This is a genomic window from Mesorhizobium sp. USDA 4132 (assembly GCF_056279545.1).
The window spans coordinates 3,438,358-3,551,812 of record NZ_JBWCCP010000001.1; the positions used below are offsets into that span (position 1 = coordinate 3,438,358).

The window sequence follows — 113,455 nt, forward strand, 5'->3', positions numbered from 1 at the left end:
GTGCCTTGGCCACACCTGCTGCAACCGTGCCGACGCCCACTTCCGAAACGAGCTTGACGGAAATGTCGGCGGTCGAGTTGACGTTCTTCAGGTCGTAGATCAGCTGAGCCAGATCTTCGATCGAATAGATGTCGTGGTGCGGAGGCGGCGAGATGAGGCCGACGCCCGGCGTCGAATGCCGGGTCTTGGCAACCGTCGCGTCGACCTTGTGGCCGGGCAGCTGGCCGCCTTCGCCGGGCTTCGCGCCCTGCGCCACCTTGATCTGCAGCATGTCGGCATTGACCAGGTATTCGGTCGTCACGCCGAAGCGGCCGGAAGCGACCTGCTTGATCGCCGAGCGTTCCGGGTTCTGAGAACCGTCCGGCAGCGGCATGTAGCGGTCGCTTTCCTCGCCGCCCTCGCCGGTGTTCGACTTGCCGCCGATACGGTTCATCGCAATCGCGAGCGTCGTGTGCGCCTCGCGGGAGATCGAGCCGAACGACATGGCGCCGGTCGAGAACCGCTTGACGATATCGACAGCCGGCTCCACCTCGTCGATCGAGACAGGCTTGCGGCCGATCGCTTCGGCAGACTTGATCTTGAAGAGGCCGCGGATCGTGTTCATCCGCACTGCCGTCTCGTTCACCATCTCGGCGAATTCGCGGTAACGCTCCTGGCTGTTGCCGCGCACGGCATGCTGCAGCGTCGCGACTACATCCGGCGTCCAGGCATGGCTTTCGCCGCGCATGCGGTAGGCATATTCGCCGCCGATATCGAGCGTCGAGGCCAGGACCGGGTCCTTGCCGAACGCGGCGTGGTGCCGGGAAACTGTTTCCTCAGCGATCTCTTCCAGACCGACGCCTTCGATGTTCGAAGCCGTGCCGAAGAAATACTTCTCGACCAGACCCGAAGACAGGCCGATGGCATCGAAGATCTGCGCACCGCAATAGGACTGGTAGGTCGAGATGCCCATCTTGGACATGACCTTGAGGATGCCCTTACCGACCGCCTTGATATAGCGATAGACGATTTCCGAGGAATCCACTTCCTTGGGGAATTCGCCGCGCATGTGCATGTCGGTCAGCGTGTCGAAGGCCAAATAGGGGTTGATGGCTTCTGCGCCATAACCGGCGAGACAGCAGAAGTGATGGATTTCGCGCGGCTCACCGGATTCAACGACGAGACCGACCGAGGTTCTGAGCCCCTTGCGGATCAGGTGATGGTGCACGGCAGCCGTCGCCAGCAGTGCCGGGATGGCGATGCGGTCCGGGCCGATCTGGCGGTCGGAGAGCACGATGATGTTGTAGCCGCCCTTGACCGCCGCTTCCGCACGTTCGCAGAGACGGTCCAGCATTTCCGGCATGCCTTCGGCACCACGCTCGATATCATAGGTAAAATCGAGCGTCTTGGTGTCGAACCGGTCTTCGGTGTGGCCGATCGAGCGGATCTTCTCGAGGTCGCCATTGGTCAGGATCGGCTGGCGCACTTCCAGGCGCTTGGCGTTCGCAGCCCCCTCGTGGTCGAGAATGTTCGGGCGCGGACCGATGAACGACACGAGGCTCATGACGAGCTCCTCGCGGATCGGGTCGATCGGCGGGTTGGTGACCTGCGCAAAGTTCTGCTTGAAATAGGTGTAGAGCAGCTTCGACTTTTCCGACATGGCCGAAATCGGCGTGTCGGTGCCCATCGAGCCTATGGCTTCCTGGCCCGTCGTCGCCATCGGCGACATCAGGATCTTGGTGTCTTCCGAGGTGTAGCCAAAGGCTTGCTGACGGTCGAGCAGCGACACGTCGCGACGCAGCGCCCGCGGCTCCACCGGCTTCAGGTCTTCGAGGATGAGCTGGGTCTTGTCCAGCCACTTGCCGTAAGGATGCTTGGTCGCAAGTTCGGACTTCAGCTCCTCGTCGGAGATGATCTGGCCCTTTTCCATGTCGATCAGCAGCATCTTGCCGGGCTGCAGACGCCACTTCTTGACGATGTTCTCTTCCGGCACCGGCAGCACGCCCGCTTCGGACGCCATGATGATCCGGTCGTCGTCGGTGACCATGTAGCGGGCCGGACGCAGACCGTTGCGGTCGAGCGTCGCGCCGATTTGGCGACCGTCGGTGAAGGCAACGGCGGCCGGACCGTCCCACGGCTCCATCAGGGCGGCATGGTATTCGTAGAAGGCCTTGCGCTCCTTCGACATCGACTGGTTGCCGGCCCATGCTTCCGGGATCAGCATCATCACCGCGTGGGCGAGCGAATACCCGCCGCGCACGAGGAACTCGAGCGCGTTGTCGAAACAGGCCGTGTCCGACTGGCCTTCGTAGGAGATCGGCCAGAGCTTGGAAATGTCCTCACCGAACAGCGGCGAGGAGACCGACGCCTGGCGCGCCGCCATCCAGTTGACGTTGCCGCGCAGCGTGTTGATTTCGCCGTTATGGGCGACCATGCGGTAGGGATGCGCGAGCTTCCACGACGGGAACGTGTTAGTCGAGAAGCGCTGGTGGACAAGCGCCACCGCCGTCTCGAACCGAGGGTCGGCAAGATCCTTGTAATAGGCACCGACCTGATAGGCGAGGAACATGCCCTTGTAGACGATCGTCGAGGACGACAGCGACACCGGATAGAAACCCATGTCGACGCCACCGAACGCGTCATAGATGCGGTTGGAGATCACCTTGCGGATCAGGAACAGCTTGCGCTCGAAATCATGGTTGGTCGCGGCATCCTTGCCGGCGCCGATGAAGACCTGAACGTGATGCGGTTCGGTGGCGGCGATGTCAGGCGCCTTGGAAAGTGACGAATTATCGACCGGCACGTCACGGAAACCGAGGAACTGCTGCCCCTCCTCCGCGACGACGTCCTGGATTACCTTCTTGTAGTGCTCGATTTCATCCGCCTTGCGCGGCATGAAGATATGGCCGACGGCATATTCGCCGGCCTTCGGCAGGGTGAAGCCCTGCTTTGCCATCTCCTCGCGGAAAAAACGGTCGGGGATCTGCACCAGGATGCCCGCACCATCGCCCATCAGCGGATCAGCGCCGACGGCACCGCGATGCGTCAGGTTTTCGAGGATGAACAGGCCATCCTTGACGATCTGGTGCGACTTCTTGCCCTTCATATGGGCAATGAAGCCGACGCCGCAGGCATCGTGCTCATTGCGCGGGTGATAGAGGCCCTGAGCCATCGGCAAACCGCCGGCGGCAAATGGAACGCGAACTGTCGTCTCAGCCGACATCGGGGCTTCAGCGCCGGATATCTCGGAGATGGTCTTCGTCATCGTCATTCCTCCTGTTGGCCGCCTTCGGCAGCGGGCAAAGTGGCTCTCAATTGTCTCTTGGGGATGACAGGCCGAGGCTCCATCCCGTGCTTCATGCGATGGCGCCGCTCCGGTGCGGTTGCAGCTTCGCAGCGCAACATAACCCGGATCGGCGCGAACGTCAGCGGGAAAGACACGCAAAATAACGCTTCATTTCCCGAAATTAGGACAGTACTTCTGTCCTAATTTCCAAAATCTATGCCATAGAAGTTAACCCGCGACAAGAGCGGTCATTAAAAATCTCCCGCCTTTTGCGACAGAAGATTACGCCGAATGGCGTAGATGTGGAAATTTAATTACAATCGAGGGCGTTTTAAAGCGTGGCGGGTGCTGACCTAACCGTTTTGGCCGCTCGACCGCCCTCGCCGATTGATTACCGGTTCAAAAAGATTAATCTCCCCAAGCTTCCGAGACAAAACTTCCAGGGTATTTTTCAGAATGTTTTTCGCTTCCGACAATTGGGCCGGCGCCCATCCTTCGATCAATGAACGCCTCTCCAAGGAGTCGACCCGGTTTGCCGCCGCCTATGGCAACAGCGATCTCGACAAGGCGGTAGAGGCCCGTTTCAACGAGATCTTCGAGCGGGAGGTCTCGGTCTATTTCGTCTCTACTGGTACGGCTGCCAATTCGCTGTCGCTCGCCAGCATCGCGCGGGTCGGCGGCGTCGCCTTCTCTCACACGGAAGCGCATGTGATCGAGGACGAATGCGGCGCGCCCGACTTCTTTTCCGGCATGCGCATGGTCCCCGTCGAAGGTGAAGACGGCAAGATGGATCCGGAGAAGCTCAGCGCCCGCATCGCCGGCTTTCCGCAGGATTCGCTGCATCACGGCCGCGCCGCCGCAGTCACCCTCACCCAGGCCACCGAGACCGGCACCATCTATACGCTCGACGAGATCAACGCGATTACCGCGATCACAAAGGCGAACGGCCTGCCGGTGCATATGGACGGCGCCCGTTTCGCCAACGCGCTGGTCTCGCTCGACGTCTCCCCCGCCGAAATGACCTGGAAGCGCGGCATCGACATCCTCTCCTTCGGCGGCACCAAGAACGGCTGCTGGTGTGCCGAAGCGATCGTGTTCTTCAATCCGGAACTCGCCAGGGACTTCGCCTTCATCCGCAAGCGCGCCGCCCAGCTCTTTTCCAAGACCCGCTTCATCTCGGCCCAGTTCGACGCCTACCTGCAGGATGGCCTCTGGCTCAACATGGCAAGCCACGCCAACAGCATGGCCGACCGCCTGCGCGCCGGCATCGGCTCGCTGAACAGCACAAGGCTTGCCTGGGACACGACCTCCAACGAGGTTTTCGCCGTGCTCAACAAGGCGTCGGCAGAGGCCGCCGAAGCCAGGGGCGCAAAATTCTACGGCTGGCCGGTGCCGAACAACATGCCGGAGCCGGTAAAGGACGACGAGACCCTGATCCGCCTCGTGACCTCGTTCGCCACCACCGAAGAGGACATCGACCAGTTTTTGGCGATCTGCAAAGCGGGTTGAAGCCTCAACCTACACCTGACGCTGCGGCGCGATCTGCGCCACGATCAGGCTCGACAGCGCTTCCATGAGCGCGGCATCGGCGCCGCGCCGTGGGACCAGCACGAACTCCACGTCTTCCAGCACCGGCAGCCGGTCCGCGGCGATTTCCTTGAGCCCCGCCGGCGCCATGCTGCGTGGCTGGACAAGCACGCCCATGCCGGCCCGCGCCGCCGCCGTCAGCCCGCTCAAGCTGCCGCAGGTGCAGACGATCCGCCAGGCCATCTTTTCCCGGTCGAGCGCCTCCTGGGCGACGCGCCTTGTAATGCTCGGCGGCGGAAACGCGATCAGCGGCAACGCATCGCCACGCGACAGGACATGGTCCGGATCGCGTGCCAGCCAGACCAGCGGTTCGCGATAAAGCAGCCGCCCATGCGTCTCGCCGATATGCCGCTTGGCGAGCACCAGATCGAGATCGCCAATGTCCTGCATCTGGTAGAGCACCGCGGAAAGCGCTACGGTCAGTTCCAGATCGACCAGCGGATAAAGCCGGATGAAATCTTCGAGGATCGACGTCAGCCGGCTCGCCACCACGTCTTCCGAAACTCCGAGCCGCAACCGCCCGCGCAACCGGCTTTCGCCGAACAGCGAGGCGACCTTGCCGTTCATATCCAGCATGCCGCGCGCATAGCCGAGCAGCGCCTCGCCTTCCGCCGTCAGCTTTACCTGATGGGTATCGCGAAACACCAACTGACGGCCGAGCGATTTTTCCAGCCGTTGGATATGCTGGGTGACGGTCGACTGGCCAACGCCCAGCCGGGCCGCCGCTTCCGTGAAACTGCCGGTCTGCTGCAGCATGACGAAACTATTCAGGTGATGAAGGTTCAGCATGGCTATCCGTTACCGTGATAACTGTTAGTGTTTGAATTCTGCTTCATGATAAGTGAAGGGTAAATCCTCAAATCCGAGGAACCTCGCCCATGAGCCGTTTTCTGCCGGACCGCTTCACGGTCCTTCTCGTCTGCACCGTCATCCTCGCTTCGGTCCTGCCGATCCATGGCATCTATGCGGATTGGTTCAACGTCGCGACCGACATCGCCATTGGCCTGTTGTTCTTCCTGCATGGTGCGCGCCTGTCGCGCGACGTAGTGGTGGCCGGCGTCCTGCACTGGCGCCTGCACCTGACGATCCTGCTGACGACATTCGCGATCTTCCCGATTCTCGGGCTGATGATCGGATTTATTCCGGAAAATATCCTGGCGGCACCGCTTTATGCCGGCATCCTCTTCCTTTGCGTGCTCCCTTCGACCGTGCAGTCCTCGATCGCGTTTACCTCCATGGCCGGCGGCAACGTGCCGGCGGCGATCTGCGCCGCTTCCGGCTCCAACATCTTCGGCATGTTCCTGACGCCGCTCCTCGCCGGCATCCTGCTGTCGACCACCGGCGACGCCGGCTTTTCCTGGGATGCGCTCGAAAGCATCCTGCTGCAGCTTCTCGCCCCCTTCGTCGTCGGCCAGATCCTGCAGCCCTGGATCGGCAACTGGATCCGCTCGAAGAAGAAGATGCTCGCCCCCGTCGACCGCGGCTCGATCCTGATGGTCGTTTACCTCGCCTTCTCGGAAGCGGTCATGGAAGGCCTGTGGCACACCTTCTCCGCGCTCGATATCGGCGTCGTCATCCTCGTCGACATGGCGCTGCTGGCAGTCGTCATCTGCATCACCATGTTCGGCAGCCGCGCGCTCGGCTTCAACAAGGAGGACGAAATCACCATCACCTTCTGCGGTTCGAAGAAGTCGCTCGCAAGCGGCGTGCCGATGGCCAACGCCATCTTCTCCGGCCAGTCCTCCTCGATCGGCGCCATCGTCCTGCCGCTGATGCTCTTCCACCAGATCCAGCTGATGGCCTGCGCCGTCATCGCCCAGAAATATGCGAACCGCCTGAAGGCGAAGAAGGATGCGGTCGTGGCACCGGCGGCGGCTTGAGGGGCCGCGTTATTCACCTTTACGACCAGAGATATTGAAACCCAAGCACTTTCCAAAGCGCTTGGGTTTTACTATATTGAACCATGCCGACCGTTTTACGCTTTGCTGGCCTACGCGTCGTGATCTATCCCAACGATCACCGTCCCGCGCATGTTCACGTGAAAGGGGGCAACGGAGAAGCGGTTTTCATCCTGAACTGTCCCGGCGGACCACTGGAGTTGCGGGAGAGCTACGGTTTCAAACTCGCGGGACTCCGCCGCATCGAGGAAGCCCTCGCAGAAGAAATAGCCGCTCTTTGTGCGGCATGGAGTGCCCATCATGGCGATTTCTGAACAGGAACTGAGAGCAGCCGAAGAACGTATGCAGGCTCAGCGGGAGGCGGGTTATGCCGTGTCCGCCCGTTATGATCGACGCTCGTCCCGCGTCGTGATCGGACTGAACACTGATGTCCAGGTGGCTATTCCGACGGAAAAGATCGAAGGCCTTTCCGAAGCCTCCCCGGATGAACTCTCCGGGATTGAGATCAGCCCCACGGGCCTTGGCCTTCATTGGCCGAAACTTGACGTCGACGTCTATGTCCCCGGCCTCCTCCAGGGCATTTTTGGATCGAAACGCTGGATGGCCGCTCAATTGGGTGCAGCCGGAGGTAAGGTCCGCTCAGCGGCGAAAGCGGCAACGGCCCGGGAAAATGGTCGCAAGGGTGGCCGTCCGCGAAAGACCGCAGCAAGTTAATCCCCAAAAAAACGAAAAACGGCCCTTCCCCCAAGAGGAAGGGCCGCATTGGGCTTGCTCGACTATATCGACCGGGTGCCCGGCAGCGGGTTAGTTGACCTGCTGCGGGGTGACCTGAGCCTCGATCGTCTTCGGAGCGACTGCGTCTGCGGCAATCGCGATCCGACGGGGCTTCATGGCTTCCGGAATGTTCCGGAGGAGATCGATATGGAGCAGGCCGTTCTTCAGCGAAGCGGACTGCACTTCGACATGATCGGCGAGCTGGAAGCGGCGCTCGAAGGCGCGCTTGGCGATGCCGCGATAGAGGTATTCGCTCTGTTCGGCAGCAGTTTCGTCTTCGCTCTTTTCACCCTTCACGGTCAGCACGTTCGCATGGGCTTCGAGGCTCAGTTCCTTTTCATCGAAACCGGCAACGGCCATGGTGATGCGATAGGTGTTATCGCCGGTCCGCTCGATATTGTAGGGCGGATAGCTCGGCGTCTGATCTGCCGGCCCGCGATTGTCGAGCAGGTTGAAAAGACGGTCGAAACCGACGGTGGAACGATAAAGGGGCGAGAAATCGACGTGACGCATGGAGTCCTCCTTGGGAAGCGACGTTGCGGTTTTCATCTGGGTTTGCGCATCCCTTGATTGGCGATGCGGTCCCGTTCAGCGGACCCGTTTGGCGCCCGCAGAGTTCAAATGGGGATTGATTTCCGCGGCTTCAAGAGCCCGGTTCGGGGCGCAGTTTTGCGCGTGAACCTGACATGAACGGCTCGTTTCGGGCCGGTTCAGGATCGTTTTGATAGAAAAGACAGTGGAAGGCAGACTGTCTCTCTCGACCGAAGCTCCATTCGTCCCTTCGCTTCGGTCATCAATTGCCGGAATCGCTTGGGGTATCCCTAGCCCCCGATTCCGGCTTCTTTTTTCCTGCTGAAAAACGCTCTCAATCCTCGGCCCGCGTCTCCAGCGGTGCCCCCGGCAGATAAAGCAGGATCGGCCTGATTTCGTAGACCGCCGTCGGATTGGCTCGGCGCAGATCCCGTGCCGCCGCAATGGCGCCCTCGATCGTCGGAAAATCTACCACGTAGAGACCGAGCAATTGCTCCTTGGTCTCGGCAAACGGTCCGTCGATGACCATGCCTTCGCCCTTGCCCCGCAATGTCACGGCCTGCTCCGTTGGGCCGAGCCGCGCGGCCGGCCCCAGGGATTTCTGCGCAACCAGACGGTCGTTGACCTCCAGCAACTCGGTCATCAGCGCCTGGTCCTCCTCCTCGGTCCAGGATTGGACCACCCCCTCCTGGTGATAGGCAAGAATTGCGTAATACATGGCTTGTCTCCTCCCGATCTGGCCGGCATTGCGCGCAGAGCTCCATGGCCTTGACTACACATATTTGATCGCCACCGCGCAAGTCATCCGTCCAATCAGTGATTGCGGCAACCTCTCAGGTTGCGGTTGCCCCTCATCCGGCTGCCGCCACCTTCTCCCCGTTCTGACGGGGAGAAGAGGATATGCCGCACCCTCCTCGTCCCTCATAGGTCCTTGGGAAACACTACCTTCTTGCGAAAAGAGGGAGCGACGAACCGGCCACTTGCGTCCTTCTCCCCGTCAGAACGGGGAGAAGGTCCCGGCAGGGGGATGAGGGGCAACCCTGCACGCACCCCAACCCACATCACATCCTCCAAACAACAATCTCCTTGACGTCCCGCCGCCGCTGGCTGACGCTGGCCGGCATGAGCGAAGCGGCAGATTCCATCGGCGACATTCTCCACCCGACCCCGGGCAACCCGGCGCCGGCCAATTATTCGGCCGGCTATTTCACCGGCCATCGCGGCACAAGGTTGCGCTACGGTCTGTTTCGCTCCGAGATATCACCGGCGATCGGCACTATCGTGCTCGTGCAGGGCCGCAACGAGTCCATCGAAAAATACTTCGAAACGATCCGTGACCTCAACGCCATGGGCCTCTGGGTCGCGACCTTCGACCTGCGCGGCCAGGGCGGATCGCAACGGCTGACGAAAAACCCGCGCAAGGGCCATGTCCGCCGCTTTTCCGATTACGAGCGGGATCTCGAGATCTTCCTCGAACATATCGTACTGCCGGATGCCCGCCTGCCCTTCTTCCTTGTTGCCCATTCGACCGGCGCCCTGATCGCGCTCTCGGCCGCCCCGCGGCTTTCGAACCGCATCAACCGGATGGCGGTTGCAGCCCCCTATATCGCGCTCTCAGGTCAGGGTGTTCCGGAAGGCTTCATCCGCACGCTTGCCGGGATTGCGAGCTGGACCGGTTTCGGCCGCGTCTCTATGGGCACCGATCGCAGCAACCGCGCCTTCGAAGGCAACCCGCTGACCTCCGACCGCAAGCGTTTCGCCCGCAACATGGAGATCGGCGCCGCCCATCCGGAGCTGACGATCGGCCCGCCGACGGCCCGCTGGCTGCACGAGACGTTCAAGGCCGCTCGCCGCGTATCTTCTCAATCGCATCTGACCAGGATCACCATTCCAACCCTGATTCTCGCTCCCGTTCTCGACGCCATCGTCCCCTATGCGGCGCAGGAGGAACTGTCGCGTAATTTCCGCGCCGGCCAGCTCATCACCATCAACGGCGGGCGCCACGAAGTGTTTCACGACAAGGATATTTATCGCGCCCAGGCGCTCGCGGCGATCGAGGCCTTCATGCCCGGCCAGGATGGCAGCTTCGGGCTTTCCGAAACCGCTGCTTGATCCGCGGGTCTGTCTGCCAACCTATCTGCCGGAAAGCAGCTTCATCGCTTCCGCATGCACAGCCTTGCTGCCTGCTGCAAGAATATTGCCGCCATTTTCCGGGCGTCCGCCGTCCCAGGTGGTGATGATGCCGCCCGCCTGCTCGATGATCGGGATCAGCGCGCCGACGTCATAAGGCTTCAGGTTGTTCTCGACCACGATATCCACATGGCCGGAGGCGAGCAGCACATAGGCGTAGCAATCGCAGCCGTAACGGAACAGCTGCACCTTTTCCTCGACCGAACGGTATCTCACCAGATCGTCGCCGGCAAAGATATGCGGCGACGTGGTGAACAGGGTGGCGTCGGCAAGACTGCCGCAGTCGCGCACCGAGATCTGGCGCTCGCCATCCGGGCCAGAATACCAGGCGCGCGTCCCGTCGGCGAAATAACGCTCGCCGATAAAAGGCTGGTCCATCAGGCCCATGACGGCGCGGCCGTTCGACTGGAAGCCGATCAGCGTGCCCCAAACCGGCAGGCCGGAAATGAAGGCGCGCGTACCGTCGATCGGATCGATCACCCAGACATGTTCGCGGTCGAGGCCGACATTGCCATGCTCCTCGCCGAGAATGCCGTGCTCGGGAAACTTCTCGCTAATCATCGCCCGGATCGCCGTCTCGGCGGCGCGGTCGCCTTCGGTCACCGGGTCGAACCCGCCCATCAGCTTGTTGACCACCGAAAGGCCGGTTCGAAAGCGTGGCAGGGTCTCGGCCTTGGCGGCGGCGGCAAGCGCATCGAAGAAGTCGCGATCGGGGAGCATGGGGAAATCCGCTGAGGAAGAGGTGATCTCTTCTAGGATACTCGCCTGAAACTGAAAACCGGATTCGCGTGATCCTGGGCAAAAAATCAAAAAACAATCGACCCGCGCCGAAAAACTCACCAAACCGCCCAAAAATGGCGCATATTTAATCAGTCGAAAAAGATGCTTGACATTTGTGCAGCGCACTCGTAGCTTCAATGCACAGTCTTTGACTGTAAATACCCTCCTTGGGTGTTTCCTCCCTAGACTTAGCCGCGCCCACAAGCGCGGTTTTTTTTGCCCGCAATCGAGCTGGCGAGCCAGTCACCCCGCCGGCGGTAGACCAAACCTGTGGAAAACTTTTAAGGGAAGTTATTCGGCTGCGAGCGCGCTGTCGCCGGCGAAGTCGACGACGAAATCCGCCATCTGTCGCATGAAGGTCGAAAGCGCGGCTGCGATCACCGGGAATTCCGGCCGCCTGGCAAGCGTCATCTCGTCCACATAGAGCGCGCGGTTGATCTCGATCTGCAGCGCGTGCAGGCCACGCACCGGCCGTCCGTAATGTTCGGTAATGAAGCCGCCGGCATAAGGTTTGTTGCGCACAGCCGAAAAACCCATGCCGTCGAGGAATTGCATCGCCGCCCGGGAGAGTTCGGCAGACGCACTGGTGCCGTAGCGGTCGCCGATGATGAAGTCGGGCCGCACATCCGAACCGGAGAGCCGGATATTGCCCGGCATCGAATGGCAGTCGATCAAGATGGCAAGCCCGAAGCGGGCATGGGTGCGGGCGATCAGTTTGCGAAGGCAGGCGTGGTAAGGCTTGTAGATCGTTTCGATGCGGGACATCGCCTCGTCGACCGGCAGCCGGCGGCGGTAGATTTCCATGTTTTCGGCGACGATCCGCGGAATCGTGCCCAGCCCGCCTGCGACCCGCATAGAGCCGATATTGACGAAAGGCGGTAAAGGCCCGTCGAACATCCGTGGATCGAGCTCGTAGGGCTCCCGGTTGACGTCGAGATAGGCGCGCGGGAAATGGGCGAGAAGCAGCGGCGCACCGAGCTCCGGTGCGTCGGCGAAAAGCTCGTCGACATAATGGTCTGCGGAGCGGCGAATGGCGAGCGAATCGAGGCCGCTCTCGGCGAGAAATTCAGGCGGGTAGAAGCTGCCGCTATGAGGCGAATTGAAGACGAAGGGGATAGTCTGCGTGGCGGGCTCCCTCACTTCGAAATGTCCAAAATCACCTACGTTGCAATCCATCCTGCCTTTACCATGTCACGAACTTGTTCAGGAACTCATGTTGCCAGTTGCCCGAGGCGAAGTCCATACTATCTATACCCTACCAAATCCTCTTACACCCTCATTAAACGGATGTTTACCGCGCGTAGGCAGTGTAAGAGATACCGACAACTCTAAAAATTTGCATTGGATAACGGTCCTGGAGATGATTCAGAAAATCCTTCTCGCCGAAGACGATAACGACATGCGTCGTTTCCTGGTGAAGGCGCTTGAAAAGGCGGGCTACAAGGTCGCGTCCTTCGACAACGGCGCGAGCGCTTACGATCGCCTGCGCGAAGAACCCTTCTCGCTGCTCCTGACCGACATCGTCATGCCGGAAATGGACGGGATCGAACTCGCCCGCCGGGCGACGGAACTCGATCCTGACCTGAAGGTGATGTTCATCACCGGTTTTGCCGCCGTCGCGCTGAACTCCGATTCCAAGGCCCCGAAGGATGCCAAGGTGCTGTCGAAGCCCTTCCACCTGCGCGATCTGGTGGACGAAGTGAACAAGCTTCTGGCGGCCTGAAACCGGAAACCCGGCCGCAAAAGCCCTGATCTGCAAGGCCTTCAAAAAACCTTCGCATTTCCTGGCAAAAACCTGTTGACGGCCCGACCAGTCTATGGTCTATGCGCCGCCACGGATGGGCGTGTAGCTCAGCGGGAGAGCACTACGTTGACATCGTAGGGGTCACAGGTTCAATCCCTGTCACGCCCACCATCCAGTTCAAAACGTTGAGAAATCCGCTTCGGCGGATTTCTTCGTTTCTGACCCCTCCCTTAACGAATTCGTTCCAAAACGGCACATCTTCGCCCCAAACTCTTCACCAGCCTTGCTGGCGATTTGGTCATTTGCGCTTGTTATGGTGTTACAAAATCAAGGGGAGTATAGCATGGCGCAGTTCAAGAATTTGGAGCATCTCGTCCAGACCGGCGCGCCGGCCTTCGACAAGGACTGGATGCCCGGACAGAAAGTGCCGAATGCCGGGATCTACCGGTGCCGGACCTGCGGCGACGAGATCGTCGTCCACAAGGCCGCCGCCATCCCGCAAATCCATCACGAGCATACCGTCCTTGGCCCGGTAGTCTGGAAGCTGCTCGTGTTCGCCCAGAAACATCCGTCGCGCCCCTGACCTCCGCATCTGCGCAGAGCAGTCTCGCCGCATCGAGACCGGTCTCTTTTTTTCGCTCGAGCGTACCGAATCGGCCTCAACCCGCCTCGTAGCACGACATGGAATATGCCAAATGCGACCCACCGCGTCACTGATGCGGATTTTCCCCAATTTGCCCCGCCCGACCTTCGGCGGGGCTTTTTTGTTTCAGCGGCCCGATTCCTTGCGCTTCACCCGCGGGACGCCAGGGGAATCAGAGAATCGCATTGCCGGCCGCAAAGGCGAGCACGACGAAAATCAGGAAAACGACAAGGAAGATGAAGAACAGGATTTTCGCGATCCCTGCCGTCGCGGCGGAAATGCCGGAAAAGCCGAGGAAGCCGGAAATCAGCGAGATGACGAGGAAGATGAGAGCCCATTTCAGCATGGAATTGTTCCTTCACGTTGATGGTCCGATAACGCGAAGAAATGTTCCAGGGTTCCATAAACGTGCCACTCGTAAGCCTCGACTGCGAAGCGGCGTATCTCCAATATGTCCCTGCCCGCTGCGCGATATCCGCGAAACGTGAATTGGATTGCGACACATGATATTGAGCACCGAATACGACCGGATGCTGTCTCTTGCCAGTAAAGCCGCCGTCGCGGCTGGGAATGCAGTGATCGAACAGTGGGAAGCATCCCGCAGCCAGGTCCGCTTCAAGGGGCCAAGCGATCTGGTGACCGGCGCCGACCTGCTCTCGGACGAGATTATCCAGGCGGCGATCACGGCCGAGTTTCCCCTCCACCGCATCCTCTCGGAAGAAGACGCCGACAGCCACGGCTTCGATTACTCAGGTCCCTTGTGGATTATCGACCCGATCGACGGAACCGCGAATTACGCAAGGGGACATCCCTATTTCGGCATTTCGGTCGCTTTCGCCATGGATGGTGACGTTCTGGCGGGTTGCGTCCATGCGCCTGCTTTGGGCGAAACATTCACCGCGGCGAAGGGCCAGGGCGCCTTTCTGAACGGCCGCCCGATCCGGGCGTCCTCGCCGGATAGCCTGGCGCGTTCGATCGTCAGCACCGGTTTCCCGCATGAAAAAAGCGATCCCGGTCCGCTGCTGGAACGGGTGCGGATAATTCTGTCGATGTGCCAGGACATCCGGCGCGGCGCAGCGCCGGTTCTGGATATCGCCTATGTCGCAGCCGGACGGCTGGATGCCCACACGGAAACGCTGTTCCCGTGGGACGTCGCCGCCGCGGGGCTTATCGCGACCGAGGCTGGTGCAACCCGTAGCCACCTTGCAGGCGTTTCTGAAAACATTCCGCCTGATCTATCCGGAAACGCGGTCCTGTTCTCCTCGCCTGCCATTCACGACGAGATCGCGGCACACCTTCGGCGATGAAGGTCCCGTAGAATCCCGAAAGTCACAGATCCTTTTTCAGGCGGCCTGTAGTTGTGGCACGCCGGCTTACCGGAAGAGGTGGGCGGCTCCCGCCACACCGATCGTCACCCGATCCCCGGCGGCAAGCGCCTCGCGGCTCGGAATGTCGAGCCGGAAGGAGAAGCCTTGCGGGTCGCTGCCAAGCCTGATTCGCACGTCCGAGGTCGGACCGCAGAAATTGATGTCGGTGATCGTCCCCGATGCGCCACTGCTGCCGTCCGGGCTGCTGTCCTGCATGACGGTAACCTGTTCGGGCCGCAGCATGATCTCGCCTTTGCCGCGATAGGCGACGTCGTCGACCGGCAGCACGCCCAGCGGGCTTTTTGCCTGTCCGCCGGCGATGTCGGCCGGCAGCACGATCGCCTCGCCGAGAAACGCCGCTGTCGCCGCATCGACCGGCCGCGAATAGACCTCGCGCGGGCTCCCCACCTGCGCAAACCGGCCGGCCCGCATCACCGCCACCTGGTCGGCAAAGGCGAGCGCCTCGCCCTGGTCGTGGGTGACCAGAAGCGTGGTGATGCCGGCCGCGGTCAGCACATCGGTCACCGCCTTGCGGGTCGCCGCCCTCAGACCCGTATCCAGGGCCGAGAAGGGCTCGTCGAGCAGCATCAGCCGCGGCTTGCGGGCCAAGGCCCTCGCAAGCGCCACGCGCTGCTGCTGGCCGCCTGAGAGCTGGTCCGGCTTGCGGGAGAGCATGGCCCGGTCGAGCCCGACCATGTCCATCAACTCCGCGATGCGGGCATTCTTGACCGAGGCCTCCGCATCGAGCCCGAAACCGATATTCTGGCGGATCGTCAGATGCGGGAACAGGCAGCCGTCCTGCGCCACGATGCCGATGCCGCGCTTGTGCGCCGGCACCTGGGACGAGCTGTCGGCAAGCGTCCGGCCATCGAACACAATGCGGCCCTCATCCGGAGCGTCGAAGCCGGCAACCAGGCGCAGCAGCGTGGTCTTGCCGCAGCCGGACGGGCCGACAATCGCCGTGCGGCTGCCGGCTGTCACCGACAGGTCGACGCCGTCGAGGGCTGCCACGGAGCCGTACTGTTTGCGCAGGGAGGTCAGGGTAAGCAGCGTCATCGCCCGGCGATCTTTTTCGATTGGTGATGGAGAAGAAAGGTGAGCGGCAGCGAAAAGGCCACCATCAGCACCGCATAAGGCGCAGCGCCGGCATAGTCGATCTCGCCGGTCAGGGCCCAGAAGGCCATGGCGAGCGTGCGGGTGCCGTTCGGCGCCAGCATCTGGGTGGCGGTGAGCTCGTTCATGATGCCAAGCGAGGAGAGCGCGACGCCGGCCGCTGCCCCCGGTGCCGCAAGCCGGATCGTGGTCGCTAGCAGCGCATTGCCCGGCGAACGCCCCAAGCTTGCCGCAGCCTGTTCGATCTCGACCGGCACCTGCGCAATACTGGCGCGCAAGCTCACCAGCGCGCGCGGCAAAAACATCACCACATAGGCAAGCACGATGGTGGCAACGCTCTGGTAGAGCGGCAGCATGGCCCGCACGGTGATCGTCACCAGCGCCAGCGCCACGACGACGCCCGGCATCGAGCTCGCGAGATAATAGCAGCCTTCGAGGAACCGACTGGCACGGGTCGGCCGGCGCACGGAAAGCCAGGCAATCGGCACGGCGGCGGCGGTCGTGGCGATCCCGCCGATCAGGCAGATGAACAGCGTCTGCCACAGTGCCAGCCCAACCTCGTCGATCCGCCACACACCTGCACCGCCGGCAATCAGCCAGCGACCAAGGGTCAGCACCGGGATGCCGAGCGCAAACGCGGCGGTGACCGCAGGCACGAGCAAGGCTGCGTATTTCCACTTGCCGAGCCTTGCGACCTTCGGCCGCCGAGCGACGCCGGACCCGAGCCGCGCATACCGGCTGCGGCCGCGCAACGAGGCTTCGAGGCCGAGCAGCACGAAACAGCAGAGCACCAGCACCAGCGCCAGCATGTAGGCGGCAACGCCGTTATAGGTGGACTGGAACTGGTCGATGATCGCGGTCGTGAACGTGTCGAAGCGGATCATCGCGAAGAGGCCGTATTCGGCCAGCAGATGCAGGCCGACCAGCAGCGCCCCGCCGCAAAGGGCAAGCCGGAGCTGCGGCAGCACGACGCGCCGGAAAACGGCGAAAGGCGCCAGCCCGAGCGATGCCGCCTGGTCCTCAAGCGCCGGGTCGAGCAGCCGGAAGGCGGCCGAAAGCGGAAGATAGAGAAACGGAAAATAGGCGACGACCGAGATCGCCACGCCGGCGGGAAGGCCGTTGAAACCGGGCCACATTCCGATCCAGGCATAGGAATGCACGAAGGCCGGCACGGCAAGCGGCGTGACGCAGAGCCAGGACCAGAAACGCGCGCCCGGCAGGTCGCTGCGCTCGGTCAGCCAGGCGAGCGAAACGCCAAGCACGGCGCAGATCGGAATGGTGAAGACGACGAGCAGGACGGTATTGGCCAGCAGCTCGCCGACCCGCGAGCGGAAGATCAGCTGCGAGGCCATCTCCCAGCCGGTCACCGCCGCCGCCCACAACACGAAGCCGAGCGGCAGGAGCGCCAGCAAAGCCACCACGACCGCGATCGTCAGCGTCCAGAACGATGCCGCCGGCAGGCGGTGTCGCGGCGCGATGGAGATCCGGGTATCTGTGGTGGAAGTCATTGACGGTCCGAAAATACGAGACATCGCAGGTACGCCCTGCGATGTCTCCATGCAACTGTTATCGACCGCTTTTAGAGCAGGCCGGCGGCGGTCATCATGTCGGTGACCTTGGCGTTGTTGAGGGTCGAGGGCTCGACCTTCGGGGCCTGCAGATCCGCGATCGGGGTCAGCATCTTGTTGGAAGCCTCGCCCTTGCCGACGGCATATTCAAAGGAGGTGCCATCGCGCAGGACCTTCTGGCCGCCCTTGCCGGTAACCCACTTCAGGAAGGCCTGGGCCTGTTCCTTGTGCTTGGAGGAGGCGAGGACGCCGCCGCCCGAGATCGACACGAAAGCGCCCGGATCCTGGTTCTTGAAATAATGCATGCCGACGTTCTTGGTGTTTTCGCCGGTCTTCGCCACGTCGCCGAAATAGTAGTAGTGATAGATCAGCGCGCCTTCGAACTGGCCGGCATTGACTGCCTTCATCGCCGTCGAATTGCCGCGGATCGGGGTCGCATTTTCCTTCATGCCCTTCAGCCAGGCAGCGGTCGCTTCCTCGCCCTTGAGCTGCAGCAGCGCACCGACGATCGCCTGGAAGTCGGCGCCCGACGGAGAAGCCGTCCAGCGGCCCTTCCATTCCGGCTTGGCAAGGTCGAGCATCGACTTCGGCAGCTTGTCTTCGGTCAGCTTGGTCTTGTCATAGGCAAAAACCGTCGAGCGGGCAGCAATGCCGACCCAGTTGCCGTTGGCCGGATGGAAGCCCGGCAGAACCTGGTCGAGCGTCGCCTTGTCGATCGGCGCGAACAGGCCCTTGCCGTCCACCAGCGCCATGGCCGGCGAGTTTTCGGTGAGGAACACGTCGGCCGGCGAATTGGCGCCTTCCTGAACGATCTGGTTGGCGATTTCGAGGTCGCCGCCCTGGCGGATGGTGACCGCGATGCCGGTCTCTTCCGTGAAGGCCTGCGCCCATTCCTTGGTCAGCCCCTCGTGCTGGGCATTGTAGATGGTCAGGCTATCCTTGACCTGCGCCGAAGCCGGCGAGGAAAGAGCGAGAACAGAAACAGCCAGGGCAACGCCCGCAGCCAAGGTGAACGAAGTTTTCAAGATCGCCTCCGCAAGAGAGTCAGGAATTTGACGAGGCCGTCATAACCAAAGCAGAGATTTGTGGTCAAGTTTATTTCGAGAGCCCGTATAACAAAAGCGTGATTTACGTTTGAAATACAAACAGATACAGAGCCGGAAGCGAATTGGTCGCAGCACCAGCCCTTGGAACGCAATTGCAGTTGGGCGGAAATACCGCCGCCGACATGATCGCAATCTTGCGGCACGCATGCAAGTTGGTGACTTGCCGCATGCTCGGCAATGCCGATTTCCGCGCAGGCGCACGAATCAGCTATGGCTAATTCGAACACATCGGGAACGGGCATGGCTGTTGCTTATCTGGAAAAGCTGAATGACGCGCAGCGGCGCGCGGTGGAGCACGGCTCGGACGTGCCCAAAGGCGGCCCGGCCGGGCCTTTGCTGGTCATCGCCGGCGCCGGTTCTGGCAAGACCAACACGCTCGCCCATCGTGTCGCGCATCTGATCGTCTCGGGCGCCGATCCGCGCCGCATCCTGCTGATGACCTTTTCGCGCCGCGCGGCCTCGGAAATGGGCCGCCGCGTCGAGCGCATCTGTGCGCAGGTTCTGGGTGCAAATGCCGGCATCATGACCGACGCGCTCTCCTGGGCCGGCACCTTCCACGGCATCGGCGCCCGGCTGCTGCGCCTCCACGCCGAACAGATCGGCCTCGACCACGATTTTACTATCCACGACCGGGAGGATTCCGCCGACCTGATGAACCTGGTGCGCCACGAACTCGGCTTCTCGAAGACCGAGAACCGGTTTCCGACCAAAGGCACCTGCCTGCAGATCTACTCCCGAGCGGTGAATTCGGAAACGCCTCTGGACGAGGTGCTGAAACTCTATTTCCCCTGGTGCTCCGCCTGGGAAAAGCAGCTGCGCGAACTGTTCGCCTCCTATGTCGAGGCCAAGCAGGCCCAGAACGTGCTGGATTACGATGACCTCCTGCTCTACTGGGCGCAGATGATGAGCGAGCCGGCGATTGCGCAGGATGTCGGCGGCCGCTTCGACCATGTCCTCGTCGACGAATACCAGGACACCAACCGGCTGCAATCGTCGATCCTGATGGCAATGAAACCCGGCGGCATTGGCCTGACCGTCGTCGGCGACGATGCCCAGTCGATCTATTCCTTCCGCGCCGCCACGATCCGCAACATCCTCGATTTCCCGAACACCTTCGATCCGCCGGCCAATATCGTCACCCTCGACCGCAACTACCGCTCGACCAATACGATTCTCGCCGCCGCCAACGGCGTCATCGATCTCGCCCGCGAGCGCTTTACCAAGAACCTGTGGACCGAGCGCCAGTCTGAGGAGCGCCCTCGCCTCGTCGCCGTCAAGGACGAGACAGAACAGGCCAATTACATCGTCGAAAAGATCCTCGAAAACCGCGAAACCGGCATGACGCTGAAGAGCCAGGCCGTGCTGTTCCGTTCCTCGCATCATTCCGGCCCGCTGGAAGTCGAACTCACCCGCCGCAACATCCCCTTCGTGAAGTTCGGCGGCCTGAAGTTCCTCGACAGCGCCCACGTCAAGGACATGCTGGCGGCGCTGCGTTTCGCCCAGAACCCGCGCGACCGGGTCGCCGGCTTCCGGCTGATGCAGCTGATCCCCGGCATCGGCCCGCAGACGGCCGGCAAGATCCTCGATGCGATCTCCGCCGATCCGGAACCGCTCGCAGCCCTCCAGGAAATCCCCGCCCCGCCGCGCTCCGGCGCCGATTGGCCAGCCTTCGTCGACATGCTCGCCGCCATCCGCCGGGGCCGGGGCTGGCCCTCCGAGATCGGCCTTGCCCGCCAATGGTACGAGCCGCATCTCATCCGAATTCACGAGGATGCCGAGACCCGCAAGGCCGACCTTTTGCAACTCGAGCAGATCGCCTCCGGCTATACCTCCCGTGAACGGTTCCTCACCGAACTGACGCTCGACCCACCGGATGCGACCAGCGCCGAATCCGGCACGCCTCTGCTCGACGAGGACTACCTCATCCTCTCGACCATCCATTCGTCGAAGGGCCAGGAATGGCGCTCGGTCTTCCTCCTGAACTGCGTCGACGGCTGCATCCCCTCCGACCTCGGCGTCGGTTCGACCGCCGAGGTCGAGGAGGAACGCCGCCTCCTCTATGTCGCGATGACCCGGGCGAAGGACCACCTGCATCTGATGACGCCGCAGCGTTTCTTCGTGCACGGCCAGGCGTCGCAAGGCGACCGCCATGTCTATGCCGCCCGCACCCGCTTCATCCCGGCGACGCTGCTGCAATTCTTCGAAACCGCCGCCTGGCCGGTCGTCGCCCAGATGACCGACGCCGAACGCCAGGCCCGCCACCAGGTCCGCATCGACGTCACCGCCCGCATGCGCGGCATGTGGCGGTAACAAAACTGTCCTAAGACTCGCCAGCAATCTGCCCCGGAACCGGACGAATTCTTATGGAAAAAATCGCAGTCTTCGACGGACATAACGATGCAGTCCAGTTCATGCTGGACTACAAACCCGGAGGCAGGGATTTTTTGGCACGCTCGGAGGCCGGCCACCTCGATCTTCCCCGAGCGATCGAAGGACACCTCGTTGGCGGATTGTTTGCGCTGCATGCCTATCCGGAGCGCAAGCCGGAAAACGATCTGACGGTCACCAATGATGGTTATGAGGTTCGTTATGCCGACGCCCTGGAAGAGGGTTATGCCCGCCGCCTGATCGACGCCCAGCTTGCCGCCATCAATCTGTTGATCCGGCGCTCAAGTGGCCGGATGCGCCTCGCGACCGATGTCGGCAGCGTCGAGACCGCCCGGGCGGAATCCGCCTTCGCGGTCGTTCTTCATATGGAAGGCGCCGAGGCGATCGGTCCCGATCTCGACCATCTCCATATCCTCCATACGGCGGGTCTCCGCTCCCTCGGCCTGGTCTGGAGCCGCCCCAATATCTTCGGCTACGGCGTTCCATTCGCTTATCCGAGGTCTCCCGACACCGGCCCGGGCCTGACGGATATTGGAAGGGAACTGGTGAGAGCCTGTAATGCCCTCGGCATCATGATCGACCTTGCGCATCTGAACGAACGGGGCTTCTGGGATGTGGCGGCCTTGAGCACCGCTCCCCTCGTCGCCACGCATGCCTGTGCCCATGCACTCTGCCCCTCCACCCGCAATCTCACCGATCGGCAGCTTGACGCCATCCGCGATACAGACGGGGTCATCGGCTTCAACCTCGCCGTCTACGATATCCGTGCCGATGCACATCTGGACGAAAACACCCCTCTCGACACCGTCGTCTCCCACATCGGATATCTGATCGACCGCGTTGGCGTGGACCGCGTGGCGCTGGGGTCGGACTTCGACGGCACAGTCGTGCCACGCGAGATCGGGGATGCAAGCGGCCTGCCGCATCTCTTCGCTGCCATGCGCAAAGCCGGTTTCGACGAGCCGACCTTGAGAAAATTCGCCTTCGACAACTGGCTCCGCGTCTTCCGCCTCACCTGGAAGAACGGCTGAACAGCCGTATCCCGCCAAACCTGTCCCCCCACCTGTCGCATTGACTCCAGCCGACCCGGATGGGAAACAACCCGCATCGTTCAGACGGGAGGGGATGAATGGCCAGCCGTAAAATCGTTCTGGTGCAGGGTGCCTGGGGCTCGAGCGCGAGCTGGACGCCGGTTGCCGATATTCTGCGGGACATGGGCCACCAGGTCTTCGTGCCGAGCCTCACCGGGCTCGGTGAACGCGCCCACCTCTTCTCGGGCGCCATCAATCTCGACACCCATATCGGCGATGTCTGCGGCCTTGTCGAAGCGGAAGGCCTGGAGGAGTTCGACCTCGTCGGCCATTCCTATGGCGGCATGGTGATCACAGGCGTCGCCGATCGTTTCGCGGCCCGCATCCGCACGCTGACCTATCTCGACGCTTTCCTGCCGGAAAACGGCCAGTCGGCGCTCGATCTGCTCGGTCCGGAAGTGGCGATGGCCAACCTCGCCATGGCTGGCGAACTCGGCGGCGTCGCGGTGCCGCCTCCTGCCCGTCACGCGACCCGCGTGCCGGAACATCTGCGCCACTACATGACCAGCCGCTCGCCGCAGCCGTTCGCGACGATGATCCAGAAGATCAAACTGTCGGGTGACCATCAGAAGATCACGAAAAGACTTTACGTCTCAGCCAATATCGACCAGTCGAAGATCTTTTCCGGCATCTACGCCAAGCTTGGCGCCGATCCGTCCTGGGCGTCCATGGAAGTACCGAGCGGCCACATGCTGCAACTCGAAATGCCGGAACAGGTCGCTCGCATCATCCACGATTTCATCGGCTGACTTTTCGCCCGACCGGTCCGACGAAATCGAAAGCGGCGACGGAAACAACCGCCGCCGCACGCAGTATCACTTTGCGATCGGCTTGATCGACAGCAGGATGTCGACCAGTTCCTTCTGATGCTTTTCCTCGTCGCCTTTGGTTCCCCAATAGGTGACGACAAGACCCTCAGTCGGCGATGTCTGGATCAGTGCAAGCCCGACGCTCACCGGGCCGTTCTCGTCCTTGCCGTCCCAGTCGAGCGTGGTCATCTGCATGCCGTTGAACTCCTCGACCGGAGTTTCCTTCATCGTCTTGGGATCGACGGTGACACCGGCCTCCTTCAGGAAATCGATGGCGTCGGATACCGTCTTGTCCATCGACTTCAGTTCCGCGACATCGGCGGAGAGATAGACGGCGCTGTCCTTGGACGTGGCATCGACGCCGGTCTCGGTTTCCTTCGGGTTCCAGCTATCGGGGATATTGATGCTGGCGATCGGAGCGTCGCTCGGGAATTTAAGTGTTTTCGCCTGGGCCAGCGCGGGAGCGGCCAGGACGAGCATGCCAATGAGAAGAGCTTTTTTCATCTGGGAATCCTAGAAAGATGGGAACCGCAGATGCTTTAACCGGCGGCAAAAACCATTTAGCACGCAGCCCTTTAAGAATGGGTGGAGCAAACGCTCAAAAGCCGGCGATCCGGCCAAACTCGCGTTAGGGTTTGCCACCTCCCCTTCCGCCATCGCTGGCAGGCACCTGCTGATCCATGTCAAACCGCAAGATCGGTCGAGCGCGTCATATTTGAAAGGGCGTAGATGGTGTCGCCACGGAGGAAGACTATGAAGGCGCCACTTGAAAACTACCATGCCCGAATGCAGCGGGTGCTGGACCATATCGACCAGCACCTGGACGATGATCTGGGCCTGGACGTGTTGAGCGGCGTCGCGGCGTTCTCGAAATACCATTTCCACCGGCAGTTCGCGTCCACCTTCGGGGTGTCCGTGCATCGCTATGTCCAGCTTGCGCGTTTGAAGCACGCTTCGCACCGGCTGGCTTCGAAGGACGCTCCAAGCGTCACGGACGTAGCGATGGATGCCGGTTACGATACACCCGACGCCTTTGCCCGCGCCTTTCGGCAAAGGCTTGGCCAATCGCCTTCATCATTCCGGAAGTCGCCCGACTGGGCACCGTGGCTTGCGGCCTTCGGGCCTTTGAACAATGCGAGGAGCAAGCTCATGCAGATTACCTATACCAACGACGACGTGACTATCCGCGATGTCCCCCCGATGCCGGTGGCGATCATGGAGCATCGGGGCGACCGGGCAACACTCGGCGATACCATCGAGCGCTTCATTGCCTGGCGCAAGGCGGCCGGTTTATCGCCTGAGACGAGCCCGACCTTCAACGTCTTCCGTTCTGAGAGGACGCCTGCGATCCCGGCCGATTATAGCATGGACCTGTGTGTCGGGACTGACCTGCCGATTGCGTCCGATGACGCACAGATGAAACCAGGCGTAATTCCGGGCGGACGCTGTGCAGTCCTGCGCGTCTTCCATGATACCCACAATTTAGAACCCGCCGCGCTCTTTCTTTATCGGGATTGGCTTCCAGCCAGTGGGGAGGACGCACGCGACTTCCCCATCTATTGCCAGCGGCACTTCTCCCTCTTCCCGGGCGCGCAGGTCCATGATGTCGTCGTGGAACTGTTCCTGCCGTTGAAATAGTAGCGGTGAACGGCGGCCTGTACTTCTGATCGTCAGAAGCGGACTGGCCGCCGTTCACCCCATCTCATTCGGCACAAGAGTTCACGGCCTAGTTCTGGCCCGGCCCGCCGCCACGCCGTTCCAGAAGCTCGATCTGGATCTGCTGCATTTCCGCCAGACGCTCCCATTGATGCGCCATCTGGTGGTCGATCTTTTCGTGCAGCTGGCGGATTTCCAGTTCGGCGCGCAGGTTGATCATGTAGTCGTTCTCCGAACGCATCCGGTCCTTTTCCTCCTGCCGCCGCTGGCTCATCATGATGACCGGTGCCTGCAGCGCCGCAAGGCAGGAGAGCACCAGGTTGAGCAGGATGAACGGATAGGGATCGAACGGGACTGCGAACAGGCCGACGACGTTCACCGCCATCCAAACGCAGAGCACCCCGAGGAAGCTCAGGATGAACGTCCAGGAACCGCCGAAGGACGCGACCTTGTCAGCCACCCGCTCGCCGAAGGTGGGGTTGCGCTCGAGCAGGTTGACGGCGCTCGTCTGCACCGTCGAGGCGCCCTTTTCAAAACTGTCGAGCACGCGCTTGTCGAGGTCGGAAAGCTCGCCGCGTTCCTCGTCGAGCAACTTTTCCACATAACGGCGACGATAACGGCCGAGATCCTCGTCGCAGATATAGCTGTCGGCGGTGCAGCTTGGAACTTCCTCTGCCACCATCGCGACGAGGTTCGGCCGCAGATACCCGGCCCTGTGCAGTCTCGATAACGGAAAGGTGCGACCGCAGACGACGCATTGCCCGGTATTGGTCGACGTCATATGCCTGCCCATGTCATGCCTCTACGCTGGTCTTTTCTGCATGCACCTGAAGCGGTGACAGGTGGAAGAGCCGCGGCGAGAATTTCTTCCGGAACTCTTCCGAACGGCCGATATAGATGAGCGTCACGCCTTCCAGACGGCTGAGCACGCCCAACAGCCGCTCCTGGGTTTCCGGTTCCAGGCCTTCCAGCACGTCGTCCATGATCAGCCAGTCCGGCTTGCGCAGCACCGCGTTGGCGATCGACAGCGACGCCTCCTCGTCCTTGTCGAGCAGCCGGTCCCAGCGCTCCACTTCGTCCAGCCGGTGCACGAGGCGGTCGAGCCCGACCCTCTCCCAGGGCCTCGGCCAGCGCCTTGTCGTCGATGTTGCTCAGCCCGGCCGGATAGGTCATCACTTCGCGCAGCGTTGCCGTCGGCAGGTATCCGTCCTGCGGCATCAGGATCATGCTGCCCACCGGCGGCAGGCCGATTTCGCCGCGCCCCCAGGGCCAGATGCCGGCCAGCGCCTGGAAGAACAGATGCCGGTCGGCGCCCGGATCGCCGTTGATCATCACCCGCTCGCCCGGCTTGATGGCGCAATCGCCCTCCACCACACGCACCCCGTGTCCGGCCGCGCCCTGCTCGGGCGCGCCGTAGACCGTGACGCCGCAAACGCTGATACCTTCCCCCCGGGACGTCTGGTGATAGGCGATTACCCCGCCCTCCCCAGCCGGCGTATCCATGGTCAGCAGTGCGTGGCGAAAGGAGGAGACGCGGTTCAGCGTCGCCCGCCAGTCGGCGATGACGCTGAAATTGACGACGTACCAGCGAAGCGCCTGGTTGACCTGGTTGAAGGCCCCGACCGCCATCATCAGCCCGCCGAAGGAAAGTTCGCCGGAAAAATACATCGGCGACGCGATGATGATCGGCGCCACCAGCGCCAGCCAGCCGAACCCGGCCGAGACCCAGGTGAGGTTGGCGAGTGCCCAGGCGAGCTTGCGCAGCATGCCCAGCACGCCCTCGATCGCGAAATCCACCCGGACGCGCTCGCTTGCCTCGCCGCGTGCGAGCGTGATCGGCTTCAGGTTCTCGTTCGCCCGCACCAGGGCCGCGCGCAGGTCCGCTTCGCGCGCATAACGCTCGGCGTTGAGCCGCGGCAAAAGGTTGCCGACGACGTTGCTGAGCACAGACCCCAACAGCGCATAAAGGATCGTCGTCCACACCATGTAACCGGGGATCGAAATGGTGCGGCTGCCGAAATGGAAGGCGAAATCCGACGAGATCGCCCAGAGCACGCCGATGAAGCTTGCGAGCAGGATCGTCGAGTTGACGAGCCCGATCGCCAGCGCCGTGGTGTTTTCCGCCAGGATGCGCGTGTCCTCGTGCAGCCGCTGGTCGGGATTGCTGGCGATCGCGCCTGCGCCGCCGAGCTTGAGCGCCCGGCCGGGCTTCAGCCAGACATCGGCGAGATCGCGCGCCAACCCCTCGCGCATCCGCATCGCGGTGATCTGGTTCAGCCACTGCTGGACGACGTTCAAGAGCGTCAGCGAGAAGGCGATAATGCCAAACACGACGAGCTGGTTCAGAAATTCCGGCATGTCGCGCCGTTCCAGCGCGTCGTAGAACGGCCCGTTCCACTCGTTCAGCCGGTATGTCGCATAGGTCGTCGCAAAGATGACGATGAGCAATGCCGAGATCAGCACCAGGACGCGATTGCGCACCGGCGCATTCCAGAATGCCTTGCCCATCATGCGGAGCTGGCCCCCCAGGGAAAGCTCGAAATTCTGCAGTGCCGTTTCCGGGGGCTGCGTCATCGTGTCCGAACTCCTTGCGACTGATCAACTCTCAACGCCGCCGCACCCTTACCACGGCAGGACGGCCTCTACAGATATGGGGAGCGAAGGTCGCCCGCGCGACCGCTGACGCTGTTTCCAATCGCCCCACTGATGGTTTTAAACGAGAAATCCTCAGATTTCCTTGAAGAGAATACCCTAATCGAAAAGATATTTCACCGGGATCGGCAAACCAGGTCCCGCAGACGCTGACGCGGCACCGCTTTAACCCGCCTTCCGGAAAGCCCGGCTGGAAACTGAAATGGAGTTCAGGCACGGGTCCTTGGCATTGGCGTAGACATAGCCGTCGGCTTTGTGAATGGGGCCGAAATCCAGGCCGTTTTCGGCGCTTCGCCGGCAGAACGCCTCGACATCTTCGACGTCGAAGACAAGTTTGACGATCGCCTGGCCGCTCCTTAGCCCCCGGCCGGCCGGATGCAGCATGATATTGACGCCGCCGTCCTGCGCCACCAGTTCGACGATCCTGTCGCCCGGCAGCCGCATCGCCCGGAAACCGAAATGCGTTTCGTAGAAAAGCGCTGTCGCCTCGACGTCCTTCGCATAGATCACCAGCCTGCCGAGCGGCACGATATCCTCCAAAGGTTTCCGACCACATCCCCCAGAGTTACCCAACATCCCCATTTCCCGCTACAGCGCTTGTAAATTATTCTCATCCGTGCTAATGACCGACCAGTCAGTCATAACTGAGAATATAGACGATGCCCGAGAAGAAAAGAGAGAAACGCGACCCTCAACAGCGGCGAGCCGATATCCTGGCCGCCGCCTTCGCCTGCTTTTCCGAGCGCGGTTTTGCCGCCACCCGGATGGAGGATGTCGCGGCCCGTGCCGGCATCGCCAAGGGCACCGTCTACCTGCATTTTCCGGACAAGGAGGCGCTGTTTACCGAACTCGTCTCCGGCATCGCCACGCCCATCCTTGGAGAGATCGAGGGGCTGGTAACCAACGAGGCGATCGCGCCGCGTTTCGCGGTGTCGATGTTCTACGCTCTTTTCAAACGCGAGGTGCTGGAGACCGACCGCCGCCATCTGCTGCGGCTGATCCTCGCCGAAGGTCCTATGTTTCCTTCCGTGACCGAATTTTACCACCGCGACATCATCTCCAAGGGTCTTGGCGTGCTGCGCATCCTCCTGAAACGGGCGGCCGCCCGCGGCGACCTGCGCAATCCAGCCATTGCCGACGTGCCGCAGATCGTCATCGCCCCGGCGCTGCTGTCGATCGTGTGGACGACGTTGTTCGAGGCTTACGAGCATCTCGACACCCAAAAACTGTTCGACGCTTTTCTCGAAACCCTGTTCGTGCCGGAAGGAGGAGCGAAGTGAAGCGTATCCTCGTCATCGTTTTCTTGGCGGGCGCCGCCATTGCCACCCTGCCCTTCCTCTTCGCCGATAAGCCGCCACGCCCCTACCAGGGTTGGGTCGAAGCAGATACGCTGTTCATCGGTGCCGAAAGTGCCGGCCGGCTCACCCTGGTAAGCATTGCCGAGGGCGCAACGATCGCAGCAGGCGCGCCGCTCTTCAGGCTAGACTCGTCAAGCGAAGAGGCCGCTGTCGCCGCGGCCCGCGCAGCGCTTGCCCGCTCACAGGCCGAACTGGATCTGGCGCATGCCGCCCAGAAGCGCCCCCAGGAGATCGACGTGCTGCGCGCCTCCGAGCGCGAAGCCTCCGCCCGGCTGGAGCTTGCCGAACAGGATCTCGACCGCACCCGGGTTCTCGTCGAGCGCGGCACCGCGACCCGCGCCAATCTCGATACCGCGACCGCCACCGAAGCCGCCAACCGCGCCGCCCTCGACAACGTCCACAGCCAGATCATCCTCGCCGCCCTCCCCGCCCGCGATGAGACGCTACGACAGACGGAGGAATCGGTCGCCGCCGCCAAGGCCGATCTCGCCTCGGCGCAGGCGGCGCTGGCCCGTCGCTCGGTTTCGGCACCCGCCGCCGGCAGCATCGAGACGCTCTATTACAGGAACGGCGAAGTCGTGCCCGCCGGCCGCCCGATCGTCGCGCTCTTGCCGCCCGAAAATGTCCGCATCCGCTTCTTCGTGCCGGAAACCGAGATCGCCCGCCTGTCGCTTGGTCAGCCGGTCCATGTCACCTGCGACGCCTGCCGGCCGTCCGACGCAAAAGTCAGCTTCATCGCCAGGAACGCGGAATACACGCCGCCGGAAATCTACAGCCTCGAAGAGCGCGCAAAACTCGTCTACCGCGTCGAGGCCATCCCGACCGATCCCAAGGCGCTCCGCCCCGGCCAGCCGGTCGACGTCCTGCCTGGGCCACGCCCATGACCGCCGCCGAAACCTACAAAGTCGACGCTCCGGAAACCATGATCGACGTCCATCACCTGACCAAGAGCTTTGGCGGCCGCAAGGTGGTCGACGACCTCTCCATGTCGGTGAGGAAAGGCCGCATCCACGGCTTTCTCGGCCCCAACGGTTCCGGCAAGACGACCACCATCCGCATGCTCTGCGGCCTCTTGACGCCCGATAGCGGCAACGGCACCTGCCTCGGCTTCGACATCCTGACCGAAAGCGACCGCATCCGCCGTCGGGTCGGTTACATGACCCAGAAATTCTCGCTCTACCAGGACCTGTCGATCCGCGAAAACCTCGAATTCGTCGCCCGCGTCTACGGCCTCTCCGACGCCCGCGGCAAGGCGAGTGCTGCCATCGAACGCCTCGGACTCAAGGGCCGCGAGAAGCAGCTGGCCGGCGAACTTTCCGGCGGCTGGAAACAGCGCCTCGCGCTCGGCGCCTGCATCCTGCCCGAACCGGCACTTCTTCTCCTCGACGAACCGACCGCCGGCGTCGACCCGAAGGCCCGCCGCGACTTCTGGAACGAGATCCACGCGCTTGCCGCCAACGGCCTCTCGGTGCTGGTCTCCACCCACTATATGGACGAGGCCGAGCGCTGCCACGAGATCGCCTATATCGCCTACGGAAAACTGCTCGCCGAAGGCACGGTGGACGAGGTGATCGCCGGCACCGGCCTCGTCACCTTCACCGTCTCCGGCCCGGGCGCCGACCGTCTGCAAGCGGAACTCGAACATGCACCCGGTGTCGACATGATCGCCCCCTTCGGTACCAGCCTGCATGTCGCCGGCCGCGATGCCGCGGCTCTCGAACAGGCGATCGCTCCCTATCGCGACAGGCCCGGCCTCAAATGGGAAAAGGGCGAGCCGACACTCGAAGACGCCTTCATCGACCTGATGCGCCGCTCGGAGGACAATTTCAAATGACCCCGGCGCCCCGTAATACCAACGGCAGTGGCTCTCCGGGCGGCAGCTCCTTCGGCCGCTTCTGGGCGATGACGGTCAAGGAATTCATCCAGATGACCCGCGACCGCATCACGCTCGCGACCATGGTCATGCTGCCGATCATGCAGCTCTTCCTGTTCGGTTTTGCCATCAACACCACGCCGCACAACCTGCCGACCGCCGTGCTGATGCGCGAAAACAGCGATGTCGGCCGCTCCATCCTTGCCGCCTTGAAGAACACCGATTTCTTCGAGGTGAAGACCGTCGTCACCCGCGCCGAGGACATGGATGCCCTGCTGCAGTCCGGAAAGGCCCTGTTCGTCGTCGAAATTCCCGAAGGGTTCGAACGGTCGCTGCGCCGCGGCGATTCTCCCTCACTGCTCGTGGCAGCCGACGCCACCGATCCGGTAGCCGCCAGCTCGGCGCTCGGTGCGCTCTCCGGCATCATCTCGACCGCGCTCGAAAACGACCGCCAGGTCGCCTTCACTGAGCCGGTAAAGCCCGCCTTCCAGATCGTCCAGCACCGCCGCTACAACCCGGCCGGTTCCTCGACCTTGAACATCGTCCCCGGCCTGCTCGGTACGATCCTCACCATGACGCTGCTGATCTTCACCGCCCTTTCCGTCACCCGCGAGGTCGAGCGCGGCACGATGGAGAACCTGCTCTCCATGCCGATCAAGCCGCTGGAGATCATGCTCGGCAAGATCGCGCCTTACGTGCTGATCGGCCTCATCCAGGCTCTGGTGATCATCGGCGTCGGCGTCCTTGTCTTCCGGGTTCCGATCCTCGGCGATCCCCTGTCGCTGACCGCCGCGACCGCCCTCTTCGTCATCACCAACCTGTCGATCGGCTACACCTTCTCGACGGTTGCCGCCAACCAGCTTCAGGCCATGCAGATGGCGATGATGTTCTTCCTGCCGAACATCCTTCTCTCCGGCTTCATGTTCCCCTTTGCCGGCATGCCGAACTGGGCGCAGTGGATCGGCGAGGCGCTGCCGCTCACCCACTATATCCGCATCGTCCGGGCAGTGATGCTGAAGGGCGCCAGCATCGAGACCTTGGCCTATGACACGCTGGCGCTGGCCGGCCTGATGGCCGTCGCCATGCTGATCGCGGTCCGCCGTTTCCGCCGCACGCTGGATTGAAGACTGCAAACCCTACGTATTTCACCGGTATTGCCGCATCGCGATAAGCTTGGAATACGCCTTGCTTTATTCTCGTGCATTGCACAAAATCCCGGCAACGATCATCGATCGGTCAGCGTAAAGGCCGGCAAGGGGAAGTATGTCGATCAAGGCGAGTATCTACCACCTTACCCATTACATGTACGACAAGCCCGTCCGTCTCGGACCGCAGATCATCCGCCTCAAACCGGCCGCCCATTCGCGCACCAAGGTGCTCAGCCATTCGCTGAAGGTGACGCCGTCCAACCACTTCGTGAACCTGCAGCAGGACCCCTACGGCAATTATCTCGCCCGCTTCGTCTTTCCGGACCCGGTCACCGAGTTCAAGATCGAGGTCGACCTCGTCGCCGACATGACGGTCTACAATCCCTTCGACTTCTTCGTCGAAGAGGACGCGATGAAATGGCCGTTCAGCTATCCGCCGGAACTGGTCGAGGACCTGTCGATCTACATGGTGCCGGAGCCGCCGGAACCGGCGCTCGTCGATTATCTGAAGACTTTCGACATGTCCCCGGGTCAGCCGACGGTCGACATGATCGTCGGCATCAACGCCCGCCTGCAGCAGGCGATCGGTTATGTCATCCGTATGGAGCCGGGCGTGCAGACGCCGGAACAGACGCTGACTTCCGCCATGGGGTCCTGCCGCGACACCAGCTGGCTGCTTGTCCAGATCCTGCGGCATCTCGGCCTCGCCACCCGCTTCGTCTCAGGCTACCTCATCCAGCTCACCCCGGACCTGAAGGCGCTCGACGGTCCCTCCGGCACCGAAGTCGATTTCACCGACCTGCATGCCTGGTGCGAAGTCTATCTTCCCGGCGCCGGCTGGGTCGGTCTAGACCCGACTTCCGGGCTTCTGACCGGCGAAAGCCATATCCCGCTTGCCGCCACCCCGCATTTCCGCAACGCCGCGCCGATATCAGGCGGCTATTTCGGAGAGGCTGACACCTCCTTCGCCTTCGACATGAAGGTCAACCGGGTCGCCGAACATCCGCGCATCACCAAACCCTTCTCCGACGAATCCTGGGATGCGCTGAACGACCTCGGCGAGCAGGTCGACCGCGTGCTGAAGGCGCAGGACGTACGCCTGACGATGGGCGGCGAGCCTACCTTCGTGTCGATCGACGATTTCGAATCCGGCGAATGGAACACCGATGCCGTCGGCCCCACCAAACGCGAAAAGGCCGACATCCTGATCCGCAAGCTGCGCGAGCGTTTCGCGCCCGGCGGCTTCATGCATTACGGTCAGGGCAAGTGGTATCCGGGCGAAACTCTGCCGCGCTGGACGTTTTCGCTCTACTGGCGCAAGGACGGCCGGCCGATCTGGACCAATCCCGACCTCGTCGCCGAGGAGGGCCGCGATTACGGCATCGGCGAACAGGATTCCGCCAAGCTCCTGACCGGCATCGCAAGCGAACTCGGCATTGCCCCGGACATGGTCGTACCGGCCTATGAGGATCCGGCGGAATGGATCATCAAGGAAGGCAACCTGCCGGACAATGTCGATCCGTCCAATTCCAAACTCAAGGATCCGGAGGAACGCAACCGCATCGCCCGTGTCTTCGAACGCGGCCTGACCAGTGCCAGCGGTTATGTCCTGCCCGTCCAGGCATGGAACGCGCAGGCCACGGGAAGCTCGGCGGCTAAACGCTGGATCAGCGAGAGGTGGCGCACGCGCCGTGGCAAGATCTTCCTCGTGCCCGGCGACAGCCCGGTCGGTTACCGCCTGCCGCTCGGCACCCTGCCCTATGTTCCACCGTCGCAGTTTCCCTATATCCACGAGGCCGACCCCTCGATCCCCCGCCAGCCGCTGCCCGAGGCGATCATCCCGACCGGCCGCGCCATGCCTGAATCCTCGTTCAAGGCAGGCGACGCCGCCAATCCCGGCCGCGTCGAACAAACACTCGGCGAAATCGGCGGCGCGGTGCGTACCGCGATTTCGGTCGAAGCCCGCGACGGCCGGCTCTGCGTCTTCATGCCGCCGGTCGAAAAGATCGAGGACTATCTCGAACTGATCGCCGCTGCCGAAAACGCCGCCACCGCACTCGGCCTTCCCGTCCATATCGAAGGTTATGCGCCGCCGCATGACGAGCGCATCAACGTCATCCGCGTCGCACCCGACCCCGGCGTCATCGAGGTCAACATCCATCCGGCCGCCAGCTGGAAGGAAACCGTGTCGATCACCACCGCCATATACGAGGAGGCTCGCCAGAGCCGGCTCGGCGCCGACAAGTTCATGATCGACGGCCGCCACACCGGCACCGGCGGCGGCAACCACGTCGTGGTCGGCGGCGCCAATCCGAACGACAGCCCGTTCCTGCGCCGCCCCGATCTGTTGAAGAGCCTGGTGCTGCACTGGCAGCGCCATCCGTCGCTCTCCTATCTGTTCTCCGGCCTGTTCATCGGCCCGACCTCCCAGGCGCCGCGCATCGACGAGGCCCGCCACGATTCGATGTACGAGCTGGAAATCGCGCTTGCCCAGGTGCCGGCGCCCGGCCAGGGTGCTCCGCCACTGCCGTGGCTGGTCGACCGCCTGTTCCGCAACTTGCTCACCGACGTCACCGGCAACACCCACCGTTCGGAAATCTGCATCGACAAGCTGTTCTCGCCGGACGGCCCGACCGGACGGCTCGGCCTCGTCGAGTTCCGCGGTTTCGAAATGCCGCCGAATGCCCGCATGTCGCTTGCCCAGCAATTGCTGGTCCGGGCGCTGATCGCCCGCTTCTGGAAGAACCCGCTGCAGGGCCGGTTCGTGCGCTGGGGAACGGCGCTCGCCGACCGCTTCATGCTGCCGCAGTATGTCTGGGCCGACTTCATGGACGTCCTCCAGGACCTGCGCGAAAACGGCTTCGACCTGCGTCCTGAATGGTTCGAGGCGCAGCTGGAATTCCGCTTCCCCTTCTTCGGCGAGGTCGAATACGAAGGTTCAAAGCTCGAACTGCGCCAGGCGCTCGAACCCTGGCACGTGATGGGCGAGCAAGGCGCCATCGGCGGCACCGTGCGTTATGTCGATTCGTCGGTGGAACGCCTCCAGGTCCGGCTCGAAACCACCAATCCGGCCCGCTATACCGTCGCCTGCAACGGCCGTGCCGTGCCGCTCAAGGGCACCGGCACGTCCGGCGTCTCGGTTGCCGGCGTCCGCTTCAAGGCCTGGCAGCCGTCCGCCGGCCTGCACCCGGTCCTGCCGGTTAATACGCCGCTCACGTTCGACATATATGATACATGGTCCGGCCGTTCGATCGGCGGCTGCATCTATCACGTTGCCCATCCGGGCGGGCGTAGTTATGACACCTTCCCGGTCAACGGCAACGAGGCGGAAGCGCGCCGGCTCGCCCGGTTCGAACCATGGGGGCATACCGCTGGAAGTTATACGCTTCTGGCCGAAACGCCGTCGCCCGAATTCCCGCTGACGCTCGATCTGCGCCGGCCGCAAGGAGTCTGAAACGCCCGATGTCCAAGACACCGGCAACCGAACGCAAGGCAAAAGAGGGGATCGCTCGCGATCCCCTGCTTGGTTATGCCGCGCTGCCGGGCGTTGCCGACGAGATGCTCGACGCGAACGGCCAGATCCGGCCGGTCTGGCGCAACCTGATCTCCCATCTCGGCCGCATGACCGAAGGCGAGCTGCGCGAGCGTTTCGCCCGCGCCGACCGTTACCTGCGCGATGCCGGCGTTTTCTACCGCACCTACGGCGCTCAGGGGAGCGGCGAGCGCAACTGGCCGATCAGCCACGTGCCGGTGCTGATCGACGGCCGGGAATGGGAAACCGTCTGCAGGGGCCTCGTGCAGCGCGCCAATCTTCTGGAAGCGCTGATCGCCGATATCTACGGTGAGAACAAGTTGGTGCAGGAAGGTTTCCTGCCGCCCGCGCTGATTGCCGGAAATTCCGAATTCCTGCGCCCGCTGGTCGGCGTCAAGCCGGTCGGCGGTCACTACCTGCATTTCTGCTCCTTCGAGATCGGACGCGGCCCGGACGGAAACTGGTGGGTGCTTGCCGACCGTACCCAGGCGCCGTCGGGTGCCGGTTTCGCGCTGGAAAACCGCGTCGCCACCACCCGCGCCTTCTCCGACATCTATGCCGAGAGCCATGTCCACCGGCTGGCCTCCTTTTTCGGTGCCTTCCGCGATGCGCTGCAGTCTCACAAGCAGCACCCGGACGACCGCATTGCCGTGCTTTCGCCCGGTCCCGCCAACGAGACCTATTTCGAACACGCCTATATTGCCCGCTATCTCGGTTTCATGCTGCTCGAAGGCGAAGACCTGACGGTCGTCAACGACCGCGTCATGGTTCGCACCGTCGCCGGCCTCAAACCGGTCGGCGTGCTCTGGCGCCGTCTCGATGCGGCTTACGCGGATCCGCTCGAGCTCAACCAGCATTCCCATATCGGCACCCCCGGCATGGTCCAGGCGCTACGGGCCGGCGCGCTGACCTTCGTCAACGCGCTCGGCTCCGGCATTCTCGAAACTCGTGCGCTGCTCGCCTTTGCCCCGACCGTCTGTCGGCGGCTGATCGGCGAGGACCTGATCATGCCCTCGATCGCCACCTGGTGGTGCGGGCAGAAAAAGGAACGCGAGCACGTCGCCAAGAATATCGAGCGGATGGTCATCGGTCCCGCCTATTCGCGGTTGCCCTTCTTCGACGACAATGGCCAGTCGGTGCTCGGCTCGTCGTTGCGCAAGACGGCCAAGGAAACGGTCGGCGAATGGCTTGCGACCGAAGGCGCCAAATTGGTCGGCCAGGAGGTGGTGACGCTTTCCACGACGCCCGTCTATGTCAACGGCAAGCTCACCCCGCGGCCGATGTCGTTGCGCGTCTTCGCCGCCCGCACCGAACACGGCTGGCAGATCATGCCGGGCGGTTTTGCCCGCATCGGCGCCGGCGACGACGTGGCGGCGATCGCCATGCAGTCCGGCGGGGCTGCGGCAGACGTCTGGATCGTCAGCGACAAGCCGGTCGCGAGGGCGACGCTTCTGCCGCCCGAGGAGAGTTTCACCCGCAACATGCCCGGCAGCCTGCCGAGTCGCGCCGCCGACAATCTCTATTGGTTGGGGCGTTATATCGAGCGGGCCGAAGGGGCGCTGCGCATCCTGCGCGCCTGGCACCAGCGTTATGCCGAATCCGCCGATCCGAACGCGCCGCTGCTCGCCGACGTCACCCGCTACCTCAAGGGCACCGACATCGAGATGGTGAAGGCGGTGCCCGCAACGCTTTTGCGCAATATCGACAGCGCCATCTATTCGGCAAGCAATATCCGCGACCGCTTCTCGCCGGATGGCTGGCTGGCGCTGACCGATCTTGCCAAGACCGCCCGCCGCTTCCACGACACCGTGCATGCCGGCGACGACGCCTCGCATGCCATGACCATCCTGCTGCGCAAGCTCGCGGGCTTTGCCGGTCTGGTGCATGAAAACATGTACCGTTTCACTGGCTGGCGTTTCCTGTCGATCGGCCGTCATCTCGAACGCGGCATGCACATGACCCGCCTGCTCGGCCACATGTCCGGCCCGGATGCGCCGGACGGCTCGCTCGACATGCTGCTCGAAATCGGCGACAGCGTCATGACCCATCGCCGCCGCTACAACGTCGCCACCGCAAGGTTGACGGTCGCCGACCTCTTGGGGCTCGACCCGCTCAATCCGCGCTCGATCCTCTTCCAGCTGAACGAGATCCGCACCGAAGTGGAACAGCTGCCGAACGCCTTCGTCAACGGTCAGATGTCGCCCTTCTACCGCGAGGCGATGCGGCTGCATTCCGGCTTGGCAGTGATGACCCCGGAAGGGATGAGCGAGGATACCTACCGCAAGCTCGAACAGGAGATGGAGAAGCTGTCCGATATTCTCGGCCAGACTTATTTCAGCTGATGCTCTACGATCTCTCGCTTCACATGGGTTATACCTACGACGTGCCGGCCTCGGGCGCCCGCCACGTCATCCGCCTGCTCCCATTGTCGCTGCCTGACCGGCAGCGGCTGATCGCCGGCTCGATCACCGTCGGCCCGAATGCCGAGGAGCGGACCACCTTCATCGATTTCTTCGGCCAGTCGGCGACCTCCGTGCTGCTGCGCGCGCCGCACGAAACGCTCGACATCCGCATGCAGGCCCGGGTCATGGTGGAAGCCACCTCGATGACCGCGGACCTGTCGCCGGAACTGACGACGCTCGCCGACGAGCTGGCGGATTTCTGGTCGGTCGATGCCGCCTCGCCCCATCACCTGACGGGCGCCAGCCCGCGGCTTACCGAAGAGCCGCTGATCGCGGCCTATGCCCGCGAGATCGCCAGGCCCGGCCAGACGGTGCGCGAGATCGCCCTCGCCGTCTGCGCCCGCATCTACAAGGACTTCACCTACGACGCCAAGGCGACCAATGTCGACACCACGCCGAAAGAGGCCTTCCGGCTGAAGCGCGGCGTCTGCCAGGATTTCACCCATATCATGATCGTCGCGCTCCGCAGCCTCGGCATTCCGGCCGGGTATGTCAGCGGCTTTCTGCGCACCATTCCGCCGCCGGGCAAGGAACGCCTCGAAGGCGCCGACGCCATGCACGCCTGGGTGCGGATCTGGTGCGGCGAGACCATGGGTTATATCGAACTCGATCCGACAAACAACATTCCGGCCGGCAGCGACCACATCGTCGTCGGTTACGGCCGCGATTATTCCGACGTCGCCCCGGTCATCGGCATGCTCAAAGGTTACGGAAACCAAAAAGCCGAGCAAGCCGTCGACGTCATTCCACTGAAATCATGAAATCCCGCCCCGTTTTGGCGCTGATTTCTGTGGTCCGCTAAAATTGCAACGAATGGTTTAAACCTTCCTATACCCGCCAGGAATACACCGGAGATGTTCAAATGAATTGAACGGATCTGGGGGCTATGATGAGGCACACGCTTTTTGGGCGGTTGGTGAAGGACCGCGCAGGTAATTTTGGCATCATAACGGCAGCCATGCTTCCTGTGCTGCTGGCTGTAGGCGGTGTCGCGGTCGATCTGACCCACGTGATGGAAGAAAAGAACAAGCTGCAGGCGCTCGCCGACAGCGCCACGCTCGCCGCCGCGGCCGCCATGGCCGACAAGGGCACCATGACGGTTGAGGAGGCTCAGACCCTCGCCAAGAATTTCCTGCTTGGGCCCAAGAAGGCCGACATCCGGAACTCCGGCCTGCCTACCGCTGAGCAGGACGCCGCGATCGCCAAGATCGAGAAAGACACCACAGCCCTTGCGACCATCGCGACGACCTCGAACACTGCGGCCAGTTACGAAGTCAGCATGAAGTCCGCCTATGAGGTGCCGCTGACGGGGCTGACGTCGTTCGTCGGCTTCACCACCATGCGTGTCAGCGTCGACAGCAAGTCTGCGAGCGGCCGCGAAGGCAATGCGCTCTCCATGTATCTGGCGCTCGACGAATCGGGCTCGATGGCCTGGGATACGACGACGGTCGACCCGACCAACCCCACCAAGCAGGAAAGCTACGACTGCTCCACCGGCTGGCAGTACAAGACCTGCACCAGGACCGTGCCGAACTACCTGTCCAAGATGCTGTCGCTGAAGACCGCGGCCGCAGTGATGTTCGCGGAACTCAAGAAGGCCGACCCCGGCAACGAGCTGATCCGCGTCGGCGCCGACAGCTACGACGACAAGACCAAGACTGAGCAGAAAATCGACTGGGGCACAACCGCCGTGTCCACCTATGTCAACAAGCTGCCGGCCGTCCCGGACGGCGGTACCGACGCCAGTGGCGCGATGACCAACGCCGTCAACGCGCTGAAGGCCGCCAATGCCACCGAAAAGACCGCGCACGACAGCAAGAAGAACACCTCTTTCGAGCGTTTCATCGTTTTGATGACGGATGGAGAAATGACCGGCAACAGCTCGAGCTGGAACAAGACGCTGGATACCAAGGTGCGTGGCATCTGCGATCAGGCCAAGACCGACGGCATCAAGATCTACACGATCGCCTTCATGGCCCCGGCCAATGGCAAGAGCCTGCTCGAATACTGCTCGAGCGGCAAGGCCGAATATTATTACGAACCGGACGACATGACGACGCTGGTCGAGAGCTTCGGCGAGATCGCCCGCAAGGCCGCCAAGACGGGTACCCGCCTGACCAACTGAACCTGCCTTCCAGAAAGGCCGCAAAAACGCCCCGCCCTCACCGGCGGGGCGTTTTTCGTTGGTCTTGTCCAGCCGATACACGCAAAGATAAATCGGTCATTGCGCAGTGTCATAACGGTGCATAAACTGTCTCTATACATCATGCCAGATGGACTGAATCGGACGCCCTTCCTCCCGCTCCCCAGAAAGTTGGCGACATATGAACAATACGTCTTCTCCGGTCGAAATTCCTCAGCCGGCCCCCCGCAGCTCTCGCCCCGAAATCATGGCGGAAGAGATCATCGAGCGCCTGACCTACCGTATCGGCAAGGACGCGAAGGTGGCGAAGCCCCACGACTGGCTGACCGCCACCATCTTGGTTGTGCGCGACCGCATCATCGACACCTGGATGGAATCGACCCGCAAGGTCTATCGGACCGGCGGCAAGCGCGTCTATTACCTGTCGCTTGAATTCCTGATCGGCCGCCTGATGCGCGACGCGGTCAGCAACATGGGCCTGATGCAGGAAATCCGCGACGCGCTGTCTTCGCTCGGCGTCGACATCGACGTGATTGCGGTTCTGGAACCGGATGCCGCACTTGGCAACGGTGGTCTCGGCCGGCTCGCTGCCTGTTTCATGGAGAGCATGGCGACCGTCGACATCCCGGCCTATGGCTACGGCATCCGCTACGTACACGGCCTGTTTCGTCAGCAGATGGCAGACGGCTGGCAGGTCGAGCTTCCGGAAAGCTGGCTCGCCCACGGCAACCCCTGGGAATTCGAACGCCGCGAAAGCTCCTACGAGATCGGTTACGGCGGCACGGTCGAAACGGTCGGCGGTTACGACGAGACGCCGCGTTACGTCTGGAAGCCGGCCGAACGCGTCATCGCCATGGCCTATGACACGCCGGCCGTCGGCTGGCGCGGAAAACGCGTCAACACGCTGCGCCTCTGGTCGGCCCAGCCGATCGACCCGATCCTATTAGATGCCTTCAACGCCGGCGACCACATCGGCGCCCTGCGCGAAAGCAACAAGGCAGAAAGCCTGACCCGCGTCCTCTACCCGGCCGATGCCAACCCGGCCGGCCAGGAATTGCGCCTGCGCCAGGAGTTCTTCTTCTCGTCGGCCTCGCTTCAGGACATCCTGCGCCGCCACCTGCAGCAATATCCGGACTTCACCAACCTGCATGAGAAGGTCGCGATCCAGCTCAACGACACCCACCCGGCCGTGTCGATCGCCGAGCTGATGCGCCTCCTGACCGACATCCACGGCATGGATTTCGAGCAGGCCTGGTCGGTCACCCGCCAGACCTTCTCCTACACCAACCACACGCTCTTGCCGGAAGCGCTGGAAACCTGGCCGGTGCCGCTGTTCGAGCGCCTTCTGCCGCGCCACATGCAGATCGTCTATGCGATCAATGCCCTGATCCTGATCGAGGCGCGCAAGCAGAAGAGCTTCTCCGACACCCAAATCCGCTCGATCTCGCTGATCGACGAAAGCGGCGACCGTCGCGTCCGCATGGGCAACCTTGCCTTTGTCGGCTCACATTCGGTCAATGGCGTCTCGGCCCTGCATACCGACCTGATGAAGGTCACGGTGTTCGCCGATCTGCACACGATGTATCCCACCCGCATCAACAACAAGACCAACGGCATCACCCCGCGCCGCTGGCTGATGCAATGCAACCAGGGTCTCACCTCGCTCATTCAGGAAGCGATCGGCGACGAGTTCCTCGACAATACGGATGCCTTGAAGGGGCTCAATGCCCATGCCGACGACAAGGCGTTCCAGGAGAAGTTCGCCGCCGTGAAGCGGGCCAACAAGGTGCAGCTCGCCAATCTCGTCGGCAGCCGCATGGGCATCCGCATCGATCCGTCGGCAATGTTCGATATCCAGATCAAGCGCATCCACGAATACAAGCGCCAGCTTTTGAACATCATCGAAGCCGTCGCCCTTTACGACCAGATCCGCTCGCATCCCGAACTGGACTGGGTCCCACGCGTAAAACTGTTCGCTGGCAAGGCGGCGCCGAGCTATCACAACGCCAAGCTGATCATCAAGCTCGCCAACGACGTGGCTCGCACAATCAACAACGACCCGGCCGTCCGCGGCCTGCTGAAGGTCGTTTTCGTGCCGAACTACAACGTCTCGCTCGCTGAAATCATCGTTCCAGCCGCGGATCTTTCCGAACAGATCTCAACCGCCGGCATGGAAGCATCCGGCACCGGCAACATGAAGTTCGCGCTGAACGGCGCGCTGACCATCGGCACGCTCGACGGCGCCAATGTCGAGATGCGCGACCATGTCGGTGAGGAAAATATCGTCATCTTCGGCATGACTGCCGACGAAGTCGCCAAGGTGCGCGAAGAAGGCCACCAGCCCCGCGCCATCATCGAGAAGTCGCGTGAACTGGCCCAGGCGCTCAACGCGATCGCCACGGGTGTCTTCTCGCCGGACGACCGCTCCCGCTTCACCGGCCTGATCGACGGCATCTACAATCATGACTGGTTCATGGTCGCCGCAGATTTCGACGCCTACGCGGAAGCCCAGCGTAACGTTGACCAAATTTGGTCCGACCCTAAATCCTGGTATTCGAAGACAATTCGCAATACCGCCCGGATGGGATGGTTCTCCTCGGACAGAACTATTCGTCAGTATGCGTCGGAAATCTGGAGAGCCTGATGAAAAAATCGCCGCGCGTCGATGACGGGAGAGCCCCAGGCGAGATTCCGTTATCCGAGATCGAGGCGATTTTGGAAGGCAGGCATACCAATCCCTTTGCCGTCCTCGGGCTCCACAAGCTCGGGGATGGTTTCAGGGTTCGCTGTTTCGTGCCCGGAGCGGAGGCGGTCACCGCCCTTTCGCTGAATGGCACCGAACTCGGAGAACTGAAGCGCCGCCACGACGCCGGATATTTCGAGGGCGTCGTCAACGCCACCCATCTCCAGCCGATCCGTTACCGCGCCCGCCGCGGCGATGACGAATGGGCGGTGACGGACCCCTATACGTTCGGCCCGGTGCTCGGCCCGATGGACGACTATTTCGTCCGCGAAGGCTCGCATCTGCGCCTGTTCGACAAGATGGGCGCACATGCCCTGAAACACGAGGGCGTCGAAGGTTTCCACTTCGCCGTCTGGGCGCCGAACGCCAAGCGCGTTTCCGTCGTCGGCGACTTCAACGGCTGGGACGGTCGCCGACACGTGATGCGGCTGCGCGTCGATACCGGGATATGGGAAATCTTCGCCCCCGACGTACGGGCCGGCTCTGCCTACAAGTTCGAGATCGTCGGCAAGAACGGCAAGCTCCTGCCGCTGAAGGCCGATCCCTATGCCCGGCGTGCCGAACTGCGGCCCAACACCGCCTCGGTCACTGCACCCGAACTCTCCCAGAAATGGGATGATGCCGCCCACCGGGAATTCTGGGAAAAAGCGAACCACCGCCGCCAGCCGATCTCGATCTACGAAGTGCATGCCGGCTCCTGGCGCAAAAAGCCGGACGGCTCCTTCCTCTCCTGGGACGATCTCGCTTCGGAACTGATCCCCTATTGCACCGACATGGGCTTCACCCATATCGAATTCCTGCCGATCACCGAACATCCTTTCGACCCGTCCTGGGGTTACCAGACGACCGGGCTTTTCGCCCCGACCGCCCGCTTCGGCGAGCCGGAAGGGTTTGCCCGCTTCGTCAACGGCTGCCACAAAGTCGGTCTCGGCGTCATCCTCGACTGGGTGCCGGCGCATTTCCCGACCGATGCCCATGGCCTGCGTTTCTTCGACGGCACGGCGCTCTACGAGCATGCCGACCCGCGCCAGGGCTTCCACCCGGACTGGAATACGGCGATCTACAATTTCGGCCGCAACGAAGTCCTCTCCTACCTCGTCAACAACGCGCTCTACTGGTCGGAAAAATTCCATCTCGACGGCCTGCGCGTCGATGCCGTCGCCTCCATGCTCTATCTCGACTATTCGCGCAAAGAGGGCGAGTGGGTACCGAACGAATATGGCGGGCGCGAAAACCTCGAAGCGGTGCGCTTCCTGCAGAGGATGAACTCGCTTTCCTATGGCGCCCATCCGGGCGTGATGACGATCGCCGAGGAGAGCACGTCCTGGCCGAAGGTCTCGCAACCCGTCCACGAGGGTGGCCTCGGTTTCGGCTTCAAATGGAATATGGGCTTCATGCACGACACGCTGAGCTACCTGCAGCGTGAACCGATCCACCGCAAACACCATCACCACGAACTCACCTTCGGCCTCCTCTACGCCTATTCGGAGAATTTCGTCCTGCCGCTGTCCCACGACGAAGTGGTGCACGGCAAAGGTTCGCTGATCGCCAAGATGGCCGGCGACGACTGGCAGAAATTCGCAAACCTGCGGGCCTATTACGGTTTCATGTGGGGTTATCCCGGCAAGAAGCTGCTGTTCATGGGCCAGGAATTCGCCCAATGGAGCGAATGGAGCGAAGCCCGCTCGCTTGACTGGAACCTGCTCCAGTACCATCCGCACGAGGGCATGCGCCGCTTGGTGCGCGATCTCAATTTCTGCTACCGCTCGAAACCCGCACTGCATGCCCGGGACTGCGAGGGCGAAGGTTTTCAGTGGCTGATCGCCGACGACGCGGAAAATTCCGTTTATGCCTGGCTGCGTATGTCGCCGGGAGAAAAGCCCGTGGCGGTGATCAGCAATTTCACCCCTGTCTATCGTGAGAATTTCCGTATCCCCTTGCCAATCGAAGGCAGATGGCGGGAAATATTGAATACCGACGCCGAGATCTACGGCGGCAGCGGCAAAGGCAATGGCGGTCGCGTTCACGCTGTGAACGCGGGAGGAACCATCCAGGCCGAAGTCACGCTACCGCCGCTCGCGACGATCATGCTCGAACTGGAACAAGCATAAGGGACCTTGGGAGGGAACGATGAACGAGAAAAGAATTCAGCCTCTATCGCGCGATGCCATGGCCTATGTGCTTGCCGGCGGTCGCGGCAGCCGATTGAAGGAACTCACCGACCGCCGCGCCAAGCCGGCGGTCTATTTCGGCGGCAAGGCGCGCATCATCGATTTCGCACTGTCGAACGCCCTGAATTCCGGCATCCGCCGCATCGGTGTGGCGACGCAATACAAGGCGCATTCGCTGATCCGCCACATGCAGCGCGGCTGGAACTTCTTCCGGCCCGAACGCAACGAGAGCTTCGACATCCTCCCCGCCTCCCAGCGCGTCTCCGAGACGCAATGGTACGAAGGCACCGCCGACGCTGTCTTCCAGAATATCGACATCATCGAGGCCTACGCGCCTGAATACATGGTCATCCTCGCCGGCGACCACGTCTACAAGATGGACTACGAATACATGCTCCAGCAGCATGTGGACAGCGGCGCCCAGGTCACCGTCGGCTGCCTGGAAGTGCCGCGCATGGAAGCCACCGGCTTCGGCGTCATGCATGTCAACGAGAAGGACGAGATCATCGCCTTCGTCGAGAAGCCCGCCGATCCGCCCGGCATTCCCGGCAATCCCGGTTTCGCGCTCGCCTCGATGGGCATCTACGTCTTCCACACCAAGTTCCTGATGGACGTGCTGAAGCGCGACGCCGAAACGCCCGGCTCCAGCCGCGACTTCGGCAAGGACATCATTCCCTATATTGTCGAGCACGGCAAAGCGGTCGCCCATCGGTTCGCCGATAGCTGCGTTCGGTCCGATTTCGAGCGCGAACCCTATTGGCGCGACGCAGGCACGGTCGACGCCTACTGGCAGGCCAATATCGACTTGACCGAAATCGTTCCGGGGCTTGATATCTATGACAAGTCCTGGCCGATCTGGACCTATGCGGAGATCACCCCGCCAGCGAAATTCGTCCATGACGACGAAAACCGCCGCGGCTCGGCGACCTCGTCGGTCGTTTCAGGCGACTGCATCATTTCCGGTTCGTCGCTCAATCGCAGCCTGCTCTTCACCGGGGTGCGCGCCAATTCCTATTCCCGCCTCGAGGGCGCTGTCGTGCTGCCGAACGTCCGGATCGGAAGGCGCGCGCAGCTTCGCAATGTCGTCATCGATCACGGTGTAACCATTCCGGAAGGCCTGGTGGTAGGCGAGGATCCCGAAATCGATGCGAAGCGTTTCCGGCGCACCGAAAACGGTATCTGCCTGATCACCCAGACGATGATCGACAAACTGGACCTGTAACGCGTTATGGAAGTGCTTTCGGTTGCGTCCGAAGTCTATCCGCTGGTCAAGACCGGCGGACTTGCCGATGTGGCCGGGGCGTTGCCGCTGGCGCTGAAAGGCCATGGCGTTTCGGTCAAGACGCTGATGCCCGGTTATCCGGCGGTGATGCGGGCCGTCAAGGGCGCCAAGCTCCGCCTGAGTTTCGAAAACCTGCTCGGCGCCAGGGCCGACGTGCTCGAAGTCGAGCATCAGGGGCTCGATCTCCTGATCCTCGATTCGCCGGTCTTCTTCGACCGCCCGGGCGGCCCTTATGCCGATGCGACCGGCAAGGACCATTTCGACAACTGGCGTCGTTTCGCAGCCCTCTCCAAGGCCGGTGCGATGATCGCTCAGGGCGCCATAGCGGACGGCGATGGCGGCTGGCGGCCTGATATCGTCCACGTCCACGACTGGCAGGCGGCGATGGTGCCGGCTTACATGCGCTATTCCGACGAGCCGGAAGTGCCGACGCTCACCACCATTCACAACATTGCCTTCCAGGGCCAGTACGGCGCCGACATCTTTCCCTATCTCGATCTGCCGGCGCACGCCTTTAGCATCGAAGGCGTCGAATATTTCGGCGGCGTCGGTTTCCTGAAAGCCGGGCTGCAGACGAGCTGGGCAATCTCGACCGTCAGCCCTTCCTATGCCGAGGAGATCCTCACCCCAGAATTCGGCATGGGCCTCGAAGGCCTGCTGACGATCCGCCAGGGCGACCTGCACGGCATCGTCAACGGCATCGACGCCGAGATCTGGGACCCGGCGACCGACCCCGCCGTGAAAACCCACTACAACGCCACCACGCTGAAGACCCGCGCCGAGAACAAGCGGGCGGTCACTGAGCGCTTCGGTCTCGACCGGGAGGCTGGACCGCTCTTCTGCGTCATCTCGCGGCTCACCTGGCAGAAGGGCATGGACCTGCTGGCCGAAACGCTCGACGACCTCGTCGCGATGGGCGGGCGGCTGGCGGTGCTCGGCTCCGGCGACCGGGCGCTCGAAAACGCCTTCCATGCCGCAGCCAAACGCCACCCCGGCAAGGTCGCCGTCCTCTCCATCTATGACGAGCCGCTCTCCCACCTGATGCAGGCGGGCTGCGATGCGATCGTCATCCCCTCGCGCTTCGAGCCCTGCGGCCTCACCCAACTCTACGGCCTCAGATACGGCTGCATTCCGGTCGTAGCCCGCACCGGCGGTTTGAACGACACCGTCATCGACGCAAGCCATGCCGCGATCGCCGCCAAGGCCGCCACCGGCATCTCTTTCAGCCCGGTCACCACCGACAACCTGCGCCGGGCGCTTCGCCGCACCGTTGGCCTCTACCATCAGCCCAAGGTCTGGACGGGGATGCAGAAGCAGGGCATGAAATCCGATGTATCCTGGGAAAGGAGCGCCGGACTTTATGCCGGCCTCTATTCCAGCCTCATTGCCAAAAAAGGTTCCTGACCATGATCAAGACCGTCACCACCACTCCCTATCAGGATCAGAAGCCGGGCACGTCCGGCCTGCGCAAGAAGGTCCCGGTCTTCGCGCAAGTGAACTATGCGGAGAACTTCATCCAGTCGATCTTCGACAGCCTCAAAGGCTTCGAGGGCCAGACGCTGGTGATCGGCGGCGACGGCCGCTATTACAACCGCGAGGTCATCCAGAAGGCGATCAAGATGGCCGCGGCCGCCGGCTTCGGCAAGGTCATGGTCGGCCAGGGCGGCATCCTCTCGACGCCCGCCGCCTCCAACATCATCCGCAAGTACAAGGCCTTCGGCGGCATCATCCTCTCGGCCAGCCATAATCCCGGCGGTCCGACCGAGGATTTCGGCATCAAGTACAATATCGGCAATGGCGGCCCGGCTCCGGAAAAGATCACCGATGCGATCTTCGCCCGCTCCAAGGTCATCGACACCTATAAGATCGCCGATGTCGTCGATCTCGATCTCGACGCGATCGGCTCCTTCGACGTCGCCGGCATGACCGTCGAGGTGATCGACCCGGTCGCCGACTATGCCGAGCTGATGGAACAGCTGTTCGACTTTCCGTCGATCCGCGCCTTGATCGCCAGCGGCGTCAATGTCGTCATCGATTCGATGGGCGCCGTCACCGGCCCGTATGCGCGGCAGATCCTCGAAAACCGCCTCGGTGCACCGGAAGGCTCGGTGCGCAACGCCGTGCCCCTGCCAGATTTCGGCGGCCACCACCCGGACCCGAACCTCGTCCACGCCAAGGAACTCTATGACGACGTCATGAGCCCCGACGGGCCGCATTTCGGTGCCGCGTCAGACGGCGACGGCGACCGCAACATGATCGTCGGCAAGGGCATGTTCGTCACCCCGTCCGACAGCCTGGCGATCATCGCCGCCAACGCCACCGTCGCTCCCGGTTACGCCCGCGGCATCGCCGGGATCGCCCGCTCGATGCCGACCAGTGCTGCCGCCGACCGCGTCGCCGAAAAACTCGGCATCGGCATGTACGAGACGCCGACCGGCTGGAAGTTCTTCGGCAACCTCCTTGACGCCGGCAAGGCGACCGTCTGCGGCGAAGAAAGTTTTGGCACCGGCTCGGACCACGTGCGCGAAAAGGACGGCCTCTGGGCGGTGCTCTTCTGGCTGAACATCATGGCCGCCCGCAACGAAAGCGTCGAGGAGATCGTCAAGTCGCACTGGGCCGAATACGGCCGCAACTACTATTCCCGCCACGACTACGAAGAGGTCGATTCGGAAGCCGCCAATCTGCTGATCACCGCCCTGCGCGACAAGCTGGCGACCCTCCCCGGCCAGTCGTTCGGCGCGCTGAAGGTCGCAACGGCCGACGACTTCGCCTATCACGATCCGATCGACGGCTCGGTCTCCAAGAACCAGGGCATCCGCATCCTCTTCGAAGGCGGCTCCCGCGTCGTCTTCCGCCTCTCCGGCACCGGCACCTCGGGCGCCACGATCCGCGTCTATGTCGAGCGCTACGAGCCGGACGCGTCGCGCCATGCGATCGACACCCAGGAAGCGCTCGCCGACCTCATCGCCGTCGCTGACCAGATCTCCGATCTCCGCAAGAGGACAGGCCGCGACAAGCCCACTGTGATTACCTGATGGCTTCTCGCGCTCAAATCGGGAGGCCGATGGATGCCTTTACCCCCCTCTGCCCTGCCGGGCATCTCCCCCTCAAGGGGGGAGATTGGCAAGACGCACTGCTTTCCTTCCTCGCCGACGCTAACGGTGGCCGAGACGTTGCTCCATCCGATCTCCCCCCTTGAGGGGGAGATGCCCGGCAGGGCAGAGGGGGGTAAAACCGTTGGCCAGACCCTCTGACCCGAAACTCGGCGTATCCCTGACCGCAGACGGCGCTGACTTCGCCGTCTGGTCGCACCATGCCGAGCGGATCGAACTCTGTCTCTTCGACGCCGAGGGAAAGAAGGAAACCGCCCGCCACCGGCTGGTGCGCGGCCGGGACGACATCCACCGCATCTCGGTGCCGGCGCTCGGTGCCGGCGCCCGTTACGGCTACCGCGCCTGGGGTGCCTACGATCCCGACAACGGCTCCTGGTTCGACTCCTCCAAACTGCTGGTCGATCCCTATGCCCGCGAACTGGATCGTCCCTTCCGGCACGACGCCCGGCTCTCCATGTTCGGCGTCGACACCGCCGATCTGGTCCCGAGGGCGATCGTCACCCGCGATCCGCTCGCCAAGATCGGCCGGCCGATCCTGCCGTCCGGCGGCTTCGTCTACGAGGTCGCGGTCAAACCCTTCACCATGCTCCACCCGGCGATCCCGGAAAAACAGCGCGGTACGGTCGCAGCGCTTGCCCATCCCTCGATCATCGCGCACCTGAAGAAGATCGGCGTCGATGCGATCGAGCTGATGCCGATCACCGCCTGGATCGACGAACGCCACCTTCCCCCGCTCGGCCTTACCAACGGCTGGGGCTACAACCCGGTCGCCTTCATGGCGCTCGATCCACGCCTCTGCCCCAGCGGCATCAAGGAACTGCGCGAGACGGTCGCAACGCTGCACCAGGCCGGCATCGGCACCATCCTCGACCTCGTCTTCAACCATACCGGCGAGAGCGACCGGCAGGGCGCGACGCTCTCCATGCGCGGCCTAGACAACCGCTCCTATTACCGCCATGTCTATGGCGAGCCCGGCCATCTGGTTAACGATACCGGCACCGGCAACACGGTCGCCTGCGACCATCCTTATGTCCGCCGGCTGATCATCGACACGCTCCGCCATTTCGTCGTCCATGCCGGCGTGGACGGGTTCCGTTTCGACCTTGCCCCCGTCCTCGGCCGCACGGAAAGCGGTTTCGATGCCAAGGGCGAGACCCTGAAGGCGATGATCTCCGACGAGGCGCTAAAGGACCGCATCCTGATCGCCGAGCCCTGGGATATCGGGGCCGGCGGCTACCAGCTCGGCAATTTTCCGGAACCCTTCCTCGAATGGAACGACCGCGCCCGCGACGACATGCGCCGCTACTGGCGCGGCGACCAGTGGACGACCGGCGCGCTCGCGACGCGACTTTCGGGGTCATCGGATGTTTTCGAAAGGTCCGGCCGCAGCCGCACCGTCAACTTCCTCGCCGCCCATGACGGCTTCACCCTGATGGATCTTGTCTCCAACGAGCACAAACACAACGAGGCGAACGGTGAACAGAACCGCGACGGCCACGGCGAGAATTTCTCCTGGAACAACGGCGTTGAAGGCGAGACCGACGATGCGGCGATCAACGAGAACCGCCGCCGCGATGCCGCGGCCCTCATCTCCACCCTGTTTGCCAGCCGCGGCACGGTCATGCTCACCATGGGCGACGAAGCCGGCCGCAGCCAGCGCGGCAACAACAATGCCTATTGCCAGGACAATGCGATCACCTGGTTCGACTGGAGCAAGATCGACAAGGTGCTTGTCGAACATACCGCCATGCTCGCCGCCCTTCGAAAACGCTTCGCAGTCTTTTCGGAAACCTCCTTCTTCACCGGCGGCGGCGATGTCGAATGGCTGTCCGCCTCCGGAAAGCCCATGGAGGTCGGCGACTGGGAAAATTCCGGCAATCCGGTGCTCGGAATGGTGCTGAAGACGCTCGACCGGCAGACCGATAGGGACACCCGCATCGCCATTCTCTTCAACCGCGGCCACGAGCCGGCAAGCTTCGCCCTTCCCGGCTGGGGTTGGAAACATTTCGCCTCCGGCGAGCTGTGGAACCAGGTGCTTTCCGCCCGTTCCGTGCGTTTCTGCATCGAGGAATAACGCGCTGCAAAAATCACTCGCCAACCAGGGCAAACCCTGTAAAGTCCGACAGCTATTGAGCATTTTTGGGGAAGTGCAAGGCGGCGTTTCGTCCGGGGTCCTCAACATCCAGAAGAAATCAGAGAGGTCGCATGCGTGAAATTTCGCTAACCGAAGTCGAAGGTTTGGTTGGCACGGAAGTCGGCGTATCGGAATGGATCACGGTGGATCAGCCGATGATCGACCTCTTCGCGAACGCCACCCACGATCACCAGTTCATCCATGTCGATCCGGAGCGCGCCACGGCCGAAAGCCCCTTCGGCGGCACCATCGCTCACGGCTTCCTGACGCTATCGCTGCTGTCCGCCATGAACTTCGACTGCGTGCCGAGGATCCGCGAACAGACGATGGGCATCAATTACGGTTTCGACCGCATCCGCTTCATGTCGCCGGTCAAAAGCGGCAGCCGCATCCGCGGCCATTTCACGCTCGCCGAAACCCGCTTCCGCGGTGCCGGCATGCTGATGACCACATACGACGTCTCGGTCGAGATCGAGAACGAAAGGAAACTGGCGCTCACGGCCATCTGGATCACCATCATCCAGTTCGACCCGAAGGACCGGCCGGAAGGATTGTGAGCGCCATGGCGTCCGAAGACGAGATCAGGCAGGCGTTCCGGGAACAGATCGCCGGAGGCGAGCTCCTCGGATCACCCTTTACCGCACGCCTCGGCAAGTTGATGCTCGAACATCTCGACCGTTCGACCGAAGTGGGCAGGCGAATTTTGAGCTGGGAACGAGATCCTGCCACACGCGGCGACCTGGTGCCCACCCGCCTCGCCGGCGCCCTGCATGCGCTGATCATCGACGGCAAGGACGATCGCCTGAAAGCAGCCTATCCGCCGAATGACGTGAGCGACGACACGCTTTGGACGGCGATTGCCGGTGCCTTCGAAACCCATGAAGCCTTCATTCTCGAACGGATGAGCTTTGCCCCGCAAACCAACGAGGTGCGACGGTCGAGCGGCCTGCTGGCCGGTTTCCTCACCGTCGCCGATCTGTTCCGCAAGCCGCTGATCCTGTCGGAATTCGGCGCCAGCATGGGCCTCAATCTCAATTGGGACGGCTATCACCACGATCTCGGCGGTTTGCTCTGGGGCGATCCGTCATCGCCGGTCCGGCTGAAGCCCGGCTGGCAAGGCCCGTCCCCGCCCGATGTCGAGATCACCATTACCGATCGCGCCGGCTGCGACCTCAACCCTCTCGACCCCAACTCGCCTGAAGACTGCCTGCGGCTGCTGTCCTACATCTGGGCCGACCAGACCGACCGGGTGGAACGTACCCGCGCGGCGCTGCAGATCGCCAGGGAGCACCCGACGCTCGTCGAAAAGGGCGATGCGCTTGCCTGGCTGCGCGACAAGCGCCTGAAGGTGCTTGTGCCCGGCACGGTCCATGTCGTCTACCACTCGATCGCCTGGCAATATTTGCCGCCGGAAGCCCGCTCGGCAGGCGAGGCGATCATCGCCGAAGCCGGCAGCCGGGCGACGGAAGCAGCCCCGCTCGCCCGCCTGCAGATGGAAATGGACGACGATCCGAACAGCGCAGCACTCAGCCTGCAGATCTGGCCGACCGGCGAGACCCGGGAGCTCGCCCGCATCGATCCCCACGGCCGCTGGATGAAGTGGAAAGGCTGGCAAGCCTAGAACCCGCGCGCGAACTGTTGATCGCCATTCCCGAAACTTGATGTTAGCCTGTCCTTCGGGTGCTAATGGTTCCGGGGGGATGCTGATGTTTCCGCTGTCGCATATGATGAAATCCTTCATTCGCCGCGGCCGATTGACGGTCATCGATGCAGAGGGTAACCGCCATGTGTTCGCCGGTACGCCCGGCCCGGCGGTCACCATGCGCCTCACCGACAAACGGCTCTACCGGACCCTGGTGTTCAATCCGGAATTGGCGGCCGGCGAAGCCTATATGGACGGTACGATGCGGTTCGAGGACGGCTCGACGCTGCGCGATTTCCTGACGCTGTTTTCGGTCAACCGGCTCTCGCTCGGCTCCTATCCACTCCAGAAGGTTCTGCGCAGCATCAAGATGCGCTTCCGTAAGCGGCAGCAATCCAACCGCAAGGGCCAGGCGCAGCAGAACGTCGCGCACCATTACGATCTCGGCAATGACTTCTACAAACTCTTCCTCGACGCCAACATGCTCTATTCCTGCGCCTATTTCCGCGAGCCGTCCGAGACGCTGGAACAGGCGCAGCGTAACAAGCTGCGGCTGCTGGCAGCCAAGCTCGGCCTCAAGCCGGGCATGAAGGTACTCGATATCGGCTGCGGCTGGGGCGACCTCGCGCTCTACCTCGCGAGGCTCGAAGACGTCGAAGTCCTCGGTGTCACCTTGTCGAAGGAACAGCAGGCGCTCGCCTCCTCACGGGCGCAGGCGGCCGGGCTCGACAACCGTGTCCGCTTCGAGCTCAAGGATTATCGTGACGTGACGGAAACATTCGACCGCATCGTTTCGGTCGGCATGTTCGAACATGTCGGCGTGCATCATTACGATGAGTTCTTCGCCAAGCTGAATAGCCTGATGCCGGACGATGGCCTCGTGGTGCTGCATTCGATCGGCCATATGAGCCCGCCCGGCATGGCGAGCCCGTGGCTGCGCAAATATATCTTTCCGGGCGCCTATTCGCCGGCCCTGTCGGAGGTCTTCGAGGTGGTCGAGCGCAACAGCCTGTGGGTGACCGATCTCGAATTTCTGCGCGTGCATTATGCCACCACGCTTGCCCATTGGTCGGAACGGTTCGAAAAGAACCGTGATGCGGTCATTGCTCTTTACGACGAGCGTTTCGCCCGCATGTGGGAATTCTACCTGATCAGCGCCGAGATGATGTTCCGCACCGGCAGCCAGTTGGTCTTCCATATGCAACTGTCGCGCTCGCGCGATGCGGCACCGATCGTGCGCGACTACATCACCGATCAGCAGCGCGCCTATATCGAGCGGGAAGCAGGCTTAAACCTTTCGCTGTGAGAAGCTCGGACGACAGTCGGCCCAGCCCGGCGAGTGATCCCCGCTACCTAAGCCCCCATTTCCATCAGCATGAAACCGATGAGCGGCGGCAATGCCGCACCGATCGCGATCTGGGCGGTACGCGTCGGCGTCAGGCCGACGGCCGAGCCAGAAATGCCGGCGGCGATCAGGCCGGCCATCGGGATCGACAGGTTCCGGTCGACACCCGGTGCGGAGGAGACGATCACCCCGGCGACGGACGCGCAGGCGCCGATCAGCGCGCCTTTCCAGATCTCGATACCCGCAAGCTTCGCAGCAATCGCCCCGCCGATCACCGCCGCGACGACCGCAATCGCCATCAGTCCGAATTGTTCCATGATGTCCTCCCCCTTGTGGGGAGAGAGTGCGGTTCTGCGAGAGCAAGTCAAGCCAGGCGATTGTCCTAGAGCCTTTCAGGGTTAAATTGAAGCGTTCTGCCGGAGCAGGTTTTCGTCAGGGCAGAGGCGATTGGCGAAGGGCATACCCCGATGTACGTCCGAGCCGATCGCCTCTGATCCTGGCGGAAAGATGCCCGGCCCTTCGGGTTGGCTGAAACGGGCCGCCTGATCGACCGGCCGGCTTGGCCGTAGAGCATGGCTACGACGCGCGCCGGCCGGTCGATCATCCGACTCCGTTTGAGCCAACAGAACGATTCAATTTAACCCTGAAAGGCTCTAGACGGCCGCGTCCTGTGCGCCTTCCGCCAGCAGGCCGAAGGCGTAGTCTGAGAACGACCGCCAGACCTCCATCCGGAACGCTTCGTCACCGGTTCGCAGAAGTACGATTTCCACCTTGCCGAAAACGGTCCGCGAACAGGCGCCGACCGGGAAGACCTTCAGCGACAGGTCCTGCGGGCAGCCGGCATTGATCGCCGCCGCGGCCCCCGGCCCCGACACCAGGATCGCCGTATTGCGGTGGGAAACATCCGTTGCCGAATGCAGTGCGCCGGAATTCTTCGCAGCCTGCATCAGTCCGCCGTTCTCTTCCGCGATCACCAGCCATTCGTCCGGCCCGAGCCACAGCGCCGAACGACCGTTGGCGGAAGCCGATGTTTTCGGCCTGACCGGCAAATCGACGCCGAGCGCCGAGGAGAGCGTTGCGACATCCTCGGCCCTGGCGCGCAGCGAAATGCGCTCGGCGGGTGGCGCCGCTTCGAGGCGGACGGTCGATGAACCGCCGTGGAAACCGGAAAGAGGCAAAGTGCGGTTTGCCAGATCAGCCCCAGAATCAGCCATGGATGCGGCCTCCATCCTTGTCGAAGAACACCATGTCGGTCACTTCCACTTCGATCGTCCTGTCTTTCAGCGGCACATAGAGCGTCTCGCCGATCCGCGCCCTTCCGCCGGCAACCAGCGCCAGCGCGATCGAGCGGCCGCAATTCTCCGACCAGTAGGCGGAGGTCACATGGCCGAGCATGGTCATCGGCTTGGCCTGGTTCGGGTCGGCGACGATCTGGCCGCCCTCCTCCAGCACCAGTGCCGGGTCCTTCGTCAGTAGTCCGACGAGCTGCTTGCGGCCCTCGCGCACCAGGTCCGGGCGCTTCAGCCCGCGAATGCCGACGAAATCGGGCTTCTTGGAGGAGACAGCCCAGCCGAGACCCGCATCGTACGGTGTCACCGTGCCGTCCGTATCCTGGCCGACGATGATATAGCCCTTTTCGGCGCGCAGCACGTGCATGGTCTCGGTGCCGTAGAGGCAGGCACCCATCGGCTCAGCCCGCTCCCAGATTGCCTTCCAGACGGCCGGACCGTAGTCGGCGGGCACGTTGATTTCGTAACCGAGTTCGCCGGTGAACGAGACGCGGAAGAGCCGCGCCGGCACGCCCATCACGCTGCATTCCGCCACGCTCATATGCGGAAAGGCCTCGTTGGAAATATCGACGCCCTCGACGAACGGCTGGATGATCTCGCGTGCCTTCGGCCCCTGCACGGCGATGACCGCCCATTGCTCGGTGGTCGAGGTGAGCCAGACCCTGAGATGCGGGAACTCCGTCTGCAGATAGTCTTCCATGTGGTGCAGAACACGCGGCGCCCCGCCGGTCGTGGTCGTCACATGGAAGCGGTCCTCGGCAAGCCGGCCGACGACGCCGTCGTCATAAACGAAACCGTCCTCGCGGGTCATGATCCCGTAGCGGCTCTTGCCGGGCTTCAGGCTGTCCCAGGCATTCGTATAGATGAGGTTCAGGAACTGCGCCGCATCGGGACCCACCACCTCGATCTTGCCGAGCGTCGAACCGTTGAACACACCCGCCACTTCGCGCACCGTCCGGCATTCGCGGTTGACGGCGGCCAGCATGTCCTCGCCGCGCTTCGGGTAATACCAGGCGCGCTTCCAGTTGCCGACATCCTCGAACTCGGCGCCCTCGGCCGTTTCGAGCGCATGCATCGGCGTCTTGCGCGCCGGATCGAAGAGTTCTCCGCGCGAATGGCCGACCAGCGTGCCGTAGGTCACCGGCGTGTAGGGCGCACGGAACGTCGTCAGCCCCACCTGCGGGATCGGCCGGTCGAGCATTTCGGCGGCGATCGCCAGACCATGCATGTTGGAAAGCTTGCCCTGGTCCGACGCCATGCCGTTGGTGGTGAAGCGCTTGATATGCTCGATCGAGTGCATGCCCTCGCGCACCGCAAGCCGGATGTCCTTGGCGGTCACGTCGTGCTGGAAATCCACGAAGGCTTTCACCGTCGTATCCGGCCCCGCACCTTCTGCAGCGCCGATCATGCCGCCGGTCCATTCGAACCGGTTCTCGCCCGCAAGCGCCACCGAACCGCCGCCGGCCGCAATCGCCTCGTCGATCAGTTCGGCCAGATCGTCCGTGCCGTTGCAGGAACCGACGGAAACGCAATCCTGCGCATAGATATTCGGCAGGAAACGCTGGTTGACGTCGTCGAACCGGAGTTTTCCGCGCGACTGCGAAAAGAGATGCACCGAAGGCGTCCAGCCGGCCGAGACGATCAGGGCGTCGACAGCAATCTTGCGGGCATCGCCGCCGCCGTTGCGCGCCACGGTCATCGAGGAAATCCGCAGCCGGCCGCCGGTATCGGTCACCGAATGGCCGCTCAGCACGGAGATGCCGAGCCCGCGGGCTTCCGCCAGCAGCGCCTCACCGGGATCGGCGCGGCAATCGACGATCGCCGCGATCGAGACGCCCGCCCGCTTCAGGTCGAAAGCCGTCTCGTAGGCCGAATCATGCGCCGTGTAGACGCCGACCTGTCTTCCGACAGCGACGCCGTGATGGTTGAGGAAGGTGCGTGCCGCAGACGCCAGCATGATGCCCGGCCGATCGTTATTGGCAAACACCATGTGCCGCTCGATCGAACCGGTCGCCAGCACCACCTTTTTCGCGCGCACCTGCCAGAGCCGTTCGCGGGGCAGGTCCTTGCCGGGCTTCGCGACATGGTCGGTCACCCGCTCCACGAGGCCGAGGAAACCATGATTGTAATAACCGAACACCGTCGTGCGGGTCAGCACCGTCACGTTCGGCATGGCCTTCAGCTTTGCCGCCGTCGCCTGCGCCCAGTCGTAACCATTCTGTCCATCGATCGTGGTCGCCGCGTCGTAATGCAGCGCGCCGCCGACTTCCGGCTGTTCGTCGACCAGGAAAACGCTTTGCCCCGTCGCAGCCGCCGAAAGCGCCGCCGTCAGGCCGGCAACGCCGGCACCGGCAACCAGCACGTCGCAATGGGCGTAGCGGTTGGCATAATGATCCGGATCTTCTTCGGTCGGCGCAACGCCGAGGCCGGCCGCACGGCGGATGAAGGGTTCGTAGATCTTCACCCAGGCCTCGCGCGGCCACATGAAGGTCTTGTAGTAGAAGCCGGCCGCAAAAAACGGCGAGAACAGATTGTTGACCGCTCCGACATCGAACTTCAGCGACGGCCAGCGGTTCTGCGAGGCGATCTTTGCCCCGTCAAAAACTTCCTGCACGGTGGCGCGCACGTTCGGCTGGCGCCGCGCCGCATCGCGCGACACGTCGATCAGCGCGTTCGGCTCTTCCGGACCGGCAGAGAGAATACCGCGCGGCCGGTGATATTTGAATGAGCGGCCAAGCAGATGGACGCCATGCGCCAGCAGCGCCGAGGCAACGGTATCGCCTTCCAGCGCCGTATAACTCTTGCCGTCGAAGGTGAAGCGCGCCGTGCGGGCGGGCGTCAGCCGCCCTGCACCCTTGATGCGGAAGGCGCCGGAATTGGAGGAGGTGCTCATCGGGCGTCTCCCTCTGTTGCTTCATAGGTCTCGACGGTCTCTTCGGAAGCCCCGGTTTCAGGCAACACCTGCTTCGGCATTCCCGCCTTGTAGGTCATCAGGAACCGGTCGCTCACCGTGTCGCGCGCCGCGTTGAAGAACCGTCCGCAGCCGTGGATATGCCGCCAGCGTTCATAGGTGAGGCCTTTTTCGTTGTTGCGCAGGAAGAAATATTCCGCGAATTCCTCGTCGGAAATCGCCGAGATATTCTCCGGCCGCGCAATATGCGCCTCGCCGGCCCAGCGGAATTCCAGCTCGGAGCGATCTTCCTCGCAATAGGGGCAATGGATCAGCAGCATGCGGGGCTCCGCAGGGGTTGGGAGGATGAATGTGAGCGAGGCATGCTCCCACTGATCTCCCCCCTTGAGGGGGAGATGTCACCGAAGGTGACAGAGGGGGGTAGCGACGGTGCGGCAAATACGGCGTCGGAAGAATATACCGAGAGGGTTACCCCCCTCTGCCCTGCCGGGCATCTCCCCCTCAAGGGGGGAGATCGGTATGCCGCACCGTCTTCTCCCATGCGTGACCGCCGTGGAGTTGGAGCGAAGGGCACAATTTGGTCCGGAAGGCAAAACATCCCGCCCCTCATCAATGCGCCACGGCGGCGGCCGCCGCCTCGTCGATCAGCCGGCCGGTGCGGAACCGGTCGAGGTTCAGCCCCGCTGCCAGCCGGTGCGGCTCGCCCTTGGCAATCAGATGCGCGAAGAGATTGGCCGAACCCGGCGTCGCCTTGAAGCCGCCGGTGCCCCAGCCGCAATTGACGAACAGGCCCGGCACCGGCGTGACGCCCTGGATCGGCGAACGATCCGGCGTGTTATCGGTAATGCCGCCCCACTGGCGCATCATCTTCACCCGCCGGAACATCGGGAAGAGTTCGCAGATTGCGTCGAGCGTATGGGTGATGATCTGCAGCCCGCCGGTCTGGGAATAGGAATTGTATTGGTCGGTGCCGGCGCCGATCACGAGTTCGCCCTTGTCCGACTGCGAGATATAGGCATGCACCGTGTTCGACATGACGACGCAGGGGAAGATCGGTTTCAGCGGTTCGGAGACCAGCGCCTGCAGCGGAGTTGAATGGAGCGGCACACGCACGCCGGCCATCTCCATCACAACGGATGAATGGCCGGCGGCCGAGACGCCGATCTTCTTCGCCCCGATGAAGCCCTTGCTCGTCTCGACGCCCAGGACATCGCCGTTCGGGCCGCGACGGATGCCGGTCACTTCGCAATTCTGGATGATGTGGACGCCGCGGTCGGACGCCGCACGCGCATACCCCCAGGCGACCGCATCGTGGCGGGCCGTACCGCCGCGCCGCTGCAGGGCGGCGCCGTTGATCGGGTAACGCGCCGTCCTGGCAATATCGAGAACCGGCACGAAGGCCTTGGCCTGTTCCGGCGTCAGCCATTCGTTGTCGATACCGTAGAGCCGGTTGGCGTTGATATGCCGCTTGAAACTCTGCATATCGTGGGTGTTGTGCGACAGCATCATCACGCCGCGCGGCGAATACATGACATTGTAGTTGAGATCCTGGCTCAGCCCCTCCCAGAGCTTGAGCGAATGCTCATAGATATCCATGCTCTCTTCATAGAGATAGTTGGAGCGGATGATCGTCGTGTTGCGGCCGGTATTACCGCCGCCGAGCCAGCCCTTCTCGATCACTGCGACATTGGTGATGCCGTGTTCCTTGGCCAGATAATAGGCAGCACCCAGGCCATGCCCGCCGGCGCCGACGATAATCACATCGTAAGCACTGCGCGGCTCCGGAGAGGCCCACTGCGCTTCCCAGCCCTTGTGGGCACGCATTGCCTCGCGGGCCACGGCGAAAACCGAATATCTGCGCATCTCGCCTCGAACTCCTAGGGATCGTCAGCCCTCATCGCAGGGCCGGCATTTGGGTAGTGCCATACCCATCGCAAATCAATATGCGTCGCAATGGCTCTATTGCGACGCATTCGCCCTCCCCATCGACACCGGCAAGATCGTCCGCGAATTCGGGAGGATCGAACGGCACTCCGACCGTAAATTGCGACCGGCTATTCAGATTTTACGGCAGTTTCTGAAAAGGCGGCGGAATTGGCGCAGATCGGCCTTAATGCGTCTGGACTTCGCACATCTCTTCTGCTATCTGCCGTCATCAATCGCACGGCTCCAGGCCGAGCGGACGTTATTCTTTCGCCTCGAATCGTACCGATCCAGGCGAGCAACAAACCAAAGGAACGGGATTCACGTGCAGGTACTTGTCCGCGACAACAACGTCGATCAGGCGCTCCGCGCTCTCAAGAAGAAGATGCAGCGCGAAGGCATTTTCCGTGAAATGAAGATGCGCGATTATTACGAGAAGCCGTCTGAAAAGCGCGCCCGTGAAAAGGCAGAGGCTGTTCGTCGCGTTCGCAAGCTTGCCCGCAAGCGCATGCAGCGCGAAGGTCTGATTGCCGCTCCCGCTCGTGCGGTTCCTGCGCGCCCGGCTCGTTGATCGGCCGTTTTTTGGACGTTTTCATGTGCTTTCAGGGCGGTGGCGACATGGGCGCCGCCGCTCTTTTGATTTGGTCCGAGACTTCCAATGCCTTTGCCCCGACATGAGGAAATGCGCCTGATGGCCGCCAAAAATGCCGTTCTCGATCGTGGAACCGAAATTTCCGGCCTCTTGACCCAAGCTTCTCCCGTCCGTCGCAAAACAGCGGTGCCTGCCGCGCTGATCGCCCTTCTGGCGCTTGCCGGCTGCGCAACCACCAGCTCGACCGACATGATCACCGTCGACCGTGCCCAGGGATCCCAAGAGAACATCGCCTCGCTCTCTTCCGTCATCAATTCCAGCCCGCAGGATCCGGAAGGCTATAACGTCCGTGGTACGGCCTACGGACGCGCCGGCGAGTTTTCGCGCGCGCTTGAGGACTTCAACCGCGCCATCCAGCTCAATCCGCAGTTCTACCAGGCCTATGCCAACCGGGCGCTCGTCTATCGCAACATGGGCAAGCCCGTCGAAGCGGCCAACGACTATAACCGCTCTCTGCAGATCAACCCGAATTACGACGTCGCCTATATCGGCCGCGGCAATATCTATCGCCAGGCCGGCCGCACCAACGAAGCCTTCAACGACTTCAACAAGGCGATCCAGCTGGAAACCACCGATGGCCGGGCCTGGCACAATCGCGGCCTGATCTACCAGATGCGCGGCCAGCACGCCCAGGCGATCGACGATTTCTCGAAAGCCATCTCGCTGTCGGCGAATTCGCCTGAGCCCTATAACGGCCGCGGCATTTCCTATGTCGCCTTGAACGACGACGACAACGCGTTTGCCGACTTCAACCATGCGATCGAGCTCAACGACAAGCTGGCCGAATCCTGGGCCAACCAGGCGCTGGTCTATGAGCGCCGCGGCGACAAGGCGCGTGCCTACAAGTCCTATTCGCACGCCATGCGCCTCGACCCGAACTACAAGCCCGCCCAGGACGGCGCGAGCCGCACCCGCGCCAGCACCTGAGATCCGCGTAGCGGCGCAACACCTGAAACCGTTAACGTTTCATCCGACGCAAGGCGCGTTGTTTGCGCCGGGACGGCACCCCGCCAAACATTAATAACAGATGAAACTAATAAAGGCGTTACTATTTGGTACTACTGTTCCCGGATGGAATGGGGTACGTGCATGCTGGATAAACTCCTGGGCGACAGGTCCGGAAACTTCGGAATAATGAGCGCCTTGCTGCTCGTGCCGCTGATCGCGGCCGCCGGCCTTGCCATCGATCTTACCGACGCCCTCGAGGCCCGTAACCAACTGCAGGGTGCGGCGGACGCCGCCGCCCTGGGTGCCGTCGCGGAAAAATCCATCGGTACGGCGGAAGCTATGAAGATGATGACGGACGGCGCGATCACCCCGGCCGTTCAGGATGCCGAAAAGATTTTCGCGGCGCAGATCGCATCGGCGACCGGCTACACGCTGACGGACCATGCGGCGACGGTCACCAAGGTCAACAACCAGCTGACGGCGATGTTCACCTATACCGCGACCGTTCCGACCACCCTTCTGAAGGTCATCGGCAAGAACGAGTTCACCGTGACCGGTCAGGCGACGGCAGTCTTCCAGACGGAAACCTACCGGGATTTCTACCTTCTGCTCGACAACACGCCCTCCATGGGGGTCGGCGCCACCACGGCCGATATCAACACCATGATCGCCCATACATCCGACAAATGTGCGTTCGCCTGCCATATCGTCAATAACGGCGTCGAGGACGAAAACAGCTACTACAACCTCGCCAAAAGCCTCGGCGTCACGATCCGTATCGATGTTGTCGCCAACGCGACGGCCGCGCTGATGGACACCGCCGTGTCGGTGCGCAGAAGCGACAATCAGTATCGGATGGCGGTCTACACCTTCGGCCAGAAAGCCGAGGATACCAAGCTTCTCGAGATCAGCCCGCTGACCGACAATCTTGTCGACGCGAAAAGCAAGGCCTCGCTCATCGACCTCATGTCGATCCCCTATCAGGGTTATAACAAAGACCAGCAGACCGATTTCGATCTCGCCATGAAAAATATCGGCGACAAGATGGGCACGCCGGGTACGGGCCTGACGCCTTCCGACCCGGAGAAGATCGTGTTCTTCGTGTCGGACGGCGTCGGCGACAGCAAGAAGCCGACCACCTGCACCAAAATGCTCACCGGCACCCGCTGCCAGGAGCCGATCGACACAAGGGCCTGCCAGCCGCTCAAGGACAAGGGATACAAGATCGCCGTCCTTTATACGACCTACCTGCCGCTGCCGACCAACAGCTGGTATAATTCGTGGATCAAGCCGTTCCAGAGCGAGATCAGCACCCGGATGCAGAATTGCGCATCCAGCGGCTATTTCTTCGAGGTCAGCCCGTCGCAGGGCATCAGCGACGCGATGAATACCCTCTTCCTAAAGATCGTCTCGACGCCGCGCCTTTCGGGCTGAGCAGCCGACCCGCCTCAGATATAAAGCGCCGCCATCTTGCGCCAGGCACCGGCCCGGTGGGCGCGCCCGTCCCAGACATGCATCCGATGCCCGACGCCCTTCTCGGAAAGAACCCGGCTGAGATGCTGGTTGTTGTCGAGGAAAGGGTCGGCATCGCCGATCGTCAGCACGATCTCCACCTGCCGCAGCCTTTCGATCTGCCATTCGCTGGTGATGCCGGGCAGGAAATGCGACGGGGTGTGGAAATAGACGGTCTCGTCGTAATAACCGTCCATCAGGTCGTCGAACGCCTCGACCTTCAGCGTCAGGTCGTAACGACCGGAAAACGCGACGAGCTTGCGGAACAGGTGCGGATGGCGAAAGACGATGCTGGCCGCCTGGAAGGCACCGAGGCTGCAGCCCTGAACGATCGTGCAGTCATGCCCGTTCCGGTCGGCCATCAGCGGCAGGACCTCGTTGAGGATATAATCCTCGAATGCCGCATGCCTGCGGATGCGCACCGACGGATGCTGCCTTGCGTCGTAGAAGGTCTCGGTCGCCAATCCGTCGACGCAATAGAGCTGCAACTGGCCGGCCCGGATCTTGTCTGCCAGGCTTCCGACGATGCCAAGCTCTTCATATTCCCAGAAACGCCCCTCGCGGGTCGGGAACATCAGCACCTTGGCGCCGGCATGGCCGAACACCAGGAGTTCCATGTCTCGATGGAGCCGCTGGCTGTACCAGCGCAGATATTCGCGGTTCATGACACCTTGAAGAACTGTCCGGCCTTCTCGCGAAGCGCCGCCTCTTGCAACATGCTACCAGGATAGTCGAAATGTCCGGCATCCAGGATGAAGATTTCATTAAATTTCGATTTCGGAACTGCGTTGGCGACGGCGAACTGGCAGGGCGGCGCAACCGCGGGATCGAATAGCGCGACGCTCGTCAGCATCGGCACGGTGATGCGGCTCGCCGCCACCGCCGAATCATGCAGGCGCAGCGTCTTCAGCGCATTGCCGTATTTCGCCTGATAGGCCTGGACCGAGGCAGCGCTGCCGATGCTTTTCAGCTTCAGCCGCAATTCCTGATGCCCGAAGGTCGGCAGCGACAGATGCCCCCGATCGATCCGGTTGTCGAAGGGAATGGCAAGCCCGCCGATGCCGCCGCCGAAACTGATGCCGCTGTAGCCGACATGGCCGGAAAGCCAGGGATAGAGGGCGATCAGCATGCTCACCGCGACCCAAAGGTCGTCGACGCAGCCGCCGATAATGTACCGGTCCGGCTTGTCGATATCGTGCAGCACGTGCCACTGCGAATCCGGCGAGATCGGCGGGCGGGTGCTGCGCGACATGCCTCGAAAGCAGAGAAACAGGACGGCTGTCTCCTCGACCGGAATATCGAGATCCGGCGCGTCGCGCCCGCCATATCCATGACCGACCACCAGCCCACGCCTGATCTCCCTCCGCCGCGGCAGAAGAAGCCAGCCGCCGATCGGAAACCGACCGGTCGACATATAGGCGATGTCGAAGACATGCCATTTCGGATGGTCGAGCCCGCTCTTGCGCAGGCCAGGCTCCGGATCGACGGCCATCGCCCGCCGATAGCGGTCCTTCCAGAACGCATCGAAACCCTCCGGCGCCGCGGGCGGCACCACCGCCTGAAGCTCCTTCAGCCCCATGCCATAGGTGGGATCGAAATCATAAGGGTGCTTGGGGGGGATGGTCATGCCTGAGAGGTTACCGGAGATTTGCCTCGTCCTGGTCGAAAACAAAGTCTTCGGGAAGCCTGCCACGGAATTTTTCCAATCGTCTCAAAGCCTCTTCACGGGCGGCTTGAGAGGCAGGCTGTTGCGATTCTCGCTGCGAAAGCTTTTCGGCAGCGCGTGTCTGATCGGCAATCTTCGCCATTCTGGCCTCCCGCTCCCTTCCAATGTCGCACGATCCGTCTTCACAAAAAAGCCCGGCACTGCCGGGCTCCATGTTCGCCACTCAACTGGCGTCAGTGCTTCATCGCCTTGACGATGTCCTCGGTCATCTTCTTGGCATCGCCGAGCAGCATCATCGTGCCATCCTTGTAGAACAGCGTGTTGTCGATGCCGGCATAGCCCGAGCCGAGCGACCGCTTGACGAACAGGCAGGTCTTGGCCTTGTCGACGTCGAGGATCGGCATGCCGTAGATCGGCGAGGTCTTGTCGTCGCGGGCCGCAGGGTTGGTGACATCGTTGGCGCCGATGACATAGGCGACGTCGGCCTGTGCGAACTCCGCATTGATGTCTTCCAGTTCGAAGACCTCGTCATAGGGCACGTTGGCTTCGGCGAGCAGCACGTTCATATGGCCCGGCATGCGGCCGGCGACCGGATGGATCGCGTATTTGACCTCGACGCCGTGGCTTTTCAGCGTATCGGCGAGTTCTCGCAGCGCATGCTGGGCCTGGGCAACGGCCATGCCATAACCCGGCACGATGATCACCTTCTCGGCGTTCTGCATCAGGAAGGCCGCATCGTCGGCCGACCCCTGCTTGACGGTCCGCTGCACGCCGTCGTCGCCGGCAGCAGACGCCGTCTCGCCGCCGAAGCCACCCAGGATGACGGAGATGAAGGACCGGTTCATCCCCTTGCACATGATGTAGGAAAGGATCGCGCCCGAGGAGCCGACCAGCGCACCGGTGATGATCAGCGCGAGATTGCCAAGCGTGAACCCGATGCCGGCGGCGGCCCAGCCGGAATAGGAATTCAGCATCGAGACGACGACCGGCATGTCGGCGCCGCCGATCGGCACGATCAGGAGAACGCCGAGCGCCAATGCCAGCACCACGACGAGCCAGAAGTCGAAATGGCTTTCGGTCTGCACCAGACCGAAAATGAAGACGACGACCAGCACCAGCAGGCCGATATTGATGGCGTGCCGGTAGGGCAGCATGATCGGCTTGCCGGACATCCGCCCGTCGAGCTTCAGGAAGGCGATGACCGAGCCGGTAAAGGTGATCGCGCCGATCGCCGCGCCGAGCGCCAGCTCGATCAGCGCCTGGCCGTGGATATGGCCGATCGCGCCGATGCCGAAGGAATCCGGCGCATAAAGTGCTGCCGCCGCCACCATCACAGCGGCAAAGCCGACTAGCGAGTGGAAGCCGGCGACGAGCTGCGGCATCGCCGTCATCGGAATGGTGCGGGCGATATAAGCCCCTGCCCCACCGCCGAGGCTGAGCGCCAGCACGATCAGGATGAAGCCGCCGAACGTCGGCGTGGCAAGCAGCAGCGTGGTGACGATGGCGATACCCATGCCGACCATGCCGTAGACATTGCCCTTGCGGCTGGTCGTCGGGTGGGAAAGGCCCCGGAGCGCCATAATGAACAGCACGCCGGAGACGAGATAGAGGAAGGCTGCGAGGCTCTGCGACATGTATCCGAACCCTCAGCGATCTTTTTTCTTGTACATGGCGAGCATCCGGCTGGTCACCAGGAAGCCGCCGAAGATGTTCACCGAAACGAGCACCAGCGCCACGAAACCGAAGCCGGTCGCAAAGCCGCTCGCCGATATGCCGACCGCAAGCAGCGCGCCGACGACGATAACCGAAGAGATCGCGTTGGTGACCGCCATCAGCGGCGTATGCAGCGCCGGCGTCACCGACCAGACCACGTAATAACCGACGAAGATCGACAGCACGAAGATCGCCAGCCGAAACACGAATGGATCGATCGCCCCACCGGTTGCAGCACTCGCGGCTTCCGGCGCCTGGGCGGCAGCGCTCATCACGGCGGTCACGGCCTGATCGAGCTGTTCCAGCGCCTTGTCCATTGCTTCACTGGCCATCAAAGCTTCTCCTCGGCTGTGGCGTCCCCGCCTCTTTCGGCGTCAACGGCGGCAGGCTTTTTGCGGGCGCGGGCCGGTCCGGCTGCCGGGGCTGCGGTTGGCGCAGCAACGGAAGCGTCAACGACAAATGCGGCCGCAGCTGCCGCAAAATTGGGATGCACGACCTGTCCGCCATGGGTCAGCATCGTCGCCTTGACGAGCTCGTCCTCGGGATTGACCGCAAACTCCTTGGTGCCCTTGTCGACCATAGTCTCGATGAAGGCGAACAGGTTGCGGGCATAAAGCGCCGAAGCGGAGGCGGCGATGCGGCCGGCGACATTGGCATAACCGATGACGGTGACGCCCTCGACATCCGCAACCTTGCCCTTTTCGGAGCCCTCGATATTGCCGCCGCGCTCGACGGCGAGGTCGACCGCCACCGAACCCGGCTTCATCGAAGCCAGCATGGCCCGCGACACCAGTTTGGGCGCAGGACGGCCGGGAATGAGGGCCGTCGTGATGACGATGTCCTGCTTGGCGATATGCTCGGCAACCAGAGCCGCCTGTTTGGCCTGGTAGGCTTCCGACATCGGCTTGGCGTAACCGGCAGCCGTTTCGGCCGCCTTGAATTCCTCGTCCTCGACCGCGATGAACTTGGCGCCGAGCGAGGCGACCTGTTCCTTGGCAGCGGGGCGCACGTCGGTCGCCGAAACCACGGCGCCGAGACGACGGGCCGTGGCGATCGCCTGCAGGCCGGCGACACCGGCGCCCATGACGAAGACTTTTGCGGCCGGAACGGTGCCGGCGGCGGTCATCATCATCGGCATGGCGCGGCCGTATTCATGGGATGCGTCGATGACGGCGCGATACCCGGCAAGGTTCGCCTGGGAAGAAAGCACGTCCATCGACTGGGCGCGGGTGATGCGCGGCATCAGTTCCATGGCAAACGTGGTGAGCCCGGCTTTCGCCATGTCCGCAAGAGCGGCCTCGTTGCCGTAGGGATCCATGACCGCAAACACGACGGCGCCTGGTCTGTAGGACGCCATCTCGGTCGCCGTAGGCCGGTTGACCCGAAGGATGATATCGGCCGAGCCGACCTCGCCGGCACCGGCTATGCGGGCACCGGTGGCTTCGAAATCCACATCGCGAACACCGGAGGCAAGGCCTGCGCCGCTCTCGATCACGACCGAGAGCCCGAGGCCGGTGAGCCGCTTGACGCTCTCGGGCGAAGCGGCGACGCGCGGTTCGTCGGAACCTTCACGGCATACAAATACGATCTTCGGCAAAGACTGTCTCCTCCCAGTCGATATCGCAAGGCGGGCGAAAAACTTCGCCCTGCCTCAAAGCCGGTGGCCGGGTTGGCCGAACCGGATCAACGCAGCAGGAAAACGCCGGCTATAGTGAGAATGATGAAAACGAGGAGGCTGCCAATGAAGCCCGCACCGCCGAAGAAACCGGCAGCCATGGCGATCATCAGGACGACGATGACCATCGTGCCCCATTTCGCACCGGCGAGGAAGGCGTTGTAGGTCTTGTCGTGTTCCGAATAGTCCATCGGAGCACCCGTTTCCACCGGCCCGCTATGGTGATTGTCCATCAGTCCCGTCTCCTTCATCAGCCGCACGCGGTCCGCTTGATCAAAGCGTCTGCGCGTGCGGGAAAACCCGTGTCGACATCCGGAATCATGCCGTCGTGCGGCAGGATCGGCGTCTCTTCAGGCCTTACACAAAGCGGCAGGAAAGCGCAATGCCGCCACAATGGCTTCCGGTACGCCGAAGCGCGACCTTCAGGTGAGGTAGGACATTTCGGGGGAGTTCGGGCGGCCGGCGATACGGGCCGTCGGCAGGATGGTAAGCGGCGCGGTGTCGAAATTCGAGGAGCGTGCAAACAGCAGACGGCGCTCGTAGGCCTCCGACTGGAATGCCGGGAAGCGCTTCATCATCTTGGAGCGCAGTTCGCGGGTCTGCGAGGCGAGCAGCATCAGATCGAAATCGTATTGCGGGATCCGCCGCGGCGGCACGACCGGCTGGGCATAGAAGAACCGGCGGTAAAATGCCGCATGCGCCGGACGGATCGGCTGCAGCACGCGGTCCGCATCGAAATAGATCGCCGCAACCGGCGTCAGCCGCACCGTCAGGTAAGGCATGGCCGAAAGTTCGCTGGCATATTCCGGGGCTATCGCAAAACGCGCCGAGTCGATCAGCGTCATGCCGGCATCGAGAAGGCCATTCACGGCTTCCGGGAAAATGCTGATCGACTGGCAGACCCGATGCTCCGGCGTGACGTGGTGGAGGCGGATCGTACTGACAAGTTCCTCGTCGTAATAGACGCCGAAGACATGCGCATTCTTGTCGAAGTCGATCTCGTCGATGAGCTTGGTCGCCGCGACCGGCAGCACGTTGTGTGTCTTGTAGGCCCTGTATCGAAGCCGGGCGATATCTTCGAAATCCTCGTTGCTCTCGATCCGTCGGTATTCGACATGGTCGAGGGTGGAGAGAAGCTTGGCTGAAAAGTTTCCGTCCGAAAAGGACTTATCTATTGGCATTGGGTTTTGTTCCATGGGCTTTAACCAAGGATTAACCCTAAAAGACCCATAGCCCGCAATGAATGATACGCGAATTGAGTAAAATTCTAAATGATATGGTTAACAAACGGTTAACGGACGTTTCCTAACGTCCCAAAACCGTTAACACTGTCCTGATTTTAAGCGGAGTTTAACGCGCCGCGGCCCGAAGAGGCGAGGCCTGTGCGCTTTTGGCACCACGCCGAACGGCCGAGAGCTTGGCCGCGGAAGCGCCCTCGGCAGCCAATTCGATGATCTTTTCGGAAGCCACCGGCATCGAAAACACGTACCCCTGGACTAGGTCGGAGAACCGATGGCGATTGACCAGCGCGAGCTGCTCCTTCGTCTCCACGCCTTCGACGACGATCTTGAGGCCGAGCTCCCGGGACAGATGCACGATGCCGCGCAGGAGCTTCAGCTTGCGCTGGTCCTCGACAATATTGCGAATGAACGCACGGTCGATCTTGACCACGTCGAGCGGCAGGGAATCCAGATAGCTGAGGCTCGAGAAGCCGGTGCCGAAATCGTCGATGGCGATCGTCACGCCGGTCACGCGGAACTGGTTGAGGATGGCGCTGACCGCCACCGGCTCGTCCATGAAGCAGCTTTCCGTCACCTCGAGATGCAGCCGCGACGGATCGACCGAATAACGCTTCAGCACGTCCGCCACGTAACCGACGATATCGTCGTTGCGCAGGTCCTGGATCGAGAGGTTGACGGAGACGGCCATCGGCTCCGGCCAGGTCGCGCAGTCGCGGCAGGCCTGGTCGAGCACCAGATGGGTGATATGCGAAACGAGCCCCATATCCTCGGCCATAGGGATGAAGACATTCGGCCCGACCATGCCGCGCTCCGGATGGCGCCAGCGCACCAGTGCCTCGCTGCATTCGATGCCGGAGCCGTCGGGGCGATACATCGGCTGGTAGACGACATGCAGACCGCGGTTCTCGATCGCCTGGCGGAGGTCGACACGAAGCTTCTGCTCGTCGATATACTGGGCGTCCATCTCCGAACGGAACGCCGTCAGCGTGCCGTTGCCGGTCGATTTCGCATGGTTGAGGGCAAGATCCGCCTTGATCTGCCAGTTTTCCATATCGAAGTCCTGCGACGGCAGCACGACGCAGCCGCTGTTCATCGAAACGGGAAGGCGAAGTCCGTCGACATAATAGTCGCCCTGGATCTCGGCGTGAATTCGACGCACCTGGCGCTCCAGCTCGCAATCGTCGTCGCCGCCGGTCAGCAGCACGACGAATTCGTCGCCGACCAGGCGGCCTGCCAGCAGGCCGTCGGTCTTCATTGCCGAAAGCCTGGCCGAGATCGCCGCGAGCAACCGGTCGCCGATCACATGGCCGCGCAGGTCGTTGACATGCTTGAAGCCGTCGACGTCGAACACGGCGAGTGCTGCCAGGGCTTCGCCGCGGCGCTTCAGCTTCTTGGTGGCAAGATCCGCGAAATGACCGCGGTTCGGCAGGCCGGTCAGGGCGTCGAACCGCACCATGTGCAGCACCTTCTCCTCGGCGGCGAGACGGGCGGTGACATCTTCGAAGATCAGCACGACGCCACCGTCGGAACGGGGGCTGACCGAAAATTCGAGATGGCGGTCGTCCTTGAACTTGAAGAGCGCGCGTTCGAGCGAGCCGTCTGCGAGCTTGGAAAGCTGCCGCAGGATGGTTTCCGGCGCATTTTCCGCATCTTCGCAGAGCACGGCGGCGAAATCGCGGTCCTTGAGGTCGCTCTTCTTGTCGAGACCGAGCAGATCGCGGGCGCGGCGGTTGATCACCTGGATCTTGCCTTCGCCGTCGAGCATCACCAGGCCGTGGGAAATCGTCTTCAAGGCGATATCGAAGCGGCCGGCGATGATCGCCATCTTCCGCGAGGCGATGACGTTTTCATAAAGGAACTCGCGCACGCCGTTGGCCATCGACCGCGTGGTGAGACCGAAGGGGATGAGCAGCAGCGACATCAGAGCGAGGTGCAGGTCCTCGGTGAACAGGCAGGCGATCAGGATCGGGCCGCAGCAGCCGAGCGTCTGGAGGTCGACGGCGATGCGCGAGCCGTAGTTGCGGCCGACGATCGACATCATCGAGCCGAGCGTCATGGCGATGCAGGTGAAGCCGACGAACGGGTTTTCCAGCACGAGCAGGGCATAGCCGCTGGCGATGCCGAGCAGAAAGGCAGCCAGGAACGCCCCGATCACATATTGCTGCTCCCAGGCGGCGATGCCGTCATAGGTGAGCGACGCCTTGTCCACCTTGTCGAACCGCTGGAACCAGTACATGCGATAGGCAAAGACGGCCGCGAAACCGCAGGCGAACAGGAGATAGAATTGCGCACCGCTGTAATGGAAAACGAGCAGGCACCACAGGACGTGAACGACCACGCCGGTCCACAATGTGCCGCGATTTCCAAATAGCGACGTGACGAACGACAGATACACATCCGTCGACAGCGTCTTCGCTTCTGTCTCTTTCATCGGGTTCATCCCTTGTCTTCCGGTCGACACTGCGGGAAACCCTTTAAAAATTGCTTGTTCACGAGCCACGTAACCCCCTTTCATTGGGGGGTTCTTGAGAGTTTGCTGAACAAATTGACAACGAGATGGTTAAAATTTCAAGGAGGCAACCTTCGGCACAGGCGCAACCCCTCCGGAGCCTGCACAAACACCCTGCGATCCCGGCTTTTTATAGACGAAAACCTGACTTGTTGGGACTTTCCTTTTCTTAGACCTTCGTTTACATCGCCATCCAAGAACGGGCGGGGTAAGAGAGACCTGTTGGAATTGGGGAAAGCATGGCTGCACTGTTGAAGATCAGCGGTCTCATCGATCGCGTGAGCGAAATCCTCGGCAAATTTTCAGGCTATATGGTCCTCGCCTGCACGCTCATCAGCGCCGGCAACGCCATCATCCGCTACCTCTTCAACTACAGCTCCAACGGCTGGCTTGAAATCCAGTGGTATCTCTTCGCCTTCATCGTGCTGCTCGGCGCTTCCCACACGCTGCGGCTGAACGAGCACGTCCGCGTCGACCTGATTTACGGCGCCGTTTCCGATCGCGCCCGGCTGTGGATCGATGCGATCGGCCTGATCGTCTTCCTCATTCCGGCCTGCCTTTACCTCGCCTGGCTCTCCTGGCCCTTCTTCTCGCTTTCCTTGGCGCAGGGCGAGGTGTCTTCGAATGCCGGAGGCCTCATCCGCTGGCCGGTCAAGCTGATCATCGTCGCGGGCTTTAGCCTGCTGGCGCTGCAGGGATTTTCCGAACTGGTAAAGCGCATCGCCGGCCTCATGGGCGTCCTCCAGGTCGATACGACCTACGAAAAGCCGCTTCAATAACAAGAATTTCGGGGGAATAAGCCGCTCATGTTCGAATACGGTATAATGCCGCCGGCAATGTTCCTTGGCATGATCATTTTCATGCTCTACGGGTTCCCTGTCGCCTTCTCGCTGTCCGCCGTCGGCCTGTTCTTCGGCCTTCTCGGCATCGCCACCGGCCATTTCGAATTCGCCTTCATGCAGGCGCTGCCGTTCCGCATCTTCGGGATCGTCTCCAACGATCTCCTGCTCGCCATCCCCTTCTTCACCTTCATGGGAGCGGTGCTTGAGCGCTGCGGCCTTGCCGAAGACTTGCTCGAAGGCACCGGCAAGCTGTTCGGCGCCATTCCCGGCGGTCTCGCCTATGCGGTCATCCTGGTCGGCGCCATCCTTGGCGCGATCACCGGCACGGTCGCCGCCTCGGTCATCACCATGGGCGTGATCTCGCTGCCGATCATGCTGAAATACGGCTACAATCCGCGGATTGCGACAGGCGTCATCGCCGCATCCGGCACGATCACCCAAGTCATCCCGCCGTCGCTCGTGCTGATCGTCCTTGCCGACCAGCTCGGCCGTTCGGTCGGCGACATGTATCTCGGCGCGATCGGCCCGTCGATCCTGCAGGTGGTGATCTTCCTGCTGTTCATCCTCGCCATGTCGATCTTCCGCCCGAAGGACGTGCCCGCTTTGCCGCTGGAAGCCCGCGGTGAACTCAATGCGGCGCTGGTCTTCAAGGTCCTCTGGGGCATGATCCCGTCGATCGTGCTGATCTTCCTCGTGCTCGGTACCATCTTCATGGGCCTGGCCACCCCGACCGAAGCCGGCGCTCTTGGCGTCGTCGGCGCCATGGTGCTTGCCGCCATGCACCGCCGCCTCACCTGGGACCTGATCAAGCAGGGCATGCATTCGACCATGACGATCACCTCCATGGTGGTCTTCATCCTGGTCGGCGCCACCTGCTTCAGCCTTGTCTTCCAGGGCATGGACGGCGGACTGTGGATCGAATTCCTGCTGTCTCACGTCCCGGGCGGCGCGGTCGGCTTTCTGATCTTCGTCAACATCTTCGTTTTCTTCCTCGCCTTCTTCCTCGATTTCTTCGAAATCGCCTTCATCGTCCTGCCGATGCTGGCGCCGGTGGCGAACGCGCTTGGCATCGACCTGATCTGGTTTGGGGTGCTGCTCTGCGTCAACATGCAGACCTCGTTCATGCACCCGCCCTTCGGCTTTGCGCTGTTCTACCTGCGCTCGATCGCCCCGAAGAGCGTCAAGACCAAGGACATCTACCTCGGCGCCATTCCGTGGCTCGGCATGCAGCTCATCCTGGTCGGCATCATCATCTTCTGGCCCGAGTCGGTCACCTACTGGCTGGATAAGTCGCCGGACGTCGACCTCAATACGATCAAGATCGAAATCCCCGGCTTCGGCAACGGCAGCGGCAACCAGATGCCGAATTTCGGCTTGCCGCCGATGGACGGCGCTCCGGCCCAGCCCAGCCAGCAGGGACTGCCCGGCATGCCGAACTTCGGCCAGCCCCCGAAGATCAACCCGTAAGGGCGGCTTTTTCCGTCCAGTTGTCGCTAAGTATATTTCCGAAAAAGGAGGACAGGGTTGGCGCCCTGTCCTCCTTTTCTATTATTGCCCAACAGGGCAGGCCGCTCCTCCGATTTCCCCCGGCGACAGCGGCAAACGCAAGCGAAGACGTTGCTTGGAGGCCCGCGTCAAAGGCGTCTTTCGGCCCTTCCTCTACCGAAAAAGCGGTATGCCGGTGGAGGCTCGACGCGAAATCCCGTTGCCGCTAACACTTTGGTAGACGTACTAACCGGCTTACTGAGCGTATAAAACTTGGCGCGGGCGGCATCGCGCGCCGGGTTTGCCGTCGCCAGGCCAGAACCCGGTTTGGCTGGATCGGTCGGGGGCACGACATGCAGATGAACCACGTATTGCCGAATGCGATGTACGTCGTGCGAAGGTCGATCGATCGGACCATAGTCGAGCCGTTGCGGCGCAGACAGTTTGCCAGAGAGAGCGACGTATTCACCCATCGCACCAACCGGGGATACATCTTCAACCTCGATCCTGCACAAAGTATCGACGAGGCTATCTTCGTCGAAGGCTGGTTTGAGGGACGGTTTCTGGAATTCCTGCAAGGCCGCTTCGAGCCTGATGCCGTCGCGCTCGATATCGGCGCGAATATCGGCAACCACGCCATTCACCTCAATCGAGACTTCGCCGAGATCCATTGCTTCGAGCCCAATCCCGATGTCTTCAGGCGGTTGACCGAAAACATTCGCTCGAACCGGCTCGATAACATTCGACTGCATCAGGCGGCTCTCGGCGATTGCGACGACACGCTCATGTTCCGCGAAAATCTCGAAGGCAACCTCGGCGCCAGCGGCTTCGTGGAGGATGACCGGCCATCGGGACATAGCCGTATCCTGCGCCTGCCGGTTTTCGAAGCGGACAAGCTCATCCGGCGCCTCGGAATAACCAGGGTCGATTTCATCAAGATAGATGTCGAGGGGTTCGAGCTGCGGGTTCTGAAAGGACTGCGTTCGACGATCGCCTTCAACCGGCCGATCGTGTCCTTCGAGTTCCACGGCCATCTCGCGGCACCGGATGACTTCGGCAAGCTCGCCGCCTGCCTGCCGGATTACCAGTTCTATGATCTGGAATATGCGCCTGAATCGGCTTCCACACTGGAAAAGCTGAAATGGAACTTCCGCCATGGCGGCGCACCGGTTCTGAACCGGTTCGACCGTCCCGAGCCGCGCACCTACGAAAACATACTGGCATTCCCATCGCAGGATACGTTCAGCCGCTTCACGAACCGCCCTTCGGCCGCCCTTGCCATTTGAACCGATCCCCCGGTACCCGCCAGACAAAAGCCCCGGATCTCTCGATCCGGGGCTTCGATATCAGGAACTGCCTGACCTGTGATCAGAGCTTGCCGTTTCGCTGCTGGATCATCATGAAGGTGTCGTAGGTATATTCCGACAGCTGCATCCAGAGATAGGCTTCCTTCTTGAAGGCGACCTGATCTTCGTAGACCTTCTTGAAATCGGCATTGGTCGCCGAGATGTCCTTGTAGACCTCGAGAGTGGCCTTGTAGCAGGCTTCGAGGATTTCCTGACTGAAGGGGCGAAGCGTCGTGCCCTGCGAAACGATCTGCTTGATCGCCGTGGGGTTCTTCACGTCGTATTTGCCCATCATGTTGGTGTTGGCGAAGGCGCAGGCATCGGTCAGTGCCGCCTGATAGGCCTTCGGGAGCGCATTCCACTTTTCCAGGTTGACGAAGGCATGGATGGTCGGGCCGCCTTCCCAGAAGGCCGGATAGTAGTAGTACTTGGCAACCTTGTAGAAGCCGAGCTTGTAGTCGTCATAGGGGCCGACCCACTCGGCCGCGTCGATCGTGCCCTTTTCCAGCGCCGGATAGATGTCGCCGCCGGCGATCTGCTGCGGCACTGCGCCGAGCTTTTCCAGCACCTTACCGGCAATGCCGGCGATGCGCATCTTGACGCCCTTGAAGTCGTCGACCGTGTTGATTTCCTTGCGGAACCAGCCGCCCATCTGTGCGCCGGTATTGCCGGCGGGCATGCCGTAGATGTTATGCTTGGCATAGAATTCGTTCATCAGCGTATTGCCGTTGCCCTGGTAGAACCAGGCATTGTTCAGCCGGGCATTGAGGCCGAACGGGATGGCGGTGCCGATCGCGAATGTCGGATCCTTGCCGACGAAATAATAGGAGCAGGTATGGCACATTTCGACCGTCGAATTGCTGACGGCGTCCGCTGCCTGCATGGCCGGTACGATTTCGGCGGCGGCAAACGGCTGAATGGTGAAATTGCCATCGGTTGCTGCGGCGACATGCTTGGCGATGTCTTCCGCGCCGCCATAGATGGTGTCCAGCGACTTCGGGAATGAAGACGTCAGACGCCACGTGACTTTTGGGCTCGACTGCGCGATGGCCGGAGCGGCGAGCACCGTGGCGGCAGCTGCACCGGCGCCGGTCACGGCAGCCTTTTTGAAAAATGAACGACGATCCATGAAATACCTCCCAGTAAGACAACCGTAGGGCTTATCTGTTCCCACTCCCCCCGGTCCTGGGGCGAGGTAAACATTTTGGTCTAGCGGTTGCAAGCGCCGGAGCTAATATTCCTCAATGCGGGAAGGTCTTTTATCGTTAGACTTTCGTAGCGTCCCGCCGAAACTGGATTCACCAGACATTTCAAAGGGGCAATGCTTATTCTTTGGGCAACGCCCGACCCGGAAACACGCCTCCAACTTGACTTGAACCGGCCTCCCGCGGCACAACGACATCAGACGCAACAGCATGCTTCGTTGGAGAGCCTGATGCCGAAACCGATCGTCGCCCTGCCCGCCGACATCCGCCAACTGGATGGAGCGATCTGGCATGCGTCGCCGAACCAGTATGTTCAGGCGGCGTTGAAAGTGGCGGACGTGATGACCTTCATCATCCCGGCTTTCGAAGAGGGCAACGAGACCGATACCATCCTCGACCGCGTCGACGGCGTGCTGGTTTCAGGATCGGCGACCAACGTCCACCCGTCGCTCTATGGCAGAGAAGCGACCGACGGCGACGGCCCCTTCGATCCGGCCCGCGACGCGACCTCCCTGCCGCTGATCCGCCGGGCGATCGACCGCGGCATTCCCCTGCTCGCCATCTGCCGCGGCATCCAGGAACTGAACGTGGCATTGGGCGGCACGCTGGCGAGCGAAATCCAGGACCAGCCGGGCATCTGGGACCACCGCAAACCCGATCTGAAGGAACGCGACGACATGTACGCGATCCGCCAGCCTGTGTTCGTTGCCGAAGGCTCCTGCATCGCCAATTATCTGGGCCTGGCAGGCGAGGTCCAGGTCAACTCCCTGCACCGCCAGGCGATCGCCGAAACTGCCCCTCGGCTGAAGGTCGAAGCGACCGCTGAGGACGGCACGATCGAGGCGGTTTCGGTCATCGACGCCAAGAATTTTGCCGTGGGCGTGCAATGGCATCCCGAATACTGGGCCGAAACCGACGCACCATCGCGGGCACTCTTTCACGCTTTCGGCGAGGCTGTCCGCGCCTACGCAGCCCGCAAGACGCGGACCAACGTGGCGGCCTGACGCTCGCGACGTGGCAGCCTGCCGACGGCCAAGCATCAACATGAAGCAGGATATCGGGAAACCTACTCCTCGTCCTCCCCCGGCCTTTCCCCCGCCTCCACATAAGCAAGCTTCAGCATGATCTGCGAGGCCTCGATCAGCGTTTCGCGCTCATCCGGGCTGAGGCAGGCTTCGATTGCCTTTTCCAGCCAGGCGCGGCGGGCGCGGATATCCTCGGAAAGAACCGTGCGACCGTGAGGCGTCAGTGCCAACTCGATTTCGCGGCGGTCCTGCCCGTTGCGACTGCGGCTGATGAGGCCGTCGCGTTCCATCGCCGCGACGATGCGGGTGACTGATTGCGGCTGCAGCCGCTCCTCCAGCGCAAGGCGCCACGCCGGCATCGGCCCCAACCGATGAAGTGTCGCGAGCATGGCGATCGTCGACAGACTGACCGAGCCTTCCGCTCGCGCGGCGCGCAGCCGGCGGCCGAGCAGCAGCACACTGCGAACGATCAGCGTCGAGGCGTCGTCACTGGACATGTGATACGCATTGCGTATTATTATGCCATTGCTCAATCGCGAGCCCGAGGGATGGCGGATGGAAAAGACATTCAATCACGTTGCCGAAGCCTTTCGCTGGTCGACGGAAAAAGAAGTGACGGCGATCGAGATCGTCGTTTCGGCGCTTGCCATGGCAGTACCGGCACTGCTGGTCGCAAAGGGCCATCACATGGGCCTCGGCCTCATCGGCGGCATGGCGATGAGCGGAACCGTAGCGCATGGCAAGTTGAGGGTGCAAGCCGGCAGTGCGGGTGCCGCCTTCGCGACACTGGCGATTGCCGCAGGGCTTGCCTGCCTCGTCGGCCGCCTGGGCATGGCCGGCCAAGTGGCGATGCTTTCGCTGGCGGGGATCGCCGGCATAGTTGGCGGGTTCGACCGGGCGATGGTGGCCGCGTCGATGCGGTTCGTCTTCTATCTCATCATGGTGGGCGGCATCGTGGCGACGACGAGTGCCGATCCGCTGCTGATCTTTGCCGTCGTCATGAGCGGCGCACTCTTCGCGGCGATCCTGCACATAAGCATGTCCGCCGTCGTCGATCGCATCCGCAAGCCTGAAGAAAAGCCGGTCGAAGCCAACCGTGCCCCGACCGCCAGGCAAAAGTTCAATCGGCTGAAACGCTCGCTGGGAGAATGGGCCGGCTGGCAATATCCGATCCGGCTGGTCCTCAGTCTCGGCGCTGTTTTGCTCGCGCACGCGCTTTTTCCCTCCCACGACGTTCACTGGGCGGCGCTGACGCTTGTGCTGCTGGTCGAGCGCCGGCCGGAGCGCATGCCGCGGAAGACGACGCAAAGGGTGATCGGTGTCATCTTCGGCGTCTGCTGCGCAGGCCTGCTTTCATTCCTTGCTCTGCCCGCCTGGGCGGATGTGCTCAGCATCGCCGTTCTTGGCGGCTGCCGACCATTCCTGCGGGCCAGGAACTATCTCGCCTATTCGATCGTCATGACGCCGCTGATGATGATGGCCATGGGCACAGCCGATCAAGTTCTGACGGCCGCCACATTATGGGACCGGCTCTACGCCACCGTCTTCGCCGCATGCCTGGTGCTGTTCGTCAATCGGGTGGCGATCTTTCTGTGGCCGGAGACGGCGGCACCCGTCGCGGCCTAAACCCTTGGCCGGTGCACGCCGGTCGATTGGCGGATGCGCATTTCCGGCTTGATCAGATGGATGCCGTCCGGCTCGTGGCTGCCGGCAAGGCGGTCGAGCAGGGCGCGCGCCGCAAGCCGGCCGACTTCTGTCTGGCCGTTCCACACGGTCGTCAGCGCCGGTGTCGCGATCGACGCCTCTTCCAGATCGTCGTAACCGGTGACGGAGATATCGTGGCCGGGCAACAGCCCGGCGCGGGCGACGCCGTTCATCAGGCCGATCGCTACCAGATCGTTCCAGCAGACCGCGGCCGTCGGCTTCTGCGGCAGGGAAAGGAAATGCACCGCCGCCTCGAACCCGCCCTGCTTCGAACGCGGGCCGGGGATGCGCAGGTTCGGATCGACCTCGATGCCCGCTTTGCGCAGCGCGTTGACATAACCCTGGTAGCGGTCGCGACCGGTCGACGTCTGGTCCGTGCCGCCGATCATCGCGATCACCCGATGCCCGAGGCCGATCAGATGGTTGGTGGCAAGCGAAATGCCGTAGCTGTCGTCGCCGCGATAGGTCGGCAGTTCGACGCCTTCCATCGAACGGGCCACGAGGATGGCCGGCATGCCGTTCTCTTCGGCAAGCCTCATGTCCTCGATCGGCGTGCCGATCGCCGGCGACATGATCACCCCGTCACCGCCGAGCTGCAGCAGCGTTTCAATGAAGGTGCGCTGTTTCTCGACCGAGTCGTAGTGGTTGGAAAGGATGAATGTATGGCGGCTGCGGTCGAGTTCGCTTTCGATCGCCTTCAGGATTTCCCCGTAGAACGGGTTCATGATGTCGTGTACCACGACGCCGATAATGCCGGAACGCGAGGTACGCAGACTGGCGGCCCGGCGGTTGTAGATATAACCGAGCGCTCTTGCCTGTTCCTTGATTTTTTCCCGGGTATCGGCGGCCACGAGCGGGCTGTCGCGCAGCGCAAGCGATATCGTGGCAGTTGAAAGACCAAGGCTCTCGCCAATCGTCGACAACTTGATCTTTTGCGCCATTTCCCCCACCCGCAATGGCCGGCATCGCTATCCGATGCTCGAATTAAACTTTAAATAAACAATTTAATTCCGTGCGACAATCCTGTGACCGCGAAAATCTGGAGGGAAATCAGCCTCTGTCGTCGGAGGATTCGGACTGAAGATTTTGTTCGACAGTCTTCAGGAGCTTGAGGAGGGTTCGGATCTCCTTGTCGGAGAGACCTTTTGCAGCGATCGAGCCGCATTCGGAGACCGAGCGGCCGATCTGTTCGACGGTCTGCAATCCGGCTTCCGTCAGGTGCACCTTGGTAAGACGCCCGTCGGTGCCGTCGGCGCGGCGTTCGAGAAACCCTTGAGCTTCCATGCGGCCAATCGTGCGGGTCATGGTCGGGGCCTTGACGCCGAGCCGTATGGCGAGCTGGCCGGGGGTCATGCCGTCTTCTTCCGCGAGGATCAGGATGACGCCGTCCTGGCCGGCATAAAGCCCGCTTTCGCCGAGGCTGCGGCTGAGTGCTGTGCGCATGGAGCGGGCGGCCTGGGTGATCGCCGGCGCAAGGTCGGTGGCCGACAGGCCTTCCAGTTCCTTCTTCTTGCTGGACTTGGCTTTTTTATCGCCCTTCTTCTTGCTCATTCGCTCCGCCCGTTTTGCCCTAAAGAAGTAGCCGTTATATCTGTGGCGCGCTATCCATATCGAAACCGGGAAACCACCGCCAGATGTCGCACCCTTCGCCACGCTATCATGACAATGATACGACACTTGCGTCCACAGAAAGGCGAGACTGGATCGCCGTCCTGCCGCTCGGCGCCCACGAGCAGCACGGACCGCACCTGCCGTTCGAGACCGACACGCTCATCGCCGAGGGTCTCGTCTCGCGCCTGATCCCTGCCCTGCCTGCCGACCTGCCGGTCACGTTTCTGCCCGTGGAGCCCGTCGGTTATTCGATAGAGCATATGGATGTCGCCGGTACGAAGACGCTTGCCTTCGATGAAGCCGTTTACCGCTGGCTCGGCATTGCCGCCGACCTTCACGCCAAGGGCATCGGCAAGCTGGTGCTGCTCAACGCCCATGGCGGCAATTCGCCGCTCATAACCATCGTCGCGACCGAGGCGCGGGTGCGGTTCGGCATGCTGGTCGTCGCCACAAGCTGGACCCGCTTCGGCCAACCCGCCGGCTGGATCGCCCCGGAGGACAAGGCAGTCGACATCCACGGCGGAGACATCGAGACGTCCGTGATGCTGGCGCTCCATCCGGATAAGGTCGATATGGCCAGGGCCGAAAACTTCCCGTCCCGCCAATCGGACTTTTCCCGCGACTTCAGGCATCTGCGCGCCTATGGCCCGCACGCCTTCGGCTGGAAGATGTCCGACCTCAACTCCAAGGGCGTCGCCGGCAACGCGGCTGCGGCGACGGCGGAACGCGGTGAGATGCTGGTCGCGCATGCTGTGAAGGGGATTATCGAGCTGCTGGAGGATGTGGCGCGGTTTGATGTCGGAACATTAAAGGATAGTTGAATCGACGGCATGACGAGCGTATAGTTGGACTATCTAATTGGTCCAACGGAGCACATCGTGGAAATTTCAGTGAGTGAAGCCAAAGCAAGTCTGACTGAACTCCTTCATCGCGCGGAGGCTGGAGAAGATGTTGTTCTCACGCGAAGAGGTCATAAGATTGCAAGGCTTGTACCCATTGAGCCGGAACTGACGCGTGATCAACGCAGAGCGCTGATCGAAGAGATCAGAGCAATGGCGCCTGCACCCGATGGCAACGACGTACCCGCGGAGCGAAGCCAGGATTTTCTCTATGGTGACGATGGCCTGCCGGCATGATTGTGGTCGACACGTCAGCGTTGATCGCCATCGTCAAGAATGAAATTGGTGCCTTTGACTGCCAAGAGGTGCTCACGAGGGAATCGAAGGTCCTCCTCAACGCCGCCACTCTCACCGAAGCACTGATCGTGGCTCGTGGAAAGAAATGCCTGGCTGGTCTTACCAACCTGATTGACCGGCTTCCCATTACCATCATCGAACTGGATGTTGTAAGAGCAGAACGGGCTGCGGCCGCTTACGCTCTGTTCGGCAAAGGCTTTCACAAGGCTTCGCTCAATTTCGGCGATTGCTTCGCTTATGCGACGGCCAAGGAATTCAATTGTCCGCTTCTCTATGTCGGACAGGACTTCGCCAGAACGGACGTGGTTTCCGCAATCGCGACGCCGTCAGCGTGAGCAACAAGATCACCCGGCATCGGTCGCAATTCCGATGTGATCTTATAACATACAAACCCTTTGAACTCGTCCCGGCTTGCCCTTATATGAGACGAACAAAGCTTCCGCGCCGATCGGGCGCTCTCAAGTCCTCGAGGTTTTCATGACCGAAACAGCCACCGTCAAGCCCGTTCCCGTCACCGTGCTCACCGGTTATCTCGGCGCCGGCAAGACGACGCTCCTCAACCGCATTCTCTCCGAAAGCCATGGCAAGAAATACGCGGTCATCGTCAACGAGTTCGGCGAGATCGGCATCGACAACGACCTGATCGTCGAGTCGGACGAAGAGATCTACGAAATGAACAATGGCTGCGTCTGCTGCACCGTGCGCGGCGACCTCATCCGCGTCGTCGAGGGACTGATGCGCCGCCCGGGCCGCTTCGACGGCATCATCGTCGAAACCACCGGCCTTGCCGATCCGGTGCCGGTCGCCCAGACCTTCTTCATGGATGACGACGTGCGCGCCAAGACCGAGCTCGATGCGGTCGTCGCCCTCGTCGATGCCAAGCACCTGCCGCTGCGCTTGAAGGACAGTCGCGAAGCCGAAGACCAGATCGCCTTTGCCGATGTCGTCGTCATCAACAAGACCGATCTCGTTTCCTCGGAAGAACTGGCGATCATCGAAGACGTCGTGCGCGCCATCAACCCGACCGCGCGCGTCTACAAGACCACCCGTTCCGGCGTCGATCTCGCCCGCGTGCTCGATCAGGGCGCCTTCAATCTGGAGCGCGCGCTCGAAAACGATCCGCATTTCCTCGACCACGGCCATGACGACCATGTCTGTGGCCCGGACTGCGACCATGACCATGGGCATGACCACCATCATCATGATCACGACCATCATGCACATGACCATGATCACGATCATCACGGCCATGATCACCACCACCATCACCACGGCGAAATGTCGCCGATCCATGACGTGACGGTGAAGTCGATCTCGCTGCGCGGCGGCGAGATGAACCCGGAACGGTTCTTCCCCTGGATCCAGAAGATCACCCAGACGGACGGCCCGAGCATCCTGCGCCTGAAGGGCATCATCGCCTTCAAGGGCGACGAGGAACGTTATGTCGTGCAGGGCGTCCACATGATCGTCGAGGGCGATCACCAGCGGCCGTGGAAAGACGGCGAAAAGCGCGAATCGCGCCTCGTCTTCATCGGCCGTGATCTCGATGTCGACAAGATCGAGAAGAGCTTCAGGGCATGTGAGGTAGCGGCATGACGCCGAAAAGTGTGAAGCGGTTTTCGGACCACATCATGCCCTGGAGAAATGCTGCCTGATGCCGACAGTCGCACCGCTTGATCTCGAAGGCCATGTCGTCGCCGCGCATTTCCTCGGCGACGTTCCATTCTTCGCCACAGCCGCCGGCACCATCCACCGCCTCGATGGCGGCGAGAAAGTCACGGAGGCCCATCAGGGTCTGCTGACCTGCATCCGCGATCCCTTCAGCGCCACGCTGCTGACCGGCGGCGAGGACGGCAAGGTGATGCGCATCGGAAGCAATGGCGAGGCGACCCTGATCGCCGAAGCTCCCCGCAAGTGGATCAGCGTCATCGCCGGCGGCCCGCAGAATGCGGTTGCCTATGCGCATGGCAAGTCCAGCTTCGTGAAGCAGAGCGACGGCACGCTGAAGGAATTTCCCGAAGAGCGCAGCGTCGAAGGCCTCGCCTTCGCCGGCAAGGGTCTCAGGATCGCGGCTGCCCGTTACAACGGCGTCTCGCTGCACTGGATCGGCACCAATGCCCCGCCGGTCGATCTCGAATGGAAGGGCGCCCACAACGCCGTCACCTTCTCCCCGGACGGACGTTTCCTGGTGACGACCATGCAGGAAAACGCCCTGCACGGCTGGAAGCTCGACGGCAAGCCGGGCGAAAACCGCCATATGCGGATGACTGGTTATCCGGCCAAGGTGAAATCTCTCTCCTGGTCGCCGAAGGGCAAATGGCTTGCCTCGTCGGGCGCGCCGGCGGCAATCGTCTGGCCGTTTTCGGCAAAGGACGGCCCGATGGGCAAGGCGCCGCAGGAACTCGGCACCCGCGCCAATATCATGGTCACGTCGGTGGCCTTCCATCCGGCCGAGGAAGTGCTCGCCATCGGTTTCATCGACGGCATGATCCTTGGCGTCAGGCTTGCCGACGCAAAGGAAGCGCTTCTACGCCGGCCCGGCAAGGGCGGCATAACTGGATTGAGCTGGAGCGCCAGCGGCAAGCTCGTCGCCTTTTCCTCCGATGCCGGCGATTGCGGCGTCATCGATATTGCAGCCTGAAAGCTTGCAGCACGAATAACCGCGGCGGAAAAATCTCCGCCGCGGCCTGGTCCATGCGAGGATGGGCAGGCAGCGTGTATGAAATGGTATGGGTGTCAGGCTGTACTGCCTGCCCGATCGCTCCGGTTTTTTTTCCGAAAGGCGGGTAACGGATGGTCTGGATCCGAAACCTTGAACCTTTCGGCGGTCGGCGCCCTGACGGCGCCTTCCTCACCTTTACGACCATCACGGGCCCGGATGCTCTCCGTGGGATGCGACCCGGTTCGCGACCCGGCCCCTGCCCTATGACGCGACCACTATAACCGCGCCGGCGCAGGCGGGGATGCCGGGGAATTCTTTCAACGGGAATTTGCTTCAAACGAAAAGGGAATTTCCGTTCGCCGCGGCGAAATCATCCCCTCATTCACGCCGCGTGGCGGTCTTCCTCGAACGTATCGATGCCGTCGCGGCCGTTGCGCTTGCGCGCGTAAAGCGCCTGGTCGGCCCGCTGCAGCAGGGTTTCGAGGTCGCCGGGGCCGCATATTTCGGTCGCCACGCCGATGCTGAGTGTCGGCTGCACGACAAGGCCCTCCATTTCCGCGAGGGAAGCGGCAAAGGCGGCACGGATCTCCTGGGCAGTCTCAACTGCCTTCTCGACCGGGCATCCCTTGAGGACGATCACGAACTCGTCGCCGCCCTGCCGCGCGAAGAGGTCGTGGCTGCGCAGGTGCAGAGACGCGGAGGATGCGAACCGCCGCAGCACTTCGTCGCCGATCGCATGACCATGCGTGTCGTTGAGCTGCTTGAAACGGTCGACGTCGATCAACATCAGGGCGACCGGCCCGACCTCCAGGCCGGCATAGCAGCGCATCAGCCCGCCGCGGTTGAGCACGCCCGTCAGGGCGTCGCGATCCGCCAGATGGGTGAGCTTGTTTCCCGCCCGTTCGGCCGCCATCAGATTGATGACGATGCTTCGCAATGCCAGGAAAGGCGCCGCCCAGAGCCCAAGCCAGGCATCGGCGCCGTTGCCGGAGGCAAACAGGCCGCCTTCGCCGATCCAGCCCGTCACCGCCAGAAGGGCGCGCGCTGCAAAGATGGCGGCAGTCGGCATGTAGATCGCAGCGACCAGCCATGCCGACCGCAGCCTTTCCTGCCGTGCGAGGCGAATACCCTCCAGCATCACCAGGAGATCGCCGAGGGCACAGACGAGCGAGAAGATGGCGATGCGCGGCGCGGTACTGGCATCGTCCCGCCACAAGAGGATCAGCGGCGTCGAAAGAACGGCAAGGATCAGCCAACTCAGGCCCCAGCGCGCCGGACGACCGCCGAAAAGACGGACGGAGACGATCAGCAGCAGATAACCGACCAGGATCAGGTTGTTGCCGATCAGGATCGAGACGACGTCCGGCAATACGTTTCGCAGACCGACGCTGAACAAGCCGGCTCCGATGACGATGCCGCTGGCGCTCCACCAGAACAGCCAGCGTTCGAACCGGCCGCTGGAATAGGCGATCATCTGGACGATGCCCAGGACCGAGCAGGTCATAGCCGAGACGATATAAATCGTCCGCAGATCCAGCATGAAACACCCCCAATGGCGACGCGGGGCATAATAGCGTTGGGCGGTTACGATTCGGTTTGTCCGGTCGTTCAAGTTTATTCGAACTGGCTTCAAACGACGCGGACGGCGCCGATGATTTCCGCGAGCACGTTGTGCAGGTCGTCGCGATAACCGCTGCGGGCTGAGGGGCCGCTTTCGTCTGACGTCATCACCACGGTGACGCCGAGCGACGGCACGATATAGAGCATCTGCCCGCCATAACCCCAGCCGAACTTGACCTCCTCTCCGCCGATATTGCGCAGGAACCAGCCGTATCCGTAACCGTCGCCGGAAAAGCGCGAATTGGTGCGCGGCGTCCAGGACTGGTCGATCCAGTCCTTCGAGACGACCTGGCGGCCGTCCTTCGTCTTGCCGCCGCGGCGGTAGAGTTCTCCGAAGGCCAGTAGCGAGCGGGCGGTCATTGCCATCTGGTTGCCACCGAAATAGATGCCTTGCCGGTCTCGTTCCCAGGACCCGATCCGGAAACCGTCGACCGGCTCCAGCCATTCGCGCGCCAGCGCCAGCGTCGATTTCTTGGCGACTTTGGTGAGGATCGCCGAGAGCAGATGCGTCGAGGCGGTGGAATAGAGCATCGAACCGCCGGGATCGTCGTCGAACGGCTGTGCGAGCGCGAACTGCACCCAGTTGCGGCTCGCAACCCAGCGGCCGTAGTTCGGCCCCGACAGCCGCCCGAGCCCGGCCTGCATCGAAAGCAGGTTACCGATGGTGATCGCGTGGATGCGCGGATCCGGATCTGCCGGCAGGTCGGCCTTCAGGATCGGCGCGATCTTCTGGTCCGGCCTCTCGAGCAGCCGGCGGTCGATAGCGATGCCCGTCAAAGCCGAGATGATCGATTTCGAGGCCGATTTGATGTTGGTCGAAGCGCTCAGCGAATGACCGTTGAACGCCCGCTCGGCAAGCATCTCGCCATTGCGGGCGACGAGCACGACCTTCAGCGGCTCCAGTTCCGCCGCGCCGCCGAGCACGGTATCGAGCGTCACCGGCGGCTGCGGAACAGGGACCTGGGCAAGGCCGCGGGCCGCAGTCAAGGCGAAAGGGAGGGACAGGAGAGTTGCGCGGCGTGTGATCATGCAGCGAAGCTAGGACGGCCAGGCGGCCGAGACTATGGCGGAAAGGGTGGATTCACGCAGAGATGATGGGACGTGAAGCCATTTCCCCGCACATGGACAACCGAATATGCGGCTTGCCCCTCACCCCGCCTCCGCTTCGCTCGGCGCACCCTCTCCCCGCAAGCGGGGCGAGGGAAACTGCGACGTCGCGGCACATATCCTTCTCCCCGTCCTGACGGGGAGAAGGTGCCGGCAGGCGGATGAGGGGCAAAGCGACAGCCGCGACACCCCATTCCCGAAAAGCCATTCTCATCCACGGTGGAGCGAAAACAGAAAGCAGTGTATTGGACCATCCCGACCGTCTTGATCGTTGCGTATCCGATTCCCTCACTGGACCGGACCCGCAGCGCGGGGACAGCCGTTTATACGATCGGATAGGACATGGCCAAGGCACCCAAGACCGAACATTCTGAACTTGCCGGCGAATTCACCGACGACGGCATTACCGTGCTGGTCGATATCTACCGCCCTGCCGGCACCCAGGGCGACTGGACGCTCGAAGTCATCACCGAAGAGGATGACGTCACCACCTGGGAAGAGCCGTTTCCGACCGACCGTGAGGCCTTCGACGAGTTCCTGGCGACTGTCGAGCGCGACGGCATCCGCTCCTTCTTCGGCGAACCCGAACCCAATCCCGCGGTACATTGATGAAGAATGTCGAAGACCTCACCACATCCGCCAAGACCATGCACGACCGCTATGCCTCGGGCCGCATGGACCGCGAAATCGTCCGCCAGTGGGTGTTGGGGCTGAGCATGTATCCGGAACCCTATGGCCGGCACATCCAGGAGGCGGCCGCATGGTTCAAGCCTTCCCGTGACGACCTGGATCCCGTGGAACTGAAGATCGCCGACCTTGCCAAGCTGCAGGCGATCTATCGGCCGTAAGACACCTCAAAGTCCCGCTTCGGCAAACACCTTGACGGTCCAGTCGAGGAAGACGCGCACCCGCGGCGAGAGCTGGCGGTTCTGCGGATAGAGCGCCGAAAGCGGTGTCGGTGACGGCGGGAAATCGGCAAGCACCTCGACGAGCACGCCCTCGTCGATATCCCGCTGCAGGCGATAGCGCGGCGCCTGCATGAGGCCAAAACCGCGGCGGGCGAGATCGACCATCGTGTCGGAATTGTTGACCGTCAGCCGGCTCGGAAGGGTGACGTAGCGCACCTCGTCGCCGACCATGAATTCGAGCGGCATGATCTGGCCGGTGCGCGACGACAGGAAGCCGATGGCGAAATGCCCCTCCAGCGCATCCGGTGATTTCGGAAGCCCATGTTTCTCGACATAGGCGCGGCTGGCGCAGGTGATTTCGGTGATGGTTCCGAGCCTGCGCATGATCAGCCCGCTGTCGTCGATCTCGCCCGCCCGGATGACGCAGTCCACGCCTTCGCGAACGAGATCCACCAGCCGGTCGCCCTGGCCGATCTGCAGGTCCAGCAGCGGATAGCGGTCAAGAAACTCGTGAAGGCGCGGCAAAAGGAAGGTGCGGGTCAGGAACCCGTGTGCATCGACCCGCAGCAGGCCGCGCGGCTGCGCGTCCCGAAAGATGTTCTCCGCCTCGTCCACCTCCGCGAGGATCGCAAGGCAACGCTCGTAGAAGGCCCGGCCGTCCAGCGTCGGAGTGACGTGGCGCGTCGTCCGCTCCAGCAGCCGCGTGCCGATCCCCTCCTCGAGCTGCTTGACCGCTTCGGTGACGGTCGAACGGGCAAGGCCGAGATCCGCGGCCGCAGCGGAAAAACTGCGCCGTTCGACAATCCGGACAAAGAGCTGCATGCGGTCGAGACGATCCATGACCTTGTTCACCACAGGCGAATTCTGATGTCAATTCATCGGCAATTGTTCTTGTTCGGTGTCAGCAATATCTCCTGTCCACCAACCAAGGAGAGATCCCATGACCATCAACGGACAACGCGTCGCGATCGTTACCGGCGCTTCGAAGGGCATCGGCAGAGCCATCGCGCTCCGCCTCGCTGAAGACGGCATCGCCGTCGTCGTTAACTACGCGACCAGCCGGCAGTCCGCCGACGAGGTCGTCGCACAGATCCAGGCGGGTGGCGGCAAGGCCGTCGCGGTGCAGGCGGATGTCGGCAGCCCGACCGCCGCCGCAACGCTGTTCGACGCCGCGGAGCAAAACTTCGGCGGTGCCGACATCCTCGTCAACAATGCCGGTGTGATGCGGCTTGCTCCGCTCGCCGAGATGGACGACGAGACTTTCGAATTTCAGCTTGCTACAAACCTGACCGGCACGTTCCGCGGCATCCGAGAGGCAGGCAAGCGGCTGCGCGACGGCGGCCGCATCATCAATTTCTCGTCGAGCGTGGTCGGTGTCTACGGGCCGGCCTATGGCGGTTATGCCGCCACCAAGGCCGCCGTCGAAGCGATGACCCACGTTGCCTCCAAGGAACTCGGGCGGCGGAGGATCACCGTCAACGCGATCGCGCCCGGCCCTGTCGAAACCGAGATGTTCATGACCGACAAGTCTGACGAACTGGTCCAGAACATCGTCAAATCGATCCCGCTCAGCCGCCTCGGCCAGCCGCAGGAGATCGCCACCGTCGTCTCCTTCCTCGCAGGCCCGGACGGCGGCTGGGTCAACGGCCAGGTGCTGCGCGCCAATGGCGGCATGATCTGAAACACCAAAACCAAAGGATAGAACAATGCCATTCGTGAACATCAAGACGCCCGAAGCCGCACTCAGCAAGGCCCAGAAGCAGGAGATCGTCCACCGCATGACCGAGATGCTGGTCGAATACATGAGCGAGGCCGCGCGGCCCCACACAATGGTGCTGATCGAGGAGGTCAAGGACGGCGGATACGGCCGCGCCGACGAGATTTTCGTGATCCCGGACGCCTATCGCGCCAAAGACGGCGCTTGAAATATCGGACGCTCACGCTCTCACCTGGTCCCCCACCGGGCGGGAGTGACTGGCTAATATTCGTTGTCGACGCGACACCGCCGCTCTGCATGCGTTGAAGCCCTAAAAACAAAGGCCGGCGCCACCTGTTCTGGCGCCGGCCCCGTCCCTACCGCCCTCGTTGGTTTTTCTAGAACCGGTAGGTAACGCCTGTGCCGATCAGCCAGGGATTGATCTTTGCCTTGCCGCTCAGCGGTCCGAGCACGTCGTGATCGGCCTTCCAGTCGGTCTCCATGAAGATCTTCTTCACGTCGAAGTTCACACCCCAGTGCTGGTCGATCATGTAATCGAAGCCAACCTGAAGGGCTGCACCAACGTGATTCTCGACGTCGAGATTGTGGAAGCCAGGCTTTTCGGACTGGTTGTAGAAGAGCGAATAATTGACGCCGGCACCGACATAGGGCTTGAATGCGCCGAAATCGGTGAAGTGGTATTGCAGCGTCAGCGTCGGCGGCAGAAGCCAGGCGCGGCCGACCGGCACGCCGACGGCACCGTCTTCCTTGATATTCGCGTAGGTCGTGCCAAGGACCAGTTCGGCGGCGATATTGTCGGTGAAGAAGTAGCTGATATCGAGTTCGGGGATGACCGAGTCGGAAAAGGACAGGTCCGAACCCGGCACGCCGTTGACCGAACCGCGGTTCTCAGTGATGACGCCCAAGCCGCGCACGCGGATCTGCCAGGGGCTCTGGCCGGTAGCGGCCTCCTGCGCCACCGGGGCGACGGATGCCGGCGTCAGATCCGCCGCTGCCGCCCCGAATGCGAAAAAAGCCGCACCCGCGCCTGCGATCCATCTCAGATGCCGCCCCCGTTCGTGTTCATGTAAGCTCTCCTGCTTGCGTTTTGATCTTGCGAGGAGAGGCTTAGGAGCAGGCTGCGAGAGTCGGATTGATCAGGATCAACCGCGGCCGGCGGATGCACGACGGCGGCCTGAAAGGGAGAATTTGTCGCACGAAAAACCCCGCCTCCCCTTGGGGGCGCTCCCACGGGAGTGCTCCACCGAGGAGACGGGGTTTGGGCAGATCGTCGGGGCGCGAGGCCTTGAGTGCTGAATGCCTTGGGCCGAAAACTCGGCCTTTGTCAGGCCAGCTTGCGCCCGTTGGCGACGATCATGCCAGCGGCACCTTCCAGCCAGCCGGCCTTGAGTTCGAGCGCCAGGAAACGCGAACGCTCGAAGGGGCCGGGCATGACGAGATGCCGGGTCTTGTCGGCGAAGAAACCGAACCGTTCATAATAGGCAGCATCGCCGACCAGCAGGATCGCGCCGTGGCCGCGCTTGTGGGCCTCGGTGATCGCCGCACGCATCAGCGCAGCACCTATGCCCTTGCCTTCATAAGCGCAATCGACCGCAAGCGGGCCGAGCAGCAGCGCATCGATCGCCTGGCCTTCGGACGAAATGCCGGCTTCGATGTTCCAAAGCCGCACGGTGCCGATCACGTGGCCGGCGCCGTCACGGGCGACGATCGCAAGGCCTTCGGCCGGCACGCGGTTGCGGCGGATCTTTTCCGACGATTTTTTGCGACGATCCGGGCCCATGGCGCGGTCGAGCAGGGTTTCGCGGGCGACCACGTCGGCCGGAGTTTCGGCGTCGATGGCGAAAGTGGAATTGGGCGCAAAGAATGCGCGCACAGAATCAAGAACAGCGGCCATCGTGGCCTCCCGTACCCAATACCGTTATCAGCGGCGATGAAGAGGAATTGTGAATTTGCCGCCCCGGCTGGTTACGGGGCCGGCGGTATTGGATGACGCCAGTCAGGCAGGCGAAGCCGCCTTAGATGACGTACGCCTTCAGGGGGTCGAAGCCGTTGAAGGCGACGGCCGAATAGGTCGTCGTATAGGCGCCGGTGCCTTCGATCAGAACCTCGTCGCCAATGGTGAGTGTCACCGGCAGCGGATACATGTTCTTCTCGTACATCACGTCGGCGCTGTCGCAGGTCGGGCCGGCGAGAACGCAGGGTTCCATCTCGTCGCCGTCCCGCTCGGTGCGGATCGGGTAGCGGATGGCCTCGTCCATGGTTTCGGCGAGACCGCCGAACTTGCCGATGTCGAGGAAGACCCATCGGTGATTGTCGTTGTCCGACTTCTTCGACACGAGGACGACTTCAGCCTTGATGACGCCCGCATTGCCGACCATGCCGCGACCCGGCTCGATGATCGTCTTCGGCAGGTTGTTGCCGAAATACTTGCGCAGCGAAGCGAAGATCGCCTTGCCGTACGCTTCGGCAGACGGCACGTCGCGCAGGTACTTGGTCGGAAAACCACCGCCCATGTTGACCATCTGCAGAACGATGCCCTGCTTTGCGAGCGAACCGAAGACGCGCTTGGCATCGGCAAGAGCCGCATCCCAGGCATCGACCTTGGTCATCTGCGAGCCGACATGGAAGGACACGCCGTAGGATTCGAGACCCATCTGGTGCGCGTAGACGAGCACGTCGACGGCCATCTGCGGCACGCAACCGAACTTGCGGGAAAGCGGCCATTCGGCGCCTTCGCCATCGGTCAGCACGCGGCAGAATACCTTCGCACCGGGGGCGGCGCGGGAAATCTTCTCGACTTCCTCATGGCTGTCGACGGCATAAAGGCCGACGCCGAGCGCGAAGGCGCGTGCGATGTCGCGCTCCTTCTTGATCGTGTTGCCAAAGGAAATGCGGTCGGCGGAAGCGCCGGCATCGAGTGCCATCTGGATTTCGGCGACCGAGGCGCAGTCGAAGTTGGAGCCCATCGAAGCGAGCAGCTTCAGGATTGCCGGTTCCGGGTTGGCCTTGACCGCATAATAGATCGCGCTGTCCGGCAGTGCATGACGGAAGGCGGTGAAATTGTCGCGCACGACGTCGAGATCGACAACAAGAAACGGTCCTTCGGGACGCTGGGTCTTGATGAAGTCAAGGATGCGAGCAGTGGTCATCGATCAGTCCCTTCAAAATCTCAAAGCTCCGGCTGTGAACCGGAGGACAAAGGACGGATGAGAATGCGTTCAGCCCGGTTGGTGGAGACACCGGTACCGTGAACACGCTCAAACGCGCGATAAGTGGATCAACGCTCTGCCACGAACAATGATCCGGCTTTGTCTGCCATGGATTGGAGGGAGGTCCCTACCGCACTTCCGGCAATGATGGTGTGCCTCTTCAGTAACCCCCGCTGATGGAAAGCAGGGAGAGAACAAAAAGGCCCGCACCGTCGTTGCTTCAGATGTCCTCGCATTTCCCGGATGGCCGGAATAGCGACTGGAGGGGTTAGTTCCAGGTACCTTACCGATGACCTCACCAAATAGAGGGTCGGCGGACACCCACGGGCACGTGCGACTTTGGGCTGACCGGGAGATAAGAATATTCGCGGTCATAATCAAGAGTTTTTTTGCCCCTCACCAAAATTTCGCATTGCACAATTCCGTGCTAAATCCCAACTAGGATCGACCAGACTAAAAGGGGCGACATTTGGACACTCTCACCCGCATGCGGGCCTTCATCGATGTGGTTGAAGCAGAAGGCTTTTCAGCCGCAGCCCGGCGGACCGGGCGGTCGAAGGCGCTGCTGTCGAAATATGTGCGCGAACTGGAAGACGATCTGGGTGCCCTGCTGCTCAATCGCACCACCCGCCAGTTCTCGATGACCGAGGCCGGGCACACCTATTACCGGACCGCCGCCGATATCCTCAAGGAAATCGACAATCTCGCCGACCTCGTGCGCGAGAACAACGCCGATCTCAAGGGACGCCTGCGCGTTTCCGTACCTCGCACCTTCGTCGATGCGGAGGTCGGCCAGTCGCTGATCGATTTCGCCAAGAGCCACACCGAAGTGTCGCTGGAAATTGTCGCCGAGGACCGTTTTGTCGATCTGATCGAGGAGAATTTCGACCTCGCGATCCGAATCACCAAGCTGGAGGATTCCGGACTGATTGCCCGCAAGCTCTCCGATTTCCGGGTCTATACGGTGGCGACCGCCGATTTCGTCGCGAAATACGGCCCGCTCGAACACCCGCAGGACCTGAACCGCGTCCCCTTCATCATCGACACCAATTCCCGCTGGCACAACAATGTGCGCTTCACCGACAAGGACGGCTCGACCATTTCGGTCGCCGTCAGCGGCCCGGTCGAGATCAACAGCCCGCAGGCGACGTTGCGTGCCGCCCGCGCGGGCCTCGGCGTCGCGATCATCCCCGATTTCATCGCCAATGCCTCGATCCAGTCGGGCGAACTGGTGACGCTGTTCGACGATTATATTGCCAAGGACCGCGGCATCTATGCGGTCTATCCGCATCGCCGCTACCTGCCGGCCAAGGTCAGGAGCTTCGTCGACTTCCTCTCCACACCTGGTTCCGCCGCCAGCATTGATCGATCCGGCTGCCCGGCGCCTCGCCGGTCCCTACGGCGAATGAGGTAACGCCTCCCCGGCTGGTCGACCTATTGGCCGGCTTGCTTGAGCTTGGCTTCGATCCGCATAGTGCGGCTCAGCGTGCGAAAGTCCCGGCATCGCGGAGGATCGAGGTCCATGCAGAAAAGCCTGGCGATGTTCGTGTCGGCGCCGGTGATCGAGGCCGAAAACGGCAAGCTGGTGCTCGACAAGAAGTTCGTTTCCGGCATGGCCCTGCATGTGCAGCACTGGTCCGGGCCGGTCACCTGCTTCATCCGCCGCGGTGCGACCGACATACCTTTCGGCGGTCGCTACGATATCGGCGACCTCGATTTCCGGGTGCGGATTCTAGAGCCGGAGGAACGGGTCTCGGCAGACCATCTCGCCGACTTCGACCTCGCGCTGTTATCGGGAGATTCCTATCTGGACCTGCTGCCGCCGGCGGTAATCCGGCAAGCGAAGAGCGCGGTGGTCTACTCGATCGAATACACCCATCAGACCCGGCTGCAGATCATCTCGCTCGACGACACCCGCAGCCTGCCGCGGAAAATCTACGGCATGGCCTGGACGGTGATGCAGGAATACAAGCGCAAGCGCGCCTTCCGCGCCGCCCGCGGCATCCAGGCAAACGGTTACCCGGCCCACGCGGCCTATCACGACATGTGCGGCAGCCAGCTCCTCTACCTCGACAACCGCATGAAGCCGGCAATGTTCGCGACGCCGCAGGAGATGAGCGCGCGAAAACGGCATCTCCAGAACGGCGAGCCGTTGCGGCTCATTCATTCGGGACGGCTCGAACCGATGAAGGGCGTGCAGGACCTCGTTCCGATCGCCAGGCTGCTTGACGAGAGGGGCGTCGATTTCACCCTGACGATCTACGGCGAGGGAAGCCTTTCCGCCGCGATCAACGCCGACATCCACAAGCATTGGCTTCAGGACTGTGTCTTCCTCAAGGATCCGGTCGATTTCGAGCAGGAACTCGTACCGCTGACGCGAACCGGTGCGGATATCTTCCTCAGCTGCCACAGACAGTCCGATCCCTCCTGCACCTATATCGAGACGATGGGCTGCGGCGTTCCGATCGCCGGTTACGACAACGACATGTGGTCGGCGCTGATGATCGAATCGAAAGCCGGCTGGATCGCCCCGCTCGGCGATATCAGGGCGATGGCCGATCGATTGGCCGCCCTCGACAAAGACCGCGCATCCATTGTGGAGCGGGCCGAAAACGCGCTTCGGTTCGCGCGAGGGTGGGACTTCGAAAGCCAGTTCCGCAAACGCATGGAGCATCTGGAAAATCTGACCAGGCACTAGCACTACTTTGGCAGATTAATCCTCGGTTAACGATGGTCGGCGATCTTTGGCACTTCAACAGGGGTGCGAAGGATGGCAGAGCAAGATGTTGCACTGACGGAATGGCTGAAGCCGTTCGTTGAGAAGCTTGGCCACAAGAAGCGGCGGCAGATGTGCCCGATCTATGTTTCGGGTCTGATTGGGCCTGGTGATCGCAAAAGCATAGAGCCGATGGCGGAGCGGCTTGCGCCTGATCGCTACGATCGCCTGCATCATTTCATCTCGGATGGCATTTGGGACGCCGGTCCGCTTGAGGCGGAATTGGCCGTGCAGGCTGATAGAATAGTCGGAGGCCCGGATGCATTTCTGGTGATCGACGATACTGGCCTTCCGAAGAAGGGCGACCACTCGGTAGGGGTCGCGCCGCAATATGCATCGATGCTGGGCAAGCGCGCCAATTGCCAGACGCTGGTGTCACTGACGCTGGCACGCGACGAGGTCCCTGTCCCGGTGGGTTTGCGGCTGTTCCTGCCCGAGAGTTGGACCAGCGATCAGAACAGAATGGCAAAAGCCGGCGTTCCCGAGCTGTCGCGCATATCCCGCACCAAACCGGAGATCGCGCTTGACGAGATCGATCGGCTGATTGCCGCAGGTGTCCGGTTTGGTACCGTGCTTGCGGACGCAGGCTATGGTCTGTCAGCCGCTTTTCGCCAGGGTTTGAGTGCCCGGGGTCTCACCTGGGCCGTCGGCATTCCCAAGCATCAGAAGGTGTATCCCCATGATGTCGCATTGATCTTTCCTGTTGCTGGTCATGGACGGCCGCGCAAACATTCCATCCCCGATACGCTGTCGACAGCCGCCGAAACGATGCTGGCGGCCTCGACGTGGACGAAACTCAGCTGGCGGCGTGGCACCAAAGGCCGACTGACCGCGCGCTTTGCTGCCCTGCGCATTCAGATCGCTGATGGCAGCCCACAACGCATCTTCGACAAGGGGCAACAGCATATGCCGGGCGAGGAAGCCTGGCTGGTTGGCGAGTGGCGCTCAAACGACGAACGCAAATATTATCTGTCCAATCTGCCGGCCGCAGCGACATTGAAGCAACTGGCGGCGGCCATCAAAGCTCGTTGGGTCTGCGAGCAGGCTCATCAGCAGATGAAGGAAGAACTCGGTCTCGATCACTTCGAAGGCCGATCATGGCAAGGCCTTCATCGACACGCGCTGATGACCATGATCGCTTATGCCTTCCTGCAACATCAGCGCCTATACAAGGCAAAGCGGGAAAAAAAGGAACAGACGCGGCCCGCCTAAACCGACACTGCCAGCTATCCGACGCGCCGTCATAGCCGCGCTCTCAAACCACCATCTACCACAACGATGTCCTCACTGCCGTATCAGGTTCCAAATGACCTCAAGATCAATTCTGCCAAAGTAGTGCTAGGCCGTAAACTCATAAACTCGGAGCCACAGGCGGATCGAGGCAAGTTGGACCATCGCGATAAAGTTCTCGGCGGTCGTCGACGCGAGGCACGCCTAGTGGCTTGTTGGGTAATAGCGGCTTAATCATGCGCCATTCAAAATCTGTCAGGCCATATCGGCTCATGTGAGCCTCGAACCAGAAATCGGCGCGATCCTGAAAGCATAAAAGCACCCAAGCAGAAAACGACCTCGCATTGGAGGCAGCCCAATGCTATTGTTAGTGCAATAGAAAACGGGGCAAGACAATCATGGATTTGGTGATTCCCGGCGCAACGAATCTCAGCCTGTTCGTCAGCGCCACACTGGTGCTGCTTCTCGTGCCGGGACCGGCAGTTCTTTACATCTTCGCGCGCTCGGTCGAGCAGGGTCGCTCTGCCGGGCTCGTTTCGATCCTTGGCATCCATACGGCCACGCTTGTTCATGTCGTCGCCGCCGCCGTGGGGTTGTCGGCGCTCCTGGCGTCATCCGCGCTAGCCTTCAGCGTAGTGAAGTATGCCGGCGCGGCCTATCTTATCTGGCTTGGCCTCAAGAAGCTTTTCGGCCCCTCGGACATTCCCAACGTCGAAGGCGGTTTACCGACGCGAAGCCGCATGCGCCTCTTTCGTGAGGGCTTTATCGTTAACCTCCTCAATCCGAAGACAGCGCTGTTCTTTCTGGCTTTCTTGCCTCAGTTCGTTGAGGTCAACCGTGGCCATGTGGCAATGCAGATCGCTTTTCTCGGGATTGTTTACACAGCGATTGGCATTCTGACGGACAGCTCCTACGCACTTGCCGCCGCCACGGCTGGCAAATGGCTGAAGCGCAGTCCCGTGTATCTGAAGGCTGAACGCTGGGTCAGTGGTTTCGTGTATATCGGCCTTGGCTTGACGGCCGCTTTTGCTGGCAATCATAAGAAATAGACCACCCGTCTTCCCCTGGAAGTCATCCTAAACAGCCGGCCAGTCGGTAACGATCTGGAATCGACGGCACGTCATCAAATAGCCGTTCGCGTTTATGGATTCACGGCCCAAAGCATGTCGCGCAAAAGTGTGCAGCGGTTTTGCGATAACGACATGCGTAAAACAAAGACTTGAAGGGTGTCGAGCGAATCCGAAGGATCGCGGCACGCTTTAGGTCACCGACTCCTAAAGCGCATCCGGATTTTGGCTGAAGCGAGTTTGACGAAAGCAAGGAGAGTGCGTGACCCTAGACTTGGGTCCCGTTCGAGTCGAAATTCCGTCTCATTTGCGCTGCACTGCAAGGGGCGGACGAACCGGGAGCCATAGGGCGAATGCGATATCGAGTCTTGACCATTGCCACACTGGCGGCTGCCTGCGTTCCGCTCCCCGCACTCGCCCATCCGCATATCTTTGCCGAGGCGCGGCTCGAAGTGGTGGCCGGGACCGATGGCAACGTCGCGGAGCTGCACAATGTCTGGCGGTTCGATGAGGTCTTCTCATCCAGCGTGCTGCTCGATTTCGACAAGAATACCGACCTGAAGCTCGACGCCAAGGAACTCGCGGCGCTCGGCGAGGTGATGCGCAAGTCGCTGGCCGACTATCACTATTTCACGACGATCACGGTCAACGGCGCCAATATCGGGGTGCAGAAGCCGGACGTGATCCACGTTTCGCTCGACGGCAACCAGCTTCTGGTCCTGTTTGCGGTGAAGCCCGAAAAACCGGTGCCGCTCAAGGGCCGGCTGGCCTTCGGCATCTACGATCCTTCCATGTACACCTCGATCGACTTCCCGACCGACGGCGACCTGATCGTCAAGGGCGACGGCTTTGCCCATTGCCAGCACAAGGTGGTGCGTCCCGACCCCGACGAAGTTATCTCCCAGAATACCACGTCGCTGACCGATGCCTTCTTCAACGATCCGACCGGCACCGACATGTCGAAACTTTTCGCCACCCGACTGGAACTGACATGCTGAAGACCCGCGGCGCCCTTTCCCCTTCCGTCGTCATTCCTGCCCTTCTCGCTGTTGCGGCGGTCGGCATCCTGACGGTGGGGTCGGCGCATGCGCAATCGCCGCTCGGCGTCGGTTCGGCCGAGCCCTCATTCTCGGTCGGCGGGCCGCTCGGTCCGTTTTTCGCCTGGATCAATTTTTACCAGCAATCCTTCTACCGGGCGCTGACCGGTTCGCTGAAGGCGATGCGCGGGGATCCCTGGGCGCTCTCCGGCCTGATCGGGCTGTCGTTCGCCTATGGCGTCTTCCACGCCGCAGGTCCTGGCCACGGCAAGGCGGTGATCTCCTCCTACATGATCGCCAACGAGATCGAACTCCGGCGCGGCGTCGTCATCTCCTTCATCTCCGCGCTGCTACAGGGCCTGGTGGCGGTGCTGCTGGTCGGCGCGGCCTATCTCCTCCTGCGCGGCTCGGGCATCACCATGACGGCGGCGACCCAGGCAATGGAGATTGCCAGCTTCGCCATGGTCGCGCTGTTCGGCGCCTGGCTGCTGGTGAAAAAGATCCGGGCGCTGCGGATGCGCGTCGTCAGCTTGCCCGTCGCAGCCCCCGCCGGTAACGGGCGCGGGCCGACCGGGCTGAATTTCCAGGCGGTCGAGATCGACGATCACGACTATCAGGGAACCGGCGATTATTGCGAGACTTGCGGCGTCAGCCACATGCCCGATCCCGCCCTGCTGAAGTCGAAGGATTTCAGCCTGCACGAGGCCTGGTCGGCGATCATTGCCGTCGGGCTGCGTCCCTGCTCGGGCGCGATCCTGGTGATGAGCTTTGCGCTGTTGAACAGCCTCTATCTCGGCGGCGTGCTGTCGGTCCTCGCCATGTCGATCGGCACGGCGATCACTGTCACCATTCTTGCGACGCTTGCGGTCACCGCCAAGGATCTCGCGGTCCGCTTCGCCGGTCCCGGCTCGCGCACGGGACGGCGGATCTCCCATGCGATCGAGATCGGCGGCGCACTGTTCGTGCTGCTGGTCGGGTTGTCGCTGCTCGGCGCTGCGCTGCAGGTGTAACGCCGCTGCCCCTTTCAGGCCGCGCGTTTACGCACCATGGCCGGGCTGCCCTTGCGCATCAATTGCCGGCAGGGCCGCTCGATTGCCACATGCAACAGCCATGACACGCCGATCACCACCATGCTCGTCACCACCGTCGCAACCACGTTACGGAGCACGAAGCCCGCATTGCCGAGCCTCCCCTCCACCATGGCCCAGACGCCGAGCGCCCGGTAGTGGGTGAGATAGACGGCAAAGGAGATGTCGCCGAGGAAATGCATCGGCGGGGAGGCGAAGAAATCCGCGAACAGCCCGCGATCGGTGCTGAGGCAGAAGAGCAGCGAGATGATCAGCAGATAGATCGCAAAATCCCAATCCGGCTGAGTGAGCGCGACCAGGGCCAGAAGCCCGACACCGATCTGCACCGGCGTGCGCGCCGCGAAGGCGGCGACGGCCGGGTCGTTGTGCAGCCGCCAGACCAGCTGACCGAGGGTGAAGCCTGCAAGGCAGCGGATCAGGGTGAAGGGTGCGGCGATGAGATCGAGCAGACCCTTGGAAATCGTCGACCCGATATAATGAAGGGAGGCGGCAAGCGTCAGGATCAGGATCGCGAGGATCGCGCCGATGCCGAGCAACAGCGCTGCCATGCGGCTCGACTTCAGACACAACAGGCCGATCACCGGGAATAGCAGGTAGACCAGCATTTCGGCGCTCACCGACCACGCCGGCGGATCGATGCTCGGCCAGTTGCCGAGCGACTGCAGCATCAGGACATTCGAGATGAACACGTCCGGTCCGATATCGAGCTCGGAGGATTTGAGGAAGGCGAGCGCGATGAACGCCAGCGTCACGGCGAGATAGAGCGGGTAGACCCTGGCGATGCGATGCCACAGGAAGTCGCCGAACCGGAACGCGCCCGACAGGAACGACGGCCCGTAGACATGCGCCATGACGAAGCCGCTGAGGATGAAAAACAGATCGACCGACAGATAGCCGTGGTTGAGGAAGGTCGAGAACGCCCCGTCCGACGGAACCCTGTCGAGCTCGAAATGGTAGACCATCACGAACACGGCCGCCGCCCCGCGAATACCCGTCATCGACCTGATTTCGCCCACCGCCATCGCAGCACCCTCCAGGACCTGGAAACCAGGCTACCGAGGCAGCTTACAGGGTTGGGAACACTGCACAATCCGGCCATCAGGCTAGGCGGCTACGCCTTAGGACTGCGCCCGCTCGAAGGCGGAGATGGTCAGCGGCCGCGATTGCGCTGGTAGCGTGCCCTCAGCCAGAAGATCGCGAAGAAACCGAGCAGCAGCATCGAGCCGATGACGACGGCGAGCACCGGAGAAAATTGCGCTATCCACATGACGATCGTCGGCAGGAAATAGATCACCAGCCCGATGCCTGCGAGGATCACCGCCGCGGCAATCGCCTGCGACCTTGCTTCTGGCGTCATGCGCTGGCTCCCTTGGCATCGGCTCCCTTGGCAAGCTCGGCGCGGATATCTTCGAGCCGGCGCTTCTGGGCGCCATCAGCCCCGAAATTTTCGGGCGAAAGCCATGCTTCGAACGCGGCCTTCAGGAGCGGCCATTCCGCGTCGATCATCGAGAACCAGGCGGTGTCGCGATTGGCCCCCTTGGAGATGAGATGTTGGCGGAAGACGCCCTCGAAGGTGAAGCCGTAACGGCGCGCCGTCGTCTTGCTCGGCTCGTTGTCGTTATGGCATTTCCATTCGTAGCGACGGTAATCGAGCCCTTCGAAAACATGTTTCGCCATCAGGTAATGCACTTCGGTCGACAGCGGCGAACGCTTCATGGATGCCCCATGCGCGACCGAGCCGACCTCGATGACGCCGTTCTTCGGGTCCGGCCGCATGTAGCTTGCCATGCCGACCACTTTCCCCGTCGCGTTGTCGCGCGAAACGAGCGTCACGAAACTCGAATGGACGCGGGCGTTTTCCAGCCAGTCGCCGAACGCGTTCACATCGGCAAAATCGTCGTTGGGGAAATATTTGAGAAGCGGATTGATGCCGTCTGCGCCGCCGAACCCGTCCCACAGTGCCTGAAGATGGGTGTCCCTGTCATAAGGTTCGAGCGTCACGAACCGCCCCTTGAGGGTGACCGGAGCGGGGGCGGCAACTTTGTAGTTTCTCAGATCGCGCATATCAGCCTCTTCTATCGTGCCAGTGGCTTAGGCCAGCGGCAGGGGAAAGGCAACCGGGACGGCAACGGCTGCCGCCGCACTTTGAGATGGACACAATCCTCGCTGTCTGCTTCCCTTCGAGGATCATCATGGGAGTTGTCCAATGGCGGTCTGCACCTCATGCAATCGGGAATTCGGGTTCGCGGATCTCAGGGGCGGCATCTGCCGCGACTGCCGCGCCAAGACGGAGGCCGAAAGCATGGCTTCGGCATTCAAGAAGATCGAGAACGGCATCATTTCCCCGGAAGACCTGAATGATCCGGCCCTTGCCAAGATCATCATCACGACGGGGAGCGAAATTCCCGGCCGACGGATCGACAGCATCGTCGATGTCGTTGGCGCCGAGACGGCGCTGGGCCTCAGCATATTCAAGGATATCGCCAACAATTTTCGCGATTTCTTCGGCGGCCGCAGCAAGACGGTACAATCCGCCGTCCGCGACGCCCGGACCGTCTGCATGATCGAGCTTCGCCGCGAAGCGATCCGCCTGAATGCCGACGCGATCATCGCAATCAAGATCGATTTCAGTGAATTATCGATGGCAGGGGGCGGCGGCATCCTGTTTGTTGCGGCGACCGGTACAGCCGTCAAGCTCGCCGACTGACGGCAGTCTGCCGGGCGGCCGCGCCATTCCTGTTCCCTAACCCATCAGGCGGACCGAGACCGGAAAGATGCGCAGCCGTTTGACGACATACGACTGGCGCGGTTTACGCCTTGACCTTCGCGGCCGATACCGTCGCGTCGATATGCTCGATCAGCGCATCGTCCAACCCGAGGCGGCCGGCGAGCAGATCGAGATAGCCGCGTTCGGCGCGGGTGTCCGGATCGATGGTCAGGCGCGAGGCGGCGTAGATCTCGACCCTCTGCTCTTCAGTGCGCGCGGCAGCGACGAGGTCGTCGATATCGACCGGATTGGCAAGTTCGTTCTCGATGAAGGCTTCCGCCTCGGCGCCGAGATCGACGGCATGCACCTTGTCCATGATGTTGGCGCGCTCGCCGGCGTCGATATGGCCGTCGGCCTTGGCGGCGGCGATCATCGCCCGCACGAGCGTCAACGCGAAATCGTTGGTGAGATCGGAAGACTGCGGATGGAAGGGAGAATCGGCGGGCGGCGTCAGGAGCGGCTTGTCGGCCTGCGGTGCGGGCGGCGGCACGGCTTCGGGCGATTTGCCCGACTGATAGTTCTTGTAGGCGAGATAACCGAGACCGGCGATCGCCGCGATGCCGCCGACCGCAGCGACATTACCGGCGATGTTGCGGCCGGTCTTGGTGCCGAGGACGGCCGCAAGAATCGCGCCGGTGGCGAGCGGATTGTTCTTGGCAAGCTGGGTCGCCTGCCCTGCCCGGTCCCTCACGCTTCCTCCCGACATGCCTGGAATCTGCGACCCCAGAAATTGGTCGAGAAGCTTCTTTGCGTCGAACATCGCACATCTCCCTGTTGTGTTTCCGGGGAGACATAGGGATTCGGCCATCAAATTACAAAGGCCGGTTGCGAGCGGCCTGGTGTCGCGGCTACGCCTTCAGCGCCGCCGCTTCCGAAGCGAGCTTGGTGATGTCGGCCCAATCGCCAGCCGAGACCAGCTCTTTCGGCGCGACCCAGGAGCCGCCGACGCAGATGACGTTCGGCAGCGACAGGTAGTCGTTGGCGTTCTTCAGCGAGATGCCGCCGGTCGGGCAGAACAGCGTGCCGGCGAGCGGCGAAGACAGCGCCTTCAGGTAAGCGGCGCCGCCGGCCTGTTCGGCGGGGAAAAATTTCAGCACCTCGTAGCCGGCTTCGCGCAGCGTCATCACTTCACTGGCTGTTGCAGCGCCCGGCAGCAGCGGCACGGGAGAATCCTTGGCGGCGGACAGTACACCGGGGGTCACGCCGGGCGAGACGATGAAGGTCGAGCCCGCCTTGACGGCCGCCTCGTAGTCGCGGGCATTGAGGATGGTGCCGGCGCCGACATTGGCGCCTTCGACTTCGTCGGCCACCGCCCTGACAGCATCGAGGGCTGCCGGCGTGCGCATGGTGATCTCGATCGCCCTCAGCCCGCCGGCGACGAGCGCGCGCGCCAGGCCCACAGCCGACTTCGCGTCATCAACGATCAGCACCGGCACCACCGGCTGCAGTTTCAGGATGGAAAGCAGCTTTTCGGTCTTGCCGGTCATGGATCAGGTCTCCGCGAAAACGATTGAAAACTTTAAGGCCGAGATACCCCTCAAGCCCGTCATTGTCGAGAAAAAACAGGCTCCATCGTCTAACAGGTTTGCGGGACGAAGAGTTTGCACTAGGGTTGTAGCGGTTGGTAAATGTTCCCGGGGTGGCGGGCAAAGTATGGCCAAGGAAATCGAACGGAAATTTCTGGTAAAGAGCGACGGCTGGCGCTTGGAGGTGTCGTCATCCTCCGATTTCCTGCAGGCCTATGTCGCATCCGGCGACGACCGCTCGGTGCGGGTGCGGATCATGGACGGCAAGCGCGCCAAGCTGACTATCAAGATCGGCCGCGAACTGCTGGCCCGCGACGAATTCGAATACGAAATTCCACTGGGCGATGCCGAGGAGATGGCGAACGCCGCCGTCGGCATCGTACTCGAAAAGACCCGCCACGAGGTCCGGCACGGGGGTTATACCTGGGAAGTGGATGTCTATGACGGAGCCTACAAGGGTTTGGTCGTCGCCGAGGTCGAGATCGAGGACGAAGGCGCCCTGCCCGACATCCCGGACTGGATTGGCGAGGAGATCACCGGCGACCGGCGATATTCAAACATGGTGATGGCGACCGAAGATTTGAGCGGAGAATTGTGTCATGGCGTACCGTCTGCGGCCCGCTAAATCCTTCACCGACGAGTTCCGGTCGGTTGCGGAAAGCCAGCTTTCCCACGCGATCCGGCTGCTCGAAGACCAGCCGGACGGCCAACACGAAGCGGTGCACGACGCGCGAAAACGCTTCAAGCGGGTGCGCGCCCTCTACCGGTTGGTACAGCCAGACGCAAAAACGTTCCGCCGGCAGGAAAACACCCGCATCCGCGACATGGCGCAGACGCTGTCGGCGGTGCGCGACGCGACCGCGCTGGTCGAGACGGTCGACTATCTCGCCGGCCATGCCGGCTCCCCCGAAGAACTTTCCGCCCTCACCACCGCCTCCAAGGCGCTGACCGAACGGCGCGATCGGATCGCCTCGGAGGAACACGACCTGCCGGCCAAGATGGCGGCCGCGGTCGACACCTGCCGCGCGGCGATCGCAGCTCTCGACGACCTCGATCTCGACAATGATCCGCACAAGACGGCCAAGCGGCTCGCCAAGGCCTGGAAGGACCAGCGCGAGAAGGCGCTCGGCGCGCTCGCCGGCTGCGAGGAACACGGCGATGCGGAGACCTATCACGGGCTGCGCAAATGCGGCCAGACCTACTGGATGCACTTGTCGCTGCTCGGGGCGATCTGGCCTTCCGCGATGCTCGCCAAGCAGCAACAGGCGAAGGCCCTGGTCGATCTGCTCGGCCACGAACACGATCTTTCGGTGCTGACCGGGCTCGTCAACGAAAGCCCCGAACTGTTCGGCGACAGCGATACGCTGGCCCGGGTGCTCGGCGCCATCATCACCCGCCAGCAGGCGCTGCGGCACGAGGCGCTGGAAGCGGCCCACGAGGTGTTCGCCGACAGCGCCGAGACGGAAAGCGGGTTGATCGCGCTGCTATGGGAAAAGGCAGCCACGACGCCGCGCAAGGAACGTCGTGCGGCAAAGCTGCACAGGGCCCACGAAGCCCACGAGAAAGAAACCGCGTTGCGCGGATAGCCCGGAAACTGTATTTCAGCGCCATGACCGAAAACATCATGCAAACCCGCCCGGAGGCTCAACCGGAAGCGACGGGCGCCTGGCTCGTCGCCGCGCTCTATCATTTTGCGCGTTTCGACCGCTACGAGAGCTTTCGCGACTCCCTGCAGGCCTTCTGCGACGAGAACGGCATCAAGGGCACGCTGCTGATCGCCCGCGAGGGGATCAACGGCACGGTTGCCGGTTCCGACGCAGCGATATTAGGGCTTCTCGCCTATCTGCGCGCCCAGCCGGAATTCGCAGGCCTCGAGCACAAGGAAAGCCGTGCGTCGAAGATGCCCTTCCTGCGCATGAAGGTGCGGCCGAAGAAGGAAATCGTCACCATGGGCGTCGAGGATATCGACCCCAAGCGCATCGTCGGCACCTATGTTGAGCCGAAGGACTGGAACGCGCTGATTTCCGATCCGGAAACCATCGTCATCGACACCCGCAACGATTACGAAACGGCAATCGGCATCTTCAAGGGCGCCGTCGATCCGCAGACCAAGACCTTCCGCGAGTTTCCCGACTGGGTGAAGAACAATCCCGGCCTCCACAACAAGCCGAAGATCGCCATGTACTGCACCGGCGGCATCCGCTGCGAGAAGGCGACCGCCTTCATGAAGGAACAGGGCTTCGACGAGGTTTTCCACTTGAAGGGCGGCATCCTGAAATATCTGGAAGAGGTGCCAGCAGAGGAAAGCCTGTGGGAAGGCGCCTGCTTCGTCTTCGACGAGCGCGTTTCCGTGGAGCACGGCTTGAAGGAAGGCAACCACAAGCTCTGCCACGCCTGCCGCAGCCCGATCACCGCTGAAGAAGTGACCTCGCCCCATTACGAGGAAGGCGTCTCCTGCTCGACCTGCTACCCGACCCGCACCGAGGAAGACCGCGATCGCTACCGCCAGCGCCAGCTCCAGATCGCGCTCGCCAAGAAGCGTGGTGTCAGGCATATCGGCGGGTAAGGTCGCCCGCGCCAGACGGGCTGGCGCGACCGGATCGTGGCTGCCGCCTGCCCAATACTTCACCAAAAGCCGTCAAAGAGCGATATCAACAGCGCAACCATTGCGACCCACCAGACGAGAAGGGCGAGGACTTTGAGTTCCGCTCGCATTGCGTCGCGTTTAGAGATGACATGATTGAGACTTTCGCGCGCGTCACTCACTGCTCTTTCGAGATTTGCACCACGCGTATCCCTTTTAGGGCCAAGCGCACTTGTAAGACCACAGCCAAGCAAAAGGACAAAAACGAACAGATAGGTCATCGCTCTGTTTCCTAACTCGGAAGATAGCGAAATAAATTGACCCTCAGGTCCCCGCGTCAACTGCCGATCAAGTGTTATTGATAGAACCATTGGCGCAACGCAGCCGCCGGAGGTTCCTGAATGGATACGGCCGTCGGCCCGCAGAAACTTTTCAGACCGCTCGCACTTCGGCAAGTCGCTTGACCGCGTACTCGTCCTGCCAGCAGACGGCGGCTTCCCATGCGGCTGACGCTTGCGCGGCGACGTCATGGGCGCCCTCGTCGAGATCGGCGGCGTTGTCGGGCAGTACCAGGTCAAGGTCGGGGACGTCGACATGTGACTCATCCCAGTCGATCAGCGCGACCCGATCTGCGTTCACGCGGATGTTGCCGGGGTTGTTCGGGTTGCCATGGACAACGCAGGTCCGGCGCCCGATGAGCCGGGCCCACGCTGCTCGACATCGAACAACGCCCTCAGGCGGCATCGCGGTAAGGTTGATCCTCGTTCCGGTTTCGGCATACAGGAGGTCGGTCGAGGATCGCCAGCCTGGGCGCTGCGGCCAGCCTTGTGTCAACCGATGCAGCTCGCGAAGCACGTCGGCCACGCGACGCCAATCGGATTTGGTCTCGGGCGGTCCGCCCTCCATGTATTTCATCACCACCAGACCGTCTGCGAACAGGCGACCGTCAGCTGTCGGGATCGGTACTGGAACGGTCATACCTTCACGGTCGAGGTATTGGAGCAGGTCTGTTTCCCATGCGAGATCAGCGTCGCTTCTGGAGCCGAGACGAGCAACCGCGATCTGCCCGCGGATGCGAACGCTCCACACATCGTTGGCAGATCCGCCAGTGAGCGGTTCGATGCGAACCGCGTCTTCACCCCATTGGCCGAGCGCTTCCCATCCCATTGGAAATACCTTGGCGACCGTGATTAAGTTGAGAGAGAAATAGCGAGAGTTTACGACGCCATCATGTTGGCAATCGGCGCAACCCGGCCAATTTCATTCCCGGAAGGACTTGCCGCATTGCTACGTAGTTCCGCAGATTTTGCCACACAAACGGAACTGCCGGTAACTGAAGGGCCGGCCTACGCCGCCCCGCTCATCCCGCCCGGCAGGCGGTTGCCGCGGTAGATGATGTCGATCTGTTCCGAGGACATCGGCTTGCCGAACAGATAGCCCTGCAGCTCGTCGCAGCCGGTCAGGCGCAGTTGCAACGCCTGTGCCTCAGTTTCGACGCCCTCGGCCGTGACCGGGATTTCCAGCGAGCGGGCGAGAGCCACGGTCGCCTGAAGAAGATCGACGGCGCGGCCGCCCTCTTCCAGCGCGTGCACCAGCGACTTGTCTATCTTCATCCGGTCGAAGCCGAACTGGCGCAGGTAACCGACGCTCGAAAAGCCGGCGCCGAAATCGTCGAGCGCGATCTTCACCCCGAGCTGCTTCAGCTTGGCAAGAGCGGCGCGGGCGCGTTCCGGGTTCTGAATGAAATAACCCTCGGTCATTTCAAGCGTGATGCGTGAGGGATCGGTTGCGGTCTTGCGGAACACCGAGGCTACATGCAGGGCAAATGCCGGATCGCGGAACTGGCCGGGCGAGATGTTGACCGCGAGCTTCAGCTCTGGCCACAGCGTCAGCGTCTCGCAGGCACGGTGGAGCACGAACAGGCCGAGCTGGTCGATGAGCCCGGTCGATTCGGCGATCGGGATGAAGATGTCGGGCGGCACCGGGCCATAACCGGTGCGGTTCCAGCGCGCCAGCGCCTCGATGCCGATGATCCGCCAGGTCCGGGCGTCCACCACGGGCTGATAGACGATGGTCAGTTCGCGGCGCTCGATGGCGATCCTGAGATCGATTTCCAGCATGTTGCGCTCTTCGCGCTCGGCATCCATTTCCGGCTGATAATATTCGGTCCGGCCCCGGCCAGTTTCCTTGGCGTGATACATCGCCATGTCGGAACGCCGCACCAATTCCTCGCCGGAGACCTTGCCGCGTGGCGAAACGGCGACGCCGATACAGGTGCCGATCGTCGCGACCCGTTCGCCGATCACGAAGGGTTCGTCGAAGAAACCGAGAATGCGGTCGCTCAGCGTATCCACGACCCTTCCAATGTCCGTGCTGGCCAGCGCGATGGCGAATTCGTCGCCACCGACGCGGGCAAGGGTCGCCGTATCGCCGACCAGTGTCTTGAGGCCGGCCGCGACACCGCGGATCAGCTTGTCGCCGGTGCCGTGGCCATAGGCGTCGTTGACTTCCTTGAAGCCGTCGAGATCGAGATAGAGCAGTGCCACATCATGGTTGCTGCGGCGGCTCTGCACCACCAGGGCATCGAGCGCGGCAAAGAAGCCGGCGCGGTTGAGGAGCCCGCTCAACCGGTCGCTCATGGCCAGATGCCGCGCCGCCGCCTCGTCCGCCGTCAGCCGATTGAGCGTATTGCTGCCGCTGACGAAGAGGAGGAGGAAGAACAGGCCAACCATCGCAAGCGCGCAATAGACCAGCGGCCGGACCTGAGCGTAACCCATGTCGCCCGGCCTGCGGGGATGCCAGACGAGCCGCTGCAGCACCCTGCCGTGGATATTGCGGATCTCCACCATGTTCAAAACGGCATCGGAGGCGCTCGCGAAACGAAGCCCATCGAGGACGTAGGTTTCGGAGAGCTTCCGAACCTTGGCCTCATCGAGATGCCGGGCGAAGACCAGGAAGCGGCGGTTTGCGACCGGCTGATCGAGCTGTCCCGATTTCTGCCGGATCAGGGCCACCCCGACGGCCGCGACACCCTTTTTGGTCTGGACGAAACTGACTGCCTCCGGCACGCTTTCGGCGCCGGCGGAACTCGCCTTGTCGAACAGCGTCCAGAGCGAAGTGTCGAAATAGTCACGCGGCGACCAGTTGACGGGCGCGCCGTCCTGATAGGCCATCAGCACGTTCTGGTTCATGTCCATGACGACGGCAATGTCGAAGAGATCGCTGTTGGCGGTCATGTCGCCATAGTTGCTGGCGACCCAGGCCTGATCATCCGCATAGACCGCTTGGGCGGCGTCGTCCCAGGCAGCGTAATCGTTCAGCGTCGCGTGCAGCTGCTCCCGGAACGTCTGGATCGCGCCTGATGTCGTTTCCTGCGAGCGCCCCTCATCGAGACGATTGGCGTAATCGGCGATGCGGTCGATAGCGGTCAGGATGAAGATCGTCACCAGCACCACGACCACCGCGAAGACAAGCAGCATCGACGTCACGGCAGAGCGACGGCCAAGTGTTGCGGAGCGGCGAAAGCGAGACGGAAGAAGCCGCATCGAAGACCTCATGGAGTCCTACATCTTTCGCGGGTATTCCTTCAGATAGGGTTAAAAGAAGAAGGCCGGCGCTCACACTTGAGCACCGGCCTTCAAGAATTTTCGAAAACTCGATATTACCAGGCGGCGATGACGGCGCCCTTGAACTGGGTGTTGACGAAATCCTTCACCGGAGCGCTGTGATAGGCTTCCACGAGCGTCTTGACCCAGGCCGCATCCTTGTCCTTGGACTTGACGGCGATGACGTTGATGTAAGGGGCCTTTTCGCCTTCCTTGGCGATCGGATCGGTCTTCGGGTTGAGGCCGGCTTCCAATGCGTAATTGGTGTTGATGACCGACGCATCGACGTCGTCGAGCGAACGCGGCAGCTGGGCGGCGTCGAGTTCGGCGAACTCGATCTTCTTGGCGTTTTCGGTAACGTCGGCGGGGCCGATCTTCAGGCCTTTTGCGGCATTGACCTTGATCAGGCCCTGGTCGGCGAGGATGAGCAGCGCGCGGCCGCCATTGGTCGGGTCGTTGGGGATGGCGACGGTGGCGCCCTGCTTCAGGTCGGCGAGGCTCTTCACCTTCTTGGAATAGACGCCCATCGGGAAGTTGACGGTCTGCGCGACGCTGACGATGTCGAACTTGCGATCCTTGACCTGATTGTCGAGATAGGGCTGGTGCTGGAAGGAATTAGCGTTGAGCTCGCCATCGGCCAGCGCCTGGTTCGGCACGACGTAATCGGAGAATTCGAGAATCTGGATGTTGAGGCCCTTGGTGGCCGCGACTTCCTTCACCTTTTCCATGATCTGGGCATGCGGGCCGGGGGTGACGCCGATCTTGATGTCTTCGGCAAGCGCCGGAGCAGCAGCGAAGGCGGCGAGTGCCGCGGCGATGATGAGCTTCTTCATAAGTGTCTCCTTGGGTTTGCTTATATGCGCCAGTCTTCTTGGTATGTCTTGGGAGGCTGGCTTTCGGAATGATTTCAGGTCTGGCGGTTGCGCTTGTCGAAGCGGCGGGCGAGCGCGTCGCCAGCGCTCTGGATCGCCTGGACCAGCACGATCAGCACCACGACGACGGCAAACATCACATCCGGCATGAAGCGCTGGTAGCCGTAGCGGATGCCGAGATCGCCGAGCCCCCCGCCGCCGACCGCGCCGACCATGGCGGAATAACCGACCAGGCTGACGAGGGTAAGCGTCAACGCCAGCGTCAGGCCCGGCCTGGCCTCGGCGAGCAGCACCTTGAAGACGATCTGCAGCGGCGTCGCACCCATGGCGCGGGCAGCCTCGATCAGGCCCTTGTCCACTTCGCGGATCGCCGCTTCGGCAAGGCGGGCGACGAAGGGAATGGTCGCCACCGTCAGCGGCACGATCGCCGCATAGGTGCCGATCGAGGTACCGGTGACGAGGCGCGTGAATGGGATGATCGCCACGACGAGGATGATGAACGGCGTCGAGCGCGCCGCATTGACGATCGCCCCGATGATGCGGTTCAAGGCCGGTGCGGGGAAAAGCTCGCCCTTGCCGCTGGTTGCCAGGAACACGCCGATCGGCAGGCCGATCAGTGCGCCGATCAGGCCGGCGACCGCGACCATCTGCAGCGTCTGGCCAATCGCTTTCAGAAGCAGGTTGAAGAGCATGTCAGGCGACATAACCGAGCACCTCCGTGGAAAGACCGGTTGCGGCATAGAAGCGCTCGGCGCGTTCCGTGACGGCAGGATCGGCCGGATACGCGACGACCAGCGAGCCGTAGGGTTCGCCGGCGATTTCCTCGATCGTGCCGGCGAGGATGTTGACATCGGCGCCGAGTTCGGTGACCAGCCGGGCGGTCAGCGGCTGAAAGGCCGTCGACCCGAAGAAGATCAGCCGCACCAGCACCCGGTCGCCGGCGGACGGCTGCGGCTTCAGGTTCGAGCGGATCCATTCCGGCAGGTTGGTGCCGAGTGCCGCCGACAGAAGCGAGCGGGTCGTCTCATGCTTGGCGCCGGTGAAGACGTCGAAGGTGCGGCCGGCCTCGACGATCTTGCCGCGGTCGATCACCGCCACGTCCGAGGCGATGGTCTTCAC

General features: G+C 62.2%; 104 protein-coding genes, 1 tRNA gene and 3 pseudogenes (2 of these 108 running past the window's edge). 57 read left to right on the top strand and 51 right to left on the bottom strand.

Annotation, left to right across the window (positions count from 1 at the left end):
• On the bottom strand, positions 1-3,244 hold the 5' portion of the coding sequence (gltB, locus tag ACZ9IU_RS17540) for a glutamate synthase large subunit (protein ID WP_157885165.1). The gene continues 1,478 nt to the left of window position 1, outside the view; the window shows 3,244 of its 4,722 coding nt (coding positions 1-3,244); the start codon lies at positions 3,242-3,244; its stop codon lies off the left edge, out of view.
• Between the two features lie 477 nt (positions 3,245-3,721).
• Here gltB and ACZ9IU_RS17545 point away from each other — a divergent pair, with 477 nt between their 5' ends.
• The gene (locus tag ACZ9IU_RS17545) at positions 3,722-4,774 is read left to right on the top strand and encodes a threonine aldolase family protein (RefSeq protein ID WP_038545112.1); all 1,053 of its coding nucleotides are present in this window, start codon (positions 3,722-3,724) and stop codon (positions 4,772-4,774) included.
• 9 nt (positions 4,775-4,783) lie between these two features.
• Here ACZ9IU_RS17545 and ACZ9IU_RS17550 read toward each other — a convergent pair whose 3' ends face one another.
• Positions 4,784-5,641 (bottom strand): LysR family transcriptional regulator, encoded by an 858-nt coding sequence (locus ACZ9IU_RS17550; protein WP_038545115.1) that lies wholly within the window; start codon positions 5,639-5,641, stop codon positions 4,784-4,786.
• An 89-nt stretch (positions 5,642-5,730) separates the two neighbouring features.
• Between ACZ9IU_RS17550 and ACZ9IU_RS17555 the strand changes: the two genes are divergently transcribed.
• The 3 genes from ACZ9IU_RS17555 to ACZ9IU_RS17565 all read left to right on the top strand — a co-directional run bounded on the left by ACZ9IU_RS17555 (position 5,731) and on the right by ACZ9IU_RS17565 (position 7,464).
• Positions 5,731-6,732, top strand: coding sequence for a bile acid:sodium symporter family protein (locus ACZ9IU_RS17555; protein ID WP_051899804.1), 1,002 nt, complete (start codon positions 5,731-5,733; stop codon positions 6,730-6,732).
• An 83-nt stretch (positions 6,733-6,815) separates the two neighbouring features.
• Entirely contained in the window at positions 6,816-7,064 is a 249-nt protein-coding gene (locus ACZ9IU_RS17560) for a DUF4160 domain-containing protein (protein ID WP_080719206.1), read from the top strand.
• Positions 7,051-7,464, top strand: coding sequence for a DUF2442 domain-containing protein (locus ACZ9IU_RS17565; protein ID WP_038545124.1), 414 nt, complete (start codon positions 7,051-7,053; stop codon positions 7,462-7,464). The genes ACZ9IU_RS17560 and ACZ9IU_RS17565 overlap by 14 nt, the downstream gene beginning before the upstream one ends.
• Positions 7,465-7,554: 90 nt before the next feature.
• On the opposite strand, the gene ACZ9IU_RS17570 is transcribed toward ACZ9IU_RS17565, so the two are convergent.
• On the bottom strand, positions 7,555-8,037 hold the full coding sequence (locus tag ACZ9IU_RS17570; RefSeq protein WP_038545126.1) for an Hsp20 family protein: 483 nt from the start codon (positions 8,035-8,037) through the stop codon (positions 7,555-7,557).
• Positions 8,038-8,389: 352 nt separating this feature from the next.
• Positions 8,390-8,773 (bottom strand): YciI family protein, encoded by a 384-nt coding sequence (locus tag ACZ9IU_RS17575; RefSeq protein WP_038545129.1) that lies wholly within the window; start codon positions 8,771-8,773, stop codon positions 8,390-8,392.
• A 425-nt stretch (positions 8,774-9,198) separates the two neighbouring features.
• Between ACZ9IU_RS17575 and ACZ9IU_RS17580 the strand changes: the two genes are divergently transcribed.
• A complete protein-coding gene (locus tag ACZ9IU_RS17580; protein ID WP_157885251.1) occupies positions 9,199-10,167 on the top strand; it encodes an alpha/beta fold hydrolase in 969 nt (322 codons plus the stop codon).
• Between the two features lie 21 nt (positions 10,168-10,188).
• Here the strand turns inward: ACZ9IU_RS17580 and hisN are convergent, their stop codons facing one another.
• Positions 10,189-10,965: a histidinol-phosphatase gene (hisN, locus tag ACZ9IU_RS17585; protein WP_038545133.1), complete on the bottom strand. Its 777-nt coding sequence runs from the start codon at positions 10,963-10,965 to the stop codon at positions 10,189-10,191.
• 351 nt (positions 10,966-11,316) lie between these two features.
• A complete protein-coding gene (locus ACZ9IU_RS17590) occupies positions 11,317-12,201 on the bottom strand; it encodes an N-formylglutamate amidohydrolase (RefSeq protein WP_038545136.1) in 885 nt (294 codons plus the stop codon).
• A 184-nt stretch (positions 12,202-12,385) separates the two neighbouring features.
• Here ACZ9IU_RS17590 and cpdR1 point away from each other — a divergent pair, with 184 nt between their 5' ends.
• From cpdR1 to ACZ9IU_RS17605, 3 genes are all read left to right on the top strand, one after another.
• On the top strand, positions 12,386-12,748 hold the full coding sequence (cpdR1, locus tag ACZ9IU_RS17595; protein WP_037077221.1) for a response regulator CpdR1: 363 nt from the start codon (positions 12,386-12,388) through the stop codon (positions 12,746-12,748).
• A 117-nt stretch (positions 12,749-12,865) separates the two neighbouring features.
• A tRNA-Val gene (locus ACZ9IU_RS17600) sits at positions 12,866-12,940 on the top strand.
• Positions 12,941-13,112: 172 nt separating this feature from the next.
• Positions 13,113-13,352 (top strand): hypothetical protein, encoded by a 240-nt coding sequence (locus ACZ9IU_RS17605; protein WP_038545138.1) that lies wholly within the window; start codon positions 13,113-13,115, stop codon positions 13,350-13,352.
• Positions 13,353-13,584: 232 nt separating this feature from the next.
• On the opposite strand, the gene ACZ9IU_RS17610 is transcribed toward ACZ9IU_RS17605, so the two are convergent.
• Entirely contained in the window at positions 13,585-13,758 is a 174-nt protein-coding gene (locus tag ACZ9IU_RS17610) for a DUF1328 domain-containing protein (protein WP_038545141.1), read from the bottom strand.
• A gap of 157 nt (positions 13,759-13,915) precedes the next feature.
• On the opposite strand from ACZ9IU_RS17610, the gene ACZ9IU_RS17615 reads away from it, so the two are divergent.
• Positions 13,916-14,719 (top strand): inositol monophosphatase family protein, encoded by an 804-nt coding sequence (locus ACZ9IU_RS17615; protein WP_051899805.1) that lies wholly within the window; start codon positions 13,916-13,918, stop codon positions 14,717-14,719.
• Between the two features lie 66 nt (positions 14,720-14,785).
• Here ACZ9IU_RS17615 and ACZ9IU_RS17620 read toward each other — a convergent pair whose 3' ends face one another.
• From ACZ9IU_RS17620 to ACZ9IU_RS17630, 3 genes are all read right to left on the bottom strand, one after another.
• On the bottom strand, positions 14,786-15,835 hold the full coding sequence (locus ACZ9IU_RS17620) for an ABC transporter ATP-binding protein (protein ID WP_038545144.1): 1,050 nt from the start codon (positions 15,833-15,835) through the stop codon (positions 14,786-14,788).
• Complete coding sequence (locus tag ACZ9IU_RS17625; protein WP_038545147.1) at positions 15,832-17,400, bottom strand: ABC transporter permease; 1,569 nt, start codon at positions 17,398-17,400, stop codon at positions 15,832-15,834. Before ACZ9IU_RS17625 ends, ACZ9IU_RS17620 begins: the two co-directional genes overlap by 4 nt.
• 71 nt (positions 17,401-17,471) lie before the next feature.
• On the bottom strand, positions 17,472-18,485 hold the full coding sequence (locus tag ACZ9IU_RS17630) for an iron ABC transporter substrate-binding protein (protein ID WP_038545150.1): 1,014 nt from the start codon (positions 18,483-18,485) through the stop codon (positions 17,472-17,474).
• 321 nt (positions 18,486-18,806) lie between these two features.
• Here ACZ9IU_RS17630 and ACZ9IU_RS17635 point away from each other — a divergent pair, with 321 nt between their 5' ends.
• The 3 genes from ACZ9IU_RS17635 (at position 18,807) to ACZ9IU_RS17645 (ending at position 22,794) form a co-directional block, all read left to right on the top strand.
• Positions 18,807-20,876 carry an ATP-dependent helicase gene (locus ACZ9IU_RS17635; RefSeq protein WP_038545154.1) on the top strand — a complete coding sequence of 690 codons (2,070 nt, stop codon included), beginning with the start codon at positions 18,807-18,809 and terminating at the stop codon, positions 20,874-20,876.
• A gap of 53 nt (positions 20,877-20,929) precedes the next feature.
• On the top strand, positions 20,930-21,985 hold the full coding sequence (locus tag ACZ9IU_RS17640) for a dipeptidase (RefSeq protein ID WP_038545157.1): 1,056 nt from the start codon (positions 20,930-20,932) through the stop codon (positions 21,983-21,985).
• Positions 21,986-22,083: 98 nt separating this feature from the next.
• Positions 22,084-22,794, top strand: coding sequence for an alpha/beta fold hydrolase (locus ACZ9IU_RS17645; RefSeq protein ID WP_038545160.1), 711 nt, complete (start codon positions 22,084-22,086; stop codon positions 22,792-22,794).
• 66 nt (positions 22,795-22,860) lie between these two features.
• Here ACZ9IU_RS17645 and ACZ9IU_RS17650 read toward each other — a convergent pair whose 3' ends face one another.
• The gene (locus ACZ9IU_RS17650; RefSeq protein WP_038545163.1) at positions 22,861-23,358 is read right to left on the bottom strand and encodes a hypothetical protein; all 498 of its coding nucleotides are present in this window, start codon (positions 23,356-23,358) and stop codon (positions 22,861-22,863) included.
• Between the two features lie 249 nt (positions 23,359-23,607).
• Here ACZ9IU_RS17650 and ACZ9IU_RS17655 point away from each other — a divergent pair, with 249 nt between their 5' ends.
• Entirely contained in the window at positions 23,608-24,492 is an 885-nt protein-coding gene (locus ACZ9IU_RS17655) for an AraC family transcriptional regulator (protein WP_038545166.1), read from the top strand.
• 88 nt (positions 24,493-24,580) lie between these two features.
• Here ACZ9IU_RS17655 and ACZ9IU_RS17660 read toward each other — a convergent pair whose 3' ends face one another.
• From ACZ9IU_RS17660 to ACZ9IU_RS17670, 3 genes are all read right to left on the bottom strand, one after another.
• Positions 24,581-25,303, bottom strand: a complete 723-nt coding sequence (locus tag ACZ9IU_RS17660) for a DUF1003 domain-containing protein (RefSeq protein ID WP_080719208.1) — start codon at positions 25,301-25,303, stop codon at positions 24,581-24,583.
• Complete coding sequence (locus ACZ9IU_RS17665; RefSeq protein ID WP_498957537.1) at positions 25,288-27,084, bottom strand: ABC transporter ATP-binding protein/permease; 1,797 nt, start codon at positions 27,082-27,084, stop codon at positions 25,288-25,290. The genes ACZ9IU_RS17660 and ACZ9IU_RS17665 overlap by 16 nt, the downstream gene beginning before the upstream one ends.
• 243 nt (positions 27,085-27,327) lie before the next feature.
• Positions 27,328-27,690, bottom strand: coding sequence for a VOC family protein (locus tag ACZ9IU_RS17670; protein ID WP_038549602.1), 363 nt, complete (start codon positions 27,688-27,690; stop codon positions 27,328-27,330).
• A gap of 131 nt (positions 27,691-27,821) precedes the next feature.
• On the opposite strand from ACZ9IU_RS17670, the gene ACZ9IU_RS17675 reads away from it, so the two are divergent.
• From ACZ9IU_RS17675 to ACZ9IU_RS17755, 17 genes are all read left to right on the top strand, one after another.
• A complete protein-coding gene (locus tag ACZ9IU_RS17675) occupies positions 27,822-28,442 on the top strand; it encodes a TetR/AcrR family transcriptional regulator (protein ID WP_038545172.1) in 621 nt (206 codons plus the stop codon).
• A complete protein-coding gene (locus tag ACZ9IU_RS17680) occupies positions 28,439-29,404 on the top strand; it encodes an HlyD family secretion protein (RefSeq protein WP_038545174.1) in 966 nt (321 codons plus the stop codon). The genes ACZ9IU_RS17675 and ACZ9IU_RS17680 overlap by 4 nt, the downstream gene beginning before the upstream one ends.
• Positions 29,401-30,354: an ABC transporter ATP-binding protein gene (locus ACZ9IU_RS17685; RefSeq protein ID WP_038545176.1), complete on the top strand. Its 954-nt coding sequence runs from the start codon at positions 29,401-29,403 to the stop codon at positions 30,352-30,354. Before ACZ9IU_RS17680 ends, ACZ9IU_RS17685 begins: the two co-directional genes overlap by 4 nt.
• On the top strand, positions 30,351-31,517 hold the full coding sequence (locus ACZ9IU_RS17690; protein ID WP_038545179.1) for an ABC transporter permease: 1,167 nt from the start codon (positions 30,351-30,353) through the stop codon (positions 31,515-31,517). Before ACZ9IU_RS17685 ends, ACZ9IU_RS17690 begins: the two co-directional genes overlap by 4 nt.
• Positions 31,518-31,656: 139 nt before the next feature.
• A complete protein-coding gene (locus tag ACZ9IU_RS17695) occupies positions 31,657-34,995 on the top strand; it encodes a transglutaminase family protein (protein WP_038545182.1) in 3,339 nt (1,112 codons plus the stop codon).
• Positions 34,996-35,003: 8 nt separating this feature from the next.
• A complete protein-coding gene (locus ACZ9IU_RS17700; protein ID WP_038545185.1) occupies positions 35,004-37,415 on the top strand; it encodes a circularly permuted type 2 ATP-grasp protein in 2,412 nt (803 codons plus the stop codon).
• On the top strand, positions 37,415-38,296 hold the full coding sequence (locus ACZ9IU_RS17705; protein WP_038545188.1) for a transglutaminase family protein: 882 nt from the start codon (positions 37,415-37,417) through the stop codon (positions 38,294-38,296). The genes ACZ9IU_RS17700 and ACZ9IU_RS17705 overlap by 1 nt, the downstream gene beginning before the upstream one ends.
• A gap of 125 nt (positions 38,297-38,421) precedes the next feature.
• Positions 38,422-39,660: a vWA domain-containing protein gene (locus ACZ9IU_RS17710; protein WP_038545190.1), complete on the top strand. Its 1,239-nt coding sequence runs from the start codon at positions 38,422-38,424 to the stop codon at positions 39,658-39,660.
• Between the two features lie 199 nt (positions 39,661-39,859).
• Entirely contained in the window at positions 39,860-42,322 is a 2,463-nt protein-coding gene (locus ACZ9IU_RS17715) for a glycogen/starch/alpha-glucan phosphorylase (RefSeq protein WP_038545192.1), read from the top strand.
• Positions 42,322-44,532, top strand: a complete 2,211-nt coding sequence (gene glgB / locus ACZ9IU_RS17720) for a 1,4-alpha-glucan branching protein GlgB (protein ID WP_038545195.1) — start codon at positions 42,322-42,324, stop codon at positions 44,530-44,532. Before ACZ9IU_RS17715 ends, glgB begins: the two co-directional genes overlap by 1 nt.
• Before the next feature lie 19 nt (positions 44,533-44,551).
• Positions 44,552-45,814 carry a glucose-1-phosphate adenylyltransferase gene (gene glgC / locus ACZ9IU_RS17725; protein WP_038545199.1) on the top strand — a complete coding sequence of 421 codons (1,263 nt, stop codon included), beginning with the start codon at positions 44,552-44,554 and terminating at the stop codon, positions 45,812-45,814.
• Positions 45,815-45,820: 6 nt separating this feature from the next.
• Positions 45,821-47,278, top strand: coding sequence for a glycogen synthase GlgA (gene glgA / locus ACZ9IU_RS17730; protein ID WP_038545202.1), 1,458 nt, complete (start codon positions 45,821-45,823; stop codon positions 47,276-47,278).
• Positions 47,279-47,280: 2 nt separating this feature from the next.
• Positions 47,281-48,909 (top strand): alpha-D-glucose phosphate-specific phosphoglucomutase, encoded by a 1,629-nt coding sequence (locus ACZ9IU_RS17735; RefSeq protein WP_038545205.1) that lies wholly within the window; start codon positions 47,281-47,283, stop codon positions 48,907-48,909.
• Between the two features lie 202 nt (positions 48,910-49,111).
• Positions 49,112-51,061, top strand: a complete 1,950-nt coding sequence (glgX, locus tag ACZ9IU_RS17740; protein ID WP_038545208.1) for a glycogen debranching protein GlgX — start codon at positions 49,112-49,114, stop codon at positions 51,059-51,061.
• Positions 51,062-51,192: 131 nt separating this feature from the next.
• Positions 51,193-51,678 (top strand): MaoC family dehydratase, encoded by a 486-nt coding sequence (locus tag ACZ9IU_RS17745; protein WP_038545211.1) that lies wholly within the window; start codon positions 51,193-51,195, stop codon positions 51,676-51,678.
• A gap of 5 nt (positions 51,679-51,683) precedes the next feature.
• Positions 51,684-52,742, top strand: coding sequence for a DUF2332 domain-containing protein (locus ACZ9IU_RS17750; RefSeq protein WP_038545215.1), 1,059 nt, complete (start codon positions 51,684-51,686; stop codon positions 52,740-52,742).
• Positions 52,743-52,827: 85 nt separating this feature from the next.
• Complete coding sequence (locus tag ACZ9IU_RS17755; protein WP_038545218.1) at positions 52,828-54,069, top strand: SAM-dependent methyltransferase; 1,242 nt, start codon at positions 52,828-52,830, stop codon at positions 54,067-54,069.
• Between the two features lie 47 nt (positions 54,070-54,116).
• On the opposite strand, the gene ACZ9IU_RS17760 is transcribed toward ACZ9IU_RS17755, so the two are convergent.
• The 5 genes from ACZ9IU_RS17760 to ACZ9IU_RS17780 form a co-directional block, all read right to left on the bottom strand.
• A complete protein-coding gene (locus ACZ9IU_RS17760) occupies positions 54,117-54,425 on the bottom strand; it encodes a hypothetical protein (protein ID WP_038545220.1) in 309 nt (102 codons plus the stop codon).
• A gap of 336 nt (positions 54,426-54,761) precedes the next feature.
• Positions 54,762-55,322 carry a sarcosine oxidase subunit gamma gene (locus tag ACZ9IU_RS17765; protein WP_038545223.1) on the bottom strand — a complete coding sequence of 187 codons (561 nt, stop codon included), beginning with the start codon at positions 55,320-55,322 and terminating at the stop codon, positions 54,762-54,764.
• On the bottom strand, positions 55,315-58,290 hold the full coding sequence (locus ACZ9IU_RS17770) for a sarcosine oxidase subunit alpha (protein ID WP_038545226.1): 2,976 nt from the start codon (positions 58,288-58,290) through the stop codon (positions 55,315-55,317). Before ACZ9IU_RS17770 ends, ACZ9IU_RS17765 begins: the two co-directional genes overlap by 8 nt.
• Positions 58,287-58,628, bottom strand: a complete 342-nt coding sequence (locus ACZ9IU_RS17775) for a sarcosine oxidase subunit delta (protein ID WP_038545229.1) — start codon at positions 58,626-58,628, stop codon at positions 58,287-58,289. Before ACZ9IU_RS17775 ends, ACZ9IU_RS17770 begins: the two co-directional genes overlap by 4 nt.
• 289 nt (positions 58,629-58,917) lie before the next feature.
• Positions 58,918-60,171 (bottom strand): sarcosine oxidase subunit beta family protein, encoded by a 1,254-nt coding sequence (locus ACZ9IU_RS17780; protein WP_038545232.1) that lies wholly within the window; start codon positions 60,169-60,171, stop codon positions 58,918-58,920.
• Between the two features lie 385 nt (positions 60,172-60,556).
• Here ACZ9IU_RS17780 and rpsU point away from each other — a divergent pair, with 385 nt between their 5' ends.
• The 3 genes from rpsU to ACZ9IU_RS17795 all read left to right on the top strand — a co-directional run bounded on the left by rpsU (position 60,557) and on the right by ACZ9IU_RS17795 (position 63,265).
• A complete protein-coding gene (gene rpsU / locus ACZ9IU_RS17785) occupies positions 60,557-60,802 on the top strand; it encodes a 30S ribosomal protein S21 (protein ID WP_038545235.1) in 246 nt (81 codons plus the stop codon).
• Between the two features lie 120 nt (positions 60,803-60,922).
• Positions 60,923-61,810 carry a tetratricopeptide repeat protein gene (locus tag ACZ9IU_RS17790; RefSeq protein ID WP_038549603.1) on the top strand — a complete coding sequence of 296 codons (888 nt, stop codon included), beginning with the start codon at positions 60,923-60,925 and terminating at the stop codon, positions 61,808-61,810.
• A gap of 162 nt (positions 61,811-61,972) precedes the next feature.
• Entirely contained in the window at positions 61,973-63,265 is a 1,293-nt protein-coding gene (locus ACZ9IU_RS17795) for a pilus assembly protein TadG-related protein (protein ID WP_038545238.1), read from the top strand.
• Between the two features lie 14 nt (positions 63,266-63,279).
• Here the strand turns inward: ACZ9IU_RS17795 and ACZ9IU_RS17800 are convergent, their stop codons facing one another.
• The 9 genes from ACZ9IU_RS17800 to ACZ9IU_RS17840 all read right to left on the bottom strand — a co-directional run bounded on the left by ACZ9IU_RS17800 (position 63,280) and on the right by ACZ9IU_RS17840 (position 72,069).
• The gene (locus ACZ9IU_RS17800) at positions 63,280-64,008 is read right to left on the bottom strand and encodes an esterase family protein (RefSeq protein ID WP_038545241.1); all 729 of its coding nucleotides are present in this window, start codon (positions 64,006-64,008) and stop codon (positions 63,280-63,282) included.
• Positions 64,005-64,970 (bottom strand): acetylxylan esterase, encoded by a 966-nt coding sequence (locus tag ACZ9IU_RS17805; protein ID WP_038545243.1) that lies wholly within the window; start codon positions 64,968-64,970, stop codon positions 64,005-64,007. Before ACZ9IU_RS17805 ends, ACZ9IU_RS17800 begins: the two co-directional genes overlap by 4 nt.
• Positions 64,971-64,980: 10 nt before the next feature.
• A complete protein-coding gene (locus tag ACZ9IU_RS17810) occupies positions 64,981-65,151 on the bottom strand; it encodes a hypothetical protein (protein WP_244447435.1) in 171 nt (56 codons plus the stop codon).
• A 91-nt stretch (positions 65,152-65,242) separates the two neighbouring features.
• Entirely contained in the window at positions 65,243-66,643 is a 1,401-nt protein-coding gene (locus tag ACZ9IU_RS17815) for an NAD(P)(+) transhydrogenase (Re/Si-specific) subunit beta (protein ID WP_038545249.1), read from the bottom strand.
• A gap of 12 nt (positions 66,644-66,655) precedes the next feature.
• On the bottom strand, positions 66,656-67,054 hold the full coding sequence (locus ACZ9IU_RS17820; RefSeq protein WP_038545252.1) for a proton-translocating transhydrogenase family protein: 399 nt from the start codon (positions 67,052-67,054) through the stop codon (positions 66,656-66,658).
• The gene (locus tag ACZ9IU_RS17825) at positions 67,054-68,319 is read right to left on the bottom strand and encodes a Re/Si-specific NAD(P)(+) transhydrogenase subunit alpha (RefSeq protein ID WP_080719210.1); all 1,266 of its coding nucleotides are present in this window, start codon (positions 68,317-68,319) and stop codon (positions 67,054-67,056) included. Before ACZ9IU_RS17825 ends, ACZ9IU_RS17820 begins: the two co-directional genes overlap by 1 nt.
• Positions 68,320-68,405: 86 nt before the next feature.
• Entirely contained in the window at positions 68,406-68,630 is a 225-nt protein-coding gene (locus tag ACZ9IU_RS17830; protein ID WP_038545254.1) for an aa3-type cytochrome c oxidase subunit IV, read from the bottom strand.
• A gap of 189 nt (positions 68,631-68,819) precedes the next feature.
• Positions 68,820-69,578, bottom strand: a complete 759-nt coding sequence (locus ACZ9IU_RS17835) for an N-acyl amino acid synthase FeeM domain-containing protein (protein ID WP_038545257.1) — start codon at positions 69,576-69,578, stop codon at positions 68,820-68,822.
• A gap of 169 nt (positions 69,579-69,747) precedes the next feature.
• Entirely contained in the window at positions 69,748-72,069 is a 2,322-nt protein-coding gene (locus ACZ9IU_RS17840; RefSeq protein WP_038549606.1) for a putative bifunctional diguanylate cyclase/phosphodiesterase, read from the bottom strand.
• Positions 72,070-72,386: 317 nt separating this feature from the next.
• Between ACZ9IU_RS17840 and ACZ9IU_RS17845 the strand changes: the two genes are divergently transcribed.
• Positions 72,387-72,926 carry a TRAP transporter small permease subunit gene (locus ACZ9IU_RS17845; protein WP_038545260.1) on the top strand — a complete coding sequence of 180 codons (540 nt, stop codon included), beginning with the start codon at positions 72,387-72,389 and terminating at the stop codon, positions 72,924-72,926.
• 27 nt (positions 72,927-72,953) lie between these two features.
• The gene (locus ACZ9IU_RS17850; RefSeq protein ID WP_038545262.1) at positions 72,954-74,456 is read left to right on the top strand and encodes a TRAP transporter large permease; all 1,503 of its coding nucleotides are present in this window, start codon (positions 72,954-72,956) and stop codon (positions 74,454-74,456) included.
• A gap of 167 nt (positions 74,457-74,623) precedes the next feature.
• Here the strand turns inward: ACZ9IU_RS17850 and ACZ9IU_RS17855 are convergent, their stop codons facing one another.
• A complete protein-coding gene (locus tag ACZ9IU_RS17855) occupies positions 74,624-75,226 on the bottom strand; it encodes a hypothetical protein (protein ID WP_244447553.1) in 603 nt (200 codons plus the stop codon).
• On the opposite strand from ACZ9IU_RS17855, the gene ACZ9IU_RS17860 reads away from it, so the two are divergent.
• Positions 75,113-75,760, top strand: coding sequence for an FkbM family methyltransferase (locus ACZ9IU_RS17860; RefSeq protein WP_244447526.1), 648 nt, complete (start codon positions 75,113-75,115; stop codon positions 75,758-75,760). The genes ACZ9IU_RS17855 and ACZ9IU_RS17860 overlap by 114 nt on opposite strands.
• 82 nt (positions 75,761-75,842) lie before the next feature.
• Here ACZ9IU_RS17860 and ACZ9IU_RS17865 read toward each other — a convergent pair whose 3' ends face one another.
• A complete protein-coding gene (locus tag ACZ9IU_RS17865) occupies positions 75,843-76,949 on the bottom strand; it encodes a TRAP transporter substrate-binding protein (RefSeq protein WP_038545268.1) in 1,107 nt (368 codons plus the stop codon).
• Between the two features lie 306 nt (positions 76,950-77,255).
• Between ACZ9IU_RS17865 and ACZ9IU_RS17870 the strand changes: the two genes are divergently transcribed.
• Positions 77,256-78,029: a gamma-glutamyl-gamma-aminobutyrate hydrolase family protein gene (locus tag ACZ9IU_RS17870; protein WP_038545271.1), complete on the top strand. Its 774-nt coding sequence runs from the start codon at positions 77,256-77,258 to the stop codon at positions 78,027-78,029.
• 62 nt (positions 78,030-78,091) lie between these two features.
• On the opposite strand, the gene ACZ9IU_RS17875 is transcribed toward ACZ9IU_RS17870, so the two are convergent.
• Positions 78,092-78,547 (bottom strand): MarR family winged helix-turn-helix transcriptional regulator, encoded by a 456-nt coding sequence (locus ACZ9IU_RS17875; protein ID WP_038545274.1) that lies wholly within the window; start codon positions 78,545-78,547, stop codon positions 78,092-78,094.
• Between the two features lie 58 nt (positions 78,548-78,605).
• Here ACZ9IU_RS17875 and ACZ9IU_RS17880 point away from each other — a divergent pair, with 58 nt between their 5' ends.
• Positions 78,606-79,676 (top strand): FUSC family protein, encoded by a 1,071-nt coding sequence (locus tag ACZ9IU_RS17880; protein WP_038545277.1) that lies wholly within the window; start codon positions 78,606-78,608, stop codon positions 79,674-79,676.
• On the opposite strand, the gene ACZ9IU_RS17885 is transcribed toward ACZ9IU_RS17880, so the two are convergent.
• Together ACZ9IU_RS17885 and ACZ9IU_RS17890 are read right to left on the bottom strand one after the other, a co-directional pair.
• A complete protein-coding gene (locus ACZ9IU_RS17885) occupies positions 79,673-80,695 on the bottom strand; it encodes a LacI family DNA-binding transcriptional regulator (protein ID WP_038545280.1) in 1,023 nt (340 codons plus the stop codon). The genes ACZ9IU_RS17880 and ACZ9IU_RS17885 overlap by 4 nt on opposite strands.
• Positions 80,696-80,804: 109 nt before the next feature.
• Positions 80,805-81,305 (bottom strand): MarR family winged helix-turn-helix transcriptional regulator, encoded by a 501-nt coding sequence (locus ACZ9IU_RS17890; protein ID WP_038545282.1) that lies wholly within the window; start codon positions 81,303-81,305, stop codon positions 80,805-80,807.
• A gap of 83 nt (positions 81,306-81,388) precedes the next feature.
• Here ACZ9IU_RS17890 and ACZ9IU_RS17895 point away from each other — a divergent pair, with 83 nt between their 5' ends.
• The 5 genes from ACZ9IU_RS17895 to ACZ9IU_RS17915 all read left to right on the top strand — a co-directional run bounded on the left by ACZ9IU_RS17895 (position 81,389) and on the right by ACZ9IU_RS17915 (position 85,202).
• Positions 81,389-82,186: a creatininase family protein gene (locus ACZ9IU_RS17895; protein WP_038545285.1), complete on the top strand. Its 798-nt coding sequence runs from the start codon at positions 81,389-81,391 to the stop codon at positions 82,184-82,186.
• Between the two features lie 57 nt (positions 82,187-82,243).
• Positions 82,244-82,501, top strand: a complete 258-nt coding sequence (locus tag ACZ9IU_RS17900; RefSeq protein WP_038589646.1) for a type II toxin-antitoxin system Phd/YefM family antitoxin — start codon at positions 82,244-82,246, stop codon at positions 82,499-82,501.
• The gene (locus ACZ9IU_RS17905; protein ID WP_038545288.1) at positions 82,498-82,896 is read left to right on the top strand and encodes a type II toxin-antitoxin system VapC family toxin; all 399 of its coding nucleotides are present in this window, start codon (positions 82,498-82,500) and stop codon (positions 82,894-82,896) included. The genes ACZ9IU_RS17900 and ACZ9IU_RS17905 overlap by 4 nt, the downstream gene beginning before the upstream one ends.
• Before the next feature lie 142 nt (positions 82,897-83,038).
• Entirely contained in the window at positions 83,039-84,157 is a 1,119-nt protein-coding gene (locus ACZ9IU_RS17910; protein ID WP_038545290.1) for a CobW family GTP-binding protein, read from the top strand.
• A 58-nt stretch (positions 84,158-84,215) separates the two neighbouring features.
• Complete coding sequence (locus ACZ9IU_RS17915) at positions 84,216-85,202, top strand: WD40 repeat domain-containing protein (RefSeq protein WP_038545293.1); 987 nt, start codon at positions 84,216-84,218, stop codon at positions 85,200-85,202.
• Positions 85,203-85,605: 403 nt separating this feature from the next.
• Here the strand turns inward: ACZ9IU_RS17915 and ACZ9IU_RS17920 are convergent, their stop codons facing one another.
• On the bottom strand, positions 85,606-86,763 hold the full coding sequence (locus tag ACZ9IU_RS17920; protein ID WP_038545296.1) for a GGDEF domain-containing protein: 1,158 nt from the start codon (positions 86,761-86,763) through the stop codon (positions 85,606-85,608).
• Between the two features lie 89 nt (positions 86,764-86,852).
• Positions 86,853-87,872, bottom strand: a complete 1,020-nt coding sequence (locus tag ACZ9IU_RS17925; RefSeq protein WP_038545299.1) for a serine hydrolase domain-containing protein — start codon at positions 87,870-87,872, stop codon at positions 86,853-86,855.
• A 420-nt stretch (positions 87,873-88,292) separates the two neighbouring features.
• Between ACZ9IU_RS17925 and ACZ9IU_RS17930 the strand changes: the two genes are divergently transcribed.
• Together ACZ9IU_RS17930 and ACZ9IU_RS17935 are read left to right on the top strand one after the other, a co-directional pair.
• Positions 88,293-88,559, top strand: coding sequence for a hypothetical protein (locus ACZ9IU_RS17930; protein WP_037077316.1), 267 nt, complete (start codon positions 88,293-88,295; stop codon positions 88,557-88,559).
• Positions 88,559-88,798 (top strand): hypothetical protein, encoded by a 240-nt coding sequence (locus tag ACZ9IU_RS17935; protein ID WP_038545302.1) that lies wholly within the window; start codon positions 88,559-88,561, stop codon positions 88,796-88,798. The genes ACZ9IU_RS17930 and ACZ9IU_RS17935 overlap by 1 nt, the downstream gene beginning before the upstream one ends.
• 6 nt (positions 88,799-88,804) lie before the next feature.
• Here ACZ9IU_RS17935 and ACZ9IU_RS17940 read toward each other — a convergent pair whose 3' ends face one another.
• Positions 88,805-89,698 carry a LysR family transcriptional regulator gene (locus ACZ9IU_RS17940; RefSeq protein WP_038549608.1) on the bottom strand — a complete coding sequence of 298 codons (894 nt, stop codon included), beginning with the start codon at positions 89,696-89,698 and terminating at the stop codon, positions 88,805-88,807.
• Between the two features lie 100 nt (positions 89,699-89,798).
• On the opposite strand from ACZ9IU_RS17940, the gene ACZ9IU_RS17945 reads away from it, so the two are divergent.
• Positions 89,799-90,539, top strand: coding sequence for an SDR family oxidoreductase (locus tag ACZ9IU_RS17945; RefSeq protein WP_038545307.1), 741 nt, complete (start codon positions 89,799-89,801; stop codon positions 90,537-90,539).
• A gap of 25 nt (positions 90,540-90,564) precedes the next feature.
• Positions 90,565-90,783 (top strand): tautomerase family protein, encoded by a 219-nt coding sequence (locus ACZ9IU_RS17950; protein ID WP_038545310.1) that lies wholly within the window; start codon positions 90,565-90,567, stop codon positions 90,781-90,783.
• A gap of 169 nt (positions 90,784-90,952) precedes the next feature.
• Here the strand turns inward: ACZ9IU_RS17950 and ACZ9IU_RS17955 are convergent, their stop codons facing one another.
• The 3 genes from ACZ9IU_RS17955 to odc2 form a co-directional block, all read right to left on the bottom strand.
• On the bottom strand, positions 90,953-91,618 hold the full coding sequence (locus tag ACZ9IU_RS17955) for an OmpW/AlkL family protein (RefSeq protein ID WP_051899807.1): 666 nt from the start codon (positions 91,616-91,618) through the stop codon (positions 90,953-90,955).
• Positions 91,619-91,899: 281 nt separating this feature from the next.
• Positions 91,900-92,469 (bottom strand): GNAT family N-acetyltransferase, encoded by a 570-nt coding sequence (locus tag ACZ9IU_RS17960; protein ID WP_038545317.1) that lies wholly within the window; start codon positions 92,467-92,469, stop codon positions 91,900-91,902.
• A gap of 121 nt (positions 92,470-92,590) precedes the next feature.
• Entirely contained in the window at positions 92,591-93,724 is a 1,134-nt protein-coding gene (gene odc2 / locus ACZ9IU_RS17965) for an ornithine/lysine decarboxylase (protein ID WP_038545319.1), read from the bottom strand.
• A 529-nt stretch (positions 93,725-94,253) separates the two neighbouring features.
• On the opposite strand from odc2, the pseudogene ACZ9IU_RS17970 reads away from it, so the two are divergent.
• From ACZ9IU_RS17970 to ACZ9IU_RS17980, 3 genes and pseudogenes are all read left to right on the top strand, one after another.
• Positions 94,254-95,149: pseudogene (locus tag ACZ9IU_RS17970) on the top strand (LysR family transcriptional regulator).
• A 157-nt stretch (positions 95,150-95,306) separates the two neighbouring features.
• Positions 95,307-96,482, top strand: a complete 1,176-nt coding sequence (locus ACZ9IU_RS17975) for a glycosyltransferase (protein ID WP_038545322.1) — start codon at positions 95,307-95,309, stop codon at positions 96,480-96,482.
• A 72-nt stretch (positions 96,483-96,554) separates the two neighbouring features.
• Positions 96,555-97,769 (top strand): annotated as a pseudogene (locus tag ACZ9IU_RS17980) (IS701 family transposase); the annotation flags it as partial.
• A gap of 193 nt (positions 97,770-97,962) precedes the next feature.
• On the opposite strand, the pseudogene ACZ9IU_RS17985 reads toward ACZ9IU_RS17980, so the two are convergent.
• Positions 97,963-98,064 (bottom strand): annotated as a pseudogene (locus ACZ9IU_RS17985) (IS5/IS1182 family transposase); the annotation flags it as partial.
• A gap of 124 nt (positions 98,065-98,188) precedes the next feature.
• On the opposite strand from ACZ9IU_RS17985, the gene ACZ9IU_RS17990 reads away from it, so the two are divergent.
• From ACZ9IU_RS17990 to ACZ9IU_RS18000, 3 genes are all read left to right on the top strand, one after another.
• Positions 98,189-98,839: a LysE family translocator gene (locus ACZ9IU_RS17990; protein WP_038545324.1), complete on the top strand. Its 651-nt coding sequence runs from the start codon at positions 98,189-98,191 to the stop codon at positions 98,837-98,839.
• Positions 98,840-99,210: 371 nt separating this feature from the next.
• The gene (locus ACZ9IU_RS17995; RefSeq protein WP_038545327.1) at positions 99,211-99,855 is read left to right on the top strand and encodes a DUF1007 family protein; all 645 of its coding nucleotides are present in this window, start codon (positions 99,211-99,213) and stop codon (positions 99,853-99,855) included.
• Positions 99,849-100,904, top strand: coding sequence for a nickel/cobalt transporter (locus tag ACZ9IU_RS18000; protein ID WP_051899809.1), 1,056 nt, complete (start codon positions 99,849-99,851; stop codon positions 100,902-100,904). The genes ACZ9IU_RS17995 and ACZ9IU_RS18000 overlap by 7 nt, the downstream gene beginning before the upstream one ends.
• Positions 100,905-100,918: 14 nt before the next feature.
• Here ACZ9IU_RS18000 and ACZ9IU_RS18005 read toward each other — a convergent pair whose 3' ends face one another.
• The 3 genes from ACZ9IU_RS18005 to ACZ9IU_RS18015 form a co-directional block, all read right to left on the bottom strand.
• Entirely contained in the window at positions 100,919-102,004 is a 1,086-nt protein-coding gene (locus ACZ9IU_RS18005) for an acyltransferase family protein (protein ID WP_051899810.1), read from the bottom strand.
• 128 nt (positions 102,005-102,132) lie between these two features.
• A complete protein-coding gene (locus tag ACZ9IU_RS18010; RefSeq protein WP_038545330.1) occupies positions 102,133-102,339 on the bottom strand; it encodes a hypothetical protein in 207 nt (68 codons plus the stop codon).
• Positions 102,336-103,046: a GNAT family N-acetyltransferase gene (locus ACZ9IU_RS18015; RefSeq protein ID WP_038545334.1), complete on the bottom strand. Its 711-nt coding sequence runs from the start codon at positions 103,044-103,046 to the stop codon at positions 102,336-102,338. Before ACZ9IU_RS18015 ends, ACZ9IU_RS18010 begins: the two co-directional genes overlap by 4 nt.
• A gap of 142 nt (positions 103,047-103,188) precedes the next feature.
• On the opposite strand from ACZ9IU_RS18015, the gene ACZ9IU_RS18020 reads away from it, so the two are divergent.
• Entirely contained in the window at positions 103,189-103,689 is a 501-nt protein-coding gene (locus ACZ9IU_RS18020; RefSeq protein ID WP_051899811.1) for a YbjQ family protein, read from the top strand.
• Between the two features lie 103 nt (positions 103,690-103,792).
• Here ACZ9IU_RS18020 and ACZ9IU_RS18025 read toward each other — a convergent pair whose 3' ends face one another.
• Entirely contained in the window at positions 103,793-104,509 is a 717-nt protein-coding gene (locus tag ACZ9IU_RS18025; protein WP_038545338.1) for a tellurite resistance TerB family protein, read from the bottom strand.
• A gap of 88 nt (positions 104,510-104,597) precedes the next feature.
• Positions 104,598-105,236 carry a 2-dehydro-3-deoxy-phosphogluconate aldolase gene (locus ACZ9IU_RS18030; RefSeq protein WP_038545342.1) on the bottom strand — a complete coding sequence of 213 codons (639 nt, stop codon included), beginning with the start codon at positions 105,234-105,236 and terminating at the stop codon, positions 104,598-104,600.
• Between the two features lie 166 nt (positions 105,237-105,402).
• Here ACZ9IU_RS18030 and ACZ9IU_RS18035 point away from each other — a divergent pair, with 166 nt between their 5' ends.
• The 3 genes from ACZ9IU_RS18035 to trhO are packed head-to-tail and all read left to right on the top strand — an operon-like array spanning position 105,403 to position 107,841.
• Positions 105,403-105,900, top strand: coding sequence for a CYTH domain-containing protein (locus tag ACZ9IU_RS18035; protein ID WP_038545345.1), 498 nt, complete (start codon positions 105,403-105,405; stop codon positions 105,898-105,900).
• Complete coding sequence (locus tag ACZ9IU_RS18040) at positions 105,875-106,861, top strand: CHAD domain-containing protein (protein ID WP_038545348.1); 987 nt, start codon at positions 105,875-105,877, stop codon at positions 106,859-106,861. Before ACZ9IU_RS18035 ends, ACZ9IU_RS18040 begins: the two co-directional genes overlap by 26 nt.
• A gap of 38 nt (positions 106,862-106,899) precedes the next feature.
• A complete protein-coding gene (trhO, locus tag ACZ9IU_RS18045) occupies positions 106,900-107,841 on the top strand; it encodes an oxygen-dependent tRNA uridine(34) hydroxylase TrhO (RefSeq protein ID WP_437179027.1) in 942 nt (313 codons plus the stop codon).
• A gap of 59 nt (positions 107,842-107,900) precedes the next feature.
• Here trhO and ACZ9IU_RS18050 read toward each other — a convergent pair whose 3' ends face one another.
• The 6 genes from ACZ9IU_RS18050 to ACZ9IU_RS18075 all read right to left on the bottom strand — a co-directional run.
• Positions 107,901-108,140, bottom strand: a complete 240-nt coding sequence (locus tag ACZ9IU_RS18050) for a hypothetical protein (protein ID WP_038545353.1) — start codon at positions 108,138-108,140, stop codon at positions 107,901-107,903.
• A 151-nt stretch (positions 108,141-108,291) separates the two neighbouring features.
• Positions 108,292-109,026, bottom strand: coding sequence for a phosphotransferase enzyme family protein (locus ACZ9IU_RS18055; RefSeq protein ID WP_038545356.1), 735 nt, complete (start codon positions 109,024-109,026; stop codon positions 108,292-108,294).
• Between the two features lie 179 nt (positions 109,027-109,205).
• Complete coding sequence (locus ACZ9IU_RS18060; RefSeq protein WP_038545359.1) at positions 109,206-111,404, bottom strand: bifunctional diguanylate cyclase/phosphodiesterase; 2,199 nt, start codon at positions 111,402-111,404, stop codon at positions 109,206-109,208.
• Positions 111,405-111,520: 116 nt separating this feature from the next.
• Positions 111,521-112,297 carry a MetQ/NlpA family ABC transporter substrate-binding protein gene (locus tag ACZ9IU_RS18065; protein ID WP_038545362.1) on the bottom strand — a complete coding sequence of 259 codons (777 nt, stop codon included), beginning with the start codon at positions 112,295-112,297 and terminating at the stop codon, positions 111,521-111,523.
• 74 nt (positions 112,298-112,371) lie between these two features.
• Positions 112,372-113,040 (bottom strand): methionine ABC transporter permease, encoded by a 669-nt coding sequence (locus tag ACZ9IU_RS18070; protein WP_038545365.1) that lies wholly within the window; start codon positions 113,038-113,040, stop codon positions 112,372-112,374.
• Positions 113,030-113,455, bottom strand: partial view of a methionine ABC transporter ATP-binding protein gene (locus ACZ9IU_RS18075; protein WP_038549616.1) — the end only. Its footprint extends 615 nt past the window's final position; 426 of the gene's 1,041 nt are visible here — the last part of the coding sequence; its start codon lies off the right edge, out of view; its stop codon occupies positions 113,030-113,032. Before ACZ9IU_RS18075 ends, ACZ9IU_RS18070 begins: the two co-directional genes overlap by 11 nt.

Bases quoted from the DNA above. Each gene is read 5' to 3' on its own strand.
- ACZ9IU_RS17545 (WP_038545112.1), top strand. From the start codon at position 3,722: ATGTTTTTCGCTTCCGACAATTGGGCCGGCGCCCATCCTTCGATCAAT.
- ACZ9IU_RS17550 (WP_038545115.1), bottom strand. From the start codon at position 5,641: ATGCTGAACCTTCATCACCTGAATAGTTTCGTCATGCTGCAGCAGACC.
- ACZ9IU_RS17555 (WP_051899804.1), top strand. From the start codon at position 5,731: ATGAGCCGTTTTCTGCCGGACCGCTTCACGGTCCTTCTCGTCTGCACC.
- ACZ9IU_RS17560 (WP_080719206.1), top strand. From the start codon at position 6,816: ATGCCGACCGTTTTACGCTTTGCTGGCCTACGCGTCGTGATCTATCCC.
- ACZ9IU_RS17565 (WP_038545124.1), top strand. From the start codon at position 7,051: ATGGCGATTTCTGAACAGGAACTGAGAGCAGCCGAAGAACGTATGCAG.
- ACZ9IU_RS17570 (WP_038545126.1), bottom strand. From the start codon at position 8,037: ATGCGTCACGTCGATTTCTCGCCCCTTTATCGTTCCACCGTCGGTTTC.
- ACZ9IU_RS17575 (WP_038545129.1), bottom strand. From the start codon at position 8,773: ATGTATTACGCAATTCTTGCCTATCACCAGGAGGGGGTGGTCCAATCC.
- hisN (WP_038545133.1), bottom strand. From the start codon at position 10,965: ATGCTCCCCGATCGCGACTTCTTCGATGCGCTTGCCGCCGCCGCCAAG.
- ACZ9IU_RS17590 (WP_038545136.1), bottom strand. From the start codon at position 12,201: ATGGATTGCAACGTAGGTGATTTTGGACATTTCGAAGTGAGGGAGCCC.
- cpdR1 (WP_037077221.1), top strand. From the start codon at position 12,386: ATGATTCAGAAAATCCTTCTCGCCGAAGACGATAACGACATGCGTCGT.
- ACZ9IU_RS17605 (WP_038545138.1), top strand. From the start codon at position 13,113: ATGGCGCAGTTCAAGAATTTGGAGCATCTCGTCCAGACCGGCGCGCCG.
- ACZ9IU_RS17610 (WP_038545141.1), bottom strand. From the start codon at position 13,758: ATGCTGAAATGGGCTCTCATCTTCCTCGTCATCTCGCTGATTTCCGGC.
- ACZ9IU_RS17615 (WP_051899805.1), top strand. From the start codon at position 13,916: ATGATATTGAGCACCGAATACGACCGGATGCTGTCTCTTGCCAGTAAA.
- ACZ9IU_RS17620 (WP_038545144.1), bottom strand. From the start codon at position 15,835: ATGACGCTGCTTACCCTGACCTCCCTGCGCAAACAGTACGGCTCCGTG.
- ACZ9IU_RS17625 (WP_038545147.1), bottom strand. From the start codon at position 17,400: ATGACTTCCACCACAGATACCCGGATCTCCATCGCGCCGCGACACCGC.
- ACZ9IU_RS17635 (WP_038545154.1), top strand. From the start codon at position 18,807: ATGGCTGTTGCTTATCTGGAAAAGCTGAATGACGCGCAGCGGCGCGCG.
- ACZ9IU_RS17640 (WP_038545157.1), top strand. From the start codon at position 20,930: ATGGAAAAAATCGCAGTCTTCGACGGACATAACGATGCAGTCCAGTTC.
- ACZ9IU_RS17645 (WP_038545160.1), top strand. From the start codon at position 22,084: ATGGCCAGCCGTAAAATCGTTCTGGTGCAGGGTGCCTGGGGCTCGAGC.
- ACZ9IU_RS17650 (WP_038545163.1), bottom strand. From the start codon at position 23,358: ATGAAAAAAGCTCTTCTCATTGGCATGCTCGTCCTGGCCGCTCCCGCG.
- ACZ9IU_RS17655 (WP_038545166.1), top strand. From the start codon at position 23,608: ATGAAGGCGCCACTTGAAAACTACCATGCCCGAATGCAGCGGGTGCTG.
- ACZ9IU_RS17660 (WP_080719208.1), bottom strand. From the start codon at position 25,303: ATGGGCAGGCATATGACGTCGACCAATACCGGGCAATGCGTCGTCTGC.
- ACZ9IU_RS17665 (WP_498957537.1), bottom strand. From the start codon at position 27,084: ATGACGCAGCCCCCGGAAACGGCACTGCAGAATTTCGAGCTTTCCCTG.
- ACZ9IU_RS17675 (WP_038545172.1), top strand. From the start codon at position 27,822: ATGCCCGAGAAGAAAAGAGAGAAACGCGACCCTCAACAGCGGCGAGCC.
- ACZ9IU_RS17685 (WP_038545176.1), top strand. From the start codon at position 29,401: ATGACCGCCGCCGAAACCTACAAAGTCGACGCTCCGGAAACCATGATC.
- ACZ9IU_RS17690 (WP_038545179.1), top strand. From the start codon at position 30,351: ATGACCCCGGCGCCCCGTAATACCAACGGCAGTGGCTCTCCGGGCGGC.
- ACZ9IU_RS17695 (WP_038545182.1), top strand. From the start codon at position 31,657: ATGTCGATCAAGGCGAGTATCTACCACCTTACCCATTACATGTACGAC.
- ACZ9IU_RS17700 (WP_038545185.1), top strand. From the start codon at position 35,004: ATGTCCAAGACACCGGCAACCGAACGCAAGGCAAAAGAGGGGATCGCT.
- ACZ9IU_RS17705 (WP_038545188.1), top strand. From the start codon at position 37,415: ATGCTCTACGATCTCTCGCTTCACATGGGTTATACCTACGACGTGCCG.
- ACZ9IU_RS17710 (WP_038545190.1), top strand. From the start codon at position 38,422: ATGATGAGGCACACGCTTTTTGGGCGGTTGGTGAAGGACCGCGCAGGT.
- ACZ9IU_RS17715 (WP_038545192.1), top strand. From the start codon at position 39,860: ATGAACAATACGTCTTCTCCGGTCGAAATTCCTCAGCCGGCCCCCCGC.
- glgB (WP_038545195.1), top strand. From the start codon at position 42,322: ATGAAAAAATCGCCGCGCGTCGATGACGGGAGAGCCCCAGGCGAGATT.
- glgC (WP_038545199.1), top strand. From the start codon at position 44,552: ATGAACGAGAAAAGAATTCAGCCTCTATCGCGCGATGCCATGGCCTAT.
- glgA (WP_038545202.1), top strand. From the start codon at position 45,821: ATGGAAGTGCTTTCGGTTGCGTCCGAAGTCTATCCGCTGGTCAAGACC.
- ACZ9IU_RS17735 (WP_038545205.1), top strand. From the start codon at position 47,281: ATGATCAAGACCGTCACCACCACTCCCTATCAGGATCAGAAGCCGGGC.
- ACZ9IU_RS17745 (WP_038545211.1), top strand. From the start codon at position 51,193: ATGCGTGAAATTTCGCTAACCGAAGTCGAAGGTTTGGTTGGCACGGAA.
- ACZ9IU_RS17750 (WP_038545215.1), top strand. From the start codon at position 51,684: ATGGCGTCCGAAGACGAGATCAGGCAGGCGTTCCGGGAACAGATCGCC.
- ACZ9IU_RS17755 (WP_038545218.1), top strand. From the start codon at position 52,828: ATGTTTCCGCTGTCGCATATGATGAAATCCTTCATTCGCCGCGGCCGA.
- ACZ9IU_RS17760 (WP_038545220.1), bottom strand. From the start codon at position 54,425: ATGGAACAATTCGGACTGATGGCGATTGCGGTCGTCGCGGCGGTGATC.
- ACZ9IU_RS17765 (WP_038545223.1), bottom strand. From the start codon at position 55,322: ATGGCTGATTCTGGGGCTGATCTGGCAAACCGCACTTTGCCTCTTTCC.
- ACZ9IU_RS17770 (WP_038545226.1), bottom strand. From the start codon at position 58,290: ATGAGCACCTCCTCCAATTCCGGCGCCTTCCGCATCAAGGGTGCAGGG.
- ACZ9IU_RS17775 (WP_038545229.1), bottom strand. From the start codon at position 58,628: ATGCTGCTGATCCATTGCCCCTATTGCGAGGAAGATCGCTCCGAGCTG.
- ACZ9IU_RS17780 (WP_038545232.1), bottom strand. From the start codon at position 60,171: ATGCGCAGATATTCGGTTTTCGCCGTGGCCCGCGAGGCAATGCGTGCC.
- ACZ9IU_RS17790 (WP_038549603.1), top strand. From the start codon at position 60,923: ATGGCCGCCAAAAATGCCGTTCTCGATCGTGGAACCGAAATTTCCGGC.
- ACZ9IU_RS17795 (WP_038545238.1), top strand. From the start codon at position 61,973: ATGCTGGATAAACTCCTGGGCGACAGGTCCGGAAACTTCGGAATAATG.
- ACZ9IU_RS17800 (WP_038545241.1), bottom strand. From the start codon at position 64,008: ATGAACCGCGAATATCTGCGCTGGTACAGCCAGCGGCTCCATCGAGAC.
- ACZ9IU_RS17805 (WP_038545243.1), bottom strand. From the start codon at position 64,970: ATGACCATCCCCCCCAAGCACCCTTATGATTTCGATCCCACCTATGGC.
- ACZ9IU_RS17810 (WP_244447435.1), bottom strand. From the start codon at position 65,151: ATGGCGAAGATTGCCGATCAGACACGCGCTGCCGAAAAGCTTTCGCAG.
- ACZ9IU_RS17815 (WP_038545249.1), bottom strand. From the start codon at position 66,643: ATGTCGCAGAGCCTCGCAGCCTTCCTCTATCTCGTCTCCGGCGTGCTG.
- ACZ9IU_RS17820 (WP_038545252.1), bottom strand. From the start codon at position 67,054: ATGGCCAGTGAAGCAATGGACAAGGCGCTGGAACAGCTCGATCAGGCC.
- ACZ9IU_RS17830 (WP_038545254.1), bottom strand. From the start codon at position 68,630: ATGGACAATCACCATAGCGGGCCGGTGGAAACGGGTGCTCCGATGGAC.
- ACZ9IU_RS17835 (WP_038545257.1), bottom strand. From the start codon at position 69,578: ATGCCAATAGATAAGTCCTTTTCGGACGGAAACTTTTCAGCCAAGCTT.
- ACZ9IU_RS17840 (WP_038549606.1), bottom strand. From the start codon at position 72,069: ATGAAAGAGACAGAAGCGAAGACGCTGTCGACGGATGTGTATCTGTCG.
- ACZ9IU_RS17845 (WP_038545260.1), top strand. From the start codon at position 72,387: ATGGCTGCACTGTTGAAGATCAGCGGTCTCATCGATCGCGTGAGCGAA.
- ACZ9IU_RS17850 (WP_038545262.1), top strand. From the start codon at position 72,954: ATGTTCGAATACGGTATAATGCCGCCGGCAATGTTCCTTGGCATGATC.
- ACZ9IU_RS17855 (WP_244447553.1), bottom strand. From the start codon at position 75,226: ATGCAGTCGAATGTTATCGAGCCGGTTCGAGCGAATGTTTTCGGTCAA.
- ACZ9IU_RS17865 (WP_038545268.1), bottom strand. From the start codon at position 76,949: ATGGATCGTCGTTCATTTTTCAAAAAGGCTGCCGTGACCGGCGCCGGT.
- ACZ9IU_RS17870 (WP_038545271.1), top strand. From the start codon at position 77,256: ATGCCGAAACCGATCGTCGCCCTGCCCGCCGACATCCGCCAACTGGAT.
- ACZ9IU_RS17875 (WP_038545274.1), bottom strand. From the start codon at position 78,547: ATGTCCAGTGACGACGCCTCGACGCTGATCGTTCGCAGTGTGCTGCTG.
- ACZ9IU_RS17880 (WP_038545277.1), top strand. From the start codon at position 78,606: ATGGAAAAGACATTCAATCACGTTGCCGAAGCCTTTCGCTGGTCGACG.
- ACZ9IU_RS17885 (WP_038545280.1), bottom strand. From the start codon at position 80,695: ATGGCGCAAAAGATCAAGTTGTCGACGATTGGCGAGAGCCTTGGTCTT.
- ACZ9IU_RS17890 (WP_038545282.1), bottom strand. From the start codon at position 81,305: ATGAGCAAGAAGAAGGGCGATAAAAAAGCCAAGTCCAGCAAGAAGAAG.
- ACZ9IU_RS17895 (WP_038545285.1), top strand. From the start codon at position 81,389: ATGTCGCACCCTTCGCCACGCTATCATGACAATGATACGACACTTGCG.
- ACZ9IU_RS17905 (WP_038545288.1), top strand. From the start codon at position 82,498: ATGATTGTGGTCGACACGTCAGCGTTGATCGCCATCGTCAAGAATGAA.
- ACZ9IU_RS17910 (WP_038545290.1), top strand. From the start codon at position 83,039: ATGACCGAAACAGCCACCGTCAAGCCCGTTCCCGTCACCGTGCTCACC.
- ACZ9IU_RS17915 (WP_038545293.1), top strand. From the start codon at position 84,216: ATGCCGACAGTCGCACCGCTTGATCTCGAAGGCCATGTCGTCGCCGCG.
- ACZ9IU_RS17920 (WP_038545296.1), bottom strand. From the start codon at position 86,763: ATGCTGGATCTGCGGACGATTTATATCGTCTCGGCTATGACCTGCTCG.
- ACZ9IU_RS17925 (WP_038545299.1), bottom strand. From the start codon at position 87,872: ATGATCACACGCCGCGCAACTCTCCTGTCCCTCCCTTTCGCCTTGACT.
- ACZ9IU_RS17930 (WP_037077316.1), top strand. From the start codon at position 88,293: ATGGCCAAGGCACCCAAGACCGAACATTCTGAACTTGCCGGCGAATTC.
- ACZ9IU_RS17935 (WP_038545302.1), top strand. From the start codon at position 88,559: ATGAAGAATGTCGAAGACCTCACCACATCCGCCAAGACCATGCACGAC.
- ACZ9IU_RS17940 (WP_038549608.1), bottom strand. From the start codon at position 89,698: ATGGATCGTCTCGACCGCATGCAGCTCTTTGTCCGGATTGTCGAACGG.
- ACZ9IU_RS17945 (WP_038545307.1), top strand. From the start codon at position 89,799: ATGACCATCAACGGACAACGCGTCGCGATCGTTACCGGCGCTTCGAAG.
- ACZ9IU_RS17950 (WP_038545310.1), top strand. From the start codon at position 90,565: ATGCCATTCGTGAACATCAAGACGCCCGAAGCCGCACTCAGCAAGGCC.
- ACZ9IU_RS17960 (WP_038545317.1), bottom strand. From the start codon at position 92,469: ATGGCCGCTGTTCTTGATTCTGTGCGCGCATTCTTTGCGCCCAATTCC.
- odc2 (WP_038545319.1), bottom strand. From the start codon at position 93,724: ATGACCACTGCTCGCATCCTTGACTTCATCAAGACCCAGCGTCCCGAA.
- ACZ9IU_RS17975 (WP_038545322.1), top strand. From the start codon at position 95,307: ATGCAGAAAAGCCTGGCGATGTTCGTGTCGGCGCCGGTGATCGAGGCC.
- ACZ9IU_RS17990 (WP_038545324.1), top strand. From the start codon at position 98,189: ATGGATTTGGTGATTCCCGGCGCAACGAATCTCAGCCTGTTCGTCAGC.
- ACZ9IU_RS17995 (WP_038545327.1), top strand. From the start codon at position 99,211: ATGCGATATCGAGTCTTGACCATTGCCACACTGGCGGCTGCCTGCGTT.
- ACZ9IU_RS18000 (WP_051899809.1), top strand. From the start codon at position 99,849: ATGCTGAAGACCCGCGGCGCCCTTTCCCCTTCCGTCGTCATTCCTGCC.
- ACZ9IU_RS18005 (WP_051899810.1), bottom strand. From the start codon at position 102,004: ATGGCGGTGGGCGAAATCAGGTCGATGACGGGTATTCGCGGGGCGGCG.
- ACZ9IU_RS18010 (WP_038545330.1), bottom strand. From the start codon at position 102,339: ATGACGCCAGAAGCAAGGTCGCAGGCGATTGCCGCGGCGGTGATCCTC.
- ACZ9IU_RS18015 (WP_038545334.1), bottom strand. From the start codon at position 103,046: ATGCGCGATCTGAGAAACTACAAAGTTGCCGCCCCCGCTCCGGTCACC.
- ACZ9IU_RS18020 (WP_051899811.1), top strand. From the start codon at position 103,189: ATGGCGGTCTGCACCTCATGCAATCGGGAATTCGGGTTCGCGGATCTC.
- ACZ9IU_RS18025 (WP_038545338.1), bottom strand. From the start codon at position 104,509: ATGTTCGACGCAAAGAAGCTTCTCGACCAATTTCTGGGGTCGCAGATT.
- ACZ9IU_RS18030 (WP_038545342.1), bottom strand. From the start codon at position 105,236: ATGACCGGCAAGACCGAAAAGCTGCTTTCCATCCTGAAACTGCAGCCG.
- ACZ9IU_RS18035 (WP_038545345.1), top strand. From the start codon at position 105,403: ATGGCCAAGGAAATCGAACGGAAATTTCTGGTAAAGAGCGACGGCTGG.
- ACZ9IU_RS18040 (WP_038545348.1), top strand. From the start codon at position 105,875: ATGGCGTACCGTCTGCGGCCCGCTAAATCCTTCACCGACGAGTTCCGG.
- trhO (WP_437179027.1), top strand. From the start codon at position 106,900: ATGCAAACCCGCCCGGAGGCTCAACCGGAAGCGACGGGCGCCTGGCTC.
- ACZ9IU_RS18050 (WP_038545353.1), bottom strand. From the start codon at position 108,140: ATGACCTATCTGTTCGTTTTTGTCCTTTTGCTTGGCTGTGGTCTTACA.
- ACZ9IU_RS18055 (WP_038545356.1), bottom strand. From the start codon at position 109,026: ATGGGATGGGAAGCGCTCGGCCAATGGGGTGAAGACGCGGTTCGCATC.
- ACZ9IU_RS18060 (WP_038545359.1), bottom strand. From the start codon at position 111,404: ATGCGGCTTCTTCCGTCTCGCTTTCGCCGCTCCGCAACACTTGGCCGT.
- ACZ9IU_RS18065 (WP_038545362.1), bottom strand. From the start codon at position 112,297: ATGAAGAAGCTCATCATCGCCGCGGCACTCGCCGCCTTCGCTGCTGCT.
- ACZ9IU_RS18070 (WP_038545365.1), bottom strand. From the start codon at position 113,040: ATGTCGCCTGACATGCTCTTCAACCTGCTTCTGAAAGCGATTGGCCAG.